This is a genomic window from Pseudomonas sp. MIS38 (assembly GCF_019891575.1).
In the GTDB taxonomy this organism is placed as follows: domain Bacteria; phylum Pseudomonadota; class Gammaproteobacteria; order Pseudomonadales; family Pseudomonadaceae; genus Aquipseudomonas; species Aquipseudomonas putida_A.
This window is the reverse complement of sequence record NZ_JAFLXF010000005.1, coordinates 115344-230686: the sequence shown is the minus strand read 5'-3', so window position 1 is coordinate 230686 and position 115343 is coordinate 115344. Positions and strand designations below refer to the sequence as shown.

At 60.8% G+C, this 115343-nt stretch carries 101 protein-coding genes and 1 pseudogene (1 of these 102 only partly in view); 37 read left to right on the top strand and 65 right to left on the bottom strand.

The window, feature by feature from the left end:
* Window positions 1-534: 534 nt before the first annotated feature.
* From J1G18_RS09005 to J1G18_RS08985, 5 genes are all read right to left on the bottom strand, one after another.
* Entirely contained in the window at window positions 535-1488 is a 954-nt protein-coding gene (locus tag J1G18_RS09005; protein WP_223007510.1) for a D-2-hydroxyacid dehydrogenase family protein, read from the bottom strand.
* A 13-nt stretch (window positions 1489-1501) separates the two neighbouring features.
* Window positions 1502-2554: an alpha/beta fold hydrolase gene (locus tag J1G18_RS09000; RefSeq protein ID WP_134786295.1), complete on the bottom strand. Its 1053-nt coding sequence runs from the start codon at window positions 2552-2554 to the stop codon at window positions 1502-1504.
* An 86-nt stretch (window positions 2555-2640) separates the two neighbouring features.
* On the bottom strand, window positions 2641-3075 hold the full coding sequence (locus J1G18_RS08995) for a YqaA family protein (protein ID WP_097089622.1): 435 nt from the start codon (window positions 3073-3075) through the stop codon (window positions 2641-2643).
* Complete coding sequence (locus J1G18_RS08990) at window positions 3075-3521, bottom strand: DUF411 domain-containing protein (protein WP_223007509.1); 447 nt, start codon at window positions 3519-3521, stop codon at window positions 3075-3077. Before J1G18_RS08990 ends, J1G18_RS08995 begins: the two co-directional genes overlap by 1 nt.
* Before the next feature lie 164 nt (window positions 3522-3685).
* Complete coding sequence (locus J1G18_RS08985) at window positions 3686-5677, bottom strand: methyl-accepting chemotaxis protein (protein ID WP_223007508.1); 1992 nt, start codon at window positions 5675-5677, stop codon at window positions 3686-3688.
* 381 nt (window positions 5678-6058) lie between these two features.
* Between J1G18_RS08985 and J1G18_RS08980 the strand changes: the two genes are divergently transcribed.
* On the top strand, window positions 6059-6586 hold the full coding sequence (locus tag J1G18_RS08980) for a hypothetical protein (protein ID WP_098963937.1): 528 nt from the start codon (window positions 6059-6061) through the stop codon (window positions 6584-6586).
* Window positions 6587-6634: 48 nt separating this feature from the next.
* On the opposite strand, the gene J1G18_RS08975 is transcribed toward J1G18_RS08980, so the two are convergent.
* From J1G18_RS08975 to J1G18_RS27965, 6 genes are all read right to left on the bottom strand, one after another.
* On the bottom strand, window positions 6635-7558 hold the full coding sequence (locus J1G18_RS08975; RefSeq protein WP_139055882.1) for a GNAT family N-acetyltransferase: 924 nt from the start codon (window positions 7556-7558) through the stop codon (window positions 6635-6637).
* Window positions 7558-8847: a phenylacetate--CoA ligase family protein gene (locus J1G18_RS08970; RefSeq protein WP_223007507.1), complete on the bottom strand. Its 1290-nt coding sequence runs from the start codon at window positions 8845-8847 to the stop codon at window positions 7558-7560. The genes J1G18_RS08975 and J1G18_RS08970 overlap by 1 nt, the downstream gene beginning before the upstream one ends.
* A 49-nt stretch (window positions 8848-8896) precedes the next feature.
* Window positions 8897-11299 (bottom strand): aldehyde dehydrogenase family protein, encoded by a 2403-nt coding sequence (locus J1G18_RS08965; protein ID WP_223007506.1) that lies wholly within the window; start codon window positions 11297-11299, stop codon window positions 8897-8899.
* A 1-nt stretch (window position 11300) separates the two neighbouring features.
* Entirely contained in the window at window positions 11301-12431 is a 1131-nt protein-coding gene (locus tag J1G18_RS08960; protein ID WP_223007505.1) for an acyl-protein synthase, read from the bottom strand.
* The gene (locus J1G18_RS08955) at window positions 12428-13684 is read right to left on the bottom strand and encodes an MFS transporter (protein WP_223007504.1); all 1257 of its coding nucleotides are present in this window, start codon (window positions 13682-13684) and stop codon (window positions 12428-12430) included. Before J1G18_RS08955 ends, J1G18_RS08960 begins: the two co-directional genes overlap by 4 nt.
* A 264-nt stretch (window positions 13685-13948) precedes the next feature.
* Window positions 13949-14083: a hypothetical protein gene (locus tag J1G18_RS27965; protein WP_007961861.1), complete on the bottom strand. Its 135-nt coding sequence runs from the start codon at window positions 14081-14083 to the stop codon at window positions 13949-13951.
* Between the two features lie 157 nt (window positions 14084-14240).
* On the opposite strand from J1G18_RS27965, the gene J1G18_RS08950 reads away from it, so the two are divergent.
* On the top strand, window positions 14241-14429 hold the full coding sequence (locus tag J1G18_RS08950) for a hypothetical protein (RefSeq protein WP_007961862.1): 189 nt from the start codon (window positions 14241-14243) through the stop codon (window positions 14427-14429).
* Window positions 14430-14447: 18 nt separating this feature from the next.
* Here the strand turns inward: J1G18_RS08950 and J1G18_RS08945 are convergent, their stop codons facing one another.
* The gene (locus J1G18_RS08945; protein WP_027612026.1) at window positions 14448-14825 is read right to left on the bottom strand and encodes a fe2+ zn2+ uptake regulation protein; all 378 of its coding nucleotides are present in this window, start codon (window positions 14823-14825) and stop codon (window positions 14448-14450) included.
* 277 nt (window positions 14826-15102) lie between these two features.
* Here J1G18_RS08945 and J1G18_RS08940 point away from each other — a divergent pair, with 277 nt between their 5' ends.
* Window positions 15103-17448, top strand: coding sequence for an acylase (locus tag J1G18_RS08940; RefSeq protein WP_223007503.1), 2346 nt, complete (start codon window positions 15103-15105; stop codon window positions 17446-17448).
* 88 nt (window positions 17449-17536) lie between these two features.
* On the opposite strand, the gene J1G18_RS08935 is transcribed toward J1G18_RS08940, so the two are convergent.
* Window positions 17537-18538 (bottom strand): FecR family protein, encoded by a 1002-nt coding sequence (locus tag J1G18_RS08935; RefSeq protein WP_223007502.1) that lies wholly within the window; start codon window positions 18536-18538, stop codon window positions 17537-17539.
* Between the two features lie 152 nt (window positions 18539-18690).
* Here J1G18_RS08935 and J1G18_RS08930 point away from each other — a divergent pair, with 152 nt between their 5' ends.
* Window positions 18691-18960: a PepSY domain-containing protein gene (locus tag J1G18_RS08930; RefSeq protein ID WP_007961867.1), complete on the top strand. Its 270-nt coding sequence runs from the start codon at window positions 18691-18693 to the stop codon at window positions 18958-18960.
* 54 nt (window positions 18961-19014) lie between these two features.
* On the opposite strand, the gene J1G18_RS08925 is transcribed toward J1G18_RS08930, so the two are convergent.
* Window positions 19015-23841 carry a hypothetical protein gene (locus J1G18_RS08925; protein WP_410477708.1) on the bottom strand — a complete coding sequence of 1609 codons (4827 nt, stop codon included), beginning with the start codon at window positions 23839-23841 and terminating at the stop codon, window positions 19015-19017.
* A gap of 233 nt (window positions 23842-24074) precedes the next feature.
* On the opposite strand from J1G18_RS08925, the gene J1G18_RS08920 reads away from it, so the two are divergent.
* Window positions 24075-25115 (top strand): Ldh family oxidoreductase, encoded by a 1041-nt coding sequence (locus J1G18_RS08920; protein WP_223007500.1) that lies wholly within the window; start codon window positions 24075-24077, stop codon window positions 25113-25115.
* Between the two features lie 141 nt (window positions 25116-25256).
* On the opposite strand, the gene J1G18_RS08915 is transcribed toward J1G18_RS08920, so the two are convergent.
* Window positions 25257-25574 (bottom strand): YqjD family protein, encoded by a 318-nt coding sequence (locus tag J1G18_RS08915; protein WP_007961870.1) that lies wholly within the window; start codon window positions 25572-25574, stop codon window positions 25257-25259.
* Window positions 25575-25727: 153 nt separating this feature from the next.
* Between J1G18_RS08915 and J1G18_RS08910 the strand changes: the two genes are divergently transcribed.
* Window positions 25728-25982, top strand: a complete 255-nt coding sequence (locus J1G18_RS08910; protein ID WP_003224595.1) for a hypothetical protein — start codon at window positions 25728-25730, stop codon at window positions 25980-25982.
* Window positions 25983-25990: 8 nt separating this feature from the next.
* On the opposite strand, the gene J1G18_RS08905 is transcribed toward J1G18_RS08910, so the two are convergent.
* Entirely contained in the window at window positions 25991-26905 is a 915-nt protein-coding gene (locus J1G18_RS08905; RefSeq protein WP_223007499.1) for a LysR family transcriptional regulator, read from the bottom strand.
* Between the two features lie 84 nt (window positions 26906-26989).
* Here J1G18_RS08905 and J1G18_RS08900 point away from each other — a divergent pair, with 84 nt between their 5' ends.
* Window positions 26990-27913: a carbon-nitrogen hydrolase family protein gene (locus J1G18_RS08900; RefSeq protein WP_097089638.1), complete on the top strand. Its 924-nt coding sequence runs from the start codon at window positions 26990-26992 to the stop codon at window positions 27911-27913.
* Between the two features lie 133 nt (window positions 27914-28046).
* On the opposite strand, the gene J1G18_RS08895 is transcribed toward J1G18_RS08900, so the two are convergent.
* The 3 genes from J1G18_RS08895 to J1G18_RS08885 form a co-directional block, all read right to left on the bottom strand.
* Window positions 28047-28520, bottom strand: a complete 474-nt coding sequence (locus tag J1G18_RS08895) for an LEA type 2 family protein (RefSeq protein ID WP_086791096.1) — start codon at window positions 28518-28520, stop codon at window positions 28047-28049.
* 65 nt (window positions 28521-28585) lie between these two features.
* A complete protein-coding gene (locus J1G18_RS08890) occupies window positions 28586-30052 on the bottom strand; it encodes a nucleobase:cation symporter-2 family protein (protein WP_223007498.1) in 1467 nt (488 codons plus the stop codon).
* Window positions 30053-30316: 264 nt separating this feature from the next.
* A complete protein-coding gene (locus J1G18_RS08885; RefSeq protein ID WP_223007497.1) occupies window positions 30317-31210 on the bottom strand; it encodes a LysR family transcriptional regulator in 894 nt (297 codons plus the stop codon).
* A 99-nt stretch (window positions 31211-31309) separates the two neighbouring features.
* Here J1G18_RS08885 and J1G18_RS08880 point away from each other — a divergent pair, with 99 nt between their 5' ends.
* The 5 genes from J1G18_RS08880 (at window position 31310) to J1G18_RS08860 (ending at window position 36196) form a co-directional block, all read left to right on the top strand.
* Entirely contained in the window at window positions 31310-32401 is a 1092-nt protein-coding gene (locus J1G18_RS08880) for a polyamine ABC transporter substrate-binding protein (protein WP_223007496.1), read from the top strand.
* Between the two features lie 16 nt (window positions 32402-32417).
* Window positions 32418-33377, top strand: coding sequence for an agmatinase (gene speB, locus J1G18_RS08875; RefSeq protein WP_223007495.1), 960 nt, complete (start codon window positions 32418-32420; stop codon window positions 33375-33377).
* A 495-nt stretch (window positions 33378-33872) separates the two neighbouring features.
* Window positions 33873-34991 carry a cell division protein ZapE gene (zapE, locus tag J1G18_RS08870; protein WP_223007494.1) on the top strand — a complete coding sequence of 373 codons (1119 nt, stop codon included), beginning with the start codon at window positions 33873-33875 and terminating at the stop codon, window positions 34989-34991.
* A 17-nt stretch (window positions 34992-35008) separates the two neighbouring features.
* Window positions 35009-35590: a DinB family protein gene (locus J1G18_RS08865; RefSeq protein WP_098963951.1), complete on the top strand. Its 582-nt coding sequence runs from the start codon at window positions 35009-35011 to the stop codon at window positions 35588-35590.
* A 108-nt stretch (window positions 35591-35698) separates the two neighbouring features.
* Complete coding sequence (locus J1G18_RS08860; RefSeq protein ID WP_098968408.1) at window positions 35699-36196, top strand: GNAT family N-acetyltransferase; 498 nt, start codon at window positions 35699-35701, stop codon at window positions 36194-36196.
* Window positions 36197-36280: 84 nt separating this feature from the next.
* On the opposite strand, the gene J1G18_RS08855 is transcribed toward J1G18_RS08860, so the two are convergent.
* Window positions 36281-36490 (bottom strand): hypothetical protein, encoded by a 210-nt coding sequence (locus J1G18_RS08855; RefSeq protein ID WP_097089648.1) that lies wholly within the window; start codon window positions 36488-36490, stop codon window positions 36281-36283.
* A gap of 205 nt (window positions 36491-36695) precedes the next feature.
* A complete protein-coding gene (locus J1G18_RS08850) occupies window positions 36696-38942 on the bottom strand; it encodes a TonB-dependent siderophore receptor (protein ID WP_223007493.1) in 2247 nt (748 codons plus the stop codon).
* On the opposite strand from J1G18_RS08850, the gene J1G18_RS08845 reads away from it, so the two are divergent.
* Window positions 38929-39099 carry a GPO family capsid scaffolding protein gene (locus tag J1G18_RS08845; RefSeq protein ID WP_143503118.1) on the top strand — a complete coding sequence of 57 codons (171 nt, stop codon included), beginning with the start codon at window positions 38929-38931 and terminating at the stop codon, window positions 39097-39099. The genes J1G18_RS08850 and J1G18_RS08845 overlap by 14 nt on opposite strands.
* A 40-nt stretch (window positions 39100-39139) precedes the next feature.
* Complete coding sequence (gene gorA, locus J1G18_RS08840; RefSeq protein ID WP_223007492.1) at window positions 39140-40498, top strand: glutathione-disulfide reductase; 1359 nt, start codon at window positions 39140-39142, stop codon at window positions 40496-40498.
* Here the strand turns inward: gorA and J1G18_RS08835 are convergent.
* Complete coding sequence (locus J1G18_RS08835; protein WP_027612008.1) at window positions 40495-41511, bottom strand: DNA-binding protein; 1017 nt, start codon at window positions 41509-41511, stop codon at window positions 40495-40497. The genes gorA and J1G18_RS08835 overlap by 4 nt on opposite strands.
* Window positions 41512-41688: 177 nt before the next feature.
* On the opposite strand from J1G18_RS08835, the gene J1G18_RS08830 reads away from it, so the two are divergent.
* The 3 genes from J1G18_RS08830 (at window position 41689) to ahpF (ending at window position 45022) form a co-directional block, all read left to right on the top strand.
* Window positions 41689-42627: a site-specific integrase gene (locus J1G18_RS08830; RefSeq protein WP_223007491.1), complete on the top strand. Its 939-nt coding sequence runs from the start codon at window positions 41689-41691 to the stop codon at window positions 42625-42627.
* A 136-nt stretch (window positions 42628-42763) separates the two neighbouring features.
* Complete coding sequence (ahpC, locus tag J1G18_RS08825) at window positions 42764-43327, top strand: alkyl hydroperoxide reductase subunit C (RefSeq protein WP_003224621.1); 564 nt, start codon at window positions 42764-42766, stop codon at window positions 43325-43327.
* A 132-nt stretch (window positions 43328-43459) separates the two neighbouring features.
* A complete protein-coding gene (ahpF, locus tag J1G18_RS08820) occupies window positions 43460-45022 on the top strand; it encodes an alkyl hydroperoxide reductase subunit F (RefSeq protein WP_027612006.1) in 1563 nt (520 codons plus the stop codon).
* 175 nt (window positions 45023-45197) lie between these two features.
* Here the strand turns inward: ahpF and gloA are convergent, their stop codons facing one another.
* The gene (gloA, locus tag J1G18_RS08815) at window positions 45198-45719 is read right to left on the bottom strand and encodes a lactoylglutathione lyase (RefSeq protein WP_007963339.1); all 522 of its coding nucleotides are present in this window, start codon (window positions 45717-45719) and stop codon (window positions 45198-45200) included.
* A 139-nt stretch (window positions 45720-45858) separates the two neighbouring features.
* Here gloA and J1G18_RS08810 point away from each other — a divergent pair, with 139 nt between their 5' ends.
* Complete coding sequence (locus J1G18_RS08810) at window positions 45859-46377, top strand: DUF4946 domain-containing protein (RefSeq protein ID WP_171061835.1); 519 nt, start codon at window positions 45859-45861, stop codon at window positions 46375-46377.
* Between the two features lie 218 nt (window positions 46378-46595).
* Here the strand turns inward: J1G18_RS08810 and J1G18_RS08805 are convergent, their stop codons facing one another.
* A complete protein-coding gene (locus J1G18_RS08805) occupies window positions 46596-46961 on the bottom strand; it encodes a histone-like nucleoid-structuring protein, MvaT/MvaU family (protein ID WP_003224630.1) in 366 nt (121 codons plus the stop codon).
* A gap of 234 nt (window positions 46962-47195) precedes the next feature.
* A complete protein-coding gene (locus tag J1G18_RS08800) occupies window positions 47196-48731 on the bottom strand; it encodes an EAL domain-containing protein (protein ID WP_223007490.1) in 1536 nt (511 codons plus the stop codon).
* Between the two features lie 459 nt (window positions 48732-49190).
* On the opposite strand from J1G18_RS08800, the gene hppD reads away from it, so the two are divergent.
* Entirely contained in the window at window positions 49191-50267 is a 1077-nt protein-coding gene (hppD, locus tag J1G18_RS08795; protein WP_103368986.1) for a 4-hydroxyphenylpyruvate dioxygenase, read from the top strand.
* Window positions 50268-50445: 178 nt separating this feature from the next.
* Here hppD and rarD read toward each other — a convergent pair whose 3' ends face one another.
* The 4 genes from rarD to J1G18_RS08775 all read right to left on the bottom strand — a co-directional run bounded on the left by rarD (window position 50446) and on the right by J1G18_RS08775 (window position 55087).
* Entirely contained in the window at window positions 50446-51327 is an 882-nt protein-coding gene (gene rarD / locus J1G18_RS08790; RefSeq protein ID WP_027611999.1) for an EamA family transporter RarD, read from the bottom strand.
* A 286-nt stretch (window positions 51328-51613) separates the two neighbouring features.
* Complete coding sequence (locus J1G18_RS08785) at window positions 51614-52627, bottom strand: aldo/keto reductase (RefSeq protein WP_135295744.1); 1014 nt, start codon at window positions 52625-52627, stop codon at window positions 51614-51616.
* Window positions 52628-52696: 69 nt separating this feature from the next.
* Window positions 52697-53596, bottom strand: a complete 900-nt coding sequence (locus J1G18_RS08780; RefSeq protein ID WP_223007489.1) for a LysR family transcriptional regulator — start codon at window positions 53594-53596, stop codon at window positions 52697-52699.
* Between the two features lie 180 nt (window positions 53597-53776).
* Window positions 53777-55087: an MFS transporter gene (locus J1G18_RS08775; RefSeq protein ID WP_027611996.1), complete on the bottom strand. Its 1311-nt coding sequence runs from the start codon at window positions 55085-55087 to the stop codon at window positions 53777-53779.
* A 172-nt stretch (window positions 55088-55259) separates the two neighbouring features.
* Between J1G18_RS08775 and J1G18_RS08770 the strand changes: the two genes are divergently transcribed.
* The 3 genes from J1G18_RS08770 to J1G18_RS08760 all read left to right on the top strand — a co-directional run bounded on the left by J1G18_RS08770 (window position 55260) and on the right by J1G18_RS08760 (window position 59608).
* Window positions 55260-56378 carry a sugar diacid recognition domain-containing protein gene (locus J1G18_RS08770; protein ID WP_098963959.1) on the top strand — a complete coding sequence of 373 codons (1119 nt, stop codon included), beginning with the start codon at window positions 55260-55262 and terminating at the stop codon, window positions 56376-56378.
* Window positions 56379-56593: 215 nt separating this feature from the next.
* Entirely contained in the window at window positions 56594-57736 is a 1143-nt protein-coding gene (locus tag J1G18_RS08765) for a glycerate kinase (RefSeq protein WP_223007488.1), read from the top strand.
* Between the two features lie 246 nt (window positions 57737-57982).
* Window positions 57983-59608, top strand: coding sequence for a methyl-accepting chemotaxis protein (locus J1G18_RS08760; RefSeq protein ID WP_134786321.1), 1626 nt, complete (start codon window positions 57983-57985; stop codon window positions 59606-59608).
* A 68-nt stretch (window positions 59609-59676) separates the two neighbouring features.
* On the opposite strand, the gene J1G18_RS08755 is transcribed toward J1G18_RS08760, so the two are convergent.
* Window positions 59677-60408, bottom strand: coding sequence for a hypothetical protein (locus tag J1G18_RS08755; RefSeq protein WP_098963962.1), 732 nt, complete (start codon window positions 60406-60408; stop codon window positions 59677-59679).
* A gap of 232 nt (window positions 60409-60640) precedes the next feature.
* Here J1G18_RS08755 and J1G18_RS08750 point away from each other — a divergent pair, with 232 nt between their 5' ends.
* The gene (locus tag J1G18_RS08750) at window positions 60641-61828 is read left to right on the top strand and encodes a pyridoxal phosphate-dependent aminotransferase (RefSeq protein ID WP_096797430.1); all 1188 of its coding nucleotides are present in this window, start codon (window positions 60641-60643) and stop codon (window positions 61826-61828) included.
* 143 nt (window positions 61829-61971) lie between these two features.
* On the opposite strand, the gene J1G18_RS08745 is transcribed toward J1G18_RS08750, so the two are convergent.
* The 8 genes and pseudogenes from J1G18_RS08745 to J1G18_RS08710 all read right to left on the bottom strand — a co-directional run bounded on the left by J1G18_RS08745 (window position 61972) and on the right by J1G18_RS08710 (window position 72576).
* Window positions 61972-62949: a 2-hydroxyacid dehydrogenase gene (locus tag J1G18_RS08745; RefSeq protein ID WP_098963964.1), complete on the bottom strand. Its 978-nt coding sequence runs from the start codon at window positions 62947-62949 to the stop codon at window positions 61972-61974.
* 21 nt (window positions 62950-62970) lie between these two features.
* Window positions 62971-64262, bottom strand: a pseudogene (locus tag J1G18_RS08740) (MFS transporter); the annotation flags it as partial.
* A gap of 96 nt (window positions 64263-64358) precedes the next feature.
* Complete coding sequence (locus J1G18_RS08735; RefSeq protein WP_139054037.1) at window positions 64359-65366, bottom strand: sugar kinase; 1008 nt, start codon at window positions 65364-65366, stop codon at window positions 64359-64361.
* A complete protein-coding gene (locus tag J1G18_RS08730; protein ID WP_098963967.1) occupies window positions 65359-66141 on the bottom strand; it encodes a sugar phosphate isomerase/epimerase family protein in 783 nt (260 codons plus the stop codon). The genes J1G18_RS08735 and J1G18_RS08730 overlap by 8 nt, the downstream gene beginning before the upstream one ends.
* A gap of 154 nt (window positions 66142-66295) precedes the next feature.
* Window positions 66296-67321: a LacI family DNA-binding transcriptional regulator gene (locus tag J1G18_RS08725; RefSeq protein WP_316851777.1), complete on the bottom strand. Its 1026-nt coding sequence runs from the start codon at window positions 67319-67321 to the stop codon at window positions 66296-66298.
* Between the two features lie 165 nt (window positions 67322-67486).
* Window positions 67487-68128 (bottom strand): DUF1345 domain-containing protein, encoded by a 642-nt coding sequence (locus J1G18_RS08720; protein WP_027611985.1) that lies wholly within the window; start codon window positions 68126-68128, stop codon window positions 67487-67489.
* 176 nt (window positions 68129-68304) lie between these two features.
* Entirely contained in the window at window positions 68305-71403 is a 3099-nt protein-coding gene (locus J1G18_RS08715) for an efflux RND transporter permease subunit (RefSeq protein WP_223007487.1), read from the bottom strand.
* 15 nt (window positions 71404-71418) lie between these two features.
* Window positions 71419-72576: an efflux RND transporter periplasmic adaptor subunit gene (locus tag J1G18_RS08710; RefSeq protein WP_223007486.1), complete on the bottom strand. Its 1158-nt coding sequence runs from the start codon at window positions 72574-72576 to the stop codon at window positions 71419-71421.
* Window positions 72577-72851: 275 nt separating this feature from the next.
* On the opposite strand from J1G18_RS08710, the gene J1G18_RS08705 reads away from it, so the two are divergent.
* Together J1G18_RS08705 and J1G18_RS08700 are read left to right on the top strand one after the other, a co-directional pair.
* Window positions 72852-73553, top strand: a complete 702-nt coding sequence (locus J1G18_RS08705) for a response regulator transcription factor (RefSeq protein WP_003224662.1) — start codon at window positions 72852-72854, stop codon at window positions 73551-73553.
* 4 nt (window positions 73554-73557) lie between these two features.
* Entirely contained in the window at window positions 73558-74859 is a 1302-nt protein-coding gene (locus J1G18_RS08700; protein WP_027611982.1) for an ATP-binding protein, read from the top strand.
* A 113-nt stretch (window positions 74860-74972) separates the two neighbouring features.
* On the opposite strand, the gene pncA is transcribed toward J1G18_RS08700, so the two are convergent.
* The 4 genes from pncA to J1G18_RS08680 all read right to left on the bottom strand — a co-directional run bounded on the left by pncA (window position 74973) and on the right by J1G18_RS08680 (window position 77486).
* Complete coding sequence (pncA, locus tag J1G18_RS08695; protein ID WP_223007485.1) at window positions 74973-75599, bottom strand: bifunctional nicotinamidase/pyrazinamidase; 627 nt, start codon at window positions 75597-75599, stop codon at window positions 74973-74975.
* Window positions 75600-75648: 49 nt separating this feature from the next.
* On the bottom strand, window positions 75649-76407 hold the full coding sequence (locus tag J1G18_RS08690; protein ID WP_223007484.1) for an anti-sigma factor family protein: 759 nt from the start codon (window positions 76405-76407) through the stop codon (window positions 75649-75651).
* Window positions 76404-76841: a sigma-70 family RNA polymerase sigma factor gene (locus tag J1G18_RS08685; protein ID WP_247267624.1), complete on the bottom strand. Its 438-nt coding sequence runs from the start codon at window positions 76839-76841 to the stop codon at window positions 76404-76406. The genes J1G18_RS08690 and J1G18_RS08685 overlap by 4 nt, the downstream gene beginning before the upstream one ends.
* A gap of 111 nt (window positions 76842-76952) precedes the next feature.
* Window positions 76953-77486 (bottom strand): tetratricopeptide repeat protein, encoded by a 534-nt coding sequence (locus J1G18_RS08680; RefSeq protein ID WP_027611978.1) that lies wholly within the window; start codon window positions 77484-77486, stop codon window positions 76953-76955.
* Between the two features lie 175 nt (window positions 77487-77661).
* Between J1G18_RS08680 and J1G18_RS08675 the strand changes: the two genes are divergently transcribed.
* The 3 genes from J1G18_RS08675 (at window position 77662) to nudC (ending at window position 80304) form a co-directional block, all read left to right on the top strand.
* On the top strand, window positions 77662-78435 hold the full coding sequence (locus J1G18_RS08675) for a class I SAM-dependent methyltransferase (protein ID WP_223007483.1): 774 nt from the start codon (window positions 77662-77664) through the stop codon (window positions 78433-78435).
* 219 nt (window positions 78436-78654) lie between these two features.
* Window positions 78655-79467 (top strand): crotonase/enoyl-CoA hydratase family protein, encoded by an 813-nt coding sequence (locus J1G18_RS08670; protein WP_223007482.1) that lies wholly within the window; start codon window positions 78655-78657, stop codon window positions 79465-79467.
* A gap of 6 nt (window positions 79468-79473) precedes the next feature.
* Window positions 79474-80304: an NAD(+) diphosphatase gene (gene nudC / locus J1G18_RS08665; RefSeq protein WP_027611975.1), complete on the top strand. Its 831-nt coding sequence runs from the start codon at window positions 79474-79476 to the stop codon at window positions 80302-80304.
* Here nudC and J1G18_RS08660 read toward each other — a convergent pair.
* Complete coding sequence (locus J1G18_RS08660; RefSeq protein WP_027611974.1) at window positions 80272-81051, bottom strand: TSUP family transporter; 780 nt, start codon at window positions 81049-81051, stop codon at window positions 80272-80274. The two genes, nudC and J1G18_RS08660, sit on opposite strands and share 33 nt — an antisense overlap.
* Window positions 81052-81382: 331 nt before the next feature.
* Here J1G18_RS08660 and sfnG point away from each other — a divergent pair, with 331 nt between their 5' ends.
* Window positions 81383-82465 carry a dimethylsulfone monooxygenase SfnG gene (sfnG, locus tag J1G18_RS08655; RefSeq protein WP_223007481.1) on the top strand — a complete coding sequence of 361 codons (1083 nt, stop codon included), beginning with the start codon at window positions 81383-81385 and terminating at the stop codon, window positions 82463-82465.
* Between the two features lie 123 nt (window positions 82466-82588).
* Here the strand turns inward: sfnG and J1G18_RS08650 are convergent, their stop codons facing one another.
* Window positions 82589-83068, bottom strand: coding sequence for a DUF1348 family protein (locus J1G18_RS08650; protein WP_007963424.1), 480 nt, complete (start codon window positions 83066-83068; stop codon window positions 82589-82591).
* Window positions 83069-83124: 56 nt separating this feature from the next.
* Window positions 83125-83688 (bottom strand): TetR/AcrR family transcriptional regulator, encoded by a 564-nt coding sequence (locus J1G18_RS08645; RefSeq protein WP_223007480.1) that lies wholly within the window; start codon window positions 83686-83688, stop codon window positions 83125-83127.
* A 215-nt stretch (window positions 83689-83903) separates the two neighbouring features.
* Between J1G18_RS08645 and pssA the strand changes: the two genes are divergently transcribed.
* Window positions 83904-85247, top strand: a complete 1344-nt coding sequence (gene pssA / locus J1G18_RS08640; protein ID WP_115989828.1) for a CDP-diacylglycerol--serine O-phosphatidyltransferase — start codon at window positions 83904-83906, stop codon at window positions 85245-85247.
* Between the two features lie 123 nt (window positions 85248-85370).
* Here pssA and efeO (J1G18_RS08635) read toward each other — a convergent pair whose 3' ends face one another.
* From efeO (J1G18_RS08635) to efeU, 4 genes are read right to left on the bottom strand one after another with little or no spacing between them, the layout of a single operon-like run.
* Window positions 85371-86195 (bottom strand): iron uptake system protein EfeO, encoded by an 825-nt coding sequence (gene efeO / locus J1G18_RS08635; protein WP_027611970.1) that lies wholly within the window; start codon window positions 86193-86195, stop codon window positions 85371-85373.
* A gap of 25 nt (window positions 86196-86220) precedes the next feature.
* On the bottom strand, window positions 86221-87519 hold the full coding sequence (gene efeB / locus J1G18_RS08630) for an iron uptake transporter deferrochelatase/peroxidase subunit (protein WP_223007479.1): 1299 nt from the start codon (window positions 87517-87519) through the stop codon (window positions 86221-86223).
* A gap of 17 nt (window positions 87520-87536) precedes the next feature.
* Window positions 87537-88736: an iron uptake system protein EfeO gene (gene efeO / locus J1G18_RS08625; RefSeq protein WP_223007478.1), complete on the bottom strand. Its 1200-nt coding sequence runs from the start codon at window positions 88734-88736 to the stop codon at window positions 87537-87539.
* Window positions 88737-88744: 8 nt separating this feature from the next.
* Window positions 88745-89599: an iron uptake transporter permease EfeU gene (gene efeU, locus J1G18_RS08620; protein WP_027611967.1), complete on the bottom strand. Its 855-nt coding sequence runs from the start codon at window positions 89597-89599 to the stop codon at window positions 88745-88747.
* A gap of 294 nt (window positions 89600-89893) precedes the next feature.
* Here efeU and J1G18_RS08615 point away from each other — a divergent pair, with 294 nt between their 5' ends.
* From J1G18_RS08615 to J1G18_RS08590, 6 genes are all read left to right on the top strand, one after another.
* Window positions 89894-90910 (top strand): AraC family transcriptional regulator, encoded by a 1017-nt coding sequence (locus J1G18_RS08615; RefSeq protein WP_223007477.1) that lies wholly within the window; start codon window positions 89894-89896, stop codon window positions 90908-90910.
* A gap of 353 nt (window positions 90911-91263) precedes the next feature.
* Window positions 91264-92928, top strand: a complete 1665-nt coding sequence (locus J1G18_RS08610; RefSeq protein ID WP_223007476.1) for an AMP-binding protein — start codon at window positions 91264-91266, stop codon at window positions 92926-92928.
* Window positions 92929-92943: 15 nt separating this feature from the next.
* Window positions 92944-93705, top strand: coding sequence for an SDR family NAD(P)-dependent oxidoreductase (locus J1G18_RS08605; RefSeq protein ID WP_223007475.1), 762 nt, complete (start codon window positions 92944-92946; stop codon window positions 93703-93705).
* A 12-nt stretch (window positions 93706-93717) separates the two neighbouring features.
* On the top strand, window positions 93718-94911 hold the full coding sequence (locus J1G18_RS08600; RefSeq protein WP_223007474.1) for an acetyl-CoA C-acyltransferase: 1194 nt from the start codon (window positions 93718-93720) through the stop codon (window positions 94909-94911).
* A gap of 145 nt (window positions 94912-95056) precedes the next feature.
* Window positions 95057-96184 (top strand): acyl-CoA dehydrogenase, encoded by a 1128-nt coding sequence (locus J1G18_RS08595; protein WP_223007473.1) that lies wholly within the window; start codon window positions 95057-95059, stop codon window positions 96182-96184.
* Between the two features lie 15 nt (window positions 96185-96199).
* Window positions 96200-96973 carry an enoyl-CoA hydratase gene (locus J1G18_RS08590; protein ID WP_098963986.1) on the top strand — a complete coding sequence of 258 codons (774 nt, stop codon included), beginning with the start codon at window positions 96200-96202 and terminating at the stop codon, window positions 96971-96973.
* Between the two features lie 106 nt (window positions 96974-97079).
* Here the strand turns inward: J1G18_RS08590 and J1G18_RS08585 are convergent, their stop codons facing one another.
* From J1G18_RS08585 to arnB, 14 genes are all read right to left on the bottom strand, one after another.
* Window positions 97080-98231, bottom strand: a complete 1152-nt coding sequence (locus J1G18_RS08585) for an acyl-CoA dehydrogenase family protein (RefSeq protein WP_134786342.1) — start codon at window positions 98229-98231, stop codon at window positions 97080-97082.
* A 3-nt stretch (window positions 98232-98234) separates the two neighbouring features.
* Window positions 98235-99341, bottom strand: coding sequence for an enoyl-CoA hydratase/isomerase family protein (locus J1G18_RS08580; RefSeq protein ID WP_223007472.1), 1107 nt, complete (start codon window positions 99339-99341; stop codon window positions 98235-98237).
* 254 nt (window positions 99342-99595) lie between these two features.
* Window positions 99596-100285, bottom strand: a complete 690-nt coding sequence (locus J1G18_RS08575; protein WP_223007471.1) for an HPP family protein — start codon at window positions 100283-100285, stop codon at window positions 99596-99598.
* A 154-nt stretch (window positions 100286-100439) separates the two neighbouring features.
* The gene (locus J1G18_RS08570; RefSeq protein WP_135295777.1) at window positions 100440-101618 is read right to left on the bottom strand and encodes an MFS transporter; all 1179 of its coding nucleotides are present in this window, start codon (window positions 101616-101618) and stop codon (window positions 100440-100442) included.
* A 204-nt stretch (window positions 101619-101822) separates the two neighbouring features.
* Window positions 101823-102341: a GNAT family N-acetyltransferase gene (locus J1G18_RS08565; protein WP_223007470.1), complete on the bottom strand. Its 519-nt coding sequence runs from the start codon at window positions 102339-102341 to the stop codon at window positions 101823-101825.
* Between the two features lie 79 nt (window positions 102342-102420).
* The gene (locus tag J1G18_RS08560; protein ID WP_223007469.1) at window positions 102421-104019 is read right to left on the bottom strand and encodes an ArnT family glycosyltransferase; all 1599 of its coding nucleotides are present in this window, start codon (window positions 104017-104019) and stop codon (window positions 102421-102423) included.
* Complete coding sequence (locus tag J1G18_RS08555; protein ID WP_134786348.1) at window positions 104016-105395, bottom strand: UDP-glucose dehydrogenase family protein; 1380 nt, start codon at window positions 105393-105395, stop codon at window positions 104016-104018. Before J1G18_RS08555 ends, J1G18_RS08560 begins: the two co-directional genes overlap by 4 nt.
* The gene (gene arnF, locus J1G18_RS08550) at window positions 105392-105805 is read right to left on the bottom strand and encodes a 4-amino-4-deoxy-L-arabinose-phosphoundecaprenol flippase subunit ArnF (RefSeq protein ID WP_223007468.1); all 414 of its coding nucleotides are present in this window, start codon (window positions 105803-105805) and stop codon (window positions 105392-105394) included. Before arnF ends, J1G18_RS08555 begins: the two co-directional genes overlap by 4 nt.
* The gene (gene arnE / locus J1G18_RS08545; protein ID WP_097089729.1) at window positions 105802-106146 is read right to left on the bottom strand and encodes a 4-amino-4-deoxy-L-arabinose-phosphoundecaprenol flippase subunit ArnE; all 345 of its coding nucleotides are present in this window, start codon (window positions 106144-106146) and stop codon (window positions 105802-105804) included. The genes arnF and arnE overlap by 4 nt, the downstream gene beginning before the upstream one ends.
* Window positions 106143-107792 carry a lipid IV(A) 4-amino-4-deoxy-L-arabinosyltransferase gene (arnT, locus tag J1G18_RS08540; protein WP_223007467.1) on the bottom strand — a complete coding sequence of 550 codons (1650 nt, stop codon included), beginning with the start codon at window positions 107790-107792 and terminating at the stop codon, window positions 106143-106145. Before arnT ends, arnE begins: the two co-directional genes overlap by 4 nt.
* Entirely contained in the window at window positions 107789-108673 is an 885-nt protein-coding gene (gene arnD, locus J1G18_RS08535; protein ID WP_098963996.1) for a 4-deoxy-4-formamido-L-arabinose-phosphoundecaprenol deformylase, read from the bottom strand. Before arnD ends, arnT begins: the two co-directional genes overlap by 4 nt.
* Window positions 108673-110664, bottom strand: coding sequence for a bifunctional UDP-4-amino-4-deoxy-L-arabinose formyltransferase/UDP-glucuronic acid oxidase ArnA (gene arnA / locus J1G18_RS08530; RefSeq protein ID WP_003224731.1), 1992 nt, complete (start codon window positions 110662-110664; stop codon window positions 108673-108675). The genes arnD and arnA overlap by 1 nt, the downstream gene beginning before the upstream one ends.
* Window positions 110661-111692, bottom strand: coding sequence for an undecaprenyl-phosphate 4-deoxy-4-formamido-L-arabinose transferase (arnC, locus tag J1G18_RS08525; RefSeq protein WP_134786352.1), 1032 nt, complete (start codon window positions 111690-111692; stop codon window positions 110661-110663). Before arnC ends, arnA begins: the two co-directional genes overlap by 4 nt.
* Entirely contained in the window at window positions 111689-112837 is a 1149-nt protein-coding gene (arnB, locus tag J1G18_RS08520; RefSeq protein ID WP_027611948.1) for a UDP-4-amino-4-deoxy-L-arabinose aminotransferase, read from the bottom strand. Before arnB ends, arnC begins: the two co-directional genes overlap by 4 nt.
* A 438-nt stretch (window positions 112838-113275) precedes the next feature.
* Between arnB and xerC the strand changes: the two genes are divergently transcribed.
* Complete coding sequence (xerC, locus tag J1G18_RS08515) at window positions 113276-114166, top strand: tyrosine recombinase XerC (protein ID WP_027611947.1); 891 nt, start codon at window positions 113276-113278, stop codon at window positions 114164-114166.
* Here xerC and J1G18_RS08510 read toward each other — a convergent pair whose 3' ends face one another.
* Both J1G18_RS08510 and J1G18_RS08505 read right to left on the bottom strand, forming a co-directional pair.
* On the bottom strand, window positions 114167-115225 hold the full coding sequence (locus J1G18_RS08510; protein WP_223007466.1) for an ABC transporter ATP-binding protein: 1059 nt from the start codon (window positions 115223-115225) through the stop codon (window positions 114167-114169). It lies immediately after the preceding gene.
* On the bottom strand, window positions 115222-115343 hold the 3' portion of the coding sequence (locus J1G18_RS08505; protein ID WP_223007465.1) for an ABC transporter permease. 1474 nt of this gene lie beyond the right edge of the window; the window shows 122 of its 1596 coding nt (coding positions 1475-1596); the start codon falls outside the window, past its right edge; the stop codon is at window positions 115222-115224. Before J1G18_RS08505 ends, J1G18_RS08510 begins: the two co-directional genes overlap by 4 nt.

The following is a 115343-nucleotide window of genomic DNA, read 5'->3' as shown; positions in this document are numbered from 1 at the left end:
GCCGGGCGCAAACGCGCCACGCATCGGTGAGCAAACGCTACCCAACACGTGCAAGCAGAATGGGTGAAGGGGCCGTTGCAAGGATTGCACCAGTCGCGTTGACCCTGCCTTTCAGATGACCCGCCGCCATCTGCAAAAGTTTCGACAATTTTTCGGGTTTGTGACTGGCCGGTTTTAATCCGCGAAAGTCAGTCTAGGCCAGATCCTAGAGCGGGCGAGAGCAAACGGGTAAATTGTTCGACAATCGGTTTGCAGGCAACGAAATCCGTGGTGTTCAAGCAGGAACGCACCGACGAAGGGCAGGTTTTTTTGAGGGAGAGGGCTAAAACGGTGACTGGTTGGTCACGATTTTGTGCTAGTGCAAAGGGAGGGCGCACTGTTGTGGTGCGGGCAGTTTGTTGATGTGTTGTCTATTAAGGCCCCTTCGCGAGCAAGCCCGCTCCCACATTGGAAATGCGTCGTGCACAAATAAACTGTGGGAGCGGGCTTGCTCGCGAAGGCGTCAGTCAATTCACCGCAGTCGAATAGTTGTGATCAATTCAACAGGCGCAGCGGGCTCCCGGCGGCCCAGCCTTGAATATCCTCGATCATCTGCGCAAAGAACTGCGCATAGTTCTGTCGGCTGACATACCCCACATGTGGCGTGGCCAACACATTCTCCAATGTGCGAAACGGGTGCAGTTCAGGCAGCGGCTCCTGATCGAACACATCCAGCGCCGCGCCGGCGATCTTCTGTTTCTGCAACGCCTTGATCAGCGCCGCTTCATCGACGATCGGCCCGCGCGCGGTGTTGATCAGCAGCGCGGTGTTTTTCATCCAGTCCAGCGCCTGCGCGTCGACCAGCCCGCGGCTGCGTTCGCTGAGCACCAGATGCACCGACAGCACGTCAGCCTGTTCGAACAGTTGCTGCTTGCTGACCCAGGTCACGCCGGCCTGCTGTGCGCGTTCGGCGGTGAGGTTTTCGCTCCAGGCAATCACGCGCATGCCAAACACCTGACCGAATTGCGCGACCTTCTGGCCGATGCTGCCCAGACCGAGAATGCCCAGGGTCTTGCCGTGCAAATCACCGCCCAGCCCTTGCTGCCAGCCACCAGCGCGCAGGGAGTTGGCTTCATTCAGCAGATTGCGCGTAGCGGCCATGATCAGCGCCCAGGTCAGTTCCGGCGCCGCGTGTTTGTAGCTGTCGGTGCCGCAGACCTTGATCCCGAGGCCAGCGGCTGCCTGCATGTCCAGCGCCGCGTTGCGCATGCCGCCGGTGACCAGCAGCTTGAGGTTCGGTAGACGCTGCAGCAGCTCCTGATCGAAACGCGTGCGCTCGCGCATCACGCAGATCACCTGGTACTGGCTCAATCGTTCTGCCAGCGTGACATTGTCCGCCGGGTAGTCATGCACAAACGTCACGTCGCCGATGCTGTCGAGCACCGACCAGTCGACCACGTCTCGTGCCACGTCCTGCCAGTCATCGATCACTGCAATCTGCACCGCCATCAGTCTTACCTCATCAACGAACGGGATTGGTGTTGTTCAGCCAGCCGAGCAAGGCCTGGTGAAATTTCGCCGGTTCTTCCATCTGCGGCGCGTGGCCCATGCCGGGAAACTCCACCAGCGTCGATTGTGGAATCAGCTTGGCGACCTGCTTGCCGAGCACCTCATAGTGGCCGATTTTCGCCTTGACCTCGGGGGACGCGAGGTCCTTGCCGATGGCCGTGGTGTCGGACGTGCCGATCAACAGCAGGGTCGGCATCTTCAGGTCCTTGAACTCGTAGTACACCGGTTGGGTGAAGATCATGTCGTAGATCAGCGCGGAGTTCCACGCCACCTGGGTTTTGCCCGGGCCGTTGCTCAGGCCGGCGAGCATGTCGACCCAGCGGTCGAATTCGGGTTTCCAGCGGCCGTCATAATAGGTGTTGCGCTCGTAGTCGCGAATGCCTTGGGCGGTGACTTTGAGTTCGCGCTGATACCACTGATCAACGGTGCGGTACGGCACGCCGAGGGCTTTCCAGTCTTCCAGGCCGATCGGGTTGACCAGCGCAAGTTGTTCGACCTGATCCGGGAACAGCAGCGCGTAGCGAGTGGCGAGCATGCCGCCGGTGGAATGGCCGAGCAGGGTGGCTTTCTGGATGCCCAAGGCCTTGAGCAACTGTTGGGTGTTGGTCGCCAGTTGCTGGAAGCTGTACTGGTAGTGATCGGGTTTGCTGGAGGTGCAGAAGCCGATCTGATCCGGCGCGACGACCCGGTAACCGGCCTCGCTCAAGGCCTTGATCGAACTGTCCCAGGTGGCGGCGCAAAAATTTTTGCCGTGCATCAGCACCACGGTGCGCCCGTTGGCCTTGCCGTGGGCGGCGACGTCCATGTAGCCCATCTGCAGGGATTTACCCTGGGACTGAAAGGCAAAGTGTTTGAGCGTGTAGGGGTATTGGAAACCTTGCAGCTCCGGGCCATAGGTCTGGCCATCGGCGGGTGCAGTTTCAGTGGGCGCTGCAGCGTGGGCAAACAGCGGCAGCGCAGCAGTCAGGACCAGGCCGGGCAGCCAGCGGGATAGCGTGACGGACATAAGGGCAAACTCCATGGAAATCGGCCGATGCTGGAACGCCCGGATTAGGGCGACGTTAACCACAGGCAACGCGATGGCCGGAATGTTCAACCGAGCCAGCCCAGGGTCAGCATCGCCACCACGGCGTAACGCGCAGCTTTGGCCAGCGTGACGATCAGCAGAAAGCGCCCGAGCGGCTCGCGCATGACGCCGGCGATCAGGGTCAGCGGATCACCGATCACCGGCAGCCAACTCAGTAGCAGCGACCAGTGTCCATAGCGCTCGTAGTGTTTGCGCGCCGTGGCCATGTGGTTGGGGCTGACGGGGAACCAGCGTCGATCCTGAAAGCGTTCGAGGCCGCGCCCCAGCCACCAGTTGACCAGCGAACCGAGGACGTTGCCCAGCGTCGCTACGCCCAGCAGGCCCCAGAGCCAGTAACGGTCGCTGGCGATCAGCCCGACCAGCAGCGCTTCGGATTGCAGCGGCAACAGCGTCGCAGCGCCGAACGCCGCCGCGAACAGCCCGACGTAACCGGCAGCCATCAATGCGCCGGGTAGTCTGCCACCACCACATCCGTGCCGTCTTTTTTCAGGCCGATCACTTGATAGGCATCGCTCATGCCGTCCATTTCCATGCCCGGTGACCCCATGGGCATGCCCGGCGCGGCGATACCCAGCAGATCGTCACGCTTGCTCAGGGCCAGCACTTGTTCCGCCGGCACATGGCCTTCAACGAACTTGCCGTTGATCAGTGCGGTATGGCACGAGCCCAGGCGCGGAGGCACGCCGTGTTGCTGCTTGAAGCTGCTCATGTCGCTTTCGACATGGTCTTCGACTTTGAAGCCGTTGGCTTCGAGGTGACTGATCCATTTTTTGCAGCAGCCGCAATTGGCGTCGCGGTGCACTTCGATCGGGATCAGCTCGCCGGCCTGGGCCAGGGAGGACAGTAGCAGGGCGCTGAGGGCGGCCAGTCGCAGGGAGGTTCGCATGGTGGGCTCTCGACAAGGATGACGGTCAAAAAGGAAAGTATTTTGACCGGATTATCCTGCCGGGCATCAACGGAGTGTTTCAAGTTGATACAAGGCAGGCTGGCAGGATGATCATGGATCAAGCCTGACAGCCTGCTGAGCGGGAGATTACAAATCTGTCAGGCTCAACGAACCTTGAACCGCCCCATGATCGCGCTCACCCGGTTGTTGGCTTCCAGCAACTGGCGGGTGTTGAGTTCGCTGGCCTGGCCGCTGTGCACCAGTTCTTCGACCATGTGGCGGATCTGCACCATGCTGCGGTTGATCTCTTCGGTGACCGCACTCTGCTGTTCGGCAGCGGTGGCGATCTGGGTGCTGAGGCTGTTGATGTGGCTGACCGAGCCGGCCATTTCATCCAGACCGGAGTTGACCCGCGCCGTGGCGTCGGCGGCGGACTGGCAGCTGGCCTGAGTGTTTTCCATGGCGCTGACCGACGAGCTCACGCCTTGGGTCAGGCGGGTCAACATCTCGTTGATTTCCGAGGTGCTGGCCTGGGTGCGAGCGGCGAGGGCGCGGACTTCGTCGGCGACCACGGCAAAGCCGCGACCCTGTTCACCGGCCCGGGCGGCTTCGATGGCGGCGTTGAGCGCCAGCAGATTGGTCTGCCCGGCGATTGCGCCGATCACCCCGAGAATCTCGGTGATGCGCTGCGCGTCCTGCTGCATGTTCTCGACTTTCTGGGTGGCGCTGGCCACTTCGTCGATCAAGGCCACCACGCTGTTGGTCGCTTCACCGACCACCACCCGTGAGCGATCGGCGTTTTCGTTGGCGCGCTGGGTGAACGCAGCGGTTTCAGCGGCGTTCTGCGCAACGCTTTCGGCCGTCGAACTCATTTCGGTGATGGCGGTAACGGTCTGATCGGTTTCCGAAGCATGGCGCAGCAGAATCTGGCTGGTGTTGGCCGACGTACGCTGCAGGTCGTCCAGGCTCGAAGCCATGGCGCCGGTGGCCTGGGTGACTTCACCGATCATGTTCTGCAGGTAGGCAATAAAGGTGTTGACCGAGTGGCCGATGGCGCCCAGTTCGTCTTCGGCACGGATGGTGATGCGCCGGGTCAGGTCGGCATCGCCGCTGGACAGCAAGTCGATGTTGGCCTTCAGCGCTTTCATCCGCGACACCAGTTGGCGGATCGCGTAGACCTGCAACAACACCAGCAGGATCACCAGCGGAATCTGCAGCAGGCTCAGGCTGCTGAGCACGTCGTCACGCTGGGCGGTGAGCATTTTCGTTGGCAGGGCGGTGGCCAGGAACCACGGCGTGCCTTCGATCGGGCGCATGAAGAAGGTGCTGGCTTCGCCGTTGTTGTCGAACTCGATGCGTTGCGCCTGATCGCGGTTTTGCAGGCCGGCCTTGACCTGACTGGCGAAGGTCGAACCGGCGGCCAGTTCGCTGATGTTCTTCAGTACGATCGGGCCGCTGATGCGCGAGCTGTTGCTGATGATCTTGCCGTCGGCCTCGACGATCAGCATTTCGGCGTTGAGGTCTTTTTCCTTGCGCGCCACCAGATCGTTGAAGAAGCCTAGCGTCACGTCGATGGTCGACACGCCCCAGGCCGCACCGTTTTTCTGGATCGCCATGGCGCAGTTGGTGCGCGGCTCGGCACTCGCGTCATCTTTATAGGCAGCGGCCCAGGCGCACTGGCCGCGCGGGGTCTGCATGCCGCCCTTGTACCAGCTCTGGTCGTAGTAGTTGGGCGCCGCATCGCTGTTCCAGAAGGTATTCACCGCCAGTTTGCCCGAGGCATCGCGGTGCCAGAACGTGCTGAACTTGTTGCGCCCGGCCTCACGCTGACCCGGCAGTGGCCAGATCCCGCCACCGAAGACTTTCAGTTCGCCGTACTGATCCACCAGGCCCGGCAACACTGTGTCGATGGCCGCGCTGTCGAGCAGGGGAATGGTCTGGGTGATGCTGCGCTGTTGCGCCTGGACTTTGTTCAGTTCGCCCTGAATCTGTTCGGCGACTTCGGCAATCCGGTTGAGCACCACCTGTTCTTCGGTATGCCGCAGCTTGGGCGCGACCAATTGGCTGATACCGACCACGGTCAGCACCGACAGCAGCATGATGAACAGAACCAGAAATAACGTGTAGCGAGCCTGAATGGTGCGGAATGCGGGCATGGATACCGGTCCTTGAGCTGCGATTCTTATTGTGGGGTCGAGGGAAAAACGGCGGGGTCACACCAGCGTATCGTCGGCGAGCGGGGAAGCTTTAAGTACTTTGGTGCAAGAAAGTTTCGGGCTGACGGAAGGGGCGTGTCGACTCCGATACAAATGGATCGACTCTCCCGTCAGCCAGCGCAAAAAAAGCTTCGCGAGCAATCGTCAAACTGCCATGAAACCGCGACACCGTGAGCTTCTGGCAATTTGTATCGAGAATGTACAAAAATTGTAAGCGGCTGCACTAAAAGGGTTGGTGCCACCAGTTCGCCGGTAGATACTTCCCGGCATTCAAGTAGTCCAGCAAGGGCATTTCATGGTTATTTCACAGGGAGTCTTCTCATGACGATCGGCATTGTCGGCGGCTGGGAGAGCAAGGCAGGGGTGCTGGTTCGCAATACAGGCGCGAAGAAAGAGGTCAAACAAAGCCTCAAGGTGCAGCAGATGCTCGCCAAGGTCGGCACCAATCCTAACGCGCTGAACACAGCCGAAATGGACAAGCAGGGCCTGCGCAAAAATATCAAGGGGTTCGATCCGGCGAATGTCTCGGTCAAGCAACTGAGCAATCTGAGTGTTTTTCTGCGTGAACGCGGGCTGATTTCCGACATCACCTCCTTTACATTGCTCAATGCTGGCGACAAGTTCGACCGTTTCGGCGTGACCAAAGACCCTGATGCAAAATTCAATGCGCTGGAGTATTTCGCCACCCAGCTCGACGCCATTCAGAACAATGGCCTCAATGGCAATGCCTACGGCAAGAACCTGATCCCTGAATACAAAAAGGCGATCTATGTGCTGCAGAACCTGAAAACCTACGGTGAAGGCAACGCGGCGAAACCGGTGGATCAAGGCGTCAAGTCCAAGGCCTGAGCCGGTCACCCACGGCCCACCCATTGATTGGGTGGGCCGTTTTCGTTTTTAGTCCTGATACCTTTCGCCGGCCTGCTGCGCCTGATCCTGCAGGTGCTGCATATGTGGACAGTGCAGACTCAGCGTGGAGGCCTGGTAGCCACGATGAAACAGTGCCAGCCAGCCGTCGCTGTGGTCATCGGGGACAATCCCGGTGAAAGCGAAACCGGCATCGGCCAGTTTGCGCAGCGCGCTGGAAAACCCTTGGGCGAGTCTGAGTCTGATCGAAATCAGCCAGTGCGCCGGCAGTTGTCCCAATTGCTCGAGCAGGTTGTCATCGAGGGCCTTGAGCAGCAGGTCGTAGCGCCCGGATACGTGATCGAAGCGGATCTTCGGGCCTTTCCATGGCACGGTATGGTCGGTGGTACCAAACACCGCCTCCAGACGCGACATCAGCTCGCGGCAATCCTGCGGCCAGGCGAGTGCCGGCAGCGGGCGCCGATAACCGTCGATGCTGCAGTGACCCACAACAATCGTCTCCCGCCCTGTTCCACCGAACGGCGAAGGCGCGTAATCGGGCAACAGACCACAGCTGTGAAACCCCAGGCCGGCGGCCATGCGCTGCGTATACGGGTGGTGCGTGACCTGCTTGATCGTCACGCCTCGGCAATCCAGCGCCTGGGCATGAATCAGCAACTGCTGGCCCAACTGGGTGGCGATGTTTTGCCCGCGAGTGTCCGGGTGCACCACGGTCAGTGCCAGCTCCGCCAGTGCGGTTCGGCCAGATTGGCGAAACAACGTGGCATGCCCGCAGATATGTTCGTTTACCACCGCCACCAGCGAGTGCCAGCGACCGACGCTGTGGTTCTGGCTGATCATCCAGGGCAGATACACGTGGGGTTGAGGATAATGAACACCGTAGATTTCTTCGAACAGGCGGCTGACTGCCGGCGCATCGGCGACGCGATAGCGGCGGATGGTTGTCGTGTCCATCACGCTTGCCCCTGCTGCGGATGGTCATAAACCCGTCGATCCACGACCCGCTGATGTTTGCCGGAGCGTGGATGACAGGTCAGTTCATCGTTCGCACAGGCGATCACGTTCAGCTCCAGCAATTGATCGAACTGCAGCTTCTCGATCAACGGGTATTGGTCGATCAGCGCACGGTGCAGGGTTGAGCTTGCCTGGCTGATGTCAGCCGTTCGCGTGCAGGGTACCCACTTGAGGCTCAGCAGATCTTTGCATGCTCGCTGTTCGATGAGCAGTTGCCAGTCATCGCTGGCGGCGATCTTGCGCACAAGCTCGCCGATGTCACCGGTATCCAGACTCAACACGCTCACCCGCACGCGCTGGCTGTTCATGCTGCGGCCCATCAGGGCGAACTTGCGCATCGGCGTCCCCGCCGGTTCACGCCAGCAGGCGAGGTCGCCGACCGGATAGCGGATCACCGGCATCAGGCGCCGGGTGAGATTGGTCAGGACCAGCCTGCCGTTACGGTTGCACTCTTCGATGACGGCACCGCTCACCTCATCGATGATCTCCAGCACGCTGTGCCGCTCCAGCATCCGGTGTTCGCCCAGGGCGCAATCGCGGGTGCTGACGCCGATCAGTCCGGCATCGACACTGGCGTAGCCGATAGAGGCAATGCGTGCGTTCGGGAACACCCGCTGGAGCGTTTGCAGTTGGGCGGCGAACAGGCTTTCGCCGCCGTAGAGCAGGGTTTCGACGCCCTCCAGGATCCGTGACTGGCGCTCAAGCCAGGCGGCGAATTTGAGCATTTGCGCCGGCAGACCGGCCAGCACATTGATCCGGTACGCAACGATCGACTCGGCCAGTACGGCGCTGTCGACGGCCCCGGTGAAGGGAAATTCGCTGACGGGAGTCTGGACATGTGCCAGCGCGTCGTGAAGAAAAATGAAGCTGGCATACAGGTCGCCGACGAAGAACAGATTGGCGACCCGGTCGCCGGGGTTCAGTTGCGCCGTGAGTTGGCTGCCGAAATCGCGCACCAGGGTTTGCCATTCTGCGCGGGCAAACAGCGAGAGTTTTCCTGAGCCGGTGGTGCCCCCGGTCTTGAAGACCATCGCGTCTTCCAGCGGGCCTGACAACACTGGCCATTGGTGCGGATGCTGACTGTCACGCCAGTATTGTTCAGGGTCGATCAGGGGCAGTTCAGTCAAAGCGCTGATGGGTGCCGCGACATGTTTGAAGTGTTCGCGGCAATAGGCCGAATGTTGGCGGGTGTAACCGAGCAAATTGTTCAATTCAACGATCGTGTTCATGATTTTTTCTTGTATGAAGTGGCGATGGGCCGCGTGCAGATAGCTGCTGTCAGCGGCGCGTATCAATCAGTAGGGGAGCTTTGCCGCTGTGCCGGTTTCGGGCGAACTGCTCGACGGCACATTGCTCGACGTCCAGCGTGAGCAAACCGGTCTGCACCAGCGTGGTCAGCGTCGAATAATTCTGCAGTCGGCGGTGGGCCTCGGCCGGTTCCTGAGGGCAGCACAGGCGCATGCGTTCCAGGCCGTCAGGGCCGTGATCGAGGACCAGTTGAAACGGCATCTGAAGGTGCTGCTCCAGGATCGCCAGCGAAATAAAATCGGTGCCGATGCGCAGCAGGTTGCCGTGGCGTTGCAGCAGTTCGAAGCGCGGCGAAGTCAGACCGCAGGCACACGGGCCGGGTAACCAGCGTCCGCTGTCGCCAATGTCATAGCGCTGCACGGACTGACCCTGACGCTCGCGGGAGGTCACCAGCAGACGACCGGATTCGCCGTCACCGACCGGCACGTCATGCTCGAAATCGACAATTTCCAGGTGCTGGATGTCGCTCATCAGATGGAAAACGCCATCTGCCGTGGCCCGGCAGGCATGGCCCAGGGGACCGGCATCAACGCTGCCGTAAATCGCCGAGCGGATCAGGCTGACGCCGCAACTTTGCAAGAGCTCGCGGGTTTGCTCACTCAGGTGTTCGCCACCGAGAAAGACCTTGGCGACGCCACCGTAGCGCCGCAGTATTTGTTGTTCGTTGATAAACAATCGGTGCAGGGTGCCGGGCATGCCGATCAGCACGGTGATCCGTTGAGCCTCGATCATCTGCGCGATCTCGCGGTAATCGTCGTCCGCCGGGGCGCCCATCGGCCAGTGCCGGGCCTGCAGTTGTTCCAGTACTTTGGCAAAACTGGAAAAGCCGCCGTACAGTCCGCCGCTGAAAAACAGGTTCATGACCCTGTCCTGCGCCGGGTCCAGTCCGGCCGCGAGCAAGCCATCAGCGGCCGCCTGCATCTGGCGCTGGAAGTCGTGGTAACTGAAGCCGGAAAGCACAGGTGCGCCACTGCTGCCGCCGGAGCGAAAGAACAGCTGCGCCGCTGAATCCGGCGGCTGGCGGACGAACTGTCCCTTGTCCATGATCGCCAGTCCGGTCAGTGGTGGTGGGGCAGGCAGCTGATCAAGCGTGGAATGGCCGGTCAGCACGTTCGTCGGCAGACTGACCGATACGCGTCGACTCAGGCGCTGCAGCGCATAAACACCGTCGTGGGGTTCGCCGTCGTAGCCATCGTGAATAGTCTCGATCGGGGTAATGCGCGTCACACCGGCGGCAATCAGCGTTTGCGCCAGTTCAGCGATCTGCGCCTCGGGGCACAGCAAGGCGCAGCTCTGCAGCACGTTGCGCCAGGGCAGCAACGTGGCGCTGAGCCGCTCGCGGGGCATTGGTTTGAGCAACAGGCTGCGAAACAGCGCAGAAGGTTCGAGCTGGCGATCATGGCTCCAGATCACCCGCCAGCCCGACGCACTCCAGACCCGGCCGGTCTGCCCGGCAAAACTCTGGGCCAGCCGGGCCATTGCCGTGCAGGTGGTGATTTGCGAAGCCTCTTCAAGCGTCGGTGCAAGGGCCGGCCATTGACCGGCACGGCGCTCGAACGCGGCGGCCAGTTGTGCCCCGATATCGTTCAGTACGCGCGCGTCGTCGCTGTCCACCAGCAACCACTGCGGGCTGGAGCAGGCTTGCTGATCGAGGCGGCAGACTTCATCGACAATCGCATCGAGGACAGCGGGCGATGCGGCGTCCGGGGTCAGGTAGGCGAAGCTGATGCGGTGCCCCCAGTCGATCCAGCGACAGCCTGGCGGGATCTGCTGGCGGATGGCTTGCAGCGCGGTTTCGCCACCCCACGCCGCGACACCGTTGGCGTGCCTGCACAACTGGCCGATTTGTTCGGTGCGGGTCGGCAGCACCGCCACGTAACCATTGAGTTGTCCGCTCGGGTCGCATGCAACCAACGCCTGAAGCAGGCGCGCGGTGAAGCCCGCGTCACTGCTGCTGGGACGCAGCCAGTTGACGTTGCCGCTCAGCAGACTTTCGATCACCGCACAGAACGCCAGCAGCGGCGCATTGGCCGGAGTGATATGCACCACCAGGCCCAGCGGACTCCAGCGCTCGAAGCGTGACTGTCGATAGTCGATACGGCGCAGCGATTCCGGGCGCAAGCCCAGTTCACGATCCAGCTTGGCTTGCAGGGCGGCAGGCTGGCAGAAATCGATCAGTGCCTCGCGCTGACCGGGAGCCAGTGGCAGTTCCGTTTCTTCTTGTTGCAGACGTTCGGCGAAGGCCTTGGCAGTGGCAAGCAATGTGCTGGTTTGCAGTGGAATCTGCAGCCTTCGTGGCAACTCCCGCTGAAGTTGGTGCAAGGCGCTGTCGAGGCTGCACTCGGTGTGCAACTGACCGTTGATCAGGTACATATCAGTGCCTCCCCAGCAGTTCGGACGCGGCCATGGCACAGCTCCTCGCGGCCGTGGTGCCGGCGCGGCCATGCAACTGGAACCAGTCGCTGGCCAGACCGCAGGCACAACGGGTGCCGGGATGCAGCGTGGCCAGATCGCTCATGACCACGGCATGGGCCGGGCTTGAGGAAATGTAGGGCGAGACCAGACTCAGCAGGCCGCGCTGCCCATAGGGCAAGACCGAAAAATCCACCGGGCAGCGTACGTACACTTTCGCGTAGACCGGTACGTGAAAGTGATGGTGGGCGCATTCGACGTAAGGCACCGCGTGTTCGACGGCGCCGTAACCGTCGCGACAGTCTTGGGTAGCGATGCCCAGTTGTTGCTGGATCCGTGCATATAAGGCTTGTCTGGGGACTTCTTCGGCGGCGCGGGTTTTCCAGCCGCCGCCGAAAAATGCCAATGATCCGGCCGGCAGTTGCAGGTCCGCCACGCCGGTGGCGCGCATGCGTTGCAGGGTTTCCCAGAGAAAGGCGGGAAAGCCGAAGATGCGCACCGGCAGACCTTCTTCGGCAAAGGCCTGCAAGGCGCTGATCACGCCGAACAGATCAAACTGGTGGCCGTCACCGTTGCGACGCAGGGTGTAAACCACCCGATTGGCGGGAGCAAAACTGCACAGGAACTGATCGGTGAAGGATGTGCCCAAGGTGTTTTTCTGCTCGGGCTCATAGCCGAGCAACAGGTAGTTGCACGGGACATGCGGGGTAATCCAGCCATATTGGGCGAAAATCCGTTCGACCATGTACTGCGCGGCGCCGAGGCTGCGCGCGTCGTAGCGCATGCGGCTTTTCTGTCCGCTGGTGCCGGAGGAAGTCAGTTCCAGGGCGTCTTCGCCCGTCGGACTGAGCAGCATCTGTTGCTTGAAGAAACTGGCGAAAATCGGTGGCAATTGCGACCAGTCGTCGAGCTCGTCCAGGTCATCGACAGCGATTGCATGGGCGTTCAACCAGTGGCCATAACCGGGCGTATGGCGAGCGTGAAACCGGGTGATTTCGCGCATGGCCAGATTGAACAGCCCTTTGGGGACGGCCTCCTGGCAATAGGGCTGCGGCAATGCGCAAAGCGCATCGCTGTGGGGGAACAGAGTCATCGAATATCCTTATTGATGTGTGGTGGGCGCGGCGGGTGCCGCAGAAGGCGGTAGAGCAGGGGCAGGCACAGCAGGCCGCCGAGGCCGGCGAGCAGGGAAAAGGATTGCAGGTTCGAGCCACCGCCGATGATGGCGATGAGCGAGCCGCCGCTGCCCATTACGGCAATCGACAGCATGCCGATCATGGCCGACACCAGCCCCTTGCCCGCATCGCTGGAGAACAGCGCGAGGCGGTACAGCGCGGCGTTGCTCATACCAAGCCCCAGTGCATACACGGCCAGTGCGCAAACGGCCAATGGCAGCGCAGCCGAACTCAGGGCAGCAGCGATCAGCCCCAGCAGTCCGAGGCAAAACGGCCACAGGGCCAGACCGATCACCTGGGCGAGCGTGTGCCCGACGAGCAATCGATCCAGTAGTAAATTACCGAGGATCACCGCCGCAAACACCGGGATTTGCCACAGGCCATATTCCAGCGCAGACAGCTCAAGGCGTTGCATGAGCAGCACCGGTGCCAATCCGATCCAGGCAATCAGCGGCAGGCTCATCAGGCCCAGTGTCAGACTGGCGCCGATGAATCGGCGGTTGCGCAGCAGCGCGAGGTAACCCAGGCCGATCTGCCTGAGCGAAAACGCCACTGGAGCCTGTCGCTGGCCGTCACGGCGCACGACGTCGATCGTTTCCGGCATCCAGACAAACAGAGCGAGCCAGACAACCACACTCGTTGCCGCCAGCCCCAGAAACATCTGTCGCCAGCTCAGCCATTCCAGCAGCAGGCTGCCGAGTAAAGGGCCGAGCAGCGGCGACAGTAGCGCCACGTTGCCCAGTAATGCCATGAGGCGCACGGCATCGGCCTCGCAGAACACTTCCTGCAGGGTCGGGTAGCTGACGGCGACCACAAAGCCCAGGCCCATGCCCTGGATCAGGCGCAACGCATTAAAGGCTTCAATGCGCTGCGTTATAACTGCGGCGCTGCACGCCAGGCCGAACAGCGCACAACCGAGCAACAGCAAGCGACGCCGGCCGTAACGGTCGGAAAGGGGGCCGATCAGCCATTGCAGGCACACGCCGCCAATCAGATACAGGTTGAAGGCGTTGGCTACATGCCGGGTATTGGCGTTGAACTCGCCGGTCACCGTCAACATGGCCGGCATGATCATGTCGCTGGCCATATAGGTGAGCAGTTCAAAAGCGGTAATGGCCAGGCAGAATCCGATAATCTGCACGGGCGCCATTACGATCAAGGTTCTCTGCATAAACATCCCTGTTTCAGTAAGCGAGAAAAGTTCGCAGAGACTAGAGGCAGAGTTGTCGCGGCAGCCAATCCTTTGCTGCGACATGAAATTTCAAATACTTACAGCGTATTTACTGACCCCTGCAGGCTGATCGAAAAGGCATTTGCGAGGCACAGGCGCGCCAACAAAAATGCCCGCTGGCGGGCGGGCATGGTTGGCATTGAAAAGGCTGGTGAGGTATCCCGACCGGTATTTCAGGCGCACCGGCGGGCGAACGATCCTGTTTTATCGATGGTAATAACCGGGGCCTTCCTGATAACGATGGTGGTCGTCATGCCAGCCGCCGTGGGGGAAAATGATGCAGCCGCTCAAGGTCAGAACGGCAAGGACAGGAATCAGCCAGGTGATTCGACGGAACATTTCAAAGATCCTCATGGTTACGCCGGCATGAAGCCAAAACTCTTCATCGGCTGTAACATGAGACCGCGTTCAGCCAGGCCCATCCCCGCAACATGGTATGTGCATGGCATGCAACCGGATACAAACCGGATACATTTGAAAGTTTCAGGAACCTGCAATGACCCAGAAGCAACGTTTGAAATACTCGATCCTGATCGCCCTGTCGGTGTTGGCGATCATGCTCGGCCTGTCCTGGCTGCAAAATGCCGGGATGATCAGTCAGAAGATGTTCCAGTACATCGCCATGGGTGTGGCGGTGGTCGTGGTGGTGATCAACGGGGTGATGCGCCGCAAGGTCAAACCCTGACGGCGATCGCGGGACGCTTCAATCGTGATTGAGCACTGCAGCAGCCTGTGGATGCAGGCTGTAACTCTTGTCCGGGTTGAAGGTGACCACCCCTTCGGCGCATAGACGCTTCAACACTTCGCGCACGCTGAGAAAGGACAACGGAATATCCAGGTCCAGCAGTTGGCTGTGCACGCCGCGCACGCCCAGGCGTCGATCACTTTGTGCGGCGACCAGCAGGGCGTCGATGACTTTCAGACGAATCAGACTGGTGCGCAGGCCGAAGCTTTTCAGCAACAGACGAATACGCTCATTGCCCTGACGCTCGGGGCTGGGGGCGAAGCTGCTCGCGCGGGAACTCATGGAAGCTCCTTGTGACGCCTGGCTACCATCCATTGGTAGTTGCGAGTTGTACATGGGGTTACTCCTTTTCAGAGCCCGATCAGGAAACGTTTTGACTGCTCTCAGTAAACAAGACGTTTCAGCACGACAAATCATGAAAGGAAATATGTAGAAATTTTGTCGGTTATTCGTTGTTTTCCCGTAATCAGTGAATTTCACCTTCCTCAATCTGGCTAAATTTTTTTTCTCGCATTCGTTTCCTGAACAGCCGTCTTGCGCCCAGGCGCATGAATCAATTTCAGAGCGGATCCGGCGCAAGCGCCGATCCTTGTCTTGTCGTTCAGGAGCGAGTGTGATTATTTCCCGACAGTTAACCGGACTGGCCCTCGCCGGTGCGTTTCTCGGACTCAGTCTGTCCGCCCATGCGTTCAGTCCCGCTGCACAAGCCAGTGCCGATATCCGCCGCACTTCCTTTGGTGTGCCGCACATCCGCGCGGAAAATGAACGCGGACTGGGTTTCGGCATTGGTTACGCCTACGCGCAGGACAACCTGTGCCTGCTGGCCAACGAGATCGTCACGGTCAATGGCCAGCGCTCGCGTTATTTCGGGCCGGAGCAGTTCACCGTCGAACAACGCGAGAATCGCGTCAGCGACCTGTTCTTCACCTGGCTCAACACTCCCGCAGCGGTGAAAGCCTTCTGGGACGCGCAACCGGCGCAGGTGCACGATCTGGTGGAAGGTTATGCCGCGGGCTATAACCGTTATCTCGCCGAACGCCGCCAGCAGGGTCTCCCGCAACAGTGCCAGGGTGAGTGGGTGCGTGATATCAGCGCCGAAGATCTGGTCAAACTCACTCGGCGCCTGTTGGTCGAGGGCGGTGTCGGGCAATTCGCCGAAGCCCTGGCTGGCGCGACGCCGCCGCAGGCCACGGCGCAGCTCGGCAGCGATGCCCGGGCCTATCAGTTGGCGGACGCGCGCCTGCAGCGCTTCGCTCTGGATCGCGGCAGCAATGCCGTGGCGGTCGGCAGCGAACGCTCGTTCAACGGACGCGGCATGCTGCTGGCCAACCCGCATTTTCCATGGGTTGGCGGCATGCGCTTTTACCAGATGCACCTGACCATTCCGGGCAAACTCGACGTCATGGGCGCAGCCTTGCCGGGGTTGCCGATGATCAACATCGGTTTCAATCAGCATCTGGCCTGGACCCACACCGTGGATTCATCCAAACATTTCACCCTGTATCGTCTGCAACTCGACCCGAAAGACCCGACCCGCTACCTGCTCGACGGCAAGTCGCTGCCGTTGAACAAGCAGACGGTCACTGTGCAGGTCAAACAGGCGGACGGTCAGGTGGTGCCGGTCTCGCGCGATGTCTACAGCTCGCAGTTCGGCCCGATCGTGCAATGGCCGGGCAAACTCGACTGGGATCATCAGTACGCCTACAGCCTGCGCGACGCCAACCTGGACAATGATCGCGTGCTGACGCAGTGGTACGCGATGAACCAGGCGTCGAGCCTCAAGGCTCTGCAGGATTCGGTGCACAAGCTTCAGGGCATCCCCTGGGTCAACACCCTGGCCGTGGATGACAAGGGGCAGACGCTGTACATGAACCTGTCGGTGGTGCCGAACGTCAGCGCCGACAAACTGGCCAAGTGCAGCGACCCGCGCATCGGCTTGCAGATGATCGTGCTCGACGGTTCCAACAGCGCTTGCGCCTGGGATATCGATCCGCAAGCTGCGCAGAAGGGCATCTATGCCGCCAGCCAGCTGCCGCAACTGTTGCGCAAGGACTTCGTCCAGCATTCCAACGATTCCGCGTGGCTGGCGAACCCGGCACAACCGCTGACCGGATTCTCGCCGCTGATCAGTCAGGACGGCCAGCCGCTGGGCCTGCGATCAAGATTTGCGCTGGAGCGTCTGAACACACTCGGCAAAAAAGGGCCGCTGGCGGTGAAGGATCTGCAACAGATGGTGATGGACGACAACGTCTATCTGGCGACTCAGGTGCTGCCTGATCTGCTGAAGTTCTGCGCTGCGGATCTGGGTGCGGACGCGGCCGCGTTGAAGCCGGTTTGTGCCAGTCTCAAGGGTTGGGATGGCCGGGCGAATCTGGATTCGGGCATTGGTCTGGTGCATTTCCAGAACATCATGCAGGCGCTGCAAGCGTCGCCGGATGTCTGGCGTGTGCCGTTCGATCCAAAAGACCCGCAACACACGCCACGCGGGTTGGCGATCGAGCAACCGGCCGTGAGCAAGGCACTGCGTGAAGCGCTGCTGGCGTCGGCTGCCACTGCGCAGAAAATGGGTCTCAAGCCTGAAACCCGCTGGGGCGATATTCAGGTGGCGAGCAGCGGCGCTCAACAAACCGCAATTCACGGCGGGCCGGGAACGCTGGGGATCTACAACGCGATCCAGAGCGTGCCGCGTGAAGACGGCAAACTCGAAGTGGTCAGCGGCACCAGCTACCTGCAAGTGGTGACCTTTGACGACAAAGGCCCGCACGCTCAAGGGCTGCTGGCGTTCTCGCTGTCGAGCGACCCTGAGTCGAAATATTCCCGGGATCAGACCGAGGCGTTTTCGAAAAAGCAGTGGAGCGTGTTGCCGTTCACTGAGCAGCAGATCGCTGCCGATCCGCAGTATCAGGTGCAAACGGTTCGCGAGGTGGCGGGCAAGGGCACCGAGGTGGTTGCGCAGTAAGTCAGGCTGAACGAAAAAGCCGCTGCTCCTTGACGGGAACAGCGGCTTTTTTGTGCCCTGAGTCAGCCATGGCCGACGGGAACCGCTTTCAGGTTTTTGGTGGCTGCCGCGGCATCGAGTTGATCACCGGATCACCCTCGGTATTGCGCGTAAGGTAGACCGGCAGCACCTTGGGCAGGGTGTTGACGAGGCCGCCGATCTCTTTGATGTTGTAGACGCCGCCGACGCGGATCGCGCCGGTGTTGGCGTCGGCCAGTTTCAGCGGTTTGCTCAGGTAGCGATTGATCAGCGGCAAGGCTTCGTTCAGCGCCAGGTTGTCGAGCACCAGTTTGCCGCTGCGCCAGGCCAGGGCGTTATCGTTGGCGTAGGTCTGGCTGATCTGTGGCGTGTAGTCGCCATGCCGGTACTGCGCCTGCATGGCCGGCCCCAGGCGCAGACCGTCGCCGGGCAGGGCGGCGTTGCTGGTTACCAGAACCGAGCCTTCGATCAGGTTGACCCGCACCTGATCTTCGTAGAGCCAGACATTGAAGCGGGTGCCGGTCACGCGGATCTTGCCTTCGCCGGCCCTGACCACGAACGGGTGGGAGAGGTCATGGCTGACTTCGAAAAACGCCTCGCCTTTTTTCAGGGTGACCCGCCGTTCATCCTTGTAATTGCTGAAGGTCAACTCAGTATTGAGGTTGAGCTCGACCTGACTGCCATCCTTCAAGGTGACCTGACGGACATTGTCGGTGGCTGCGAAATGCTGATAGCTGTTGGGCAACCAGCCCAGATTCCAGCCACCGTACGCCGCCAGTGGCAAGGCCAGGGCGCAGACGCTCGCGGCAATTGCGTAGCGCCGCCAGGCGGGCAGTGGTTTATTCAGCGGCACACTCGGCGGCGTCTGCGGACGTGGCAAGTGTTCGGCAACGTCCCAGATCTCCAGCATCGCTTCGTATTCGAATGCATGCAGCGGATGCGCATCGCGCCATTGCTCGAAAGCCAGACGCTCCTCGGCGGAGCAGTCTACGGCGTGCAGACGCATGCACCAGTGCGCGGCGGCATCGGTGATCGCATCGTATTCGGCTTCCGAGAGGGATTCTTGGGTCATTGACTCGTCCTGATTTGCTGCATTCTAACCTTGCGAGCCGGGTGCCGAGAACATCCGTCATGGCAATTGCCCATCAAAGTGGAACTTATTTTTCCGGCAGACGCCCAAAAACAGGACATCAGAGGAACATCATCCACAAATGGAGTGAAAAAATGATCAAAAAAACCTTAGCCGCTGCAATCGCCACTGCCGCCTTGTTCAGCGCCGGTGCCGCCATGGCTGATCGTCCCGGTGCGGGCTGGGTCACCATTGAAAAGGCTATCGAGATCGTGAAAACCAAGGCCGGTTACGTCGAAGTCTATGAAATCGAGGCCGACAATGACGGCTACTGGAAAGGCGAGGGCCGCAAGGCCGACGGTTCGGTGTATGAATTCCGTATCGATGGCGCCTCGGGCAATGTATTGCGTGACCAGAAAGACTGAGTTCACCCAGCGATAAACCATGCGCAGGCCAACCGCCTGCGCATTTTTTTTACCTCAGTTGAGCCCTCCGTGAGGTTGGGTTACCGGATCCAGCTGGCGGCCCATTTCGCAAATCAGGAAGGCGATCGAATCGGCATTGCGCAATATCGTGTCGATGCGTGGATGCGGGTTGGTCGGGCTGAGAAATGCCGTTCGCGCGTCCTCGAGATTCCTCGTCCCCGTGGTCTTGAGAACTTCCCTGCGCACATGTTCCATGCCCTCAAACTCGTCGATATCGAGCCACTCCTGAAGGTTGTCGCTCCAGCGCGAAAACAGCTCTTCACGGCGCGTGGACAGTGACAGTGCTTCGCGCTGAAATCGTGTCTGTACCTGTTTGCGGGCAGCTCCGTAACCGGTCACCGTAGCAATCAAGTCGGCAAACGGGCGCCGCGCTTCCAGAGAGGCGATGTCGACGGTCTTGCTGAACTGATGGGAAAACTCGTGGATCAGCGTCGCTGCCCGTGCATGCCCGTCAACATTGAACGGTTCGGTCAGGCCTGTGTTGTACCAATCCAGCCCTTGATTGAAGAACTTTTCGGTGAAATGGACTTTCTTGAGTAAATCGCCACCCAGCACAAAGGCGATTACACCCGAGCTGCTGTGTCTGTTCGAGCCGACCACAAAGCGACTGGTATTCAACAGGTCTTCTGTTGGATCGACCAAGGCATCACAGATCGGCACGATGGCCTGCTTCAGCTTGTCGAGAATGTCGGCATCAATCCGTTGCACGTCAAAGAAAGACTTGAGAAAAGTATCGAGGCGGGTGCCCGGCACATAGTTTCTCAGCTGCGCAAGATTGTGCAGGCTGTTGAACGCGTAATGCCGGGCCAGATCAATTGCCTCGATCAACATGCGGGCTTTCTCCGGATGGCGGGCGCGGATTTCTTCCATGCCTTGCGCTTCGATATTCAGCATGTACCGCGCCTGGCGATGGGTGGCGTAATGGTTGAGCATCGTCGACATGGCCTTGCCGAAATGCACGGTATGGCGATCCGGGTCCAGCACCAGTTGCCGGGAAGCGGTGTGTTGCAACACCGGGCCTGGCTGCTCGGCGCCCTTGAGTTGCCAGACGGCTCCCGGCCGCTCCACGGGATAGACTTTGCCGGCGATAGGGGCGTAAGTCGCTTTGGTTGTCAGATCCTGATACGTGCCCTCGGCAGCATCGTGAGTCAGATCCTTCAGGGCGATAGTAGGAGCTTCGAATGTCTGCAGCGAGGTGCGCAGCGGATCGGTCGGCTTTGTCTGCGCAAGGACGGGGGCGCTCAGCGTGGTTGGCTGCAGTGGTTGCGGCGCTGCCACGGCTTGAGATTCCAGACGTGACTCCAGCGCCAGTCGCCCGAGACTGATCATCTCCGCTGCGCCGGCGACAAAGGTTTCCAGCGCACGTTTCCAGTGGTGATCCTGCAATGCTTCGGCCGAGTCCAGAAAATCCTGGTAGCTTTGCCAGAGAAACTGCACATAGGCGAGCTTGCCCGGCAGCAGGCCCCGGATCCGCTGGAAGCCTGAACTGAACAGGTGCTTCGCGGCGTCCCAATCCGCCTGCGCCGATGGCAGCGAATGGCTGCTCAGCAAGTGTGGCAACAAGGTCAGATTGTCTTCGAACAACTGCAGCAGCAAGTTGCCGTTGATCGGGGTGGTGGCCAGGGGCATCTCGCTCGTCTGGCCGCTGCTCGCCTTGAACAACGCGCCGAAGATCGAACGTTGACTTTCCGGCAAGCGGCGCAGCAGCAGGTCCTGCAGTGAGCCCGGCGTATTCAGCGCGGCGATCACTGCTGCCTCGTCCTCGAACTCACTGAATGCGTGCTCTCCATGGTAGGGCGCATAAAGCACCTGAGGGCCGGGTTTTCCCGCAGGGCCGATCAAGTACAGCCCCAGCGCCTTGATCGCTGAGGCTCCGGCGGTCTTGATCAGCGCTAACGGCCGGACAATCGCATCGGCCCCTTGCACGGTCGCACGAGCGACGGCATCGGGCATGTCGAGCACCTGTGAAATCAAGTCGAAAGCCTTCGGCGACAAGCGTTGTTGCAGTTGTAACTGATGGGCATGTTGCAGCAGTTGCCAGGGTAGTTGCTGGATGAAACGCAGCTTGCGTTGTTCGGCGTCGACGTCATTCGCGGACAACACCGAGGTGATTTTATTGGCAAATGTTGTCGCAACGTTCAAGGACAACAGCAGGCTCCTGACCGCTTGTTGGTCGAGTCCGGTCGGCAGCGCCCGGTCGGTGCTCGAGCTGAGGGAGAATGCAGTGTCCTGGGCAATGTGCGCATGGTTCAAGGCGAAATCGGTCAGGCTCATTGCAGACCCGATCAGGCTCAGCGCGGGAGTGACGGTGATCTGTTCGGGGTCGAGATCCTGCCTGTGCAAGCGGGTGCTCAGCAGCGTCTTTAGGGTCTGCCGGATGTAATCACGCAAGGTTGGCAGCGCGTGGAGATAATCCTCATCGTCGATGACGCTGTGACGCCACTGTTCCAGCAGTTCCAGATGCAACTGCTGATCGTCAAGCCTGGCCATTCCCAGCCAGGCAGGCAGTGAATGCTGTTTAGCGAGGGCCTGCGCCAGAGCGGTGGCGCGTTGCAGATTGGTCTCAACGACTTGCTCACTCAACGTCTTGAGGATCTGATGTTCCCGTGGCTTTGGCCAATGGCGGCCCCGCACCTGTTCACAGCGCTGGAGAAAATGTTCGATCGTTGATTCGGTGCGATCCTGCAAGACATTGCCGCTGATCAGCTGTAACCGTCCCAGTGTGTAGTGTTGATGGAACCTCTGGTGCAGTGGTGAAAGGTTTTCCAGCAGCGCCAGGCGTTTTTGCGGATCCAGCAGCCGCTGGCTCAAAACCTGTCTGGCGTGCTCGATCGAGCGGAAGACTTCCAGGCCCAGGGCCGGTGTCCACAAAATCGCGCGTCCGGAGTGCTGCGTATCGAGGCCACCGCGTTCCGTGAGCAGAGCGCAGTTGGCCAGCGGCAGCATTTCGCTCTGCCCGGCGAGCTGTAACGTCAATGACCAGGCATCCGGCCGAATCCCGTTGAGTGCCTTGCGGTGGCTGCGATCCGGGTGATCCGGATTGAACACGGTGTCGACCAGGGCTTGCGCATGACGGCTTAGCGTTCCGTCCAGGACTCTCAACCGTGCTTCGCCATTGATGCCGACAGACAGGGCGTGCGCCAGCTTCGCTGCGATACCTTGCAGGTAGGTACGCTGCAGCGCTGTGACGGTCAACGGCTGGGCGGTGAAGTCTGCGGCGATGGTTGGCATGATGCTGGCGAACTTGCGCACTTCGGCTGCGGCGGTGTCCGCCAGCACCCTTGAAGGCAATGGGTTGCCGGTGAGCATCGGCCGGGTGCTCCAGCGCCCGCGAGCATCCAGGGTGACAAGGCGCTCGTGGAGCATCGAGCGGATGTCCAGGGCCTTATCGAACAGTGCGCGGATATCCACGACGCCGTCGCTGTGCCGGTACAACTGCAAGGCATAGTCGATGTTCTGTCGTTGCTTGGTGATGATCAATTCGAGCAGTACGCTGAACACGTCTCCGGCGATCGATTTGCCGGAAACCTGCGGCCGGTCGAAACCGAGGAAGCGCTGGCGCTCTTCGAGACTCAGCAGACCATAGAGTTCGTCTTCGTGCCCGGGGCTGGCGAACTTGCCGAGCAGCATGGATTTTAGATCTGCGTAGTCCTTGAGCACCTGCAAGCCGTGCGTCGGGGTATACAGGCAGCTTTCGGAATGGCCGATCATCAGCGCGCCGGCCAGCTCCACGAAGTTTGCCTGGTGCTCCCATAAACGCACGGTTTCCACGGCCGCGCGAGGTGCCAGACTTTCACTGAAACCCAGCGACGTCAGCAGGCTGTCGAATTGGCGCTGATCGATGATGCCAGACTCGCGTTTGAGCAAAAAGTCCGCCAGCGCCTGCTGCCGAATGATCTGCGCCAATACGTCGCGCCGCGAGGCCCCGTCAGCACTGAGCCCATTCCAGTAGCGCTCCATGTGCTGGTACAGCAACACCAGCAGTTTGCCTGAAGCCGTGGTGATGGCTGTTTCCCAGTGTTGCTGATCACTGGCCTGGAAAGTCCGGTCGGGGTGCGAAAACTCATGGGTCTGGCCAACCGGCCATCCGGAGTGGCGATAGTGCAACAGCAACGCATCGCCAAGCGACAGCGCTTCAACCCCGCGCCGTGAAGCAAGGTCTGCCGATGCCGGGCCGGTTGCGGTCGTGGTCGCGTACAGGTTCACGCGCGTGTGTGTCTGGTCGACGCCGCGCATCGTCGGCGTCAGAAGTTCGTCGGTAATGGTCTGAAGCAGGCTGCCAAGTTCGGGCAGTTGCATCAATTCATCAAGCATCGCTTGCGTGTTGAGCTGCTGGCAATGCTCGATGACGGCGTGTTGATCTTCGAAGATATCGCCTTCGACAAGCTGGTAGGTCACGCTGATGCCGTGCTGTTCTGCCAGTCGCTTGCGTTGGGAAAAGGCGAGGAATGCCAGCAGTCGGTCGTCCTCGCTGGCGCTGTTCAGATGCTGTTCCAGGTGCGCGGTCAGGGCGGTGAGGCTGGCATGTTTTTTCAGCCCGGCGAAAGGTGTGTACAACAGGATCCCGTGATCATCCGGGGTGGCACTGAGTATGAAACTGCCGGCCAGAGGCACCGCTGGCGCACTAGCGGTATTGAGCAGGATGCGCTGGGCAAGCATGGGCGGGGTCTGCTGACTGCGCAGTGCGTGGGTTGCCAGTTGCACGTGGCTCAACCATTGGAAGTCCGCGCTGGACAAGTGATGGAGATTGCCGAGTTCGCGCCACGATCCGGGGGAGTTGAGGATGGGCTGGAACAGCAGGGGAGGAATGGGAGCAGGCATCATCGGGTCTCGTTCAGGGCACCGTCCGGTGCACCGGTAAATTGAGACACGAGACTAAAGACCGGATCGATAACAGAGGTGGTACATAGTTACCGCACCAGCGGCAGCGCAATGTGCTAGCCGCGACAAGCCGGCACCACAACGGTTGACAGCACCCGTACCGGGCGTGGTTAATCGCTGGGCAAGCTGTTCGTACGCTGTTGTTCCCTCCAATAATTAGTCTGGAGCTTCAGATGTCTGCGCCACACGATTCCGTGTCTTCCCCCGTTGCGTCCACACTCTCGCTCGAAGCGCTGACGCAATTGCTTGAAAAAATTTTCCTGCGCCACGGTACGTCGGCGTCCGTCGCCCGCACTCTGGCTGCCAACTGCGCCGGTGCCGAACGCGACGGTGCGCACAGTCATGGCGTGTTCCGTATCCCCGGATATGTTTCGACCCTCAATAGTGGTTGGGTCAATGGTCAGGCTGTGCCGCAAGTCGAGGACGTAGCCTCGGGTTTCGTGCGAGTCGATGCCGGCAACGGTTTCGCCCAGCCCGCGCTGGCCGCTGCTCGTTCGTTGCTGGTGGAGAAGGCGCGCAATGCCGGGATCGCGGTGTTGGCGATTCGCAACTCGCATCACTTTGCGGCGCTGTGGCCGGACGTCGAGCCGTTTGCCGAAGAAGGGCTGGTGGCGCTCAGCGTGGTCAACAGCATGACCTGCGTGGTGCCGCATGGCGCCGATCGGCCGCTGTTCGGCACCAACCCGATTGCCTTTGCCGCGCCGCGGGCCGGTGGTGCGCCGATTGTCTTTGATCTGGCGACCAGCGCCATTGCTCATGGTGATGTGCAGATCGCGGCGCGCAAGGGCGAACGTCTGCCCGCCGGAATGGGCGTGGATGGTCTTGGGCAGGCGACGCAGGATCCGAAAGCCATTCTTGAAGGCGGCGCACTGCTGCCGTTTGGCGGGCATAAGGGGTCGGCGCTGTCGATGATGGTCGAGCTGCTGGCGGCGGCGTTGACCGGGGGCAATTTCTCCTTCGAGTTCGACTGGTCGAACCATCCCGGGGCCAAAACTCCGTGGACCGGACAACTGCTGATCGTCATCGACCCGAGCAAGTCCGCCGGGCAGAGCTTTGCCGAGCGCAGCGAAGAGCTGGTGCGGCAGATGCATGGGGTGGGGTTGAAGCGCTTGCCGGGTGATCGTCGGCATTTGCAGCGGGCCAGATCGCTGGCCGAGGGGATTGCGCTGGATGAGCAGACGCTGGCGCAGTTGCGCGAATTGGCCGGGGAATAATTGTCAGATAACCCATGTGGCGAGGGAGCTTGCTCCCGCCGGGTTGTGAAGCGGCCCCCTTTGTCTGCTTGAGAATAGGGGACTGCTGCGCAGTCCAGCGGGAGCAAGCTCCCTCGCCACATGTTTTTTGTCAGACGTCGATCAACGACGACCGAGCAACAAGCCCACCACCAGACCGAAACCGGCGGAAATCGCTACGGTCTGCCATGGATGGCCGCCAATGTAGCTCTCGGTGGCCTCGACCGCCGGTTTGGTGCGCTCACGCACGCTCGAAACAGAATCCAGCGCCTGTTGCAGTTTCAGGGCGATTTGTCCGCGCAGGGTCTCGGCTTCTTCGCCCACCAGTGAGGCGCTGCTCTTGAGCAGTTTGTCGGACTCTTCGATCAAAGCCTGAAGTTCGCTGAAGGCTTGATCCTTGATTTGGTCTTCGACGGCTTGCACGCGGGATTTGCGGGCCATTGGGTGACTCCTTGCAGATGGATGAACAGTGATCAATGGAGTGTGGCGCTGACTGAAAAGTTGCACTGATTTTAGGTGCGAAAGAAAAACCTGCGCGGGAGATTTCCCTCCAGCGTGTAAGATGTCGCCATTTTACGCAGCAGGTATTTCCCCATGAGTTTCAATCTGGCCGACAAATCCCTCGCCGAGCGCGCTGCGCTGGAAGACGAGAAATCCCGTCTGTTCGAACTCTGGCAGAACAATCTGGGCAAAGCCAAAGGCGAAGCCGCGCGGTTGTTCGGCGAACGCTCCAAGCGCAAGGGCAAATGGGCCGAGTGGGTGCGCGCCGAGCTGGATGGCATGTCCCCGCCGGAGTTCGCCAACATGGTGCGCAGTGAGGTCAATCGACTGATGGCAGCCAACAAGTAACACGCGCCTCAGTCCGCATTGAAACATCCGACAATCGCCTCACGCACCTTGATCACCACCGGATCGATCTGCGTGCTGGTGCGCCAGCCCAGTTCGATCGGGTAACGCGGCAACGCCAGCGGGCAGGGCAGCAGCGCCAGCCCGCTGAGCTCGGCAATGGCCCTGGCGGCATGGCTCGGAATGGTTGCCACCGCGCCGCTGCCCTTGAGCAGATGCGGCAGCGCGGCAAAGTGCGTGGTCGAGGCGCAGACCCGCCGGCTCAGACCCAGCGCCGCCAGGCCTTCATCGGTGATGCCGATAAAGCCGCCCGAGGACACCAGAATGTGCTCGCGGGCGACGAACTCTGGCAAATCGATGTTCTGCTGGCCGGGCGCCAGACTGCCCGGATCGACCAGACACGCATAATCCCCTTCACCCAACACCTGACGACTGAGCAGACGCTCGGCAAATCCACCGGCGGTGATCGCCAGGTCGATGCTGCGCTCCATCAGGGCACGGGCGACGATCTGGCTGTGGGTCTGGCGGAAGATCAGCCGCAGCTTGGGCGCGCTGCGAGCGATGGCTTCGATCAGGCGCCGGCCAAAAGCGATTTCGAAATCATCCGACAGGCCCACGGTGACTGAACGGCCGTCATAGTGGTGGGCCGCCGGATCGACCATCGCCAGGCTCTGCCGGCATTTGTTCAGTGCCTCGCTGACCACCGGCTTCAGTTGATTGGCCTTGAGTGTCGGCGCCAATCCGCGCCCGGTGCGTACGAACAATTGATCGCCATATACCTCACGCAATCGACGCAATGCTGCGCTGACCGCCGATTGCGTCACGCCCAGACGCAGCGCCGCACGGCTGGCGCTGGACTCCTCATGCAGGGCTTCGAAGACTTTCAGCAGGTTGAGGTCGACGGTTGCGATATTCATTTGGCTCATATCATTCAGCAGTGAATCGGTGTTTATTCATGATCCCGCGCCGCCGCAGAATCGGCAACACTTGAACCCGATGGAGTGACCGCAATGCCCAAATCAATCGTCGCCGCCCTGCAGATTGGCGCCTTGCCCGGTGGCAAGGGTGAAACTCTGGAACAGATCCTGAGCTGGGAAGACGCGATCAGCGAGTCCGGCGCGGCACTGGTGGTGATGCCTGAAGCGTTGCTCGGTGGCTATCCGAAAGGTGAGGGCTTCGGCACGCAGTTGGGCTATCGCTTGCCCGAGGGGCGTGAGGCCTACGCTCGCTACTTCGCCAACGCCATTGACGTGCCGGGGGCAGAAACCGAGGCACTGGCCGGTTTGTCGGCGCGCACCGGGGCCAATCTGGTGATTGGCGTGATCGAGCGTGCCGGCAGCACGTTGTATTGCACGGCGCTGTATTTCGATCCGCAAGCGGGGCTGGTGGCCAAGCATCGCAAACTGATGCCGACCGGCACCGAACGGCTGATCTGGGGCAAGGGTGATGGCTCGACGCTGCCGGTGCTCGACACACAGGTCGGCAAACTTGGTGCGGTGGTGTGCTGGGAAAACATGATGCCGCTGCTGCGCACGGCGATGTACGCCAAAGGCATTGAAGTCTGGTGCGCGCCGACCGTGGACGAGCGCGAGATGTGGCAGGTCAGCATGCGCCACATTGCCCACGAGGGTCGCTGCTTTGTGGTCAGCGCCTGTCAGGTGCAGGCCTCGCCGAACGAGCTGGGCGTGGAGATTGCCAACTGGCCGGCGGATCGGCCGCTGATTGCCGGCGGCAGTGTGATTGTCGGGCCGATGGGCGATGTGCTGGCCGGGCCGTTGCGCGGGGAGGCCGGGTTGCTGACGGCTGAGATCGATACTGATGAGCTGGTGCGGGCGCGGTACGACTATGACGTGGTCGGCCACTATGCGCGGCCGGATGTGTTTGAGCTGAGTGTCGATGAGCGGGCCAAACCCGGCGTACGCTTCACCGCATAACTTCCGCGCCGACACAAAACCTGTAGGAGTGAGCCTGCTCGCGATGGCGTCAGATCAGCCAACACCTTTATTGACTGACGTGACGCTATCGCGAGCAGGCTCACTCCTACAGGAGACTTGTGTGTTTAGTGGGTTACCACGTCGCAGCAGTGGCCTTCGGCAAACTCAGCTTGCCACTGTCGACAAATCGCATGGTGCCGAACACGCCGCCCGCGAGTTTGCCGCGCAGCACGTAGGGCAGGTTGTCGAGGGTTTGTGTCTGGCTCAGGCCGAGGGTCTGGCGCAGTACCGAGAACGCGGAAACGCTGACCGGCACGCTGACCACGGTTTCCGAGAAGCGCGGGATCGAGCCGGTCTGATCGCTGACGCCCGAGGCCAGTGGACGGCCATTGACCTCCAGATCCAGGGCGATGCCGTTGTAATCGATGGCCGTCTCATTGGGGTTCTGCACCCGCAACTTGATCGCGAAACGCACTTCCAGATCCTGGCTCGGCAACGGTTCGAGGCCGACCACGTTGATGTTCACCGGATCGCGGTTGGGAAACAGCGCGCAGGCGCTCAGGGACAACAGCAGCAGGGACAGGATGACGGCGTGGACGCGGCGCATAAACAGTCTCTCAACGAAAAAGGGCTGAACCGTTGTCGGCTCAGCCCTTTTTTCATGGCGCAGCGTCAGCGGTTCAACTGTGCGACCGCCGCTGCAGAAGCAGGTTCAGCTTTGGCCGGCAGATCGGGGTTTTCCATGACCTGCAGAATCGACGCTTCCGGATCGAAATCGTCTTCTTCCAGCTCAATGAATTCTTCCGGCAGGAAGATATTCAGCACGATAGCGCACAACGCACCGACGGTGATCGGCGATTCGAAGATGTTACGCAGCGCTTGCGGCAACTCGCGCAGCACTTCCGGCACGGCGGCGATGCCCAGGCCCATGCCCACGGAGATCGCCACGATCAGCATGTTGCGCCGATGCAGGCCGGCCTCGGCGAGGATTTTGATCCCGGCCACGGCCACGGTGCCGAACATCACCAGTTCAGCGCCGCCGAGCACCGGTTTAGGCATCAGTTGCAGCACCGCGCCGATCATCGGGAACAGCCCCAGCAGCACCAGCAGGCCGGCGATGAAGAACGCCACGTAGCGGCTGGCCACGCCAGTCAACTGGATCACGCCGTTATTCTGCGCGAACGTCACCATCGGCATGCTGTTGAACACCGCTGCCATCGCCGAGTTGAGGCCATCGGCGAGCAGACCGGATTTGATTCGGCGGATGTACAGCGGACCCTTGACCGGTTGCCGCGAGATCATCGAGTTGGCGGTCAGGTCACCGGCCGCTTCCAGCGGCGAAACCAGGAAGATCACCGCCACCGGCACGAACGCCACCCAGTCGAAATTGAAGCCGTACTTGAACGGCACCGGCACGCTGACCAGCGGCACTTCGGGCATCGAGGCGAAATCCACCGTGCCCATCAGCCAGGCGACCATGTAGCCGAGAGTCAGGCCGATGACAATCGCGCCTAGGCGCAGAAACGGCACGTCGACGCGGTTCAGCACAACGATAGTGCCGATCACCAGCGCGGCCAGAAACACATGGCTGGCGGCGCCCAGATCGGGTGCGCCGAAGCCGCCGGCAATGTCGGTCATCGCCACTTTGATCAGCGACAGGCCCATCAAGGTGATGATGGTGCCGGTGACCACCGGGGTGATCAGCATCCGCAGTTTGCCGATGAACTGGCTCAGCACCACTTCGATGAACGCGGCGAAAAAGCACACGCCAAAAATCGTCGAGAGAATTTCATCGGTGCCGCCGCCCCGGGCCTTGACCATGAACCCGGCGCTGAGAATCACGCTGATAAAGGAAAAACTGGTGCCTTGCAGGCACAGCAGACCGGAACCGACCGGGCCGAAACGCTTGGCTTGAACGAACGTGCCGAGGCCCGAAACGAACAGCGCCATGCTGATCAGGTACGGAATTTCACTTTGCAGACCGAGGGCGCCGCCCATGATCAGGGTCGGGGTGATGATGCCGACGAAGCTCGCCAGCACGTGTTGCAGCGCGGCGAAGACGGTTGCAGTCAGGTGCGGACGGTCGTTGAGGCCGTAGATCAGATCGTTGTTGCGCGGGACTTTTTCAGAGGCGGTCATGGTGTTTTGCGCGCCGTGAGGCGGGGCCGGGTCAGAAAATGGAGGCGCAGGATGCCGGAAGAGGACGGCGAGGGCAACGAGCAAAAATTGCCTGAAAGGTCAAGAAATACGGGGTTTGAACTGGTTGCTGTTTATGTGGTGAGGGGATTTATCCCCGATGGACTGCGTAGCAGGCCCAGCTCCTGAATACCAAAGAGCCGGGCCGCTTCGCGCCCATCGGGGATAAATCCCCTCGCTACAGGGTTATTTGCTGGCAGAAATTTTTCAGGTGAAGGCTGCGAGCAAATCCTCCTCAAACGCCTTCTGCGCATCACCTGGCACCTGCGCGCGATGCCGGGCCAGATGAAATGCCACTTCGAAACTCAACTCCCCAGGCCGCAACGCGCGCAGCAAGCCCTTGTCCTCCCAGACCCGCGCGTAGTGATCGGGCAGATAATCGACATGCTTGCCGGAAAGAATGAAGGCGAGGGTGCCTTCGACCTGTTCCGAACGCGCAGAAAAGCGCTTGTCCGGGAACGGCTCGTCCGTGCGCATGAATCGATACGGATGATCCACCCGGTCGCAGGCCCGCAACGCCGCATCATCCGGCGCATCGACGCTGAACAGCGGATGCCCCTGCGCGCAATACAAATGCTGGGTTTCCCGGAACAGCTCGCGGTAATCGAAAGCGCTCTGCACCTGGGAGAAATAACCAATGGCTAGGTCCAGCCGCTGTTGCAGCAGCAGGCGCTCCATCTCGCCGGGCATCGCGCTGATCAACTCGATGCGCACCGACTCATCGCGCTCGCGAAAGCGCCGGATCGCGTCCGCCACCCGCAGCAGCACCGACTGATCAACTGCCTCGGACAGGCCCAGCCGCACCTCACCGATCAGCCGTCCAGCGACGCCGTTGGACTGATGCCGGAAAGTCTCGATGGACTGGAACAGTGCACGAATCGCGATCAGCAGTTGCTCACCCTTGGGCGTGACGTTGAAACCGCTTTTGCCGCGGCTGCACAGGCGATAACCGAGGCGGGTCTCAAGTTTGGCCATTTGCTGACTGATGCTCGACTGGCTGAGGCCCAATTCACCTTGCGCCGCGCTGAAGCCGCCACATTCCACGACTCGCACAAACAGGCGCAGCAACTGCAAATCGAGGTCGTGAAGCTGACCGAGCATTACATTACTCCGGGATAAAGTCAGGTTAACAAACTTGATATTTCTGCAATGTATCCGACGGCGCATCCTGCCACCACTTCCTCCGGTCAGGTGTTCGTCATGGTTCCCGTGTCCAAGCTGTGTTTTCCCGCGCTGTTGCTGTCCGTGGTCATCCAGGCACAGGCCGAGGATAAAACCCTCAATCTCTACAGCTGGGCCGATTACGTGCCGGCGCAGACGCTGCAACGTTTCGAACAGGAGACCGGCATTCATGTGCGCTACGACACCTTCGATACGTCCGAGGTGCTGGAAACCAAACTGCTGACCGGTGGCAGCGGTTATGACGTGGTGGTGCCGTCGTCCAGCGTACTGGCCCGTGGCTTGGCAGCGGGCGCACTGAAGGAAATTCCCCACGAAGGCCTCAAGGGATACGCCAACCTTGATCCCGATCTGCTGGAGAAACTCGCCGCCGTCGATCCCGACAATCGCTACGCCGTGCCTTATACCTGGGGCACACTCGGTTTGGGGCTGAACGTCGAGGCGGTGAAAAAGCGTTTGCCGGACGTGCCGCTGAACAGCCTCGATCTGCTGTTCAAACCCGAGTACGCGAGCAAGCTCAAGGACTGCGGGATTGCCGTGCTCGATTCGCCGCAGGAAGTCATTGGTCTGGCGCTGCACTACCTGGGCAAGGATCCCTACAGCACCGACAAGCATGATCTGGCCGCCGCCGAAGTCTTGTTGCAGAAACTCCAGCCGTCGGTGCTGTATGTCGCCACCGGCCGGCAGATCAACGATCTGGCCAATGGCAGTGTCTGTCTGGCGCTGACCTACAACGGCGACGTGAGCATGGCCGCCGATCAGGCGCACAAGGCCAACAAAGCCTACGAAGTCGCCTACCGGATTCCGCGCGAAGGCACGTTGATCTGGCAGGACAATCTGGCCATTCCCAAGGACGCGCCAAACCCGCAAGCGGCGCGGGCGTTCATCGAATTCATGCTGCGTCCCGAGTCGGTGGCCGAGCTGACCAATACGCTGTTTTTCGCCACCGCCAACCAGGCCGCGACGCCGCTGGTGGATGAGGCGGTGCGCAACGATCCGGACATCTATCCGCCCGCCGAAATGCGCGAACGCCTGTACGCCGACCGCAGCATGAGCCTCAAGGACATGCGTCAGCGCACGCGTCTGTGGACCACTTTCCGTAGCCATCAATAATAAAAGGAGCACACCGATGGACGTGCCGATGCTCAACGACCAAGCCCTGACCCGTGACAGCCTGTACGGCACTGCCGCCGAAAGCACCTACGCCGGGATCACCAGTTTCATGCGTCGTCGCTACAGCCGTGATTTGCGCGGCGTCGACGTGGCGGTCAGCGGGGTTCCGTTCGACACCGCCACCAGCAACCGCCCGGGCGCACGCTTCGGCCCACGGGGGATTCGCGCCGCATCCACCGGGATCGCCTGGGAACGGCACTGGCCGTGGGCGTTCGACCCATTCGATCATCTGGCGGTGATCGACTACGGCGATTGCGACTTCGATTACGGCTCGCCGCACACCATTCCGGAAAGCATCGAGGCCCACGCCGAGCGCATTCTTGATGCCCGCAGCGCGATGCTGACGTTTGGCGGCGACCATTTCATCACTTATCCGTTGCTCAAGGCCCATGCACGTAAGCACGGCGCGCTGTCACTCATCCACTTCGATGCGCACAGCGACACCTGGCCGGACGAGGGCGGCAAACGTGTCGATCACGGCACCATGTTCTGGCACGCGGCCAGGGAAGGGCTGGTGGATCCGGCGCGCTCGGTGCAGATCGGTTTGCGCACCACCAATGACGACCATCAGGGCTTTGCCGTGCTCGACGCCCGCCAGGTGCATCGGCGTGGCTGCGAGGCGATTGTCGAGGCGATTCGCGCGCGGGTCGGCGATCACCCGGTGTACCTGACGTTTGATATCGATTGCCTGGATCCGGCCTTTGCCCCGGGCACCGGCACTCCCGTGTGTGGCGGGCTGAGCACGTTGCAGGCGCTGGAAATCCTCGGCGGGTTGCGCGGGATCAATCTGGTGGGCATGGACGTGGTGGAAGTGGCGCCGGCCTATGACCATGCGGACGTGACGTCGCTGGCAGCGGCCACCCTGGCAATGGAAATGCTCTGCCTTTACGCCGCGCGACACAAAGTCGACCTTTAAAACACCGCAAAGCCAATGTGGGAGTGGGCTTGCTCACGCAAGCGGTGTGTCATTCAACGATGATGTTGGCTGCCCCGACGCCTTCGCGAGCAAGCCCGCTCCCACAGGGGGTTGTATTCCAGGCAGTTGCTGCACGCTGTTTTGAGGTCGCGAGATATACAGTCGATCTTTGCCCCCCACAAAACCCATGTGGGAGTGGGCTTGCTCACGAATGCGGTGTGTCATTCAACGGTGATGTTGGCTGCCCCGACGCCTTCGCGAGCAAGCCCGCTCCCACAGGGGGTTGTATTCCAGGCAGTTCCTGCACGCTGTTTTGAGGTCGCGAGATATACAGTCGATCTTCGACTCCCCACAGAACCCATGTGGGAGTGGGCTTGCTCACGAATGCGGTGTGTCATTCAACGGTGATGTTGGCTGCCCCGGCCCCTTCGCGAGCAAGCCCGCTCCCACAAAAGGGCACCTGTTTTTCAGGGACATCGTGGCATACTGCCGCGCATGACTTTCGACTCTCCTTTAAGCGCCTGGCAACACGCGATCGAGCACAAGGGTTTCATCCAGGATGAAGCCCAGGAGCATGCGGTCTGGGCCTTGCAAAAATGCCATGAAGCCTTGCATGCCGGTGCCCGTTCGGTCACTGGCGTGTATTTGTGGGGCCCGGTCGGGCGCGGCAAGACCTGGTTGATGGATCAGTTTTATCAGAGCCTGCGGGTGCCGGCGCGACGGCAGCACTTTCATCATTTCATGGGCTGGGTGCATCAGCGCTCGTTCCAGCTCACTGGCATCGCCGATCCGTTGCGGGCGTTGGCCAAAGAGTTGGCGGCGGAAGTACGGGTGTTGTGCTTCGACGAACTGTTCGTCAACGACATCGGCGATGCGATCATTCTCGGGCGGCTGTTTCAGGTGATGTTCGACGAAGGCGTGGTGGTGGTCTGCACCTCCAACCTGCCGCCGGATGAGCTGTACGCCGACGGCTTCAACCGTGATCGTTTTGTCCCGGCGATTGCCGCGATCAAGGCGCATATGCAAGTGGTGGCGGTGAACGGTGCCGAGGATCATCGCCTGCATCCGGGCGCGGGTCAGCAGCGCTATTTTGTCGCTGCGCCGGGACAGGGCAGTGCTCTGGAGCAGGTCTTCCAGTCACTCAACGCCGGGCAGCCCGCCAGCGCCGAGCCGGTGCCCGTCGGCCATCGTGTGCTGAACGTGGTGCAAGCCAGTGCGACGGTGCTCTGGTGCCGCTATGCCGATCTCTGCGAGCAACCATTTGCCGCGATGGATTTCATCGCACTGTGCGACAACTATCGGTCTATTCTGTTGAGCGACGTGCCGAACCTCAGCGCGCAGAAACGCGAAGGGCGCATCGCTCGCGGCACCGAGGACGGCTCGGCGCAGGTGGTGGCCGGTGACCGTGAGTTGCCGCAACTGTCGGTGCACGACGACGGTGTACGCCGTTTCATTGCCTTGGTCGACGAGTGTTACGACCGTAAAGTGCCGCTGTACATCGAGGCCCTGGTACCGATGGAGGCGCTGTACACCGAGGGTTATCTGGAATTCCCGTTCCGGCGCACCCTCAGCCGGTTGCAGGAGATGCAGTTGCAGCGTTTTGCCGAATCCTGAGCGAAGAGGGCGCGAGTATGAGCCAACCGCTGTCGCATCATTTACTGACCATGGCCTACCAGAACGCGTGGGCCAATCATCGCCTCGGCAAAGCCTGGAATCAGCTCGACGCCACTGAGCTGGCGGCGCCGCGAACCAGCTTCTTTCCGAGTATCCGCCTCACCCTCAATCACATACTGACGTGCGACTGGTTCTACGTCGATGCACTGGAACGCGAGTTGCGCGGTGACGAACCGCATCCTGATTGCTATGTGTTTTTCAACCATGACGAGCCGTTTACCGAGGCTGCAGCGCTGCGTGAAGAGCAGGCGCACGTCGATCGTCGACTGATCGCTTATTGCGAACAGCTGCGCGATGCCGATCTGGGGCGGATCGTCACCATCGCCCGGGAAACGCCGCAGCATGACAGTCGCTTGCGTATGCTGTCGCACCTGTTCGAGCACCAGATTCATCATCGTGGGCAGGTGCACGCGATGCTCAGCGCGACCACGGTGAAACCGCCGCAACTGGATGAGTTCTTCTGCGCCGGCGAGAGCGGGTTGCGTGCTCAGGATTTTGCCGAGTTGGGCTGGACCGAAGAGTTGATCTGGGGGCGTTGATGCCTGGAAATCAAAAGATCCGGTTGTGGCCCGCAACATCCTCGCGGTAAGGTCGAACAGCCTTTCAGGTGCGCACTTTGCACGCCGGGGCCATGATCGGGGATGGAAATGGATTCCGCAGAAATTCTTGTGCTGCAAGCCAGTTACACCAATCCACTGCACGCCGAAGCCATCGGCATCGTGCTCAATCATTACGCAGAAGATCCCATGGGCGGCGGCCATTCGCTTGACCCGGAACTGTTGCGTCGCGTGCCGGAAGAACTTGCGCGCAGGCCTCATGCGTTCAGTGTGCTGGCGTTCGTCGGTGGCGAGCCGGCAGGGCTGGTGAACTGCTTTGAAGGTTTCTCGACGTTTGCCTGCAAGCCGCTGGTCAATGTCCATGACGTGGCGGTCGTGAGCAAATTTCGCGGCCTCGGCTTGAGTCAGAAAATGCTGCGCAAGGTCGAGGAAATCTGCCGTCAGCGCGGTTGCTGCAAGATCACCCTGGAAGTGCTCGAAGGCAACGAGGTGGCACAGAACTCCTACCGCAAATTCGGCTTCGCCCCCGGCATGTTCGACCCGGAACATGGCCGTATGCTGTTCTGGATCAAGGATCTGCAGGCATAAAAAAAGGCGCCCCGGACAGGGCGCCCAACTGTCGTCTCCGAGGCCAGAGCGGAGCCATCGGAGGTCCATCGGTTGCTCGGTGAATCAGTCGCGATAAGACTCGGTGACTTGCGCGGTCTGATCGTTCGGAACCTTCAGTTCCGCTGCTTTGCTATCGGTCGGCTGTTCGCTTGGCGCGTGGTGGACCGGGAAGTTGTCGTAGTAATGCCGCATGCGTTCGGCGCCGCCCTCGGCAAAGGCGCTGGCGGAACCGAGGGCGAGTAGCCCGGCAAGAATGGCGGTGGTGGTTTTCATGGTGCCTCCTACTGAAAAACGTGGGAGCCGTTCGTCCATGAAGCAGATCTCGGGGCACAGTGTCCCGGCGGGGAATTAACTCGGGGTTAACAGCGGTGGCGAGGGGATTTGGTGACGCATTGCGCGTCACCGAGAGAGTGGGGCCGCTTCGCGACCCATCGGGGATGAATCCCCTCACCACAGGGGTTTTGTTTGCGTGGATTGGTCAGAGCTTCCAGTCCAGGCTCAGGGTCACTGTGCGCGGGTCGCCCCAGTACACGCCGTTGTAGAAGCCGACGTTGTCGTAATACTTCTTGTCGAACAGGTTATCGACGTTCAGCGACGCCGACAGATGCCTGTCGAACTCATAGCGCGACATCAGCTTGACCACGGTGTAGGCCTCCTGGTTGATCCGCGCCGGTTCGGTGATGATCCGGCCGTTGGCGCCGCGCCCGACCGGGCGGTTGGCCGCGCCATAGACGTCGCTCTGCCAGTTCACCGCGCCACCCACGGTCAATGCGTGCCAGTTGCCCGGCAGACGATAGGCCGTGGACAGCCGCAGCATGTTCAGTGGTTGAGCGGTGTTGCTGCGCTGTTTTTCGCCGTCGACGGAATGGGTGTAGGTGTAGCCGGCGGTCATGTTCCAGCCGCTGAGAATTTCCCCGGACACTTCGGCCTCGAAGCCATTGACCTTGTTACCCTTGCCGCCGGACTTGAAAAACTCCTCGCCGCTCACCGGGTCCGGGGGCACCGAGTTGTCACGCTCGGCGACGTTGTCCTGTTTGCTCCAGAACACTGCCGTCGCCAGGTTCAGGCGTTCGTCGAGCAGGCTGCCTTTGAGCCCGACTTCATAGTTGCTGCCGATCACCGGGTCGAGGTAATTGCGGTTGCTGTCGCGCTTACTTTGCGGCTTGAAAATGTCGGTGTAGCTGGCGTAAACCGTGTACTCCGGCGTCAGGTCGTAAAGCAGGCCGGCGTAGGGTGTCCAGATATCATTCTGGCGTTGATGGGTGGCATCGGTGCTGGTCAGTTTTTGCTGCGCGTCATAGTAGTAATCGGTGCTGGATTCGTTCCAGCTGCCATAGCGGCTGCCGAGTACTGCATGCAGCTCATCGGTCAGGCTCAGACGGGTCGCGAGGTAACCGGCCTTTTGCCGAGTGATGCCTCGCGCGCCCCGCAGGCTGGTGACAGTGTCGGCGAATTTGCCGATGTCACCCATGTATTTCCAGTCGCGGATCTTGCCGTAGTCGGCGGCTTGGGGACTGTTGAAGGCGTAGGGCGAAGTCGAGCGGTTTTCCGCCTCGCCGTAGCCGAACATCATCTCGTGTTCGCGGCCGAACAGCTGGTACGGCCCTGACAGGTTGAAGTCGTACACGCTCATTTTCTGCGTGCCGAGCATGTGCCCCATGTAGGCCGTCATGCCGCTGCGGTCGGCCTCGGGGAAACCGGAGCCGCCGTAATAGACCTTGCCGTCGGTATCACTTTCGCGGTGGGTGTAGGCGGCCTTCAGCTTCCAGCCATGACCCAATTGCTGGTCCAGAGTAACGAACGCGGTCTTGTCCTTCAGCGGCCAGGAACTCCAGGATGTCGCCATGTTGGTCGACCGTCCGAGGCCGGCCTTGCTGCCGTCGGCGTTCCAGTACGGCACGGTGCCCCAGGAGGTGCCCTGAACCTGCTTGTCCTGATAGTCGTAACCGACGGCAAGCACCGTGGAGTCGGTCAGATCAGCTTCGAGAATGCCGTAGCCGACCTCGCGCTGCAGCGCGTATTTGTCGCGGAACGACTGGCTGTCGCGATAGGCCAGCACCGTACGCCCGCGCAGCCGACCATCGAAGGCCAGCGGCCCGCCGACATCGACATAGCTGTAGTAGTTGTCGTAGCTGCCGCCACTGACCCCGGCCAGTGCCTGCCACTGGGCAGTCGGGCGCTTGCGCACCATGTTGATCGTCGCTGAAGGATCGCCGGCACCTGTGGTCAGGCCGGTGGCGCCGCGTACCACTTCGATGCGGTCGTAGATGATGGTGTCCGAGTCTGACTTCATGCGCCCGAAGGTGTTGAGCATTCCGTCGATCTGGAAATTGTTGATCGGGTAACCCCGCGCCGAATAGCTGACCCGATCCGAGTCGTTGTGTTGCACGACGATGCCGGTGGTCTGGCGCATGGCTTCGGACAAGGTACCGAGCTTGAAATCATCCATCTGCTGGCGCGTGACCACGGACACCGATTGCGGGGTTTCCTTGATCGACAGGTTCAGCCGCGTCGCGGTGCTCATCGCGCCAGTGGTGTAGGAATCAGTGTTTTCAGTGTTAACGCCGAGGCCTTCGGCGCTGACGCTGGTGGCGTCCAGTTCCAGCGCCTGGGCGGCGGATGGTGGCGCTGTTTCAGGATCGGTTTCAGCCAGCAGATCGGGACTCAACGCCATGCTGAACAAGCCGACAGTCAGGGTCATGGAACGGGTAATGGGCGCGAACATCGCAGCCGACTCCTTGTCTTCGAGGGAAAAAATCCATTGGTTCAAAGACGAGACGCAGCACGACGATTTAGTAACAAACAAGAAATATTATTATTTGGAGATATTTCCCGACTTCGCCGAGACGGGCGAAAAGCTGCTCACGGCGCTTGCCCAATAGACGGCGGCGGGTATGCTGTTGGCCTGCCGAGGAGATAGCAATGGCCTACGATTTTGACCTTTATGTGATTGGTGCCGGTTCCGGCGGTGTACGTGCAGCGCGCTTCGCCGCCGGTTTCGGCGCGAAAGTGGCGGTGGCCGAGAGCCGTTACCTGGGCGGCACCTGCGTCAACGTCGGCTGCGTGCCGAAGAAACTGCTGGTGTACGGCGCGCATTTCGCCGAAGACTTCGAACAGTCGTCCGGTTTCGGCTGGAGCCTGGGCGAAGCGAATTTCGACTGGACGACCCTGATCGCCAACAAGGACCGCGAGATCAATCGCCTCAACGGCATTTATCGCAACCTGCTGGTCAACAGCGGCGTCACCCTGCACGAAGCCCACGCGAAGATCGTCGGCCCGCACGAGGTCGAGGTCAACGGTGAGCGCTTCACCGCGAAAAACATTCTGATTGCCACGGGTGGCTGGCCGCAGATTCCGGAAATCCCGGGGCACGAACACGCGATCAGTTCCAATCAGGCGTTTTTCCTCAAAGAGCTGCCGAAGCGGGTGCTGGTGGTGGGTGGTGGTTACATCGCGGTCGAGTTCGCCGGGATTTTCCACGGTCTGGGCGCGAACACTACGCTGCTGTATCGCGGTGATCTGTTCCTGCGTGGTTTCGATGGCTCGGTGCGCAAGCATCTGCAGGAAGAGCTGACCAAGCGCGGTATGGATCTGCAATTCAACGCCGACATCGCGCGCATCGACAAACAGCCTGACGGCAGCCTGAAAGCGACCCTCAAGGATGGCCGCGTGCTGGAAGCCGATTGCGTGTTCTACGCCACGGGCCGGCGTCCGATGCTGGACAACCTTGGGCTGGAAAACACCGATGTGCAGCTCACCGACAAAGGTTTCATCAAGGTTGACGAGCAATACCAGACCAGCGAGCCGTCGATTCTGGCGCTGGGTGATGTGATCGGTCGGGTGCAACTGACGCCAGTGGCACTGGCCGAAGGCATGGCGGTGGCGCGGCGCTTGTTCAAGCCTGAGCAATACCGTCCCGTGGATTACAAGATGATCCCGACCGCCGTGTTCAGTCTGCCGAACATCGGCACTGTCGGCCTGACTGAAGAAGAGGCGCGGGACGCGGGCCATGAGGTGGTGATTTACGAGAGCCGCTTCCGCCCGATGAAGCTGACGCTGACCGAGTGTCAGGAGAAAACCCTGATGAAACTGGTGGTCGACGGCAAGACCGACAAGGTGCTCGGTTGCCACATGGTCGGCCCGGACGCGGGGGAGATCGTCCAAGGCTTGGCGATCGCGCTGAAGGCTGGCGCGACCAAGCGTGACTTCGACGACACGATCGGGGTGCACCCGACGGCCGCCGAAGAGTTCGTCACCATGCGTACGCCGGTCGGCGCTTAAGCGTCCTTCGCTTTGGCTGTGTCTGGCGCTGCCGCAACGGTAGCCGCCAGACGCAAGCTGTCCTCGAGGCTGGCCTGAGTCTTGGTCAGTTCCTTTTCCAGTGACTGATTGAGCTGCCGCTGTTCGTCGGCATCCTGTTTCAGCGTCTGACTTTCCAGCAGGGCCACGCGCAGGCGTTCCTGGAGGAGGGTGCGTTCGTTGTCGACGCGAGTGGCTTGCTCCAGCAACTGATCCTGACGCTGGTTGCTGTGCTTGAGCTGATCCTGCATCAGGCTCAGTTCGCGCTGGGTGCCACGGTTTTCCGTGAGCAGGCGTTCGTTGTCGCGATGCAACTGAGTGATCTCGTCCTGACGCACCAGTGCACTTTGTTGCGCCTGGCGCAATTCCATCTGCAACTGCTGCAGCTGTCCTTCGTGACGGGCTTGTTCCTGCTCGCGCTGCTCTTTGGTGGCGTTGCGGTAATGCTCGAGAGCATCGCGGGCGTGCAGATGTTTCTCTTCCAGCGAGCGGATCTGCTCGTCCTTGTCCTGCAGGCGCAATTCGAAATCAGCCAGCGCCTGATTGAGTCCGGCGTTGCGGGTTTGCTCGGTCTGCAGCATCGAGCGGGTTTCTTTTAGCGCTTCGGATTCCTTGGCCAGCGCCGCGCCTTGAATGTCGTGCTGTTGTTCCAGTTGCTCAAGTGCCTGGCGCACCTGCTTGAGTTCCGCTTCCAGGGTTTCGCGCTGCTCTTCGAACTGCTCGCGCGCTAGTTCGATCGGCTCTTGCGCCTGTTCCTTCAGGCGCTGGGCGAGACGCGAGACCAGTGCGGTCAGCTCGTCATTGATCGGTTCCGCGGACGCTTCGACCGGTTGGCTGCCGTCATCCAGCTCTTTCAGATAGCGATGGATCGTGGTTTTCGAACCGGTGTTGCCCAGTTCGATGCGTACTGCATCGATGCTGGGGTGTTCGCCTCGGGCCAGAATCGCTGAGCGCGCGATCTGCACCACTGCTTTGTTAACGCCACCACGGGCCATTTTAACTCCTACCATTACGTACTGTGGTACATGCCACCAAAGTACGCAGTGTACCACGCTGAAAATAAAGTTAAATGCTTGATTATTCACAGACGGGATATACTGGTATTACCCAATGTCAGACCCCTGAATCGGTTTTTTCATCCAGCAATCAGTACGCCTGCGAGAACACTGCCCATGAGCGAGATCGATCGCTATCTGCAAGCCGCCACCCGTGACAACACCCGCCGCAGCTATCGCTCGGCGATCGAACATTTCGAAGTGAAATGGGGCGGCTTCCTGCCGGCAACCGCCGACAGTGTGGCGCGGTATCTGGTCGAGCATGCCGGGGTGCTGTCGATCAACACACTGAAACTGCGGCTGTCAGCGCTGGCGCAGTGGCACAACAGTCAGGGTTTTGCCGATCCGACCAAGGCGCCGGTGGTGCGCACAGTGTTCAAAGGCATTCGCGCACTGCATCCGGCGCAGGAAAAACAGGCCGAACCGTTGCAATTGCACGATCTGCAGCAAGTGGTCGACTGGCTGGAACAGGAAGCCAGTAGTGCCAGGCAGAATCAGGATCGTCCGCAGTTGCTCAAGGCCTATCGCGATCGGGCGCTGATTTTGCTGGGCTTCTGGCGGGGCTTCCGCAGTGACGAGTTGTGCCGTCTGCAGATCGAGCACGTGCAGGCGCACGCCGGCAGCGGCATCACCCTCTACCTGCCGCGCAGCAAGGGCGACCGCGACAACCTCGGGCAGACGTATCAGGCGCCGGCGCTGCTCAAGCTGTGCCCGGTGCAGGCTTATATCGACTGGATCACCGAGGCAGCGCTGGTACGCGGCCCGGTGTTTCGCGGCGTTGACCGCTGGGGCCATCTGAGCGAGGAGGGCTTGCACGCCAACAGCATCATTCCGCTGCTGCGTCAGGCGCTGGAGCGCGCCGGCATCCCGGCCGAGCGCTACACCAGCCATTCCCTGCGCCGCGGCTTTGCCACGTGGGCGCATCAAAGCGGCTGGGATCTGAAATCGTTGATGAGTTACGTTGGCTGGAAGGATATGAAGTCAGCCATGCGCTATGTTGAAGCCAGCCCCTTTCACGGGATGGCCCGGATTACGGATAAACCGGCTTCGTCGTAGATATGGTTTTCTTCTATTAATACAGTCCGCTAATAGCGAAAACAAATCAGCAGCATCAGGTTTGCCAATGAGCCATCCGTCGAGTGAGTGGGTAGGATTCACCCATCGAATTCACAACCCTGACGGAGAGTCATCAATGCCTATCATCAACAGCCAAGTAAAACCGTTCAAAGCTACCGCATTCAAAAACGGCGACTTCGTACAAGTCTCGGACGCTGACCTGAAAGGCAAATGGTCCGTAGTGTTCTTCTACCCAGCCGACTTCACCTTCGTGTGCCCAACCGAGCTGGAAGACCTGGCCGACAACTACGCTGCGTTCCAGAAACTGGGCGTGGAAATCTACAGCGTTTCGACCGACACCCACTTTGCTCACGCTGCCTGGCACAACACCTCGCCAGCGATCGGCAAAATCGAATACACCATGATCGGCGACCCGACCCACGTCATCTCCCGCAACTTCGACGTGCTGATCGAAGAAGCTGGCCTGGCTGACCGTGGCACCTTCGTGATCAACCCTGAAGGCCAGATCAAAATCGTTGAACTGAACGATGGCGGCGTTGGCCGTGACGCTTCCGAGCTGCTGCGCAAGATCAAGGCTGCTCAGTACGTTGCTGCTCACCCAGGCGAAGTTTGCCCGGCCAAGTGGAAAGAAGGCGAGGCCACTCTGGCTCCGTCCCTGGACCTGGTCGGCAAGATCTGAGTCTGTGACGCACGCAACACAGGGCGGGACTCCGCACCTACTTCAGTAAGCTGCACCGCCCATTGAAAAAGCCCGGGCGAGATTCGCTCGGGCTTTTTTTCGCCTCGAATAAAGACACAGGAGATCGCCCGTATGTTGGACGCCAATCTTAAAGCCCAGTTGAAATCGTACCTGGAACGGGTTACCCAGCCGATCGAGATCGTTGCTTCCCTCGACGACGGTGCGAAATCCCGGGAAATGCTTGACCTGCTGAAAGACGTTGCCAGTCTTTCGAGCCAAATTACTCTGATCGACAGCGGCACCGATGCCCGCAAGCCGTCGTTCTCGATCAATCGCCCGGGTGCCGACATCAGCCTGCGTTTCGCCGGCATCCCGATGGGCCATGAATTCACCTCGCTGGTGCTGGCCCTGTTGCAAGTCGGCGGCCACCCATCGAAAGCCAGTGCCGAAGTGATCGAACAGATCCGCTCGCTCAAGGGCGAGTTCAGCTTCGAAACCTACTTCTCGCTGTCGTGCCAGAACTGCCCGGACGTGGTCCAGGCGCTGAACCTGATGGCTGTGTTGAACCCGAACATCCGTCACGTCGCCATCGACGGCGCGTTGTTCCAGGACGAAGTCAACGATCGCAAGATCATGGCCGTGCCGAGCATCTACCTCAACGGTGAGAACTTTGGCCAGGGCCGCATGGGCCTGGAAGAAATCCTCGCCAAACTCGACACCGGCGCCATCGAGCGTCAGGCCGAGAAAATCAGCGCCAAACAAGCCTTTGATGTGCTCGTAGTTGGCGGTGGCCCGGCCGGTGCGTCGGCCGCTATCTATGCCGCCCGTAAAGGCATTCGCACCGGTGTTGCGGCTGAGCGCTTCGGCGGTCAGGTGCTCGACACCATGGCCATCGAGAACTTCATTTCCGTGCAGGAAACCGAAGGCCCGAAACTGGCGACGGCGCTGGAAGAACACGTCAAGCAGTACGACGTCGATATCATGAACCTGCAGCGCGCCGACAAGCTGATTCCCGGCAAGAACGGCGAGCTGCACGAAGTCCACTTCGCCAGCGGTGCGACCCTGAAAGCCAAGAGCGTGATCCTGGCGACCGGCGCACGCTGGCGTGAAATGAACGTGCCGGGCGAGCAGGAATACCGTAACAAGGGCGTGGCGTACTGCCCGCACTGCGACGGCCCGCTGTTTAAAGGCAAGCGCGTGGCGGTGATCGGCGGCGGTAACTCCGGCGTGGAAGCGGCCATCGACCTGGCCGGTATCGTTGCCCACGTGACACTGCTGGAGTTCGACGTGCAACTGCGTGCCGACGCGGTGTTGCAACGCAAACTGCACAGCCTGCCAAACGTCACCGTGATCACCAGTGCGCAAACCACTGAAGTCACCGGTAATGGCGAGAAGGTCAACGGCCTGCGTTACAAGGATCGCAATACTGACGAACTGCGCAGCGTCGAGCTGGAAGGGATTTTCGTACAGATCGGTCTGTTGCCGAACACCGACTGGCTCAAAGGCACCATCGAGCTGTCGCCGCGTGGTGAAATCATCGTCGACAACCGTGGCGAGACGTCGATCCCGGGGATCTTCGCGGCCGGCGACGTGACCACTGTGCCGTACAAGCAGATCGTGATTGCGGTGGGCGAGGGTGCCAAGGCTTCCCTCAGCGCGTTCGATCACTTGATCCGTACTTCTGCGCCGGCGTAAACGGCAGTCGCTGAAACGAAAAAACCCATGAGCGATCATGGGTTTTTTTATGCCTGACACAATCCAATTGTAGGAGTGAGCCTGCTCGCGATGGCGGCTGCACATTCAAAACATCATGGCCTGACACACCGCTATCGCGAGCAGGCTCACTCCTACAGGAGAAATTTGCAGTCAGTTACAGCGGCGCAGGCTGGATGATTTCAACCCAGTAGCCATCCGGGTCCTTGATGAACGCCAGGCTTTTCATACGGCCATCAGTCAGGCGCTTCTGGAAATCACAGCCCAGCTCTTCAAAACGTGCGCACGCGGCAACGATGTCTGGCACCGAGATGCAGATGTGGCCGAAACCGCGTGGGTCGGTGTTGCCATTGTGATAGGCGAAGTCGGCGTCGTTTTCGGTGCCGTGGTTGTGGGTCAGTTCCAGAATGCCGGGGATCGACTTCATCCATTCGGTGCGGGCGGCGGCGTCGGCCGGGATCTGCGCCTTGTCGACCAGCGCGAGGAAGTACAGGCTGAATTCGGCTTCCGGGAAATCACGCTTTTCAACCAGCGAGAAGCCCAGTACGCGGGTGTAGAAATCCAGCGACTTGGTGATGTCCTTTACACGCAGCATGGTGTGGTTGAAGACGAAGTTGCGGGTTGCGCTGTCTGGAGTGGCGGTGACGCCGGGGAAAGTGTTCAGTTCGTGCAGGCTCATAGGCCCTCCGTAACAATGGGGCGAGTGAATGGGCGCAATGATACGCATGCGGGGCGGCATCGCCAAACCGAATGCGCGGCTTGCTCTGTGGGCGGCCGGGCCTCAGACTTTGCTGCTCAATCTGCGAGTGCCTCTGGTAATGATCCGACCGTTCAAAGCGCTGTTCGTTTGCCTTTTCTCATCGCTGCTTGCCGTTCCGGCGCTGGCGGATCAGCCCAGTATCACCTGGCCTGCAGGCTGGGAAGTAGAGGCGCTGCCTGATCAAGCCCCTCAGGTTTCGCGCCAGCGCGCGGTGAAAACCGACACCGACGGCAATCAGGTGATGGTGATGGAGTTGACCATGAGCCAGGTTGAGGCAGGCCATCAGGTCAATGTGCAGGGTGTCCTGCTGGAAATGCGCAAATCTATTCAGAAAGACTTCTTCCAGGGCGGCTATCAAAGCGTTTGCAACAAGATACATCCGGCAAAACTCGCCGCTCTGGATGCACTGGAGACCACCTGCACGATCATCGAAAACGGCCGTCATGTGTTGTCGCAAACATTGGTTGCTGCGGTCGCGAAGGATAAGGCTTATGTACTTTCTTACGCGGGTCAGGCTGAGGTTTATACGGCGAGCGCCGAGGAAATAGTCGCAGTGAGAAACAGCTTGAAACTTTAAGCGTCTGTTTGCACCGCTACGGGTTTAGATACCCGAAGGAATTAAGCACAAAGTTTAGCGGTCGTTGCGGTTGCAACATCCCGGCGCAAAATGTTTAGCCTCACGGCTTGTGGGTGTTAAAGCAGATTGATAACTAGCGTGGCGGAAATCGTTGCTTTTGTTAGATATTGTCGAAAAAAAAGCCCTGCATAGAGCAGGGCTTGTTTGTTGACGCAAGATTAACCGCGCAACCAGGAATCGACGGTGGCAGCACCGTACTGTTCTTTCCAGGCTTTCAGGCCGCGGTGATTGCCGCCCTTGGTTTCGATCAGTTCACCAGTGTGCGGGTTCTGATAGACCTTGACCACGCGAGCGCGGCGGGTTTTCGGTGCGGCAGACACTTGCAGGCCGGACTTGGACGGGTTCGGATCGAGGATGGCGATGATGTCTTTCAGGCCTTTGCCGTAGGTTTTCATCAGCCCCTGGAGCTTTTCTTCGAATTCGATTTCTTTCTTGAGCCCGGCATCGTTCTTCAGCGATTCCAACTGCTTGAGCTGTTCCTGAAGGGCCTTTTCAGCTGCACGAAATTCAGCGAGTCTGGACAATATCTTTACTCCAATAGTGTGTTTGGCTGATACCAACCGCAAACAAAGCTATAAGCCAAGAGCCTTGAAGCGACTCGGTGATAATGGCTCACCTGCCAATCTTGCACAGGCTGAAAAAATTGTAGTAGTTAATGCGCCAAGAGTAAATCCTGATCTTGTCGTCATGTAACAACAGTGGTGTTTTGTATCAATTTGGTGCGCCCGGTCGCAGCGCCGGGCTTAATTTATTTTTAGTTAATGGTGACTTAATGCATCGATGAAGTCGGCGCCAGGCATGGGTTTTCCGAACAGATAGCCCTGCAGGAAGTTGACGTGGTGTGCGGTCAGATAGTCAGCCTGAGCCTGAGTTTCTACACCTTCGGCAACAATACCCAAATCGAGCTTGGCCGACAGTTCGATAATCGTGTCCAGAATATGCCGCGACAGCGCATCAATGCCGATCATCGCGACGAAACTCTGGTCGATCTTGAGAAAATCGACATTGAATGTTCGCAGGTAGCCCAGACTTGAATGACCGGTACCGAAATCGTCGATGGCGATCATCACCCCCAGCGCGTGCAACTGCTCGAACAATAGGTGCGTGACATCGGTTGGCTCAATCAGCTCGCGCTCGGTCAGCTCCAGCACGAGGTTGATACTGCCGGGGGCAAAAGCAGCGAGAAACCCGCGACAGTCTTCGACCAGTTGCAGATCCTGGCAATGGCTGGCGGTGATGTTGATGCCGATGTGGAACGGTTTGTCGAACTCCGCCGACAACGGGCCGAGCAGGGCGGCTGTCTGCTGCATCAGCGAACGAGTCATGGGCACGATCAGGCCTGAATGTTCGGCAAACGGAATGAACAGATCCGGACGCACCAGACCCTCCTTGGGGTGATTCCAGCGCATCAGCACTTCAGTGCCGGACCACTTCCGGCTGTCGCCATGCACCACCGGCTGGAAGTAGGGAATGAATTCGCCAGCCTCCAGCGCGCGCAGCATCTCATGGCTGGGCGAAGTGGCGCGCCGTTGCAGGACATGGGCGATAGCGCCCGCGATCACCCCGAAAAATATCAGCAGACTGAACAGCGGCGGGTATTCGCCGGCCATGTAGCGCCACGTTTGCCCCTGCGGGAAGCCTGCACTGACACTGAAGGCATAGCGCGAAGACGCGAGCATACTCTGCGCCACCGGTAACGGCGGCAGGGCGCCTTGATGCACCTTGCCATCGACGGACAGCCAGTTATCGCCGACCTGCAACAACAGCAGCGTCTGCCGGCCGATCAGGCGCAGGATGTTGCTCAGGTGATAACCATCGAGGGTGGTCAGCGCGCCACCGCGACCTTCGCTGAGGCGATACACCAGCAGCGCGGTGTTGGGCGTGACGGGGTTGCCATTCATCAACCACAGTTTGCCCTGCGTATAGTCGCCCGGATTCACGGCCTCCTTGAACTCCCCGAACAGCGAGCTGCAATAGAGGTTGTTGTCCCACACCAGATTGGTCGAGCGTACAAAAGGTCGACGGGTCACCTGCTCACGCAAGGCCAGTTTGACGCTGTCGCAGGGCTGGCCGGCCAGGGGCAGCAGTTCGCTGGCGGCCTGGGCGGTGTTGTCGAGCATCAGTTCAAACTGGCGCAACGCCTCCTCGGCGGTATTTTGCGTGCTCTGTTGCAAGGTGCGTTCGGCTTGCAGATACAGAATCCCTGTGCCCAAAAGCACCGGCAGCAGGCCGCAAAGCAGGGTCACAATCATCCGCACGCTACGTTTGCGGCGGGGTTTGACAGTCAAGGGCATGGACGCATCCTGTTGCGATGGAGTGAAACTCTCGAATGCAGGCTGGCAACGGCGCGCCTGTGAAAGACAGCGGAGTCAAAACGCATGATAGATGGCCGTTGCCGCTTGTGCCGCTTACAGGCGATTGATCTGCGGGGCGAGTGCGATACAGGCTCAGCTTGTTTACGTGTGCAACAAACCCCTTGCACCGATGCGAAAAAGGCGGATTTTATAGAGAGGGCAGACAACCCTATTTACGCTGTGTAGAATCGGGTTACGCATACAATAATAAACGTCTTCTGGCAGCAGAAGCCTCGCCCGCAAGAGCCTTGGGTCGACAATGAAGATATTCGGGTTTCAACTGATCTACGGTGACTTCCTCGCCCGCAGTGTGCGAGGCATCTCCTGCGCACCTCCCGCCGGTCTCAGCATTACTGACAAATAACTCTGGTTAATTGATAAGAATGATGAGGCGTCACCATGGCAGATTTATACGAAAACCCAATGGGCCTGATGGGCTTTGAGTTCATCGAGTTCGCATCGCCGACTCCTGGCACCCTGGAGCCGATCTTCGAGATCATGGGCTTCACCAAAGTCGCGACCCACCGCTCCAAGAACGTGCACCTGTACCGTCAGGGCGCGATCAACCTGATCCTCAACAACGAACCGCACAGTGTGGCCTCGTATTTCGCGGCCGAGCATGGACCGTCGGTGTGCGGCATGGCGTTCCGCGTGAAGGATTCGCAAAAGGCCTACAGCCGCGCATTGGAACTCGGTGCTCAGCCGATCCACATCGAAACCGGCCCGATGGAGCTGAACCTGCCAGCGATAAAGGGCATCGGCGGCGCGCCGCTGTACCTGATCGACCGTTTCGGCGAAGGCAGTTCGATCTATGACATCGACTTCGTGTTCATCGAGGGCGTTGATCGCAACCCGGTCGGTGCCGGTCTGAAGATCATCGACCACCTGACCCACAACGTGTACCGCGGCCGCATGGCCTACTGGGCCAACTTCTACGAGAAGCTGTTCAACTTCCGCGAGATCCGCTATTTCGACATCAAGGGCGAATACACCGGCCTGACCTCGAAAGCGATGACCGCACCGGACGGCATGATCCGCATCCCGCTGAACGAAGAGTCGTCCAAGGGCGCCGGGCAGATCGAAGAGTTCCTGATGCAGTTCAATGGCGAGGGCATTCAGCACGTGGCGTTCCTCACCGACGACCTGGTCAAGACCTGGGATCAGTTGAAGAAGATCGGCATGCGCTTCATGACCGCACCGCCGGACACCTACTACGAAATGCTCGAAGGCCGCCTGCCGAACCACGGCGAGCCGGTGGATCAACTGCAATCGCGCGGCATCCTGCTCGACGGCTCGTCGAACCCGGACGACAAGCGCCTGCTGCTGCAGATCTTCTCGGAAACCCTGATGGGCCCGGTGTTCTTCGAATTCATCCAGCGTAAGGGCGACGATGGTTTCGGCGAGGGTAACTTCAAGGCCCTGTTCGAATCGATCGAGCGTGATCAGGTGCGTCGTGGTGTGCTCGCAACCGAGTAATCCGCCACCAGAATGAAAAAATCCCGGCTTGCAGTCATGCACAGCCGGGATTTTTTTTGCATCAGCAAAACTGTGGGAGCGGGCTTGCTCGCGAATTCGGTCTTTCGTTCAAGGTCTTTGTTGACTGAGCTGACGCTTTCGCGAGCAATTCCGCTCCCACAGTAGTTTTGTGTTGCTTTTAAGACCTGCGTTGTCGCATCAGGTGTTTGAAGCCTTCGAAGATCAGCACCACAACGGCGAGCCAGATCGGAATGTAGGTCAGCCACTCGCCGGCCTTGATGCTTTCACCGAGCAACAGCGCCACGCCGAGCAGCAACACCGGCTCGACGTAACTGAGCAAACCAAACAGGCTGAACGGCAGCAAGCGGCTGGCAATGATGTACACCACCAGCGCCGAAGCACTGATCAGACCGAGCAGCGGAATCAGCCAGAGCAAGCCCGGATACTGATCGAACACGGCGAAACCTTGCTCACCACCGCGCACGAACCAGTACGCCACCGGCAGCATCAAGGTCATGTCGACCCACAGACCGCCCAGGTTGTCGGTCTTCAGGCGTTTGCGCAGGACGAAATACAGCGGGTAACCGACCACGACCACCAGGGTCGCCCAGGAAAATCCGCCGACCCGATACAGCTCGTTCGCCACGCCGAGAACGGCAAAGAACACTGCGATTTTCTGCAGGTACGACAGGCTGTCGCCGTACACAATGCGCCCGGTCAGTACCATCGCCAGCGGCAACAGGAAATAACCCAGCGACACATCGAGGCTGTAGCCGTTGAGCGGCGCCCACATGAACAGCCACAACTGCACGCCGAGCAAACCCGACGAAACAATCAGACCGCCAATCAGCTTTGGATAGCCCGCCACCTTGCGCAGCAACTCCAGCACCCGCCGCCATTCACCCGACACCAGCATGAACACGGTCATGCACGGCACAGTCAGCAGCATCCGCCAGCCGAAGATTTCCACGCCGCTCAACGGAGTGAGCAGCGAGGTGTAGTAATACATGACGGCAAACAGCACCGAAGCTGAAACCGATAGAGCGATACCTTTAGACAAACTGTCCTCGCGGATGGGTGATCAAACAGGGCGCGCAGGATACGTGGTTTTTGTGCTGAATATTGGCCGGGGCGGTCAATATTTTCTACATGAACCCAAAAGCCCCTCACCCTAACCCTCTCCCAGAGGGAGAGGGGACTGACCGTAGGGTCTCGCGACATTCAGCGATGTGAAAGTCCGAGTCGATTATGGATTCAACACAACAGCTTCAGGCAAAAGCGTAGCTTCAATATTCCCCGATCGGTTCCCTCTCCTCCGGGAGAGGGCTAGGGTAAGGGCGGGGGGCTCACGTCGAACGCGGTTTACGGCCCGACACAAAATGGCTCACATCGTTAAACCCCGGCGTCGAAGCATGCCCCGGCGTCACCAGCGAGTCGATAAACGCTTCATCCTCCGCCGTGATCTGCACCGCCTGCGCCTTGGTATAAGCATCCCACTGTTGTTCGGTGCGCGGCCCGACAATCGCCGAGGTCACCGCGCTGTTGTTCAGCACCCAGGCAATCGCGAATTCGACAATCCCGACGCCACGGCCCTGGGTGTACTGCTGAATCTGCTGGGCGATGCGCAGCGATTCCACGCGCCATTCGGTTTCCAGAATGCGTTTGTCCTGACGCCCGGCGCGGCTGTTGGCGTCGGGAGTGGCGTCGGGTGCGTACTTGCCGCTGAGCACGCCGCGGGCCAGCGGGCTGTAAGGCACCACGCCGAGGCCATAGGTTTGCGCGGCGCTGATCTGCTCGGTCTCGGCCTGACGGTTGACGATGTTGTACAGCGGCTGACTGATCACCGGGCGGTCGATACCGAGCTTGTCAGCGATGCGAATCACCTCGGCGATGCGCCAGCCGCGATAGTTCGACAGGCCCCAGTAACGGATCTTGCCCTGACGAATCAGGTCGCCGATCGCCGACACCGTGACTTCCAGCGGCGTGTTGTGGTCTTCGCGGTGCAGGTAATAGATGTCGAGATAGTCGGTGCCAAGACGGGTCAGGCTGGCCTCCAGACCATTGAAGATGTGCTTGCGGCTCAAGCCGCTGCGGTTCGGCACGCCGTCCGCCGGGCCGAAACCGACCTTGGTTGCCAACACCCATTCGTGCCGATGGCGGGCGATCGCCTCGCCGACAATTTCTTCCGAGCGGCCGTTGGTATAGACGTCGGCAGTGTCGATGAAATTGATGCCCTGATCCCAGGCCTTGTCGATGATGCGCAGCGAGTCCTCGGCGCTGGTTTGCTCGCCAAACATCATCGTGCCGAGGGTGAGGGTGGACACCTGCAACCCCGAGTGCCCCAGTGTGCGGTAGCTCATGCCGAAATCCTTTTATCGGGTGGGAAAACTCCAATCAAATACCAGAAGCATCCGACGGGGCAAAGTGAATTATCGGCCCAGTGCTGCGCAACGCGTCTGCAAAAACGCTTGCAACACTCGAACGCGTTCCGACACCTGCACCCGATGCGGACACAGCAGATTGAACGGCACGCTCTCGCCATGCCAGTCATCAAACAGCGTCAGCAGGCGTCCGCCGCGCACATCCTCGGCGACGTCCAGCCAGGCTTTGTAGGCAATGCCATGCCCGGCTAGGGCCCAGCGCCGCGCGACTTCGCCGTCATCGCTGAAGTAATCGCCGTGGACTTCCACTTCCAGCGTTTCGTCCTCGCGACTGAAATGCCAGGTGTTGTAGGGCCGACCATTGCGCAGGTAGAGCAGGGCGCTGTGTTCGCGCAGTTCGCCGGGATGTTGCGGTGTGCCATGGCGGGCGAGATAGTCCGGGCTGACGCAGGCAACGCGGCGATGCGCCGGCAGAATTGGCAACGCTACCAGCGTCGAATCACTGGGCACACCAAAGCGCAGCGCGACATCCACGGTTTCGCGGAACAGATCGGCGTGCCGATCGTTGAGCAGCAATTGCAGCTGGATATTCGGGTGCGCACGTTTGAAGTCGTCCAGCCACGGCAACAACACGTTGCGCCCGAAGTCCGAGGGCGCCGCCAGTTGCAGCACACCACTGAGGCCTTCGCCGTGTTGCTTCAGTGCCTGCTCACCTTCGGCCAGGGCGGACAGGGCGATGCGTACGCTGTCGAGATAACGCCGACCTTCTTCGGTCAGGCGCATGCTGCGCGTAGAGCGCGCGAGCAGGCGGATACCGAGGCGGGTTTCCAGGCGCTTCAAGGCGATGCTTGCGGCGGCCGGCGTCAGTTCAAGCGTGCGGGCAGCGGAAGAAATACTGCCGGAGTCGGCCACGCGGACGAAGATCTCCAGATCGAGAATCGAGCTCATTGGTAAAAATCCTTTAAAGATTCGTGCGTTTTTGCGGGATTTTTCCGTCATTGGCAAGTTCGGGCGTTGCAATCAGTGAGCAAAAAAAGATCGCAGCCTGCGGCAGCTCCTACAGGGAAACGCGTATTTCCATGTAGGAGCTGCCGCAGGCTGCGATCTTTTGATCTTGATGCGTGATGATTAAGCCCGCAGCGTCCGCGTCATGCGCAACGCCAGCAAGCTGCCGCCGACAATCACACCCGCCAGCAAATACAACGCCGCATCGGTCGAACCGGTGCTGTCCTTGACCCAACCCACTAGGTACGGGCTGAGGAAACCGGCCATTTGCCCCATCGAGTTGATCAACGCCAGACCACCGGCCGCGGCGCCCGCGCTCAACAGCGCAGTCGGCACTGGCCAGAACATCGGCAGGCCGGTCAGCGCGCCCATGGTTGCAATGGTCAGGCCGAGGATGGCGATGGCCGGGTTGGCGGCGAAGTTCACCGCGATCAGCAGCCCGAGCGCGCCCATCAGCATCGGCACCACCAAGTGCCAGCGCCGTTCTTTGCGCAAGTCCGCCGAACGCCCGACCAGCAACATGAACACCGCCGCCAGCAGGTAAGGAATCGCACTCAGCCAGCCAATCACCAGGTTGTCGCTGAAGCCTAGGTTCTTGATGATCGACGGCAGCCAGAAGTTGATCGCGTACACGCCGCTCTGGATGCAGAAATAGATCAGGCCAAACGCCCAGATCGCCGGGTTCTTAAATACCGCGAGCAGCGAGTCCGAGGTGGTTTTCGGTTTGTTCGCCAGGTCTTCGGCCTGATCCGCCTCAAGCACCGCGCGCTCGTGCGGGCTCAGCCACTTGGCATTGGCGAAGCTGTCGCTGAGCAGGAAATAGGCGAGGGCGCCGAGGATTACGGTCGGGATGCCTTGCAGCAGGAACATCCACTGCCAGCCGGCCAGTCCGCCTTGCCCGGCGGCGAAGTGATTGAGGATCCAGCCGGAGAACGGACTGCCGAGCAGCCCCGAGACCGGGATCGCCGACATGAACAGCGCCATGATCCGCCCACGGCGGAACGTCGGGAACCACTGCGAGAGGTACAGCACCACACCCGGGAAGAACCCGGCTTCGGCCGCACCGGTGAACAGGCGCAGGGTGTAGAACTGGGTCGGGGTGGTGACGAACAACAGGCAGGTCGACAGCGTGCCCCAAGTGATCATCATCAGCGCGATCCAGCGTCGCGGGCCGAATCGGGTCAGGGCCAGGTTGCTCGGCACGCCGCACAGCACGTAGCCGATGAAGAAGATCCCGGCACCGAGGCCGTAAACGGTTTCACTGAACTTCAATGCGTCGAGCATCTGCAGTTTGGCGAAGCCAACGTTGACCCGGTCGAGGTAGTTGAACAGGTAGCAGATGAAGATGAAGGGGATCAAACGCAGGGTGATGCGTTTGTAGACGGCGTTTTTACCGTCGTCGATGGTCTGGGTAGCTGCGGCGCTCTGCGACATAGCGGCTCTCTCTTTATTATGATTTTTTGCGATGCACAGGTTAACGTTGATCGCCCCGAGAGTCTCGGCCACCTGTGGCCGGATTGTCTTTGTGCCTGAGCACAGGGTTTGCCGCCAGACCCTGTGCGGGTGAACAACCGTCCGCCGCCGCTGCTTAAGGATTTTGCCGATCATGTTCGAACTCGATCACGACCTCGCTCAGGATATCGTCGACCGGGCCATGGCCATTTTGCCCTACAACGTCAACGTCATGGACAGCCAGGGCCTGATCCTTGGCAGCGGCGAGCTGGAGCGCATCAACACCCGTCACGAAGGTGCGCAACTGGTGCTGGCCAACGGGCGGGTGGTAGAGATCGATGCACAAACCGCTGTGCACTTGAAGGGTGTGCAGCCGGGGATCAACCTGCCGCTGATGCTCGATCAACGCCTGATCGGCGTGCTCGGTATTACCGGCGAACCGGAGCAACTGCGCACCTACGCCGAACTGGTGCGCATGACCGCCGAAATGCTCGTCGGCCAGCGCAACCAGCAGGCCGAGCAGCAATGGCGGCGCCAGCGTTGCGATGACCTGTTGGCGTTGCTGTTGAGCGAAGCCGGCGACTCGCCGCGGCTGGTCGATGAGGCGCAGCAACTGGGGCTCAAGCCGCAGTTGACCCGGGTGCCGTATCTGTTCGAACTGGGTCTGGAGCATGGGCCGGGGCAAACCGTCGAGGCGTTGAGCGCGTGGCTGACCTCGCGCTATCCGGACAGCTGGTGCGTGAGTTCGGCCAAGTCGTCGCTGCTGTGGTGCCGACCCGCAAGTCAAACGGTTGAGCATGATCGCCTGCTGGAAAAACTCGATGGCCTCGGCTGGAACATTCTGCGCATCGCTGTGGGCGGGCAGGCGGATGGGCTGGCCGGGTTACGCCGCTGTTATCGGCGGGTTGGCGATCTGCTGGCTTATGGCCGGGAAGTGCTGCCGAATTCGCGCTTGCTGACGCTCAATCGCTATCGCTTGCCGGTGATGCTCTGGCGCCATCGCAACGATGATGCGCTGGATGAATTGCTCAAACCGTTGCGCAAAGTTATCGCCAAGGACGGCAATGGCCAGTTGCTCGCGACCCTGCGCAGTTGGTGTGAACACGACGGGCAGAGTCAGGCCTGCGCCGATGCGCTGGGCATTCATCGCAACAGCTTGCGTTATCGAATGGAGCGGATTGCTGAGTTGAGCGGGGTTGATCCGCTGAAACTCGACGGGATGCTGGCGCTATATCTCGGGGTGCAATTGCTGCCGCACATTGATCCGGGCTGATCGGATGTTTTCACCGACGCCTTCGCGAGCAAGCCCGCTCCCACATTTGGAATGCATTCCCCTGTGGGAGCGAGCTTGCTCGCGAAAGCGTCGGTACATTCGACACAGGCTTTTGTAGAAATGAACAATAAACGCCCACCGCGCTTGTGCAGCGGACCGGCGTCAATGCGCAGGCCGACTGGCAGCATGAGGTGCATTGGAACTGGAGAATTCGCATGAAGATCGTCATCGCCCCCGATTCGTTCAAGGACAGCCTGAGTGCCCAAGGCGTTGCCGAGGCCATTGCACTGGGGCTGGCGCAAGTCTGGCCGCAAGCAACACTGGTCAAATGCCCGATGGCCGACGGCGGCGAGGGCACGGTGGAATCGATTCTCGCCGCATGCGAGGGTGAACTGCGCCGCACCCGAGTACGCGGGCCGCTGGGTGCGCCGGTCGACGCCGCGTGGGGCTGGTTGCCACACAATCACACCGCGATCATCGAAATGGCCGAGGCCAGTGGTTTGCAATTAGTGCCTACGGGGCAACGCGATGCATGCATCACCAGCACCTTCGGCACCGGCGAACTGATTCGCGCCGCGCTGGATGCCGGCGCGCAACGGGTGATTCTGGCGATTGGCGGCAGCGCCACCAACGACGGCGGCGCCGGCGCGATGCAGGCGCTTGGGGTGAAATTGCTCGATGCGCAGGGTCAGCCATTGGTGCCGGGCGGCTTGGCGCTGGCACAACTGGCGCGACTGGACTTGAGCGAGCTTGATCCGCGTCTGGCCCACGTGCGCTTCGACATCGCCGCCGACGTCAACAACCCGCTGTGCGGCCCGCACGGGGCCTCGGCGATTTTCGGCCCGCAAAAAGGCGCGTCACCGGCACAAGTGCAGCAACTGGATCAGGCGCTGGGGCATTTCGCCGAGCTCTGCGCGCAAGCGTTGGGCAAGGACGTTCGCGATGAGCCGGGCAGTGGTGCGGCGGGGGGATTGGGTTTTGCGGCCAAGGCGTTTCTCGGTGCGCAATTTCAGGCCGGCGTGGAAGTGGTTGCCGAACTGGTGGGGCTGGCCGAAGCGGCAAACGGCGCCGTCCTGGTGATCACGGGAGAAGGGCGCTTCGACGCGCAGACCTTGCGCGGCAAGACCCCGTTCGGCGTGGCGCGGATTGCCAAGCAGCACGGCGTGCCGGTGATCGTCATCGCCGGCACCTTGGGTGAGGGTTATCAGGAACTCTACGAGCACGGCATCGACGCCGCATTCGCCGTCACCAGCGGCCCGATGACCCTGGAGCAGGCCTGTGCCGAAGCTCCACGCTTGTTGCGCGAACGGGCGACTGACATCGCCCGCGTCTGGCAGATGGCCAAACTCAATAGCTGATTGCGTGAAGATGTTGTGGAGAGGGGATAAATCCCCTCTCCACAGGGGGTTAGTGTCAAGGTGTTTCAGCGCTGAAACACCTTGAAAAATATTTTCGCTTTACACGAAATCTTCCTAAAGCCCCGCCGATACAGAGATCAGGCGCACACAGATTCCCTCGAACAGTGACGCCTGACTGGTCCCGCCCCCAAGGGCCAGTGATGACGGCACGGACGCTCGCAGCTACCTCTATCCGAGAGTCCAACCATGTCCTTGCGTAACCTGAATATCGCGCCCCGTGCCTTCCTCGGTTTTGCCTTTATCGCCTTGCTGGTGATTGTCCTTGGTGTGTTCGCCGTCAACCGCATGTCGACCATCCGCCAGGCTTCCATCGACATGGAGACCAATCAACTGCCCAGCGTCACCTACCTTGGCGTGGTCACGGAAAACGTTCTGCGCCTGCGGATTCTGTCGTTCCGGATTCTGGTCAACCGCGACCCGGCAGGTCTGCAAGAAGCGCAAACACGCATCGGCGTGCTGGTGGACAAGGTGCGCAGTGCTCAGGCCAGTTACGCCGCGTTGCCGGCAGAGAGCGAAGAGCGTGCGTTGTATCAGACGTTCGCGACCACGCTCGACAACTACCTGCAAGCGCAAAACCAGATGATGGAGCTGTCGCGTCAGGACAAGGTCGACGAGATGCGCACCTTGATCAACACGCGGATCAAGGACGGCACCGACCAGATGGGCGAACAACTGAACAAGCTGATCGCAATCAACGCGGCGGGCGCGAAAGTCGCCTCCAATCAGGCCGGTGAACATTACGACAGCGCCATTACCGGCATCATCGTTGTTGCCGTGGTCGCCGCGCTCGCCACGGTACTGCTGGCCCTGTTGCTGACTCGCAGCATCGTCACCCCATTGAATCGTGCCGTACAGGCTGCGCAAACCATCGCCGGCGGCAACTTGACCCAGTCCATCGAAGTCGATGGCAAGGACGAAGCCACCCAACTGCTGCAAGCCCTGTCCACGATGCAGATCAACCTGCGCAAAACCATCGAACAGATCGCCGGCTCCGCGACTCAGTTGGGCGCGGCGGCCGAAGAGTTGAGCGCTGTCACCGAGGAGGCTTCCCGTGGCCTGCAACAGCAGAACAACGAGATCGAACAAGCCGCCACCGCCGTCAACGAAATGACCGCCGCTGTGGAAGAAGTCGCACGTAACGCGGTCTCGACCTCCGAAGCCTCGAACCAGTCGACCCAGGCCGCCCGCGAAGGTCGCGATCAAGTGGTGAAAACCGTCGACGCGATCCAGACCATGACCCATGACGTGCAGAGCACCGCGCAAATGATCGAAGGCCTCGCCGCGCAGGGTCGTGACATCGGCAAGGTGCTGGATGTGATCCGCGCCATCGCCGAACAGACCAACCTGCTGGCCCTCAACGCGGCGATCGAAGCAGCGCGTGCCGGTGAGGCCGGACGCGGTTTTGCGGTGGTAGCGGACGAAGTACGCGCCTTGGCCCATCGCACTGCGCAATCGACTCAGGAAATCGAAAAAATGGTCGCCGGCATCCAGAACGGTACCGGCGAAGCGGTGTCGTCGATGCAGCAAAGCAACCAGCGCACCCAGACCACTCTGGAAATGGCCCGCGCTGCGGGTGTGGCGCTGGAGCAAATCACCCAGTCGATCCACCAGATCAACGAACGCAACCTGGTGATCGCCAGTGCCTCGGAAGAACAGGCGCAGGTCTCGCGTGAGGTCGACCGCAACCTGGTCAACATCCGTGATCTGGCCACGCAGTCCGCCGCCGGCGCGAATCAGACCAGCGCCGCAACCCATGAACTGTCGCGTCTGGCGGTGGATTTGAATGCCATGGTGGCGCGGTTTGTGATTTGAGAAATACGCAGTTGCCTGATGTGGGCCGAACCAGATGAGTGTTCGGCCCACCTCGAAGAGTCAGCGCTTCAAGACAGGTCCACTTTGACTTGCTTAAACGAAGACTGTTGCCCAAGGTTTCCTGCACGATCGCGCAGCCTGTAAAACGCGAACATCGTGCCGGAACCTATCTCACGGATAATCGCGCCACTCAGTTTGATAACGGTACGTGAAGTTGCGTCATGCACCGTTTCAATGATGACTGGCTCCGCCGCAAGTGAGCCAAAGTGAAATTCGATGCTGTCGCAGGCTCGCTGCTGCATATAGATGGCAATGGTTACCAGAACTTCATCATTGTGGGCGGCGAGATACTGCGGTGTGATCCCCTCACTGTCGATTTCTGGTGGAAATTGCGGAGGTTCTCCCGGATTGCCGAAGTTGGGAGCCGTTAGATCGACCGTAATCGGCGTGCTCGCGGCCATGTCTTCATTCCCGCCAATATCGAGGATGTATGAAACCTCATATACGCCTTCTTGTACCAGGTGTGCCTCAGGAATATGGGCCTCGAATGGGAAAAGCGCCGGGTCGATGGGTGTCGTAAAAGGATAGTCCGCCACCCTATTCCCGTTTAACAACAGCCTTAACAGTACGGGCACGCCTGGATCAGAAGGTGAACTATACCATTCTGGAATTAACACTTTCAGAGGAGATACCAATGCACTCAATGGCAACAGGTTAACCTGACTGCCAGGGAAATTGGGTAGCGCATCGGGGATTTCCGGTGCGTCCAATAAGAGGATTTTTTCATTCAGATTCGTCATCGTTTCAACACTCCGTCGTTTCGATTAGAGGGGGCCGCAGTTGTTTCCTCATGTTGATTAAGCGAGCGTTTGTGAAGTGGGTCTACTGTCAACTCTGACAGGTAGTCAGTCGACTGCTAATCGACCACTGTACGAAGTTCTTCTTTAAATTCATCCAAAGGACAAAGCGGCTGGCGCGGTTTGTGATTTGACCTAGGGTGAAGGCTGGAGACCGCGCAATCAGGAGACGTGCATGCGCTATTCAGCCTTGACCCAACGCATCGCCGGGGAGGGAGCCGCTGCCTGGCAGATTCATGACCGAGCGCTGGAGCTGCGCGCCGAGGGCGTCGATATCCTGCTGCTGAGCGTGGGGGATCCGGATTTCGATACGCCGCTGCCGATCATTCATGGCGCCATCGACAGTCTGCTGGCCGGCGATACGCATTATTCCGAAGTGCGTGGTCGCTTGGCGCTGCGCAAATTGATCGCCGCCCGCCACCAGCGGCGCAGCGGTCAGGTGGTGGATGCCGAGCACGTGATCGTGCTGCCCGGCGCGCAATGCGCGGTGTATTCGGTCGCGCAATGCCTGCTGGATCCGGGTGACGAAGTGATCGTCGCCGAGCCGATGTACGTGACCTATGAGGGTGTGTTCGGCGCGTGCGGCGCGACAGTGGTGCCGGTGCCGGTCAGGCCGGAGAATGGCTTTCGCGTTGACCCCGCCGATGTCGCCGCGCGGATCACGCCGAAGACCCGCGCGATGTTGCTCAACAGTCCGAATAATCCTTCCGGCGCGAGCCTGTCGCTGCTGATCTGGCAAGAGCTGGCGGCGCTGTGCGTGCGCCACGATTTGTGGCTGATCAGCGACGAGGTCTACAGCGATCTGCTGTACGAGGGCGAGCACATCAGCCCGGCGAGCCTGCCGGGCATGGCCGAACGCACGGCAACCATCAACAGCCTGTCGAAATCCCATGCCATGACCGGCTGGCGCATTGGCTGGTCGATCGGGCCGAAGGTGCTGGCCGAGCATCTGGTGAACCTGTCGTTGAGCATGCTGTTCGGTCTGCCGGATTTCGTGCAGAAAGCAGCGGAGGTCGCGTTGGCAAGCGATCTGCCGGAGGTGACGCAGATGCGCGAGGAATATCGGTTGCGCCGCGATCTGGTGTGCGAGCGTTTGCGCGGTTGCCCGGGGTTGCAGCCGATCCGGCCCGATGGCGGGATGTTCGTGATGGTCGATGTGCGCCAGACCGGGTTTGGCGCGCAGGGGTTTGCCGAGCGCTTGCTGGAAGGTTATGGGGTCTCTGTGCTGGCTGGCGAAGCGTTCGGGCCGAGTGCGGCGGGGCATATTCGCATCGGGCTGGTGCTGGATCGGGTGCAGCTGGCGGATGCCTGTGCGCGGATTGCGTTGTGTGCGGTGCAGCTGTTGCAGGCGCGTAGTGCCTGACAGTGTTGTGTTGCCTGAACTGGCCTCTTCGCGAGCAAGCCCGCTCCCACAGTGGATGGGTGTGTACATAATGTTATCTGTACACACCGAACCCTGTGGGAGCGGGCTTGCTCGCGAATGCAATCTGCCATTCAGCGCATTTTTCAGCCCTGCCAAGCCACCGGATTCACCAGATTCACCGGCTTCTCCCCAGCCAAAGCCGCCAGCAGATTGTCCACCGCACACCGCGCCATCGCCTCCCGCGTCTCATGCGTCGCCGAACCCATGTGCGGGGTTGCCACCACATAGTTCAACTGCAACAACGGCGAATCATGATTCAGCGGTTCACGCTCGAATACATCCAGCCCCGCTGCGCGAATCCGCTGGTGGCGCAACGCGTCGATCAGCGCCGCTTCATCCACCACTTTGCCGCGCGAGATATTGATGAAGATGCTCTCGGGGCGCATCAGCGCAAATTGCTCGGCGCCGATTAGGCCTTCGGTCTGCGCAGTCAGCGGCAGGGTCAGGCAGATGAAATCGGCCTCTTGCAGCAGCGCCTCAAGGCTACGGTACTGCGCGTCAAAACGCGCCTCGACCGCCGGTTTACGCGACTGACTGTGATAGAGCACCGGCATGCCAAAACCGAAATGCCCGCGCTGCGCCAGCGCTTCGCCGATGCGGCCCATGCCGATGATGCCCAAGGTCTTGCCGTGTACATCGGTGCCGAAATGCGCCGGGCCGATGTTGCGATGCCACTGGCCGCTGCGCACCATGTTCGCCAGTTCCACTACGCGCCGGGCCGTGGCGAGGATCAGGGCGAAACCGGTGTCGGCGGTGGTTTCGGTGAGCACGTCCGGGGTGTTGCTAAGGAGGATCTTGCGCCGGGTCAGGTAGTCGATGTCGTAGTTGTCGACACCCACTGAGACACTGGCGATGGCCTCAAGCTGCGGCGCCAGATCGAGCAGCGCGGCGTCGAGTTTCAGGCTGGCGCCGAGCAAGCCATGGGCGCCGGGCAGGGCGTCACGCAGCTTCATCAGGCCGTCGGCGTCGAGGCTTTCGATCAACGTCACTTCACACTGTTGCTGCAGACGCGTCATCAGCGCTGGCGAGAGTTTCTTGTACAGCACGACTTGCTTTTTCATGGGCAAAAATCTCTTCAGGAATGCGCCGGCACGGGACGCGTGACTACGGCTTTGGCCACGACACGATCACTGGCGCCAGGCTTGAGAAAAATCGTCAGCACCACCGACAGCAGCAACGCGCCGCTCATCAGCAGGTACGAAGCACCGGGCGAACCGGTGGAGCTGTTCAGGTAGCCGACCAGGTACGAGCCGCCGAACGAACCGAGCGCGCCCATGCTGTTGATCAGCGCCATGGCACCGCCGGCGACGTTGGCCGGCAGGATCTCCGGAACGATGGCGAAGAACGGCCCGTAAGGTGCGTACATGCAGGCACCGGCGATCACCAGCAGTGTGTACGACCACCAGAAATGTTCCGCGCCCAAGGCGTAGGAACCGTAGAACGCAATGGAGGCGATCAGCAGTGGCGGCCAGACGAAGCGTTTACGCTTCTGCAGTTTGTCCGAGCCCCACGACACCGCGAGCATGCCGATCACCGCCGCCAGATACGGCAGCGCCGACAGCCAGCCGGCCTCGATCATGTCCATTTGCGCGCCGGCCTTGAGGATCGACGGCAGCCACAGCACGAAGCCGTAGACGCCGATGCTCCAGCAGAAAAACTGCAGCGCCAGAATGATCACCTTCGGCGAGCGGAACGCTTCGGCGTAGTTCTTCACCGCTTTGATCCCGACCTGTTCGGCGGCGAGAGCGCTTTCCAGGTCGTGCTTTTCCTGTTCGCTCAGCCACTTGGCCTGAGCAGGACGATCATCGGCCAGCTTCCACCAGATAAACGCCCAGATCACCGCCGGCAAACCTTCGATGATGAACATCCAGCGCCAGCTGAAGTGCTGCACCAGATAGCCCGAAACCACCGACATCCACAGCATCGTTACCGGGTTGCCGAGGATCAGAAAGGTGTTGGCCCGCGAGCGTTCGGCGCGAGTGAACCAGTGGCACAGGTAAACCAGCATCGCCGGCATCACCGCGGCTTCTACCACACCGAGCATGAAGCGAATCACGATCAGCCAGTAGGCGTTCGACACCACGCCGGTCAGGGTGGCGAGGCCGCCCCAGAAAATCAGGCTGAAGAAAATCAGCTTTTTCACGCTGTGCTTCTGCGCGTAGATCGCTCCCGGTACCTGGAAGAAAAAGTAACCGAGGAAGAACAGCGCGCCGAGCAATGACGACAGGCCCGGGGTGATCATCAGGTCGGCAGCCATGCCGGAGGCGGCGGCGAAGCCGTAGTTGGCGCGGTCGAGATACGCCAGGCTGTAGGTGATGAAAACGATCGGCATGATGTACCACCAGCGGCGGGCGGCGAGGGTTACGGTTTTCATGGTGTTGCTCCTGAGCTTGTTGTTTTTGTCGCAGCAGGTTCAATTAATGGGTTGTCTGAGCGGGCCTCATCGCGAGCAGGCTCACTCCTACAAGGGTTATGTGTTTGCCGCTGCAGCTGTGACTGGCGGAGATCCACTGTAGGAGTGAGCCTGCTCGCGATCAGCGGCCTCGAATTCAACGATGAGTTCAGACCGGGTCGGCAACCCCTCCATGTCCCCGCGACTCTGCACCGCCCGACTGCCAATCCAGTTCGCGCGTTGCACCGCCTCGGCAAAACTCTGATGCTCCAGCAGGGCACTGATCATGCCAACCGCAAAGCCATCACCCGCACCCACGGTGTCGACCACGTTGGCCACCGGCACCCCGGCGACAAAACCCTGATCCAGCTGCGTGCGGTAATAGGCACCTTGCGGCCCAAGCTTGATCGCCACGGCTTCGGCGCCCTGATCGAGATAAAACGCCGCGATGTCCGCCGGATCTTCGAACCCGGTCAGCAAGCGACCTTCGCTCAAACCCGGCAGTACCCAGTGAGCGAGGGCGGCGAGGCGGTTGATCTCGCGGATCATCTCTTGCTCAGAGGCCCACAGACTTGGGCGCAGGTTGGGATCGAACGACACGCTGCGCCCGGCATGGCGCATGCGCGTCATCAGCTCGAGCGACATTTCCCGCGCACTGGCCGATAGCGCTGGTGGAATTCCGGTGGCGTGCAGATGGCGGGCGCTGAGCAAAGTGTCGCTGATCGACTGTACGGACAGATGACTGGCCGCCGAGCCACGGCGGAAATACTCGACCTGCGGATCGCTGCCGTCGTCGTTACGCGACTTGAACTGGAAACCGGTCGGGTGCTGGTGATCGACCGCGACGTGACTGCAATCCAGACCTTCCTTGATCAAGGTCTCGACTACAAAACGTCCGAGGGAATCGGCGCCGACCCGGCTCAGCCACGCCACATTGAAACCCAGCCGCGACAGGCCGATCGCCACATTGCTGTCGGCGCCGGCAATGCGTTTGTGAAAATGCTCGACCGCAGCCAGATCTCCGGTCTGCTCGGCGACCAGCATCGCCATGGTTTCGCCGAACGACAGAATATCGATATCAGACATGGGCAGGCTCCAGGCGCGATTGGCCAAGGCGGGCGAGGGCGGCGACGTGTTCCGTGGTCAACGCCACCAGATCATCGCCCTGCAACGGGTATTCGGCGGCACGCATAACGCCTTGGGCCATGTGCCGCAGCAGTTGTTCCCACAAATGCAGGTCGCTGACGGCGGGCGGCACGGCGACCAGTTTGCCGTCGGCGCGGCGGGCCACGGCTTTGCAGTGCACGTAGCCGACGTGGCGTCCGAGCAGACGTGCGGCGTTGGCGGCGGACTGGTCTTGCCACTGCCAGTTGCCGATGTCGAAGGTCATCTTGATCGGCAAATCATGCTGCTCCACCGCCGCGAAAAAACGCTGGAACGGCTCGATGCGGCCGCCCTGCAAGGTCTGGTCGTTTTCCACCAGCAGCTGCACCGGGCTGGCGCCGAGCAGCTGTTTCAGCGCCTGCAAATCACAGTTGTCGGTGAAGTAACCGAGCGAGACTTTCAGCCATTTCGAGCCGAATGCCTCTGCGTGTTGCAGGGCGTTGATCAGCTCGGGATTGGGTCGCGCCTGACCGGCGAGCCACAGTTCGCTCGGCGACGAATAGATACTTTGCAGTCCCTGCGCCCGAGTGGCGGCTTGCAGTTGCTCGGGCACTTCGCGAGTCAGCAACTCTTCGCGCCATTCGATGCGATCAGCGCCGGCGGCAGCCAGCACATCGATGAAGAAGTCCTGCCCGCGTTGGCGCACAAGTTCGGCGCCGTAGCTGGACAGGCTGATGGAAACGGCAGGTTTATTCATTGTTATCTACCTCTGAAACCGGTTTCATTTTTGTTCAAAAAAATCTGATTGATCTTCGTCGGGCGTTCGGGCGCCATCGCGAGCAGGCTCACTCCTACATTTGGAATGCGCTCCCCCTGTAGGAGTGAGCCTGCTCGCGATGGCGCCATAACATTCACCGCAAAGATCCTCGGGTAGACCCGCGCTCAACCAGCACCGGCGCAAAATCCACTCTGCGCGCTACCTCGACATCCCCCCGCAAACGCTTGAGCAAACACTCAAACGCCCGCGCGCCAATCTCGGCTGTGGGCTGGGCGAGGGCGGTAATTCCGCTGCCGACCAACGGGTACCAATCCAGATCATCCAGGGCAATCAGCCCGACATCCTCGAACAATCGGCAACCGATTTCGCGCAAGGCCAGGGTACAGGCCAGCGCTGCCACACCGTTGGCGCAGAACAGTGCTTTCGGCCCGGTCGCCGGTGTGTCCAAAAAGATTTGAAGATGAGTAGCGAGTGCGTCGCCGGTTTCCAGCACCGCCCCGGTCAACCCGGAGCGCTGGGCGATCTGCGTCCGAAAACTACTGACCCGCTCGATCCGCGAACTGGTGCCGTCATAAGGCTCAGTCACCAACAACACATCGCGATAGCCGCGCTGTTCCAGGTGCTTCAGCGCCATCTCAACAGCTTGCGGATTGTTCAGCCCGACCATGTCGCTGTCGAGGCCATCGACCTTGCGGTCCACCAGCACCAAGGGCATTTCCCGGTGCAACTCGTGGAGTTCGTCACGGTGATGGCCTAGGGTGTTCACGATCAGCCCCTCGATGTTGTACGAGCGCAACAGCGCCAGATGCTGGCGCTCCTGCTCGTCGTCGCGGTCGGTGTTGCACACCACCAGGCTGTAGCCGTGCGCACGGCAGGCGGTTTCCACCCCGTGCATCACGGCAATTGAATAAGGGTTGCGGATATCGGCCACCAGCATGCCGATCAGGCGCGTGCGCCCGCGTTTCAGGCCACGGGCCATCTGGTTCGGGCGGTAACCCAGCTCGCTGATCGCCTGCTCGATACGCAGGGCGATGGCATCGGAGAGCAGGGCGCGGTCGTCGCCGATGAAGCGCGAGACGCTGGCCTTGGATACGCCGGCGCGTTCGGCAACATCAAGCATGGTCACGCGGCTGCGCTGGGCGGCGGAGAAGTCGTTCACGGTCTGAAACCTATTATTGGATTTATTCGTTGCATGCGCCGCGATGGCGATGAAACCGGTTTCAGGAAACACCAGAAGCTGACACTCCGTCAAGTGAATGCGCGTGGTACTTCAACTTGGCGCCGACGGGCGGTGCTCAGCGTTATTGAAGTATCTGCGCAATGCTCAGCCAAACAGGCCGGCAGCAATATTGATCGAAAAGCCCAGAATCGCGGTGTTGAACACAAAACCGATCAATGATTGCGCCAGGACGATCTTGCGAATGTCGCGGGTAGCCACGCCGACATCGGCAGTCTGCACTGCTACGCCGATGGTGAAGGAGAAATACAGGAAGTCCCAATAATTGGGCGTGGTCAGACCTTCAGCGAAACGCAGGGCCGGTTCCTTGCCATCCCAGGTGTAAAACAGGCGCGCGTAGTGCACACAGAAGATCACCCCGATCACCAGCCAGGAACCTACGACGGTGACGGCGGTGAACGCGTAATGCAGAAGTTTGTGATGGGTATCCAGATCCTTGGTGCCGGCCAGTTCCAGGGTGATGGCGGCCAGGCTGGCCAATGCTGCGATACACACCACGAACAGCACCAGTCCGGCATTCTCGTCTTCGACGACGGCGATGCGTTTGACGTCCGGTGCCTTGGCCCGGGTGGCGAGCCAGAACATCAGGATCAGGTAAGTCCAGACGCCGGCGTTCCAGCCGATGAGGATTTTGCTGACGACGGAGTCGGCAGGGACCAGCAGGCCGGTGGCAAGGCCGACCAAAGCGGCGGCGGACAGGCGAGGGTGGGTGCGGGCGAGAAAGCGCATGGGGACTCGATGGGCCAGGATGTTTTTACACCTTAGCCCAGCGACGTCTCGGATGACCACTGACTTGACTGTTCGAATGACCTTGTGGGAGCGGGCTTGCTCGCGAAAGCGGTGTGTCAGCTACATGAATACTGACTGACACGAAGCCTTCGCGAGCAAGCCCGCTCCCACAGGGATCATTGGTGTTTGGTAAAGCGTTGTACGAGCTTCATGACCACCACGAAGAACAACGGCACGAAAATCACGGCCAATGTCGCCGTGATCATCCCGCCGATCACTCCGGTGCCGATAGCTTGCTGGCTTGCCGAACTGGCGCCAGTGGCGATGGCCAACGGCACCACGCCGAGGATGAACGCCAGCGAAGTCATGACGATCGGGCGCAGACGCAGGCGCGCGGCTTGCAACGTCGCGTCGATCAGGTCGTGACCTTCGTCGTACAGGCTCTTGGCGAACTCGATGATCAGGATCGCGTTCTTCGCCGAAAGACCGATGATGGTAATCAGCCCGACCTTGAAGAACACATCGTTGGGCATGCCGCGCAAGGTCACCGCCAGCACTGCGCCGAGCACACCCAGCGGCACCACCAGCAGCACCGAAGTCGGAATCGACCAGCTCTCGTACAGCGCCGCCAGGCACAGGAACACGATCAGCAACGACAGACCGAGCAGGATCGGCGCTTGACTGCCGGACAAACGTTCCTGCAACGACAGCCCGGTCCATTCCTGACCCAGACCTTTCGGCCCTTGGGCGACCAGCCGTTCGATCTCCGCCATGGCCTCGCCGGTGCTGTGCCCGGGCGATGGCTCGCCGGAAATCGCAATCGCCGGGTAGCCGTTATAGCGGGTCAATTGCGCCGGGCCTTGGGTCCATTTCGCCTGGACGAACGCCGACAGCGGCACCATGTGCCCGGCGTTGTTGCGCACGTGCATTTTCAGCAGATCATCAACCTGACTGCGCTGATCGCCTTCGGCCTGGACCACCACCCGCTGCATGCGCCCCTGATTGGGGAAGTCGTTGATGTAGGAAGAACCCACGGCAGTGGACAACACGCTGCCGATGTCAGCAAACGACACGCCCAGCGCATTGGCCTGCTTGCGGTCTACCTCCAGTTGCACCTGCGGCGCTTCGGCCAGCGCGCTTTCGCGCACGTTCATCAGTACCGGGCTTTTCTCGGCGGCGGCGAGCAATTCGGTGCGCGCCTGCATCAATGTCGCGTGACCGAGACCGCCGCGATCCTGCAGACGGAATTCGAAGCCGCTGGAAGTACCGAGACCGTCAACCGGTGGCGGCAACACAGCGAACGCGATGGCATCCTTGATCTGGCTCAGGGCGATGTTGGCGCGATCGGCAATCGAGGTGGCGGAATCATCATGGCCGCGTTCAGACCAGTCCTTGAGAGTGGTAAACGCCAGCGCCGCATTCTGCCCGCTGCCGGAGAAGCTGAAGCCGAGAATCACCGTGCTGTCGCCAACCCCCAGTTCACTGGCGTTGTGCGCTTCGATCTGCTCGACCACCTGCACCGTACGGTTTTTGCTCGCACCCGGCGGCAACTGAATGTCGGTGATGGTGTAACCCTGATCCTCAACCGGCAGGAACGAGGAGGGCAGACGCGCAAAGCACAACCCCATGCCGATCAGCAGCACGCCGTAGATCAGCAGATAACGCCCGCTGCGCTTCAGCGCGTAGCCGACCCAGCCTTGATAGCGATCGGTCAGTTGCTCGAAGCGGCGGTTGAACCAGCCGAAGAATCCGCTTTTCTCGTGGTGCTCGCCCTTGGCAATTGGCTTGAGCAGCGTGGCGCACAGTGCAGGCGTCAGCGTCAGGGCCAGAAACGCCGAGAACAGAATCGAGGTCGCCATCGACAGCGAGAACTGTCGGTAAATCACCCCCACCGAACCCTGCATGAATGCCATCGGGATGAACACCGCCACCAGCACCAGGGTAATGCCGATGATCGCCCCGGTAATCTGCTTCATCGCCTTGCGCGTCGCTTCTTTCGGCGACAGGCCTTCAGTGGCCATGATGCGCTCGACGTTTTCCACCACGACAATAGCATCGTCCACCAGAATGCCGATCGCCAGGACCATGCCGAACATGGTCAGTACGTTGATCGAGAAACCCAGCGCGAGCATGGTGGCGAAGGTGCCCATCAACGCCACCGGCACCACCAGCGTCGGGATCAGTGTGTAGCGGATGTTCTGCAGGAACAGGAACATCACCGCAAACACCAGCAGCATCGCTTCACCGAGGGTGTAGACAACCTTGGTGATCGAGACTTTGACGAACGGTGAGGTGTCGTACGGAATTTTGTATTCGACGCCGGCCGGGAAGTAGCGCGACAGCTCGTCCATCTTCGCCCGGATCAATGTGGCGGTCGCCAGCGCATTGGCCCCAGGCGCCAACTGCACGCCGACGGCGGTGGACGGCTTGCCGTTCAGGCGCGTGCCGAACTGGTATTCCTGACTGCCGACTTCGACCCGTGCCACATCGCCGATGCGCACGGTGGAGCCGTCCGGATTGGCCTTGAGCACGATGTCGGCGAACTCTTCCGGCGTCGACAACTGCCCCTTGACCAGAATGGTCGCGGTGATTTCCTGCGAGGATGGGTTGGGCAAGTCGCCAATACTGCCCGCCGAAACCTGGGCGTTTTGCGCGACGATGGCGGCGTTGACGTCAGCCGGGGTCAGGTTGAAACCGATCAGCTTCTGCGGATCGATCCAGATCCGCATCGCCCGTTCGGCGCCATACAGCTGCGCCTTGCCGACGCCGTCGATGCGCTTGATTTCGTTCATCACGTTACGCGCCAGATAATCACTGAGCGCTACGTCATCAAGCTTGCCGTCGCTGGAGGTCAGGGTGATCAGCAACAGGAAACCGGCAGAGACTTTCTCCACCTGCAGGCCTTGCTGATTGACTGCCTGCGGCAGGCGCGACTCGACCACTTTGAGGCGGTTCTGCACATCGACCTGCGCCAGTTCCGGGTTAGTGCCCGGCTGGAACGTCGCTTTGATCGTCGCGCTGCCGAGGCTGCTCTGCGATTCGAAGTACAGCAGGTGATCGGCGCCGTTGAGTTCTTCTTCGATCAGGCTGACCACGCTTTCATCGACGGTCTGCGCCGAGGCGCCAGGGTACACCGCGTAGATTTCGATCTGTGGCGGCGCGACATCGGGGTACTGCGCCACCGGCAATTGCGGAATGGCCAGCGCACCGGCCAACAGGATGAACAGGGCGACAACCCAGGCGAACACCGGGCGATCGATAAAGAACTGCGGCATATGAAAGCGTCCTGCTTACTGACCAGAGGTCTGGGCAAGTGGAAGAGGGGTGTCGTCGATCTGCACTTTTTCGCCTGGACGGGCGTGTTGCAGGCCTTCGATGACAATGCGGTCGCCGGGCTTGAGGCCGCCGGTGACGATCCAGCGGTCGTTCTGCACCGCGCCCAGTTGCACCGGCTGCTGGGCGACGCGCATCTGCTCGTCGACGGTCAGCACCTGGGCGATACCCGCGCTGTCACGCTGCACCGCACGTTGCGGCACGGTGATGCCGTTCTGTACGGTGGCTTGTTGCAGACGTACACGGATGAAGCTGCCCGGCAGCAGGTCGAGATCGGGATTGGGGAACTCGCTGCGCAGAATGATCTGGCCGGTGCCCGGATCGACGCTGATGTCGCTGAACAGCAATTTGCCCGGCAACGGATAGAGGCTGCCGTCATCCTGAATCAGCGTGGCCTTGACCTGATCCTGACCGACTGCCTGCAACTGCCCGGAACGGAACGCGCGACGCAGTTCGTTGAGTTCACGGGTCGACTGAGTAAGGTCGGCGTAGATCGGGTTGAGCTGCTGAATCAGCGCCAGCGGCGTGGTTTCGTTCTGCCCGACCAGCGCACCTTCAGTGACCAATGCACGGCCGACCCGCCCGGAAATCGGCGCGGTGACGGTGGCGTAGCCGAGGTTCAGCTTCGCCCGTTCCACTGCAGCTTTATTGGCCGCCACATCGGCGGCGGTTTGCCGGGCATTGGCGCGGGCGTTGTCGTAATCCTGAGCGCTGATGGCCTTGTCGTCGATCAACTGCGCGTAGCGTTGCTCCTGCAACTTCGCTTGGAAGGCATTGGCCTCGGCCTTGCGCAGCGCGGCTTCGGCGCTATCGAGATCAGCCTTGAACGGTGCCGGGTCGATGCGAAACAGCACGTCACCCTTTTTCACGTCGCTGCCTTCACGGAAGGTCCGTTGCAACACCACCCCGGCCACTCGGGCACGCACTTCAGCGATGCGCGGGGCGGCGATACGCCCGCTCAGTTCGCTGCTGATCGACAGGGGGCGGGCCTCGATGGTCTCGATGCGCACGGTAGCTGGCGGCGCTTCTTCTTCGGCCTTCGAGGACGAATCACAGGCGCTCAGCAACAGCGCAGCGGCGATCAGGCCGAGCCCGGCCAGAAGATTTTTTGACATGTACCACCCCCAATATTGAAGCCCGCATCCTAAGGCCAGACGCCGAGGGTAGCGGTGAAGCTTTGTAGGCGCTGTGTGAAATTGTGTAAGGGTTTTACTCAGGGACGGGCGAGGGCGTATATCCTTTACGCCTTGAAATTTATTGCGACAGATAAACCGCCATCGCGAGCAGGCTCACTCCTACATTGGAACTGTGTCAGACACGAACCTTGTAGGAGTGAGCCTGCTCGCGATGAGGCCCAAACAGTCGCCACAGCACTTTCCTGGAACACCCCATGCCCAACATCCTCCTGGTCGAAGACGACACCGCCCTCGCCGAACTGATTTCCAGCTACCTGGAGCGCAACGGCTATTCCGTCAGCGTGATCGGCCGTGGTGATCACGTGCGTGAGCGGGCACGGATCAATCCGCCGGATCTGGTGATCCTCGACCTGATGCTGCCGGGCCTTGACGGCTTGCAAGTCTGCCGCCTGCTGCGCGCCGATTCGGCGACGCTGCCGATCCTGATGCTGACCGCCCGCGACGACAGTCACGATCAGGTGCTGGGCCTGGAAATGGGCGCCGACGATTACGTCACCAAACCCTGCGAGCCACGGGTTCTGCTGGCCCGGGTGCGTACTTTGCTGCGGCGCAGCAGCCTCGGTGAACCGATGACGGTCAATGACCGCATCGTCATGGGCAATCTGTGCATCGACTTGTCCGAGCGCACCGTGACCTGGCGCGAGCAACCGGTGGAACTGTCCAGCGGCGAATACAATTTGCTGGTGGTGCTGGCCCGGCATGCCGGGGAAGTGCTGAGCCGCGACCAGATCCTGCAACGCCTGCGCGGCATCGAGTTCAACGGCACCGACCGTTCGGTAGACGTGGCGATTTCCAAGCTGCGGCGCAAGTTCGACGACCACGCCGGCGAGGCGCGCAAGATCAAGACGGTATGGGGCAAGGGCTACCTGTTCAGCCGCTCCGAGTGGGAATGCTGAGCTGATGTTCAGAATCCTGTTTCGCCTGTATCTGGTGACGATCGTCTCCTACAGCGCGGCGATCTATCTGGTGCCGGATCTGGTGATCATGGCGTTCCGCGAGCGCTTCATCACCTACAACCTCGACTACTCGCGCGGCTTGCAATCGCTGATCACCCGGCAGTTCCACGCGGTGCCGCAGGATCAGTGGCCGGCACTGGCGCAATCGATGGACAAGGACTTCCAGCCGCTGCACATCGCACTGGCGCGCATCGACGACGCCGGGTTCACCGCCCCCGAGCAAGTGCGCTTGCGCGCCGGGGAAAACGTGGTGCGTATCGGCGATTGGGGATGGCGCACCTTGGCGGTCACGCCGCTGAACGATGACGTCGCCGTGCAAATGGTGGTACCGCCGGATCCGCTGGACGTCAATCTGTTGTACTGGAGCATCAACGTGCTGATCGGTGCGAGCATGCTCGCCTGCCTGCTGCTGTGGATTCGCCCGCACTGGCGCGATCTGGAGCGCCTCAAGGGCGCCGCCGAACGCTTCGGCAAGGGCCACCTGAACGAGCGCACGCAGATCCCCGCCAGTTCCAACATCGGCAGCCTGGCCAACGTGTTCGACACCATGGCCGGCGACATCGAAAATCTGCTCAACCAGCAGCGCGACCTGCTGAATGCGGTGTCCCACGAATTGCGCACGCCGCTGACCCGTCTGGACTTCGGTCTGGCCCTGGCGCTGTCCGATGATTTGCCGGCGACCAGTCGCGAACGCCTGCAAGGACTGGTCGCACACATTCGCGAACTGGATGAGTTGGTGCTGGAATTGCTGTCTTACAGCCGCCTGCAGAACCCGGCGCAGTTGCCGGAACAGGTCGAAGTTTCGCTGGATGAGTTCATCGACAGCATTCTGGGCAGTGTCGATGAAGAACTGGACTCGCCGGACATCGTCATCGATGTGCTGCTGCACGGTCAGCTCGAACGTTTCACGCTGGATCCGCGCCTGACCGCCCGAGCGATCCAGAACCTGCTGCGCAATGCCATGCGCTATTGCGAAAAACGCATTCAGATTGGCGTGCAGGTCAGCCCCGATGGTTGCGAGATCTGGGTCGACGACGATGGCATTGGCATCCCGGATGATGAGCGTGAGCGGATTTTCGAACCGTTTTATCGACTTGATCGCAGTCGTGATCGGGCTACCGGCGGCTTTGGTCTGGGCCTGGCCATCAGCCGTCGGGCGCTGGAGGCGCAGGGCGGGACCTTGACGGTTGAAAGTTCGCCGCTGGGTGGGGCGCGGTTCAGGTTGTGGTTGCCTGACATGACTTGACCCGAAACCTGTGGGAGCGGGCTTGCTCACGAAGGCGGAGTGTCAGTCGACATAAATTAATCTGACACACCGCTTTCGCGAGCAAGCCCGCTCCCACAGGGGTTTTGTGTTGCTCAGAGGAGTTGGTTTGATTGAATCAAGCCAACCCCGGCCGTCTGCATCCGCTCCATCGCCGCTGCCAGTGACCCATCCCTGTCAATGGCACGACAGGCATCCAGCACCACGAACGCGTTGAACCCCGCCGCCCGCGCATCCAACGCAGAAAACATCACGCAGAAATCCAGCGCCAGACCGACCATGTACACCGTGTCGATACCGCGTTCTTTCAGGTATCCGGCCAGACCGGTGGTGGTGCACCGGTCCGCCTCGAGAAACGCCGAATAGCTGTCGATGTCCGGATTACAGCCCTTGCGGATGATCAGTTGCGCGTGCGGCAGGTTCAGCTCGGGGTGAAACTCGGCACCGGATGTGCCTTGCACACAATGCTCCGGCCAGAGTACCTGCTCGCCGTAGGGCAACTGAATTACCTCGTAAGGCTGGTGTCCGGGGTGGCTTGAGGCAAAGGACGCGTGGCCGCTCGGGTGCCAGTCCTGGGCAATCACCACCTGTTTGAACAGGCCACCGAGGCGATTGATCAGCGGCACGATCTGATCGCCTTCGGGCACGGCCAACTGGCCGCCGGGGATGAAGTCGTTCTGCACGTCAATGACCAGCAGGGCGGTGCGGGGTGAAATCTGCATCGGGGCTTCCTCCTTGGATAATCACCCGCTCAGCATAGTGGAGCGGCACTCACGCGCCCAGCTTGTCGACCAGGTGTTTTGCCAGGTCTTCCAGCGCCGGCGCCGGGTTGTGCCCGATCAACATCCACGCATGCTCACCTTCGGTCCAGTACACCACGTTCATTTCGTGGCGCCGTTCGTGCGCCAAAGGCTGGCTGCCACTGTTGGAGCGAGTCACGCACAAGGCCAGCGGCCCGTGTTTCGCATCGAGATAGGTCAGTTGCGCAATCGGCACACCGTCGTACTCGAGCATTTGTGCACGTTTGAGTTCGGCGCCCGGCAACCTCACCAGTGCCGGCGACAGACTCAGCCCCAATCGTGCATCCACCGCACGCAGTTGCGATCGCTGGCTGGCTTCGTCACTGGGCAGGTGATCGAGGGTTTGCGGCACATACAGTGCCATGTAGTCACCCACCAGGGCGCGCCAGTTATGCGTTTGCTGCGTTTGCCAGGCGAGAAACAGGCGATCGGCCAACACGCCGCCCGCCAGCAGACTCGCGGCGGCCGCACCGATGAACCAGCGTCGACTCAGGCCAGGCCGCTGGGGGGCGGGGATGGCATCAAGGCGCGCCTGCAAACGTTCCAGCGGTGCCTGTTGCGCCAGTTCGTCATAGGCTTCCTTGTACGGCAGGCTGCTGCGTTCGAACCATTGCACGCGAAGGCTGAGCAACGGGTCGTCGGCAATCGCGCCGTCGAGCTGGGCGCGATACGCGGGGTCCAGCTCGTCGTCGAGGTAGGCTACCAGTTGTTCGTCGGAGGGCTTGTTCATGGGTGGTCACCTCCGGTGGTTTTCGGCACGGCTTGCAGCGGCGGGTATTCAGCCAGTTTCAGGCGCGCGGTGGCCAGACGGCTCATCACCGTGCCGATCGGCACCTGCAGGATCTCGGCGACTTCGCGGTAGGACAGACCTTCGACATAAGCCAGATACACGGTTTCGCGCTGGGTTTCCGGCAACGCATCGACCCGGCGAATCACTTGCGCCGCCATCACATGAGTCTGCGCGGCGTATTCGCCATCGAAGGCCAATTGCGCGTCGGCATCGACCTGACCGGCGCCCTGACGCACCCGGCGGGCGCGCACTTCGTTGAGCCAGATCGAATGCAGGATGCTCAGCAACCAGCGATCCATGCGCGTGCCGGCCACATATTGGCCGGCACGTTCCAGCGCCCGCACACACGTGGCCTGCACCAGATCCTCGGCCACGTGATGATTGCGCGACAGCAGCAGGCCGTAGCGCCACAGCCGCGCCAGATGCTGTCCGAGTTCCGCTCTGAATGCCTGATCGCTGACGATGATGGCGTTCCTTTATCTATGTCAGGTTTTCGATGAATCGTTGATGGCTTCAGCCAGGTCCTGGTATTCCTCGCAGGCGGTGCCGCAAATCGATTTGATCTGCTGCAATTGCTCCTGCGCCAGGTCGACGCGGCCTTTGATCACATAGGCTTCGCCGAGGTATTCACGCACTTGCGCGTACTGCGGATCGAGTTTCACCGATTGCAGGTAATAGCCGATGCCTTCATCGGTACGCCCCAGTTTTCGCGTGGCGTAACCGCGATAGTTGAGGGCTTTGGCGGTGTTCGGTTGTTGCAGGGTGTCGAGCAGGGCCAGGGCCTCTTCGTAGCGACCGTCCTTGGCCAATCGGTAGGCATAGTCGGTGCGATCGGCATCCCGTACGGCGCTGCTGGTCTGCAGCACACATTTCTGTGATTTGCTGTCCCAGACCTGGCCTTTGGGGCAGTTGGGCTTCTGCACGGGCGCGCTTTCATCACCGTTGGCAAACGCCATCGATGCGGACAACACGGTGACCAGCAGCAACGGGGCGGCGAACATAACGGAACGGATAGTCATGGGCAAGGCTCCACAGAGGGTTATGTTTCACTTTGAACACCACAGCCCGGCATTTTATTCATTGCTTTGTCAGGCTCTGTTCAAGGTACGCGCAAATCGCGGCGTTATGCTCGGCTACGCCTGCCGTCCATCCAGCGCTTTGCCATGCCCCGGCGCTGACACACGAGGAACTGCCATGAAAGATCAGGTCCATCACTCCGCTGCTGCCGGCTACAAGACTGCCGCTGACACCTACATCAAGGGCCGCCCGGACTACCCGCCGCAGGTCAGTCAGTGGCTGACCCAGACGTTGGGTCTGGACAGTCACAAGACTGTCATCGATCTGGGTGCCGGTACCGGCAAGTTCACCGGCCGGCTGGTGGCGACCGATGCACAGGTGATCGCTGTGGAACCGGTGGCGCAGATGCTGGAAAAACTTGCCGCGGCCTGGCCGCAGGTGTTGGCGGTGAGCGGTACCGCGACCGATCTGCCACTGCCTGACGCGTCGGTGGATGCAGTGGTCTGCGCGCAGGCGTTCCATTGGTTCGCCACGCCGGAAGCCCTGACGGAAATCGCCCGCGTGCTTAAACCCGGCGGCAGACTCGGGCTGATCTGGAACCTGCGCGATACGCAGGTCAGCTGGGTGCCGAAACTCGACGCTATCGTCAACGCGCTGGAGCGGGACACGCCGCGTTACTACACCGGCCAATGGCGTCAGGCGTTTCCGCATCCGGCGTTCGGGCCGCTGCAGTTGCAGCAGTTTCATCACGGGCACACCGGGTCGCCCGAGGACGTGATTTTCAATCGGGTGCGCTCCACCAGTTTCATTGCGGCCTTGCCGCAGGCGCAGCGCGACAAGGTTGATGAGCAGATTCGCGCGTTGATTGCCTCGGAGCCGGCGTTGCGTGGGCGGCATGTGCTGACGGTGCCTTATGAGACGGCGGCTTATGTGGCGGTGAAGGTCTGTTAGATCGGCGGTGAGCCTATCGCGGGCAAGCCACGCTCCCACAGGTCTTGGGTGGATCACAAAGTCTGTGATCAAACCTGACCCTGTGGGAGCGGGCTTGCTCGCGAAGAGGCCAGCCCTGTCACCCCATTTCTCGAAGCAGTCCCGCATTTGGCCGAACCGCCATCGTGATGCCTTGTTATAGTTCGGGCCTCATTTTCAGCCCGGTAAAGGATCACTGCCATGACTCAATACACCGCCTTCAGCGTCGAACTGGCCGACAACATCGCGCATGTGCAGATCAATCGCCCGGAAAAGATCAACTCGATGAACGCCGCGTTCTGGAGCGAGATCGTCGAGATTTTCCAGTGGATCGATGACACCGATGAAGTGCGGGTGGTGGTGCTGAGTGGCAACGGCAAACACTTTTCCTCGGGTATCGACCTGATGATGCTCGCCGGCGTCGCCAATGAACTGGGCAAGGACGTCGGCCGTAACGCGCGCCTGCTGCGGCGCAAGATTCTCACCCTGCAAGCCTCGTTCAATGCTGTCGACAACTGCCGCAAACCGGTACTGGCGGCGATTCAGGGCTACTGCCTCGGCGGTGCGATCGACCTGATCGCCGCCTGCGACATGCGCTACGCCGCCGAAGACGCGCAGTTCTCGATCAAGGAAATCGATATCGGCATGGCCGCCGATGTTGGCACTTTGCAACGGTTGCCACGGATCATCGGGGACGGCATGCTGCGTGAACTGGCTTACACCGGGCGCACTTTCGGCGCAGATGAAGCGCGCAGCATCGGTCTGGTCAATCGTGTTTACGCTGACAAGGATCTGCTGCTCGAAGGCGTGATGGACATTGCTCGCGAGATCGCCAGCAAATCGCCAATCGCGGTCACCGGCACCAAGGAAATGATCAGCTACATGCGCGACCATCGCATCGACGACGGCCTCGAATACGTTGCCACCTGGAACGCCGCCATGTTGCAATCCACCGACTTGCGCGTGGCCATGGCCGCCCATATGAGTAAACAGAAACCCGAATTTCTGGATTGAGAAACCATGACAGCTCGCTGGACCACTGCAGTACTGGACACCGATCAACCCGGCGGCTGGGCCGTGGCGCGCAGCCCCGAAGGCTTTCTGTTCGATGACAACGGCGCGCTGTTCCCGCGGGAATGGCTCAAGCGTCAGGAGTTGTCGATTCTCACCGAACACGGCATCGGCCATCTCGATGGCGAGCCGGTGTATCTGCTGGAATTGCACAGCTCCAGCGACGTGCCGGGCTGCAACTGGAAAGGCCTGCGGGCGTTCATGCTCGAAGGCGATCACACCGTCTATAAGGTGCTGGGCTATGCCGCGCAGATCGGCACCTGGGCGCGTGAACATCGCTTCTGCGGCAACTGTGGGCAGGCGATGACGCAGGTGCCGCGCGAGCGAGCGATGTATTGCCAGCCGTGCGACCTGCGCAGTTATCCGCGAATTTCGCCGAGCATGATCGTGCTGATCACCCGCGGAGACGAGATTTTGTTGGCACGCTCACCGCGTTTCGTCACCGGGGTCTACAGCACGCTGGCCGGGTTCGCCGAGCCGGGCGAGTCGGCGGAGGATTGCCTGATTCGCGAAGTACGCGAGGAAGTCAGCATCGAAGTGAAGAACATCCAGTACATGGGCAGCCAGTGCTGGCCGTTCCCGCATTCGATGATGCTCGGCTTCCATGCCGAATACGCCGGGGGCGAGATCGTCTGCCAGGAAGACGAGATCGAAGACGCCCAATGGTTCAACGTGCACGATCTGCCGCCGTTGCCGGCGTCAAAATCGATTGCCCGTTATCTGATCGACGTCTACGTGGCCCGCCGCTTAGGCCACGCTGAACCAGTGTTGCCAGGCTAGGCGCACGGTCAAACCCAATACCACGGTGATGAACACCGGACGAATGAACTTGGCGCCGCCGCTGATCGCGGTGCGCGCCCCGAAGAACGCGCCGACCATCACCGACAGGCCCATGCTCAGGCCGATGATCCAGTCCACTTGCCCGGAAAACACGAACACCGACAGCGCCGCGATGTTGCTGACGAAGTTCATGCTGCGCGCCACACCGCTGGCCTTGACCAGGTCGATCGGGTAGAGCAGCAGGCTGCTGACCGTCCAGAACGCACCCGTGCCAGGGCCGGCCACGCCGTCGTAGAAACCGAGGCTGAAGCCTTGGGTCGATTGCCATTTCTTCTTGATCGGCGCGTCGCTGTCCAGCGGCGCTTTTGGCGTGCCGCCGAACAACAGATACAGGCCACAGGCGAAGACGATCACCGGCAGCATCTTGTTCAGCCATTCCGCCGGCAGGTAGTGCGCGACGATGGCACCGGTGAGCGCGCCGACCAGGGTGCCGACGATCGCGTGCATCCACTGCCGAGGGTGGAACAGTTTGCGTCGGTAGAAGGTGAAACTGGCGGTGGCCGAGCCGAACGTCGAACTGAGTTTGTTGGTGCCCAGCACCAGGTGCGGCGGCAGGCCGGCAGTGAGCAGCGCCGGGGTGGTCAACAGACCGCCGCCGCCAGCAATGGCGTCGATGAAACCGGCAATGAAAGCGACAAGGGCCAGAACGGCCAGGGTGGTGAGGTCAACGCTGAGTTCGAAAGGCATGGAATCGGCTTATTCGGCAGGGCGCAGAGGGGCTGCGGGAGGTCGGTCATGTTACCTGTATCCGGCTTTTGCGGCGACCCGTCGGACGCCTTCGCGAGCAAGCCCGCTCCCACATTCTGGAATGCATTCAACCTGTGGGAGCGGGCTTGCTCGCGAAGAGGTCGGCTCAGGCACCGCCTATTCAACTGTTGCCCACCCAACACCTCGACAACAAATCACCCTCCAACAATGCAACTCCATCAGCCTCAAGCCCAATAAAACCGGCCCTCTGGACGCTGGCACGCTTGCTGCTCTGTCCCATTGACCTTCCCAATGTCCCGAGGACACGCCAATGAGCAAGCAAGCCGTGAAATTCGCCTACTGGGTGCCGAACGTCAGTGGCGGCCTGGTGGTCAGCAAGATCGAGCAGCGCACCGACTGGGGCATCGACTACAACCGCAAACTCGCGCAACTCGCCGAAGCGGCGGGGTTCGAGTACGCCCTGACGCAGATCCGCTTTACCGCCGGTTACGGTGCCGAGTTCCAGCATGAGTCGGTGGCGTTCAGTCATGCGCTACTGGCGGCTACCACCAAGCTGAAGGTGATCGCGGCGATTCTGCCGGGGCCTTGGCAACCGGCGCTGGCAGCCAAGCAGTTGGCGACCATCGATCAACTCACCAACGGCCGGATTGCGGTCAATATCGTCAGCGGTTGGTTCAAGGGCGAATTCCAGGCCATCGGCGAACATTGGCTGGAACACGACGAGCGCTACCGGCGTTCCGAGGAATTCATCCGCTCGCTGCGCGGGATCTGGAGCCAGGATAACTTCAGCTTTCGCGGCGACTTCTACCGCTTCGACAATTACAGCCTCAAACCGAAACCGCTGGGCCGCCCGGAGATCTTTCAGGGCGGTAGTTCCCGTGCGGCTAGGGACATGGCGGCGCGGGTCTCGGACTGGTATTTCACCAACGGCAACAGCGTCGAAGGGATCAAGGCGCAGGTCGATGACATCCGGGCCAAAGCGGCAGCCAACAATCACTCGGTGAAGATCGGCGTCAACGCCTTCGTGATTGCTCGCGACACTGAAGAAGAAGCGCGTGCGGTACTGGCGCAGATCATCGACCAGGCTGACCCGGACGCGGTCAACGCTTTCGGTGACGCCGCGAAGCAGGCGGGCAGGGCGTCGCCGGAGGGTGAGGGTAACTGGGCGAAATCGACGTTCGAGGATCTGGTGCAATACAACGATGGCTTCAAGACCAACCTGATCGGCACGCCACAGCAGATTGCCGAGCGGATTGTGGCGTTGAAAGCGGTGGGGGTGGATCTGGTGTTGGCGGGGTTTCTGCACTTTCAGGAGGAGGTGGAGTATTTCGGCAAACGTGTGTTGCCGTTGGTGCGAGAGCTGGAGGTTGAAAAGACTGCCGCAGTAGCCTGAACACCAACAAATCTCCTGTAGGAGTGAGCCTGCTCGCGATTGCGTATGAACATTCAATATTCAGGTTGACTGACACACCGCTATCGCGAGCAGGCTCACTCCTACAATTGGAACTATGTGAGCTTACAGACCGAGATCGGAGAGCCCCGGATGATCATCCGGGCGCCGCCCCAGCGGCCAATGGAACTTGCGCTCGCTTTCCTTGATCGGCATGTCGTTGATGCAGGCATAGCGCTGGAACATCAGGCCGTGCTCATCGAACTCCCAGTTTTCATTGCCGTAGGAACGAAACCAGTTGCCCGAATCGTCGCGCCATTCATAGGCGTAACGCACGGCAATCCGCGTGTCGGAGTAGGCCCAGAGTTCCTTGATCAAACGGTAATCGAGTTCCTTGGCCCATTTACGGGTCAGGAACGCCTTGGCTTCTTCGCGGTTGTTGGCGAACTCGGCGCGGTTGCGCCATTTTGTGTCGAGGGTGTAGGCCAACGACACCTTCTCGGGATCGCGGGAGTTCCAGCCATCTTCGGCCAGACGTACTTTTTCGATAGCCGATTCACGGTTGAACGGCGGTAAAGGCGGACGCACTTGGGCAGCAGTCGACATTTTCAGTCTCCCGATCTAATTAACGATTAAACAACGGTTGAGGCTTATTTAAGGCGTTACAGGTCCAATAACTTACGCGCCATGCATTGCGCATTATCAGCGGCACTGTGATCACCCATCACAAGCGCTACGGTAATGGCGCCGTCAATCAGGATCAGCAATTGTCTGGCCAGACGTTGCGGATCTTCGACGCCATGTTCGGCACACAGCTCGCACAGGTAGTCGAGCAGCTTCTGTTTGTGGTCTTTGGCGACCTGGCGCACCGGGTCTTCGGGGTCACCGGTCTCGCCACTGGTATTGATGAAGGCACAGCCACGGAAACCTTCCGAAGCGAACCAGCTTTTGAGCACGGTAAACAGGTTGAGCAGGCGGTCGGCCGGGGTTTCGGCCTGATCGACAGCACTTCTGTACCAATGCATCCAGCGCACGTCGCGGCGTTGCAGGGCAGCGACGGTCAGCTCCTCCTTGTTGGCGAAGTAGCGGTAGATGCTTTTTCTGGAGACGCCGGCGGTTTTCACCAGAAGATCCATGCCGGTGGCCGCGATGCCACTTTTGTAGATCAACTTTTCGGTGACATCCAGAATGATGTCGCGGGTCGAGGTGTCAGTGATTTCGTTCATGTGGCGAACAGTAGAACGATCGTTCTCCTTGGTCAAGCAGTTATTTTTGTGTCTGCGATACCGCTTTCGCGAGCAAGCCCGCTCCCACATTTGAAATGCGATCCACTGTGGGAGCGAGCCTGCTCGCGAAGGGGGCATTACAGACAGTAACAAGACCCGAACCGGTTGATGGTGTAAGCTCTCGGGTTCTTCGGATTCGACCCATTGCGAGCCCTATGCCGTTGCTTTTCAAACGCTCTTTGCTGCCCAAACTGCGCAGCTTTCCGCTGACTGCCGAGGCCGTGACCATTCTGTCCGGCGCCGCCGAGTTCCGTCGTTGCCTGCTGGAGAAAATCGCCGAGGCGACCCGGCGCATCTACATCGTTGCGCTGTATCTGCAGCACGACGAGGCCGGTCAGGAAATCCTCGATGCCTTGCACGCCGCCAAGCTCAAGCGCCCGGAGCTGGAGATCGTCGTGGTGGTTGACTGGCTGCGCGCCCAGCGCGGGTTGATCGGTGCCGGCAAACAGCCGGGCAACTCGGCGTGGTACCAGGAAATGACCCGCACCCATCAGAGTGAAGTGCCGGTCTACGGCGTGCCGGTGCAGACCCGCGAACTGTTCGGCGTCCTGCATCTGAAAGGCTTCGTGATCGACGATTGCGTGGTTTACAGCGGTGCAAGCCTGAACAACGTCTACCTGCACAAGTTCGACAAGTACCGTTTCGACCGCTACCACGTGCTGCACAGCCGCGAACTGGCGGATTCAATGCATCACCTGGTCAAGCACGGCCTGATCGAATCCAAGGCTGTGCATCGCCTCGACCTGCCCAACCTGCCGACCACCCGCAGCCTGCGCAACGACATCGGCGACCTGCGCAGCCGTCTCAAATATGCGGCGTACGACACCAGCGCCGGCAGCACCGCGCATACCGGCCTGTCGGTAAGTCCGTTGCTGGGCGTGGGCAAGAACAACCCGTTGAACCGGGTGATTGTCGAGCTGATCGCCAGCGCGCAACAGCAGCTGACCATCTGCACGCCGTACTTCAACCTGCCGCTGCCGATCATCCGCGAGGTCAACCGTGCGCTGGCCCGTGGGGTGAAGATCGACATCGTGGTCGGCGACAAAACCGCCAACGATTTCTACATTCCGCCGAGCGAGCCGTTCAAGGTGATTGCGGCGCTGCCGTATCTGTACGAAATCAGCCTGCGGCGTTTTGCCAAGCGGCATCAGCGCAACATCGACAGCGGCCAGTTGAACCTGCATCTGTGGCGTGACGGCGACAACAGCTATCACCTCAAGGGCATGTGGGTCGACCAGCGCTATACGCTGCTGACCGGCAACAACCTCAATCCACGGGCGTTTCGTCTGGACCTGGAAAACGCGCTGTTGATCGATGATCCGCAAGGCGAGTGGCTTGAGCCACGGGCGAAGGAGCAGCAAGAGATCTTCCGCAACACCACGCGGATTGCCAGTTTCCAGAACCTGGAAACCTTGCCGGAGTACCCGGCGGGGGTGGCGAAGTTTTTGAAGCGTGTGAGTCGGGTGCGGATCGAGCGGTTGCTCTACCGGATTTTGTAAACCTTCAGATTATTCGGTTCGGTTAAAACCGCTATCGCGAGCAGGCTCACTCCTACAGGGGAATGCATTCCAACTGTAGGAGTGAGCCTGCTCGCGATGGGGCACTTAAGGCCTCTACATCAATCAGTTCAGACCGAGCTTGCCACGCAACGTGGACAGGTCTTCCGCCAAGGTATTGACCGGCCCGACCAGTGCTTTGCGGTCGTTATCCTTCACTTTGTCATAAGTCTCGAAACCACCGTCCTTGGTCTTGTACTTGGCAAGGATCTTGTCCACGGTTGCGAAGTTCTTGTCGACTTTGGCAACAAACGCCTTGTCCTGTTTTTCGATCTGCGGACGGAACAGGTCGACGATTTTCTTCGCGCCGTCGATGTTGCCCTGGAAGTCATACAGGTCGGTGTGGCTGTAACGGTCTTCTTCACCGGAGATCTTGGTCGCGGCAACCTCTTCCAGCAGAGCAGCCGCACCACCGACGACTTTCTCCGGCGGGAAGGTCAGGCCAGCGACGCGGGTTTGCAGGTCTTTCACATCGCTGTCGAGCTTGTCCGCCAGAGCGGTCAGGCCTTCAGTGGTTTTCTCCGAGAACAGCGAATATTCAATGCGGTGAAAACCGGTGAAGTCTTCAGCCTTCACGCCTTTTTCGTGGTCGTCGACGCGCGAGTCGATGGATGCATCAAGGTCACTGAACAGCTCGGCAATCGGCTCGATCGACTCGTAGTAGACGCGGGTCGGCGCGTAGAGCTTTTGCGCGGTGGCCAGATCGCCTTTCTTCACCGCATCGGTGAATTGTTTAGTGTGGCTGCCCAGTTCATCCAGTTGCTCGGTGACGTAGATCTTGTAGTCCGACACCGGGCCGACCAGATCCAGTGGCGCCGTCGCGGCGAACGCCGACAGCGGGGTGTTGAGCAAACCGAGGGTCAGCAGTAACGCGAGTGGCGACTTTTTCATGGAGCGGCTCCGAGGTTTTTTATGGTTAGGCAGCTGTTTTGGGTTGGGTGGCATTGAGCAGCGAACGACCGATGAAATCCTTGTCGCCGGTGACACCCGGAAGGGTGAAGAAATAACCGCCGCCGACCGGTTTGAGGTATTCCTCAAGCGGCTCGCCGTTGAGCCGGGTCTGCACGGTGATGAAGCCTTTTTCAAGGTCGGCCTGATAGCAGATGAACAGCAGGCCCATGTCGAGCTGGCCGTTCTTGTTCACGCCGTTGGAGTAGTTGAACGGCCGGCGCAGGATCAGGTTGGCCTGGCTCGCGGCGGTGCGCGGGTTGGCCAGGCGAATGTGTGCGTCGAGCTTGGTCAGTTTGCCTTCCGGGTCTTTGCTGTAATCCGGGACTTCGCTCTCGTGCTGCGAGCCCATCGGCGCGCCAGTGGTCTTGACCCTGCCGATGATGCTTTCCTGTTCCTGCAACGGCGTACGATCCCAGCGCTCGACAAAGTTGCGGATGATCCGCACCGCTTGATAGCTGCCGTGGGCCGCCCACGCCGGCTCATCGCTGCCCGGTTGCACCCAGACAATCTTGTCCATGGCCTTGGCATCGTTGGAATCGGGGTTGGCCGAGCCGTCGCGGAAACCGAGGAAGTTACGCGCCGATTGCGCCGGCACACCCGGTTTCGCCGGAGCTTGCGGCGGCACGCTGCCTTCCTGTTTCCAGCGCACCAGCAGCAGGTCCGGCAGGTTCTTGACGATGTCGCGCAGGGCGTGAATGTTGGTGTCGGCGGTGTTCGAGCAGAATTGCAGGCTCAGATCGCCGTGGCAGCAATCGGCCTCCAGCGCATCGTTGGGGAAGCCGACCATGCGTTGCAGGCGCTTCGGTTTGGCGGCGGCCAGGCCGAAACGCTCGTCGAACAGCGATTCGCCTACCGAGACGGTGATGGTCAGGTTGTCCGGAGTCACCACCGGGCCGAGGATGCCGGAATCCGGCGGCGGCAGTTTCGGGTCGATCTGCGCCACCGGGCCGCCCTTCATCAGGAACGCGATGCGCTCGTTGAGGGTACGGAACAGCCGCTCAAGGTCTTCGCGATCGCTAGCCAGTACGTCGAACGACACGAACATGCCGGCCGCCGGCCGCGGGGTGACGATCCCGGTCTGGTGCACCCCATGGAAATCGTGGCGGTCTTCGGTCTTGTCGCTGCTCGGCGCTTCGGTGACTTGCGCCGGCGCTGCAGCCATGGCCGGGCAGCTCAGGGCCGAACCGGCCAGGGCGACGCCGGCGACACCCATGCCCATCAGCAGGCGGCGACGTTGCAGATCGAGGTTTTGCAATTCTTTCATCGGTATTCGTCTTCTGCTTACAGGCCGGAAAGGCCGAGGGCGGGATCGATGCCATCCAGAGCGTCAGCCAGAGCCTGAGCCTTGTCGGCGATCTGTTTGCGTTGTTCGCCACTGACCGTGTCGTAAGTGGCGTAGCCGTCCTTGACCTTGAAGTTGTTCAGTACGCTGTCGAAATCACTCAGCGCCGCGTCGATTTTCGGCAGCAGATCCGGCGCCGACCTGGTCAGCATCGGCCGCAGCAGCTCGACCACTTTGTGTGCGGTTTCCAGGTTGCTGGCGAAGCCATTGAGGTCGCCGTGGCTGTAGCGTTCCTCTTCACCGCTGGCAGCACGCACGTCGGCCAGGGTGTTGAGATTGCGCACCACGATGCTTACCAGTTGCTCCGGCGGCAGCGATTGCGCCAGCAGTTGCTGTTTGAGGGTGGTGACGTCGGCCAGCAGGCGCTCGGCGACCGTGTTCAAGCCGTCGAGGCTGCGTTGCTGAAACAGCGCGTATTCGATCCGGTGGAAACCGACGAACGCCGGATCCTGTTCGCGTTTTTCGAAGTAATCGGCGCGGGCATTGATGCTGTTGTCCAGTTCGGCCAGACGTTGCGCGGCCGGGGCCAGACGCTGGTAAGCGCCACGGGCCGGCAGGTACAGCGCCTGTGCCTGGGCCAGGTCGCCGCTGGTAATCGCCTGATTCAGTGCGGTCACGGCTTTGATCAGCGCGCTGCCCTGAGTGGCCAGATACACGCGGAATTCCGACAGTGGCCCGACGAACGCGACCATCGACGGTTTGGCCTTGGCGGCCTCATCGGAGGCGGCAGTCGGCGTTACGTGCAGCACGCCACGCGGATTGCTCAGCAGACCGCACGTAATCGCGTAGTCGCCGGGTTGCAGATTGGCGTTGATCACCTGGCTCAGGCCGGGGGCGATGTTCTCGCGCTCTTCGATCACCAGCACGCCGTCGAGGATTTCCCATTCCACCGCCCGGTCGGAGCGGTTGACGATGCGGAAACTGGCGCGACCGGCGGGAACCGTCAGCTCGTTCGGATCGCAGCTGTGCGCGTTGATGTTCACCACCACTTCATCATGGTTATGCTGCCGCTTGGCCGCGGCCATTTTCGAGGCGTAGTAGAACAGGCCACCGGCGGCGATCATCACGACCACCGAACCGGCCACCGCCCAGCGCAAGGCGCGGGGAGGCGAGGCCTGAGGAGTATTAGGCTTTGACATGGAGGCCCTTATTGGCTGGAAACGGAAGACGATTTGCCGGCGGCGTCAGCGCTGGAGGCCGGCGCGGCGGGGTAGAAAAACATCACCAGCGCCAGCACCAGATAGATCAGGTACGCACCGAGAGTGCTGACGGTCGGCGCATCCTGATACCCGAACATGCCGGCCAGCACCGAACCCAGCGGGCCGTCCATCGGCAGTGTCGCGCTGAAGTCGAACAGCACGGTTTGCAGGTGATTCCACACGCCCGCTTCATGCAGGGCTTGCACCGAGTTGGCGAGGATCCCGGCGGCGACCACCAGAATGAACAACCCGGTCCACTTGAAGAACGCCGACAGGTTCAGGCGCATGCTGCCGCTGTAGATCAGGAAGCCGACAACAATCGCCAGCACCAGGCCGAGCAGGGCACCGATCGGCGCGCCCGGGCCTTCGCTCTGCTGGAACACGGCGAGCAGGAAGAACACGGTTTCCAGCCCTTCGCGAGCCACGGCGAAGAACACCATGGCGATCAGCGCGATTACCTGATGCTTTGACGAAGTCAGGGCGTGATCCAGCGAGGCTTGCAGCGAATGCTTGATCGAACGCGCGACCTTGCGCATCCAGAACACCATCGAGCTGAGAATGCCCACCGCGACCAGTCCGACAATGCCTTCAAACAACTCCTGCTGTTTCTGTGGGAATTCGGCGCTCACCAGTTCCAGACCACCACCGACCAGCAGCGCCAGAGCGGCGGCGAGGAAGACGCCGATCCACACTGCCGGCATCCACTGGCCACGACCGGTCTGTTGCAGGTAGCTGGCGATGATGCCAACGATCAGCGCGGCTTCAATGCCTTCGCGCAGCATGATCAGAAAGGGAACGAGCATTGCGGCAACCACGAGTGATTTAGATAGGTGGCTAAGTTGTAACATAATGACACTCATTCCCAAATGGGGATGGTTGACATTTACCTGAACATTCGCTGAACGGCACCTATCTTGGCCTTGCTCAGATCCAATTGTGGGAGCGGGCTTGCTCGCGAAGGCGGCGCGTCAGTCGATAAGGATGTTGCTGACACATCGCCTTCGCGAGCAAGCGCGCTCCCACAGGGGATTCGTGCTGAATTCGCATCCTGCGTTAAGATGCCCCTCACTCGAAAACAACAAGGCCTGCCTCGCTCCATGTCGGAAAAAGACACCATCGCCGTGCAACTGGTGCGTGAAGCGCTGCTGCAAAGTTGTGCCCCGGACGTGGCCACGGATGAAGTCTTGAACAAGGTCGGAATTGCTCCGGCCCTGCTGCACAGCGAGCAAGGTCGGGTGCCTGCCTCGCAATACGCTAGACTCTGGCGCTTGCTGGCCCGGCGCGGCGATGACGAGTTCTTCGGCATGGATCCGCGTCGGCTAAAGTCCGGCAGCCTTGAGTTCCTTTGCCGCAGCGCCATGACGCAACCGACGCTGGCCGCCGGCCTGGGCATGGGCCTGAATTTCCTCTCCTTGATGCTGGAAAAAATGCCCGCGCAATTGGCGCATCAGCAGAGCCTGGCGGAAATCGTCCTGCTCGAAGACGATCCCGAGCCGCGCCGGGCGTTTACCTATTTCACCTACTGGATGATCGTCCACGGCGTGGCCTGTTGGCTGGCGGGGCGGCGGATTCCGATTCTGGCGATCGAACTGCGCTGCGCCGAGCCGGATTTCTGCGACGACTACCGGGTTATGTTCTCGGAAAACCTGCGCTTCGAGCGTCCGCGCACGCGGATGATCTTTGCTGCTGATTGTCTCGATCTGCCGATCAAGCGTACGGCCGAAGAACTGAAACGCTTTCTGGCCCATGCGCCGGCGAATATTCTGGTGAAATACCGCGACCCGGAAAGCCTGGCCAGCCAGATCAAACAGGACCTGCGGCAGCTACCCGCAGAACAGTGGCCGGAGACCGAGGCGCTGGCGCAGCAACTGTGCATGTCCGCCTCGACCCTGCGCCGGCGATTGTCCGAGGAGGGGCAGACCTATCAGGGGCTGAAGGACAGCGTGCGCAAGGAACTGGCAATCAGCTGGCTGGCGGAGCCGTCGATCAGCTTCGTCGAAATCGCGACGCGGCTGGGGTTTGCCGATGCGAGTTCGTTCTACAAGGCGTTTCGCAAATGGTCGGGGTCCAATCCTGGGCATTACCGCACGCTGATCCTCAACGAAGCCGTCTGATCCGGATTGTCAGTCGCCTGATCGGGCCTCTTCGGGAGCAAGCCCCCTCCCATATTTGAAATGCATTCTTCCTGTGATTGCAGCCTTTCTGGTTTTCACAGGTGGAGCATTCTTTGAAATGCAATCTTCTGTGATTGCAGCTTTCACAGTGATCCCCCCTTTGCAATGCAATTCCCTTGTGGGAGGGGGCTTGCTCCCGAAGGCGCCAGTCCAGGCGGCACATCTCTGGAATCTTGGCCAAACCAATCAGCCAGATTGACAGCTTTGACCATTGCCGCTTCAGCGCCGCAGCGCGACTATCCCTGTGTTGTTTACGGTTCCCAGCCTAATAAAAACACCGAGGGATTCTGGCAATGCGCGATTACTTGTCTGCCACCGAACAGTTCAACTATCAGCACACCGTGGACGCTGCGCTCAGCGGCACGCTGGAGGCGCTCAACGCCTGCGTCGAATGTTGCGACCGCCACGCCTTGCCGGGGCGCATTGCGTTGTTCTGGGAGGGCCGCGACGGCGCGAGTGCCACGTACACCTTCAGCGAGCTGCAAGACCAAGCCGCGCGTTTCGCCAATTTCCTTCGCGAACAAGGCGTGCAAAAGGGCGACAAGGTCGCCGGTCTGCTGCCACGCAACATCGAGTTGCTCATCACCGTGTTCGCCACCTGGCGCATCGGCGCGGTGTATCAGCCGTTGTTCACCGCATTCGGCCCCAAGGCCATCGAACATCGCCTGAACAGTTCCGGCGCCAAAGTGGTAGTCACCGACGCGGTCAACCGGCCGAAGCTCGCTGAAGTCAGCGATTGCCCGACCATCGTCACCGTCGGCGGCGCCAAGGGCCAGGGCATCGTCCGTGGCGATTTCAGTTTCTGGGCCGAGCTGGCCAACTATTCCAGCGTTTGCGAGCCGGTACTGCTGACGGGCGAGGACCCGTTCCTGCTGATGTTCACCTCGGGCACCACCGGCCCGTCGAAAGCACTGTCGGTGCCGCTCAAGGCGATCGTCGCGTTCCAGAGCTACACCCGCGACGCGGTGGATCTGCGTCCTGAAGATTCGTTCTGGAACGTCGCCGATCCGGGCTGGGCCTACGGCATCTATTTCGGCGTCACCGGCCCTATGTCGATGGGGCACCCGATCACCTTTTACGATGGCCCGTTCACCCTCGAAAGCACCTGCCGGGTGATCAACAAATACGCCATCACCAACCTCACAGGTTCGCCGACCGCGTACCGCTTGTTGATTGCCGGCGGCAACGAGTTCGCCAAGTCGATCAAGGGCAAGCTGCGCATCGTCAGCAGCGCTGGCGAGCCGCTGAACCCGGAAGTGATCCGCTGGTTCGCCGACAACCTCGGCGTAGTCATTCACGACCATTACGGCCAGACCGAACTGGGCATGGTCCTGTGCAACCACCACGGCCTGGAACACCCGATCCACCTCGGTGCCGCCGGTTTCGCCTCGCCGGGCCATCGCATCGTGGTGCTCGACGAGCACTACAACGAGCTCGGTGTCGGTCAGCCGGGCATTCTCGCCATCGACCGCACCCAGTCGCCGATGTGCTGGTTCGGCGGCTACGAGGGCGTGCCGACCAAAGCCTTCGTCGGCGATTACTACCTCAGCGGCGACACGGTGGAATGGAACCCGGACGGCAGCATCAGCTTCGTCGGGCGCAGTGATGACGTGATCACCACTTCCGGCTACCGCGTCGGCCCGTTCGACGTCGAAAGCGCGCTGATCGAACACCCGGCGGTGGTCGAAGCCGCCGTGGTCGGCAAGCCGGATCCGGAGCGCACCGAACTGGTCAAGGCCTTCGTCGTACTCAACCCGCAATACCGCGCCGAACCGGCGCTGGCCGAAGAGCTGCGGCAACACGTGCGCAAACGTCTGGCCGCGCATTCGTACCCGCGTGAAATCGAATTTGTCAGCGAATTGCCGAAAACCCCAAGCGGCAAATTGCAGCGCTTTATCTTGCGCAACCAGGAAATCGCCAAGGCTCAAGAGGCTGCGGCGCACAACGTTTCAGCTTGAATCAGGAAGTCAGTCATGCAGATCGAGAACAAGGTTTTTATCGTCACCGGCGGCGCCTCCGGCCTGGGTGCGGCCAGCGCTGAGTTGCTGGTCAACGCCGGCGCCAAAGTGATGCTGGTGGACATGAACGCCGAAGCCGTTGCCGCTCAGGCCCAGCGCCTCGGCGCGCAAAGCGTCGTCGCCGACATCAGCAATGAAGCCGCTGCCGAAGCCGCCGTGCAGGGCACGCTCAAAGCCTTTGGCAGCCTCAACGGTCTGGTCAACTGCGCCGGTATCGTCCGTGGCGAAAAGATCCTCGGCAAGAACGGCCCGCATGCTCTGGCCAGTTTTGCCCAAGTGATCAACGTCAACCTGATCGGCAGCTTCAACATGTTGCGACTGGCGGCTGCGGCCATCGCCGAGAGCGAAGCCAATGCCGATGGCGAGCGCGGGGTAATCATCAACACCGCCTCGGTCGCTGCGTTCGACGGCCAGATCGGTCAGGCCGCGTATTCCGCCTCCAAAGGCGCGATCGCCAGCCTGACCCTGCCGGCCGCCCGCGAACTGGCACGCTTCGGCATCCGCGTGATGACCATCGCCCCGGGCATTTTCGAAACCCCGATGATGGCCGGCATGACCCCGGAAGTGCGCGAGTCGCTGGCCGCCGGCGTACCGTTCCCGCCGCGTCTTGGCAAACCTGCCGAGTACGCCGCGCTGGTTCGGCATATCATCGAAAACAGCATGCTCAATGGTGAGGTGATCCGTCTCGACGGCGCCTTGCGCATGGCCGCCAAGTAAGGAGGATTTGTCATGACTAGTTCCAACGATCCGATTGTTATCGTCAGCGCTGTCCGCACCCCGATGGGCGGTTTTCAGGGCGAACTGAAAAGCCTCACCGCGCCGCAACTCGGTGCTGCCGCGATCAAGGCAGCGGTTGAACGCGCAGGCGTTGCCAGCGACGCGGTTGATGAAGTGTTGTTCGGTTGCGTATTGCCGGCCGGCCTCGGTCAGGCGCCGGCGCGGCAGGCGGCACTGGGTGCCGGGCTGGATAAATCGACACGCTGCACCACCGTCAACAAAATGTGCGGCTCGGGCATGGAAACCACCATTCTCGCCCACGACATGCTGCTGGCCGGCAGCGCCGATGTGGTGATCGCCGGCGGTATGGAAAGCATGTCCAACTCGCCATACTTGCTCGACCGTGCTCGCGCCGGTTACCGCATGGGCCATGGCCGGGTGCTCGACTCGATGTTCCTCGACGGCCTCGAAGACGCCTACGACAAGGGCCGTCTGATGGGCACCTTCGCCGAAGACTGCGCCGAAACCAACGACTTCAGCCGCGAAGCCCAGGATGCGTTTGCCATCGCTTCGACCACTCGGGCCCAACAGGCGATCAAAGACGGCAGCTTCAAGGCCGAGATCGTGCCGCTGACCGTGACCGTCGGCAAAGAACAGGTGCTGATCAGCAACGACGAGCAGCCGCCGAAAGCCAAACTGGACAAGGTTGCCTCGCTGAAACCGGCATTCCGCGACGGCGGCACGGTAACCGCGGCCAACTCCAGCTCGATCTCCGATGGCGCGGCGGCGCTGGTGCTGATGCGCCAGTCGCAAGCGCAGAAACTCGGACTGAAACCGCTGGCGGTGATTCACGGTCATGCGGCGTTTGCCGACACGCCGGGCCTGTTCCCGGTGGCACCGATTGGCGCGATCAAGAAGCTGGTGAAGAAGACCGGTTGGGCGTTGAACGAGGTCGATCTGTTCGAAATCAACGAAGCGTTCGCGGTGGTGGCGATGGCGGCGATGACCCACCTGGAAATCCCCCACGACAAGCTCAACGTGCACGGCGGCGCCTGCGCGCTGGGCCATCCGATCGGTGCCTCGGGTGCGCGGATTCTGGTGACCTTGCTCTCGGCCCTGCGCCAGAAAAACCTGAAACGCGGGATCGCGGCGATCTGCATCGGCGGCGGCGAAGCCACGGCGATGGCCGTGGAATGCATCTACTGAGGCCAACGCCCTTTCTCCCTGTGGGAGGGGGCTTGCTCCCGAAGGCGGTGTGTCATTCAGAAATTGTCTGACTGACACGGCCAATTCGGGAGCAAGCCCCCTCCCACAATGAATAGGCGGTGCGACTTGAATTTAAGGATTCACTATGATTCCCAACGAAGACCAAACCCAGATCCGCGACATGGCCCGGCAGTTCGCCGAGGAACGGCTGAAACCGTTCGCCGCTGAGTGGGATCGCGAGCATCGTTTCCCCAAGGAAGCCATCGGCGAGATGGCCGAACTGGGCTTCTTCGGCATGCTGGTGCCGGAGCAGTGGGGCGGCTGTGACACCGGCTACCTGGCGTACGCCATGGCCCTGGAAGAAATCGCCGCCGGCGACGGCGCCTGCTCGACCATCATGAGCGTGCACAACTCGGTGGGCTGCGTGCCGATTCTCAAGTTCGGCAACGACGACCAGCGCGAACGCTTCCTCAAACCGTTGGCCAGCGGCGCCATGCTCGGCGCCTTCGCCTTGACCGAACCGCAGGCCGGTTCCGACGCCAGTAGCCTGAAAACCCGCGCACGGTTGGAAGGTGATCATTACGTGCTGAACGGCTGCAAACAGTTCATCACTTCCGGGCAGAACGCCGGGATCGTGATCGTGTTTGCGGTGACCGATCCGAGTGCCGGCAAACGCGGGATCACGGCGTTCATCGTGCCCACCGATTCGCCGGGCTATAAAGTCGCGCGGGTCGAAGACAAGCTCGGCCAGCACGCGTCGGACACCTGCCAGATTCTGTTTGAAGACGTGAAGGTGCCGGTCGCCAACCGCTTGGGTGAGGAGGGCGAAGGCTACAAGATTGCCTTGGCCAACCTCGAAGGTGGACGCGTCGGCATCGCTTCGCAAGCGGTGGGCATGGCCCGTGCCGCGTTCGAAGCGGCCCGCGATTACGCCCGTGAGCGCGACACTTTCGGCAAACCAATCATCGAGCACCAGGCCGTGGCCTTCCGTCTCGCCGACATGGCCACGCAGATCGTCGTTGCCCGGCAAATGGTGCATTACGCCGCTGCCCTGCGTGACAGCGGTCAGCCGGCGCTGGTCGAGGCTTCGATGGCCAAACTGTTCGCCTCGGAAATGGCCGAGAAGGTCTGCTCGATGGCGTTGCAGACGCTGGGCGGTTACGGTTACCTCAACGACTTCCCGCTGGAGCGCATCTACCGCGACGTGCGCGTGTGCCAGATCTACGAAGGCACCAGCGACATTCAGCGCATGGTTATTTCGCGCAATCTCTGACAAGGAATCTTGCCCATGACTTACGAAACGATTCTGCTGGAAAACCACGGCCGCGTCGGCCTGATCACCCTCAACCGCCCACAGGCGCTGAACGCCCTGAACGCGCAACTGGTCAGCGAAGTGAACCATGCCCTCGATGGTCTGGAAGCGGATGCGAACATCGGTTGCATCGTCATCACCGGTTCGAAGAAAGCCTTCGCCGCCGGCGCCGACATCAAGGAAATGGCCGAACTGACCTATCCGCAGATCTACATGGATGATCTGTTCAGCGACAGCGACCGTGTGGCCAACCGCCGTAAGCCGATCATTGCTGCGGTCAACGGTTTCGCCCTCGGTGGCGGCTGCGAACTGGCGCTGATGTGCGACTTCATCCTGGCCGGTGACAACGCCAAATTCGGTCAGCCGGAAATCAACCTCGGCGTGCTCCCGGGCATGGGCGGCACCCAGCGCCTGACCCGCGCGGTGGGTAAGGCCAAGGCCATGGAAATGTGCCTCAGCGGGCGGATGATCGATGCGGTGGAAGCCGAACGCTGCGGCATCGTTGCGCGGATCGTGCCGAGTGATGAACTGCTCGACGAGGCGCTGAAAGTCGCCGCAGTGATCGCCAGCAAGTCGTTGCCGATTGCGATGATGATCAAGGAAAGCGTCAACCGCGCCTTTGAGGTCAACCTGACTGAAGGCGTGCGCTTCGAACGCCGGGTGTTCCATGCGGCGTTTGCCACCCAGGATCAGAAGGAAGGCATGGCGGCGTTTGTGGCCAAGCGGACGCCGGAGTTTCAGGGCAAGTAATGCGCTGACCTAATTGACGCCTTCGCGAGCAAGCCCGCTCCCACATGGGATTTGTGTACGACGCAGATCCAATGTGGGAGCGGGCTTGCTCGCGAAGCTTTTGGCGTTACAACTGATAGTTCTTCAGCTCCCGCGCAATTACCATCCGCTGAATCTCGCTCGACCCCTCGTAGATCTGGGTAATCCGCGCATCGCGGTAGTACTTCTCGACCGGATAGTCCTCCAGATACCCATACCCGCCATGAATCTGAATCGCCGAGGAGCAGACCTTTTCGGCCATTTCCGAGGCGAACAGTTTGGCCTGTGAGGCCTCCGACAGGCACGGTTTGCCCGCCGTGCGCAGGCGCGCCGCATGCAGGATCATCAGTCGCGCCGCGTTGATTTGCATGTGCATGTCGGCCAGCAGGTTGGCGATGCTCTGGTGTTCGTTGATCGGCTTGCCGAACTGGATGCGATCGCGGGAATACACCAGCGCCGCTTCAAACGCGGCCCGGGCGATGCCCAAGGCTTGCGCGGCGATGCCGATGCGGCCGCCTTCGAGGTTGGACAGGGCAATCGCCAGACCCTTGCCGCGCTCGCCGAGCAGATTGGCCTCGGGAATGCTGCAGTTGTTCAGGGTCACCGCGCAGGTGTCGGAGGCGCGGATGCCCATCTTGTGTTCGGTGCGATCGACGATGAAACCCGCAGTATCGGTGGGCACCAGGAACGCGGAAATGCCTTTCTTGCCCAGATCCGGATCGGTCACCGCAAACACGATCGCCAGTTTCGCCCGTTTGCCATTGCTGACGAATTGCTTGGCGCCGTTGATCACCCACTGGCCGTCGCGCAGTTCGGCGCGGGTGCGCAGGTTGTGCGCTTCGGAGCCGGCCTGCGGTTCGGTGAGGCAGAAGCAGCCAATCGTCTGGCCACTGGCGAGATCCGCCAGCCAGGTCTTTTTCTGTTCTTCGCTGCCGTAATTCAATACCGGCCCGCAGCCCACCGAGTTGTGGATGCTCATGAACGCACCGGTGGCGCCGTCGCCGGCAGAAATCTCTTCCACCGCCAGCGCATAGGCCACGTAATCGACGTAAGTGCCGCCCCATTCCTCGGGCACCACCATGCCGAGCAAACCGAGTTCGCCCATCTTCGCCACCAGTGTGTCGTCGATCCAGCCGGCCTTTTCCCAGGCTTGCGCATGCGGCGCGATTTCGCCACGGGCGAAGTCTCGGGCCATGTCGCGGATCATCACTTGTTCTTCAGTCAGTTCGAGATCGTGCATGGCTCAGCTCCCGCTCTCAGTAAAACCGTGAAAGAAACTCGCGACATGCCCGGCGTCCAGCGCAGCAAGGGTCGGCGGGTTCCAGCGTGGTGTCTTGTCTTTGTCGATCAGCAGGGCGCGCACGCCCTCGATCAGGTCGCCGCGTTCGAACCACTGGCGATCCAGATGCAGTTCGAGGGCGAAACAGTGTTCCAGGCTCAGGTGCCGACCGCGCCGGAGCATCTCCAGGGTCACGGCCATCGCCAGTGGCGAGCGGGTCTCCAGCAGGTCAGCGGTGCTCGTCGCCCACTCGTGGCTGTCGGCGACGGTGACCGCGCGCAGTTGCTCGACGATGCTCGGTACGTCCGGCAGGGCGAAGAAATGGTCGATGGCCGGGCGCAGTTTCTCCAGCGGCGCATCGGCGAGGGTTTGCACGCCGTTTTTGGCGAGCAGGCCCTGCAGATCCTTGAGCGGCGTGTCGCGCCATTCCAGGTGATCGAGTTGTTCGTCGAGGCTCGACAATTTGCTGCTGTCGACAAACCAGTCGGCCAGCCCGCAGTACAACGCATCGGCCGCGCGAATCTGCACGCCGCTGACGCCCAGATAGATCCCCAGTTCACCGGGAATCCGTGAGAGGAAATAGCTGCCGCCGACATCGGGGAAATAACCGATTGCCACTTCCGGCATCGCCAGACGACTCTTTTCGGTGACCACCCGCAGATCGGCACCTTGGACCAGGCCCATGCCGCCGCCGAGGACGAAACCGTCCATCAAGGCCAGCACCGGTTTGCGGTAATGATGAAGCGTCAGGTCGAGGGCGTATTCCTCGACGAAGAAATCTTCGTGCAGCGTGTCGCCGCTTTTGAAGCTGTCGTACAGCGAACGGATATCGCCACCGGCACAGAACGCCTTCTCACCGGCACCGCGCAGCACCACGGCGTGCACGCTGGCGTCAGTCGCCCAGGCATCGAGTTGCTGCTGCAACTGACGAACCATGTCGAGGGTGATGGCGTTGAGACCGGCGGGGCGGTTGAGGGTCAGGTGACCGATGTGATTGCGAACCTCGGCCAGCACTTCGTCTGGCGTGGCATCCATGGACGGCGTCCGCGGGGATGAAGCCTGAGCAGTCATCACTAACTCCCTGCTTTTATTGTCTTTATTCGAGAAGCTCGCGCGCGAGCGTTGACGGATCGTAACAGTGCAAATTTGCCGTGTACAACCGGGATATGTGCAGGGGGAGTTTGCGTTTTTGCAGCAGGTTGAGGATTGCCATTGTGGCGAGGGAGCTTGCTCTCGCCGGGTTGCGAAGCGGCCCGACACCGCGGGTTTACGACTGCTGCGCAGCCGAGCGGGAGCAAGCTCCCTCGCCACAATGATGCAGGTGGTTATCGGGTGAAGACTTCGCCGATGCTGCGCCGTTTGGCATGCAGTTCGCTGGCATGAATCAACTGTTCGAGGTCTTCAGGGGTGACGTCGATAAACGCTTCCATGTCGGCCAATGCCAGTTTCAAATCCTCAGCGGTAATTGCCTGGCTATCGACGGGAGCCAGCAGCGGCGCTGGCTCGGCCGGGCGTTTCGGATAGCGGATGCGCGTCAGGGCGTTGTAGGCCAGCGCGCTGAGCAGCATGCACGCGGCGGCGAGCATCACCGGTTCCATGGCTTTCCAGTCCATGGCGATGGTGGCCGGATCGGCCAGTACCAGCGTCAGCGCCAGTGCGCCGGCCGGCGGATGCAGGCAACGCAGCCAGCACATCAGGATCAGCGCCATGCCCGCCGCCAGGCAGGCGCTTCCCAAGGTGCGACCGAGGACGTGGGCCACCAGCAGCGCGACCACGCTGGCGCACAGGTAGCCGCCGATGATCGACCAGGGTTGCGCGAGTGCGCCGGAAGACACGGCAAACAGCAACACGGCCGAGGCGCCCAACGGCCCGATCAGGTGGTACGCGACCTCGATGCCGAACACCTGACTGCACGCCCAGACGCTGAACAAGGTGCCCAGCGCCATGCCGATCGCGGCGCGGCTCCATTCGGTGGGGCGGGTGTTGATGGCGGCGGGCAACCAGCGAGCGAGCATGTGAATCGGGTCCTTGCAGTAAATTCGGGGCAAAAAAAAGGACTTGTCCGTTTCGGAAAGTCCTCGAAGCGTTCCAACTATTGGGGGAGGAACGCGCACAGTGTGCCGTGCAAAGTCGATGCTGACAAATTCATATAAATGCTGCTTCAGTGCATTATTTTTGAATTATCGCCACGCGGCGTCCGCTGACAAAACACAAATACCCACCCAGCCCCGCCAGAGCGCTCAGGGCGTAGAACATGCTCGGCGCCGGCGTGTGCATCAGCAGGAACCCGCACATCACCGGACTCAGCGCACCGCCCAGTGCCGCGAGGTTCTGCGCACCGTAGTAACTGCCGCGCAGCTCTTCGGGAGCGAGGGTGTCGACGAAGAGGAAATCCGCCGGATAGATGATCATCTCGCCGAGGGTGAAGATGAACATCGCCACGCACCAGCCGACCAGACTGTCGGCCATGCTGAAACCGATCAGGCCGACGATGAACAACGCGGTGCCGCCGGCAATCCAGAACCGCAGGTGCTCGCGCTTGAGAAAGCGCCCGATCTGGTATTGCAGCAGGATCACCGTGATCGCGTTGCAGGCGAGCAGGGCGGCCATGGTGTCGAGGGTCTGCTCCTGCGTGTGGGTCACCAGCAGATACTGCGACAGGTACAGGGTGAAGCGCCCGTGAACCAGGGTGCTGAGCAAGCAACCGAGGGTAAACAGGATCATCGTGCGGTCGTTTTTCAGGATGATCAGCGTCTTCAGGAAGCTCTGCGGCTGGCTCGCCTGCGACAGCGGGCTGACCTCGCGAGAGACGCCCAGCAGCAGGAAAACGCTGCCAGCGGCAATTAGCCCCGCGACGATAAACGGCGCTGAAGGCTGAACCCCAGCAATTACCACGCCGATCATCGGGCCGACGGCGTAGCCAATATTGGTCAGCGTGTAGTTCAGCGAAAACGCCTTGACCCGCTGGCCCACCGGCAGGTTTTCACTGAGCATCGCTTTGGAGCAGATCAGGAACAGCGCAGAGGCGGTTTCACTGATGATCAACACCAGCGTGACCAGGTACAGATTCTGCGCGAAGGTCAGCAGCATCAGGCCGACACCGCTGGAGAGCATGGTCAGGATCAACAGCTGACGCTTGTCGAGGCGATCGATGATGTAGCCGCCGTACAGTGACAACAGCGTGGCACTGAACACGGCGATGCCCAACAGCAGACCGACATCCTGTGGGTTGAGGCCCAGTTTGTTGCTGAGAAACAAGGTCAGCAGCGGACTGATCAGGGCACGGCTGATGACGATGCTCAGCGAGGTGATCATCAGTCGGCGGATGAGGCGGGAGTAGGTGGCCACGAGGAGATCAATGTCCTTATTTCAGAATGCGCGGGTGAGCCTTGCCATCCTCACCGGGTCGCGCTCGGCGGTCAACCTGACACACCGCAAATCCGTGTGGGAGCGGGCTTGCTCGCGAAGGGGCCGGCACATCCAGCATCGTTATCAGCGGGCACACCGCCTTCGCGAGCAAGCCCGCTCCCACAGAGGGGATTGGCGGTGTTATCAATCGAGGGGCAGGAGCATGGCGCAGCGTCGCTCGGCGGCAAAGCCATGCTCGATTTCTTTCTGCAGAGCATCGAGCAAATGCGCTTCGTGCTCACCGGGTGCGACTTCCACAAACCCCTTCCGCTGATAAAACGGCGCATTCCACGGCACGTCGCGAAACGTGGTCAGGGTCACGGCGTGCATCTGCTCACGGCGGGCATGTTCAATCGCGGCCAGCAGCAGTTGACGGCCCACGCTCTGACCCTGAAACACCAGGCCGACGGACAGTTCCTCAATGTGCAGTTGGTTGCCAACATCCAGCGCGCGGATAAACCCTGCCAGTTGCGCCGAGGTGGTTTCGGCGACCCAGACGTAGGCATTGTCGATGGCTTGGCGGTGTTGCGCGGCGCTGGCCACGTCGGTGTCGGCAAGCCAGGCGAGGGTCGGATCTGTGCGAAACAGCTCGGCGGCCGAGCGTTCGATGGCGGGGAGGGCGGCGGCATCATTCTGCCGCGCCCGGCGTACAACAAAACTCATGGTAAAAATCCCTGTAGGAGCTGCCGCAGGCTGCGATCTTTTTCCTGAAAGCGCAAAAGATCGCAGCCTCAATCAGTTCCTACAAGGGCTTCAGATACAACAGCACGTAATCGTTCTTGTCGAAACGCCCCGTCAGCACCGGTTGCAGGCTGGCCAGCGAGGTGCCTTGCAGCGATTGCAGGTCCTTGCTGTCCATCATCAGCCAGGCCGGGGCTTTGAGGGCTTCGAGTTGCTGGACTGTTTCGGTGAACTGCGGTTGCAGATCCTGCTCGACGTTGACCATGAACTTGATCGCCTTGGCGTCTTTGCCCATGCCGTGCAGCACCAGCGGGGCCGGGTTCTGCTGCACCTGCGCGAAGGCAGCACGACTGAAGGCCTGCGTGTCGTACAGACGTCGCTCTACCGGTTCGAACACCGCGGCATACACCGTCCACAACGCCAATACCGAGCACAGCGCCAACACTTCGGCCCGCCAGCGCGGGACCATCAGGCGCGACAACGCGAGCAATTGCAGAACGCCGAGCACGACCAGCACCAGGGTGATGCCGTCCAGCTGCTCGGGAAAACGGCGCTTGGCAACCAGCAGGGCCACCATCAACAGCCCCGGTGTCACCAGCCAAATGCCTTGAATTACCCCACGCAATACGCGGAACACTCGTCCGTGCAGCACCTGAAACGGGTACGCCGCGATGATCGCCGCCATCGGCAACATCGGCAGCAGGTAACGCGCCTTCTTCGCCTGTGGAATCGACAGACCGACCATGACGATCAGCCCGGCGGCCGCACAGTATTGCACCAGACGCAAGGCCGGCCCGCGCTGATGCGGCTTGCTCAGCCAGGTCGCGGCCAACGCCAGAATCGCCAGCGGATACGCCAGTGCGTAGTTGCCGATGGAGCTGGTGAAGTAATACAGCGAACCACTGACGCCCTCACTGCCGTCCATGCGCCCCATGAACTGCATGCGGATCACGTCCTGCAGGAAGGCTTCGCCACCGCTGAGTTTCGCCAGCCACAACAGCAGGCTGACACACGCTGCGAGTAACACAGAAGCGATCACGCCGAACACGAAGAGGCGTTTCCACTCACGGTTGAGCAGGTAGTAACTGCAGAGCATGCCGGTCGGTACCACCAGGCCGATAGGCCCGCGAATCCCGAAGCCCAGCAACAGCAGGACAAAGATCAGCGGCCAGCGCCGGCGCGAGCCGAAGTGGTCGTGTGCGTAGCCGAGGTAAAACACCGACAGCGCCACGGCGGCGAGCATCAGGTCTTGCGACACCGCGCGCACTTCGGTGACGAAGGTACTGGTGAGCATCAACAGCGCGATGCTGATCAGGGCCCAGCGTTGCGAATGCACCGCCAGCAACCGATACATCAACGTCACGATCACGCCGCCGGCAATCGCGCTCGGCAGCCATGCCGTCAGGGTGTTGATCGCGCCGAAGGGCAACGACAACAGCCAGATGAACAGCGTCGAGAGCGCTGAATAGTCGGCGTAAGGTTGACCGTATGTGGTCGGGAATACGGTCGGCCCGTGTCTCAGCATTTCCTGGGCAAACAGTACGAACCGTGAATCGAAGCCAATGGGAGCCTGTCCGTAAACCCCGGCTATGAACAGCAACAGCGCCAGCAGCCCTGCGATCAGGGACTGCCGGCGGATGACAGGCGACAACGTGATCAAGCGACGTCCGCTTTGTTAGGCCACTGTTGCAGCGGGATCGGCAGTTTGCGCGAATCGCCACGGCCGATCGGGAAGTACTTGAAGCCGTTGCGTGCCAGACGCTCGGCGTCGTACAGGTTGCGGCCGTCGAAGATCACCGGGGCTTTCAGGCGTTGCTCGATCAGGTCGAAGTCCGGCGCCTTGAACTGCTGCCATTCGGTGCAGATGATCAGCGCATCGGAACCCGCCAGCACCGATTCCGGAGTGCCCATCAGCATCAGTTTTTCTTCGTTCGGATACAGATGCTGGGTTTCCTGCATCGCTTCCGGGTCGAACGCGCGAACGCTGGCGCCAGCAGCGAACAACGAATCGAGCAGTACACGGCTCGGCGCGTCGCGCATGTCGTCGGTGTTTGGCTTGAACGCCAGGCCCCACAGGGCGAAGGTCTTACCGCGCAGATCACCCTTGTAGAAGGCGTTGATGCGGTCGAACAGCTTGTGCTTCTGCCGCTCGTTGATCGCCTCGACCGCTTGCAGCAGGTCGCTGGAGCAATGCGCCTGTTCGGCACTGTGGATCAGCGCGCGCATGTCTTTGGGGAAGCACGAACCGCCATAACCGCAGCCGGGGTAGATGAAGTGGTAACCGATGCGCGTGTCGGCACCGATGCCCTGACGCACCGACTCGATGTCGGCGCCCAGGTGTTCGGCCAGTTCGGCGATCTGGTTGATGAAGCTGATCTTGGTCGCCAGCATGCAGTTGGCGGCGTATTTGGTCAGCTCGGCGCTGCGCAGGTCCATGAACATGATGCGGTCATGGTTGCGGTTGAATGGCGAGTACAGGTCGCGCATCACATCGCGCACTTCGTCACCTTCGCAGCCGATGACGATGCGGTCCGGACGACGGCAGTCGGACACCGCCGAACCTTCCTTGAGGAATTCCGGGTTGGAGACGATATCGAACTGCAGCTCACGACCGGCCTTGTCCAGTGCGGCTTGAATGTGTGCACGCAGGGTGTCGCCGGTGCCGACCGGTACGGTGGATTTCTCCACCAGGATCAGCGGCTGCTCACGGTGGCGCGCCACGGCGTCACCCACCGACAGCACGTATTTCAGATCGGCCGAGCCGTCTTCGCTGGACGGTGTACCGACGGCGATGAACGCAACACGACCGTGCTGTACGGCAAGTTTTTCATCGGAGGTGAAATGCAGGCGGCTGGAGTCCAGGCCTTCGCGCACCAGGCTCGACAGGCCCGGTTCGAAGATGCTGACGTGACCCTGACGCAGCAGTTCGACTTTCTTCTGATCGATGTCCATACACACGACGTCGTGACCGACTTCGGCCAACACGGCGGCCTGCACCAGACCGACATAACCGCTACCAAATACTGTGATTTTCATGGAGCACTCCTGAATTCGGGCGCACGAGACGGACGAGTGTTAATAGTGATGACCCCGAGCATGACCAGTGCCACGCCCAGCGATTTAGTGAAACTGAACGATTCGTTGAACAGCGGCAGACTGGCCGCCAGCAGGTACACCAGCGCGTAGCTGATGCTCAATAGTGAATAAGCCCGGCCCAGCGGCAGATCGCGCAATGCCGCGAGCCAGCAGAGCATCGACAGGGCGTAGGCGAAAATCGCCGCCACCACCACGGCCAGTGCCGACAGATCGACACTGCCGGCGCTCAGCGCCGTCAGCCATTGTTCCGGTTGCGGCAGGCGCGTCATGCTCCAGCGCATGCCCAGTTGGGCGCCACTGACCAGCATTACGCTGCCCAGAGCAAAACCGATTCCACGAGCCTGGTTCATGACTGTTGCCCCAGCAAAACCACGCCGCCGATCACCAGCGCCACGCCCAGCCAATGCTGGCGGTCGATGGGCTCGCGAAAGACGAAGCGGGCAATCAGGGTGATCAGCACGAAGTTGAGGCTGAGCATCGGGTAAGCGATGCCCACTTCAAGACGTTGCAACACCAGCAGCCAGACCAGTAGCCCGCTACCCAGCGAAAACAGCGCCAGCCACAACCACGGCGAACGCAGTTTGTCGGCCCAGGACGAATCAACGCCGCGCCAGCTCTCCACGGCGAATTTCTGCGCGACTTGCCCCAGGCACGTCAGCAGACACGCCGTCAGTAACAGCAACCAACTCATGACGGATCCTTGGGCAGCACCATGATCACCAGATTGCCCGATTCGTAACGGGTACCGTCCTTGGGCAGCAGATCCAGCTCTTCGAGCTCGTCCTGGCCCTTGACGCGCATCAGCACACCGACCGATCCGCTGCGGCGCGCTTCGCGTACCCATTGTTGAACGTTGTCCTTGGTGAGTCGGCGTTCAGCGCCTTCCGGGTAGGACAGACCGTATTTGAGTTCGCCGACCGTGTTGTACAGCGCGACCTCTGGTTGTTTCATGCGCCAGGCCAGCGCTGCCGCCGCACCCAGATCATTGCTCAGCAGGTGCGTGGTGCCGGACAGTTCGGTGACATGGTGCCGGATGAACTGATCCGGGGTTTTGTTGGCCACCACCGACTTGGGCAACGCCGCCGGCAGGATCCCGGCCAGTAACAGACTGCCCAGCGCCGGCGCCGCCCAGCACTGCAACGGCAGGAACGCTTGCGCCAGGTTGGCGATGATCCAGCCGATCAGGGCGATGAACACCAGCACCAGGCTGTGCAGTTCGTGGTCGTACACCGGTTTGTTCAGTTGCAGGTAAACCAGTGCGATCAGGGTGACCACACCCAGCAGCAGGTTCAGCAGACCGTTGATCCCCAGCGCCCGACCTTGTTCCAGACGCAAGCGATCAGCCAGCGCATTACCCAGCAGCAGTGCCAATGGCAACAGGCACGGCAGAATGTAGGTCGGCAGCTTGCCGTTGCTCAGGCTGAAAAAGCCCAGCGGCAGCCACAACCACAACAACAGAAAGACCATGTTCGGCTGGGCCCGGGTTTGCCAGGCTTGCTTGAACGCGGTCGGCAACAGGCCAACCCACGGCAGGCTGAACGCCACCAGCAGCGGCAGGTAAAACCACCACGGTGCATCGTGCTGCGCATCGTCACCGGCAAAGCGGCGAATGTGTTCGTGCCAGAAGAAAAACCGCCAGTAATCCGGCTCCTGCGCGTGCACCGCCAGTGCCCACGGCAAGCTGACGATGATCGCGATGGCAATCGCCACCGGACCGAACACCAGTAGTTCACGCCAGCGTTTCTGCCAGAGCATCCACGGCAACGCGATCAGTACCGGCAGCAACCAGGCGAGAAAGCCCTTGGTCATGAAACCCATGCCGCAGGCCAGCCCCAGCAGCGCCCAGGCGCCCAGACGGTGCCCGGTGCTTTTGCTGTCAAGCGCAAACCACAGCGCCACCAGGCTCAGGTTGACCCAGAAGGTGAATTGCGGATCGAGGTTGGCGTACCCGGCCTGACCGGCGACGACTGTAAAGCTCATGTAGAGCAGGGCGCAGACGAAGCTCTTGCGCGGATCGTTCCATAACCTGCGCGCGACCAGGTAGGCCAGCAGCACACTCAACGCCGTGCTGAGTGCCGAGGCGAAGCGCACGCCGAACAGGTTCTGTCCGAACAATTCCTGGCCGATGGCGATCATCCAGTAGCCGGCAATCGGTTTCTCGAAATACCGCAGCCCCATGAAATGCGGCGACACCCAGTTGCCACTGAGCAGCATGTCCTGGCTGATCTGTGCGTAGCGGGTTTCGTCGGGGATCCACAGGCCATGGGTGCTCAACGGCAACAGATAGGCCAGCAGACAAAGGCCGACCAACAGCGGCAGTGCCCAGCGTCTGGTCATGCGCCTTGCACTCCCAGCCAGCCTTCACGGCCTTCGAGCACACCGCGTTGCACGCGGCCCACGGGCAGGGTGTTGAAAAACTCGGGCAACAAGTCGCCCAAGGGTTTGAAGTCAATATTGCGCTGGCGTGCATCGGCCAGCAATTGACGAAAGTCCTGAGCCATCAGAATCCCTTCTACTTCGGCATGAATGGTGTAGACGTTGAGTGCTTGCGCCTGGAACCGGTCGAGGATGAAGGCGTTGAAGTCCTTCGCCGCCACGTGCGGGCCGACGACTTCGTCGAAGGTCGGCAGGTCCACCGGAATCTGCGGAGTGCCCAGCGAACCGTCCGCCAGCAGCGGACGGAACAGGCTCTGCCCGCGGCAATCGCTGTTATAGCGAAAGCCGAAGGTCTGCTTGGCCTCGATCACGCGCTCGTCCGCACGCCAACCGGCGGCGGCCGAACACTGGATCTTTTCGCCGAGGATGTCGCTCAAGGTGTCGACGCCGCGCCGGATCTGTTCGATCAGTTGCGCGTCGCTCCAGCGCCCGGCGTTGGCCTGCCAGCCATGGTGATCCCAGGCGTGCAGGCCGACTTCGTGACCGGCGTCCCGGGCCTGACGCATCAGGTGCCCGAGATCACGGCCAATCGGTTTGCCGGGCCAGGCAGTGCCGGCCAGCAAAATGTCCCAGCCGTAGAGGCCGGCAGCGTTGGAGCGCAGCATTTTCCAGAGGAACTGCGGGCGGATCAGGCGCCACAGATGTCGACCCATGTTGTCCGGGCCGACACTGAAGAAAAACGTTGCCTTGACCTGCGCCTCGTCGAGCATCTCCAACAGTCGCGGCACACCTTCACGGGTGCCACGGTAGGTGTCGACATCGATACGAAGACCTGCCTGCATTACTTCTTGTCCGCGATTTCGAGCATGGCTTCACGCAGGAAGAAGTCCAGGGTGTTGCCGATGGTCTCGCGCATTTCCACGGTCGGCTCCCAGTTCAGCAGGCGCTTGGCGTTGGCGATGCTTGGCTTGCGGTGTTCCACGTCCTGGTAACCGGCACCGTAGAACGCCTTGCTTTCCACGTCGCGGAAACCGGCGAACGGAGGGAAGTTGTGACGCAGCGGGTGCGCTTCGAACTGACGCAGCAGCTCTTCGCCCAGTTGACGGATGCTGGCCTCGTTGTCCGGGTTGCCGATGTTGATGATCTGGCCGTTGCAGACATCGTTGTCGTTGTCGATGATCCGCGCCAGGGCTTCAACGCCGTCAGCGATGTCAGTGAAGCAACGCTTCTGCTCGCCACCGTCGAACAGACGGATCGGCGTACCTTCCACCAGGTTGAGGATCAACTGGGTGATGGCGCGGGAGCTGCCGATACGCGCCGAATCCAGACGGTCCAGACGCGGGCCCATCCAGTTGAACGGACGGAACAGGGTGAAGTTCAGGCCCTTGGCGCCGTAAGCCCAGATCACGCGGTCCAGCAGTTGCTTGGAAACCGAGTAGATCCAGCGCTGCTTGTTGATCGGGCCAACGATCAGGTTCGAGCTGTCTTCGTCGAAGTTCTTGTCCTGGCACATGCCATAGACTTCCGAAGTCGACGGGAAAATCACGCGCTTGTTGTACTTGACGCAGTAGCGAACCAGTTTCAGGTTTTCTTCGAAGTCCAGCTCGAATACGCGCAGTGGGTTGCGGGTGTATTCGATCGGGGTGGCGATGGCCACCAGCGGCAGGACCACGTCGCACTTCTTGATGTGGTACTCGATCCACTCGGAGTGAATGCTGATGTCGCCTTCGACGAAGTGGAAGTTCGGGTGGCTGCGCAGACGCTCGATGGCGTCGGAGCCGATGTCCAGACCGTAGACTTCGTAGCGGTCGTCACGCAGCAGACGCTCGGACAGGTGGTTACCGATGAAACCGTTGACGCCCAGGATCAGTACGCGAGTACGACGTGGCGCACGACCGGATTCGGCACCGCGCAGCAGCGAGCCATCGACCAGACCCAGTTCGTTGGCCAGTTGCGGGCCGCTGAGGTACAGGCCGTTGTCGTTGCGCTGACCGGCGTTGATCACCAGCGAGTCCTGACCGCAGGCAATGCGCAGCGGATCGACGCTGATCACGCGGCCTGGCGCCTGACCTTCGTTGCCCTTGACGACTTCAGCGCTCCAGACGATCAGCTTGTGTTCGCCCACGGCGCAGAACGCGCCCGGGTAAGGACGGGTGACGGCGCGCACCAGGTTGAACAGTTCTTCTGCCGGTTTGGCCCAGACCAGTTTGCCGTCCGCCGGCGTGCGACGACCGAACACGGTGGCTTTCGATTCGTCTTGCGGAGTTTCAGTGATCTTGCCTTGCAGCATGTTCGGCAGGGTGTCGCGCAGCAGGTCGCTGGCGGCGGTGCGCAGTTTGGCGTGCAGGGTCAGGCCGGTATCACTGCGCTCGATGGCAACGCGCTGCTGGGCAACGATGGCGCCGGCATCAGCGCGCTTGACCATGCGGTGCAGGGTAACGCCGGTTTCGGTTTCGCCGTTGACCAGCACCCAGTTCGCCGGAGCGCGGCCGCGATAGCGTGGCAGCAGCGAACCGTGCAGGTTGAACGCGCCTTTTTTGGCCAGGGCCAGCAGTGGTTCGCTCAGCAGGTTGCGGTAGTAGAAGGAGAAAATGTACTCCGGGTCCAGCTTGGCGATGCGCTCGATCCACAGTGGGTGGTTGGCGTCTTCCGGGGCGTGGACCGGGATGCCTTTGTTGGCGCACAGCTGGGCAACCGACGCATAGAACGCGTTTTCTTTCGGATCGTCGGCGTGAGTGAACACTGCTGCAATGTCAAAGCCGCTGTTGAGCAGGGCTTCAATGCCGGCGCAGCCAATATCGTGGTAGGCGAAGACAACAGTTTTTGCACTCATGAGAGAACCTGATCGGAAGTGGAAGAAGTAGCGGTAGAAGAAAGACCATCAACGGTGACGGCAGGGGCCGGATCGGCCGGCTGGCTGCGCAACACCTTTTCGATGAAGAAACGTGGACGGGCGCGCACATCGCTGTACATGCGGCCGAGGTATTCACCCAGCAGCCCCATGCCGATGAACTGACCACCGGTGAACACGAACAGTACGGCGAACAGCACGAAGGTACCGTCACCGGCCCAACCGGCACCGAAGGCCAGACGCAAGACAATCAACGCAATCGCGAACAGCACGCCCAATCCGGCCATGGCGAAGCCGACGATGCTCAACAGACGCAGCGGGGTGGTGGTCATGCAGGTGACCAGATCGAACATCAGGTTGATCAGGCGCATCGGGCTGTATTTCGAGTCACCGTGTTCACGCTCGGCGTGGGCCACGACGATTTCGGTGGTGTGACGGGCGAAGCTGTTGGCCAGGATCGGGATGAACGTGCTGCGTTCGCGGCAGGCGAGCATCGCGTCGATGATGGTGCGGCGGTAGGCGCGCAGCATGCAGCCGTAGTCGCTCATGGCGACGCCGGTGGAGCGTTGCACGGCGAGGTTGATCAGCTTCGAAGGATAACGGCGCAGCGCCGAGTCCTGACGATTGCCGCGCACGGTGCCGACCACGTCGTAACCTTTTTCGGCTTCGGCCACCAGCCGGGGGATTTCCTCCGGCGGGTTCTGCAGGTCGGCATCGAGGGTGATCACCACGTCGCCCTTGCACTGTTCGAAACCGGCCATGATCGCGGCGTGCTGACCATAGTTGCGGTTGAGAATGACCGCCACGAACGGGCTGTTTTCACGCCCGGCGGCTTCTTCGAGCATGTTCGCCGATTCGTCGCGGCTGCCGTCGTCGACCAGCACGATTTCGAAATCGTGATTCAGTTGGCGGCAGGCCGCCTCGGTACGACGCAGCAGCTCGGGCAGGCTTTCCTGTTCGTTGTAGACCGGGATGACGATCGACACGCTACGGATTGGATAAGGTTTCACAGGCGTTTTTCCATGATGTGTGCGATGGCACCGACCACCCGGTCAAGGTCTTGACCGGTCATGTCGGGGAACAGCGGAATCGAGCACAGCCGCGCCGAGTTCCATTCGGTGTTGGGCAGGTACAGGTCGGGGTCACGCTGGCGATACCAGGTGTGCAGGTGGGTGGCGATGAAATGGATACCGGTGCCGATGCCCTGATCCTGCAACGCCTTCATGAAGGCTTCGCGATCCATGCCGCAACGCTCGCTGTCGATGCGCAGGATGAACAGGTGCCAGGCGTGTTGCTGGGCATAGGCGGGCAGGGCCAGCGGTTGCACCGGCAGGCCTTCGAATTTTTGCAGGTAGCTGGTGGCCAGTTCGGTGCGCCGGGCGTTGATTTCGTCCAGACGTTGCAGCTGCACCAGGGCAATCGCGGCGTTGATGTCGGCCAGGTTGTACTTGAAGCCCGGTTCCATCACTTGCGCCTGCGGCTTGCGGCCACCGGTCAGACGGTCATAGGCGTCAACGCCCAGGCCGTGGAATTTGAGCATGCGCACGCGGCTGGCGAGCGCTTCGTCGTCGGTGACGAACATCGCGCCTTCGGCACAGGTCATGTTCTTGATCGCATGGAACGAGAAGATCGCCGTGCCTTGCGAACCGACGTGGCGCCCCTTGTAGCGGGTGCCGGCGGCGTGGGCGGCGTCTTCGATGACCGGGATGCCGTGCTTGTCGGCCAGGGCATACAGCGGATCGAGATCGAATGCAGCACCGGCGTAGTGCACTGGAATGATTGCCTTGGTTCGCGGGGTGATGGCCGCTTCGATGCGCGCAGCGTCGGTCATCAGCGTGTCGCGGTCGACATCGACAAACACCGGTTTGGCGCCCAGCAGGGAGATCATGTTGGCGGTCGAGACCCAGGTCTGCGACGGGGTGATGACTTCGTCGCCCGGGCCGATGCCCAGGGCCAGCAGCGTGATGTGCATGCCGCCGGTGGCCGAAGACAAGGCCACCGCGTGCTTGCAACCCACGTACTGCGCAAACTGCTCTTCGAGTGCCTGGTTTTTCGGCCCCGTGGTGATCCAGCCCGAGCGCAACACCTGCTCGACAGCGGCAATTTCCTCATCGCCAATACTTGGGCGGGAGAAGGGGAGAAACGCCTGACTCATGGGCACCTCATTGCAAAAAATAAAAGGATGGACTCACGTAACTGTTGGATCCAACCACAGCGTAGACACAGAAAAGCGCTCCTGCATCAATAACTTGGCAAAAAAAGCATGACGTCGGGGATTGATTGACTTTTCACGATTTGCCCGGCAGGTTGGGGCATAGCCACTACCGAACCTATGGGAATTAAGGTTATGCCGGTTTTTGTGAAAGGAACATGAAAAACCGGTTGGCGAATCGTTTATCTGTCACTTATACAGCCGCTGTTCAGGCTTCTGCCGTCCATCGCAGTTTTTTGTCGGACAGTGCCGCTCAAGTACCTTCTTTACTTCAAGTACATTGCATTTGTTAGTTGTTGTAGTGCTGTACGTTTTTTACTCAAGGTTTAACGTTTGATTGATTTAGTTGCTGCAACCCCCGACGCTCCAAAAACCAACCCGATGAGCCTGTACCTCGCGCGTTTGGCGCCCTCCAGCCAACTGACCATGCGTTACGTGCTGCAAGATGCGGCCGATCGCCTGGGCTTTGAAGACATGAATGTCGAAGAGATTCCCTGGCATGCCTTGCAGCCGGAAGATGTTGTTGCACTGGTCGCTGCATTGCGCGCAGACAACTACGCACCGAACACTTCTTCGTTGTATGTGAATGCGGTGCGCGGGGTGATGAATGAGGCCTGGCGCATGAGTCTGATCAGCCAGGAACATCTGTTGAAGATGCGCTCGGTCAAGGGCATTGCCGGCACGCGGCTGTCTCAGGGGCGCAATCTCAAGCGCACGCTGATTCACGAATTGATGGAAGTCTGCGCCGCCGACCCACGCCCGCAGGGCTTGCGTGATGCAGCAATCATCGCGCTGCTGTACGGTACCGGTATGCGCAAGTCGGAATCGGTGGATCTGGACCTGAATCAGGTCGACTTCAGCGAGCGCAGCCTGTGCGTCACCGCCAAGGGCAACAAGCAGTTGATCAAGTACGCGCCGGCATGGGCTTTCAGCAAGCTCGATGCATGGCTCGAACTGCGCCGCTCGCAGCTCAAGGAAGGCGAGAGCGACGATGCCTTCCTGTTCAACCGTATTCGCCGTGGCAGCCACATCACCCGCGAGCGGATCACCAAGCATGCGATCTACTACATCGCCCGCCAGCGCGGCACGCAGGTCGGGGTGAAGATCATGCCCCACGATTTCCGTCGCTCGTTCATCACTCGGGTGATCGAGGAGCACGACCTGTCGATCGCGCAGAAACTGGCGCATCACAGCAACATCCAGACCACCGCCAACTACGATGTGCGCGATGACAACGAGCGGCGGCGGGCGGTGGATCGCTTCGATCTCTGATCAGCTCAGGCCAAACACATGCGCCGCACCGAGTACCGACAGCTGCACCGCGCTGCCGGCGGGCGGCGCGTGCATGCCGGAGCTGCGCACCAGAATCGAACGGGCCGGATCCTGAGTCGCGGATGAGCTCAGTTCAACGGTCAGGGTGCAGGTGTTGCCGGCAAAATCGCGGTCGGTGACCAGCGCAGGGCAGCTTTGACCGTCAGACGCCACCTCGGCGATTTGCAATTGCTCGGGGCGCAGCATGATCTGCGCGGCGCCGCTGAAGCCGTTGCTGTTCACCGCCACCTGACCCAGATCGCAATGCGCCCAACCCGCCTCGATTCGCGCGGGCAGGACCACCGCTTCGCCGAGAAAGTGCGCGGTCTGTTCATCCTGCGGATAGCGGTAGAGATCCATCGGATGCCCGGACTGCACCAGCCGGCCGCTGCGCATAACCGCCAATTGATCGGCAAACGACAACGCTTCGCTCTGGTCGTGGGTCACCAGAATGGTGGTGACGCCGGCGTCTTCGAGCAGGCGCGCGACCATTTTGCGCATGGCACTGCGCAAACCGGTGTCGAGGGCGGAGAACGGCTCGTCGAGCAGCATCAGCCGTGGTTGCTGCGCCAGTGCACGGGCCAGCGAGACCCGCTGTTGCTGGCCTCCGGACAATTCGTGGGGCCAACGGTTGGCCATGTTGGCGTCGAGGGCGACGCTGTCCATCAATTCAAGGATGCGCTGGGTGCGGGCCGCACCGGTCAGGGCCAGGCCGAAACCGATGTTCGCCGCCACCGTCATGTGCGGGAACAACGCGCCGTCTTGCGGTACGTAGCCGATCTGCCGTTGATAGGCCGGCACTGCGTGACTGCGGTCGACCAGCGTCTGGCCGTTGAGGGTGAGGCTGCCGCTGTCGGGAAACTCGAAGCCGGCGATCATTCGCAACAGCGTGGTCTTGCCGGAACCGGAGGGGCCGACGATCACTGTGCGGCTGCCGGTCGGCACGTTGAGGCTGACGTCGTCGAGCGCCTTTTGCGCGCCGAAGGTTTTACTGAGGTTGAGCAGTTCGAGAGCGTTCATCGGCCAGCGGTACGCCTGGATTGGTGATAGAGAATGGCCGTCAGCGGCAGTGAAAGCAGGATCATCAAGAACGCGTAGGGCGCGGCGGCGGCGTAATCGATTTCGCTGGTCATCGCCC

Excerpts from the sequence above, each read along its gene's own strand:
- J1G18_RS09005 (WP_223007510.1), bottom strand. The coding sequence starts at position 1,488 with ATGGCGGTGCAGATTGCAGTGATCGATGACTGGCAGGACGTGGCACGA.
- J1G18_RS09000 (WP_134786295.1), bottom strand. The coding sequence starts at position 2,554 with ATGTCCGTCACGCTATCCCGCTGGCTGCCCGGCCTGGTCCTGACTGCT.
- J1G18_RS08995 (WP_097089622.1), bottom strand. The coding sequence starts at position 3,075 with ATGGCTGCCGGTTACGTCGGGCTGTTCGCGGCGGCGTTCGGCGCTGCG.
- J1G18_RS08990 (WP_223007509.1), bottom strand. The coding sequence starts at position 3,521 with ATGCGAACCTCCCTGCGACTGGCCGCCCTCAGCGCCCTGCTACTGTCC.
- J1G18_RS08985 (WP_223007508.1), bottom strand. The coding sequence starts at position 5,677 with ATGCCCGCATTCCGCACCATTCAGGCTCGCTACACGTTATTTCTGGTT.
- J1G18_RS08980 (WP_098963937.1), top strand. The coding sequence starts at position 6,059 with ATGACGATCGGCATTGTCGGCGGCTGGGAGAGCAAGGCAGGGGTGCTG.
- J1G18_RS08975 (WP_139055882.1), bottom strand. The coding sequence starts at position 7,558 with ATGGACACGACAACCATCCGCCGCTATCGCGTCGCCGATGCGCCGGCA.
- J1G18_RS08970 (WP_223007507.1), bottom strand. The coding sequence starts at position 8,847 with ATGAACACGATCGTTGAATTGAACAATTTGCTCGGTTACACCCGCCAA.
- J1G18_RS08965 (WP_223007506.1), bottom strand. The coding sequence starts at position 11,299 with ATGTACCTGATCAACGGTCAGTTGCACACCGAGTGCAGCCTCGACAGC.
- J1G18_RS08960 (WP_223007505.1), bottom strand. The coding sequence starts at position 12,431 with ATGACTCTGTTCCCCCACAGCGATGCGCTTTGCGCATTGCCGCAGCCC.
- J1G18_RS08955 (WP_223007504.1), bottom strand. The coding sequence starts at position 13,684 with ATGCAGAGAACCTTGATCGTAATGGCGCCCGTGCAGATTATCGGATTC.
- J1G18_RS27965 (WP_007961861.1), bottom strand. The coding sequence starts at position 14,083 with ATGTTCCGTCGAATCACCTGGCTGATTCCTGTCCTTGCCGTTCTGACC.
- J1G18_RS08950 (WP_007961862.1), top strand. The coding sequence starts at position 14,241 with ATGACCCAGAAGCAACGTTTGAAATACTCGATCCTGATCGCCCTGTCG.
- J1G18_RS08945 (WP_027612026.1), bottom strand. The coding sequence starts at position 14,825 with ATGTACAACTCGCAACTACCAATGGATGGTAGCCAGGCGTCACAAGGA.
- J1G18_RS08935 (WP_223007502.1), bottom strand. The coding sequence starts at position 18,538 with ATGACCCAAGAATCCCTCTCGGAAGCCGAATACGATGCGATCACCGAT.
- J1G18_RS08930 (WP_007961867.1), top strand. The coding sequence starts at position 18,691 with ATGATCAAAAAAACCTTAGCCGCTGCAATCGCCACTGCCGCCTTGTTC.
- J1G18_RS08925 (WP_410477708.1), bottom strand. The coding sequence starts at position 23,841 with ATGCCTGCTCCCATTCCTCCCCTGCTGTTCCAGCCCATCCTCAACTCC.
- J1G18_RS08920 (WP_223007500.1), top strand. The coding sequence starts at position 24,075 with ATGTCTGCGCCACACGATTCCGTGTCTTCCCCCGTTGCGTCCACACTC.
- J1G18_RS08915 (WP_007961870.1), bottom strand. The coding sequence starts at position 25,574 with ATGGCCCGCAAATCCCGCGTGCAAGCCGTCGAAGACCAAATCAAGGAT.
- J1G18_RS08910 (WP_003224595.1), top strand. The coding sequence starts at position 25,728 with ATGAGTTTCAATCTGGCCGACAAATCCCTCGCCGAGCGCGCTGCGCTG.
- J1G18_RS08905 (WP_223007499.1), bottom strand. The coding sequence starts at position 26,905 with ATGAGCCAAATGAATATCGCAACCGTCGACCTCAACCTGCTGAAAGTC.
- J1G18_RS08900 (WP_097089638.1), top strand. The coding sequence starts at position 26,990 with ATGCCCAAATCAATCGTCGCCGCCCTGCAGATTGGCGCCTTGCCCGGT.
- J1G18_RS08895 (WP_086791096.1), bottom strand. The coding sequence starts at position 28,520 with ATGCGCCGCGTCCACGCCGTCATCCTGTCCCTGCTGCTGTTGTCCCTG.
- J1G18_RS08890 (WP_223007498.1), bottom strand. The coding sequence starts at position 30,052 with ATGACCGCCTCTGAAAAAGTCCCGCGCAACAACGATCTGATCTACGGC.
- J1G18_RS08885 (WP_223007497.1), bottom strand. The coding sequence starts at position 31,210 with ATGCTCGGTCAGCTTCACGACCTCGATTTGCAGTTGCTGCGCCTGTTT.
- J1G18_RS08880 (WP_223007496.1), top strand. The coding sequence starts at position 31,310 with ATGGTTCCCGTGTCCAAGCTGTGTTTTCCCGCGCTGTTGCTGTCCGTG.
- speB (WP_223007495.1), top strand. The coding sequence starts at position 32,418 with ATGGACGTGCCGATGCTCAACGACCAAGCCCTGACCCGTGACAGCCTG.
- zapE (WP_223007494.1), top strand. The coding sequence starts at position 33,873 with ATGACTTTCGACTCTCCTTTAAGCGCCTGGCAACACGCGATCGAGCAC.
- J1G18_RS08865 (WP_098963951.1), top strand. The coding sequence starts at position 35,009 with ATGAGCCAACCGCTGTCGCATCATTTACTGACCATGGCCTACCAGAAC.
- J1G18_RS08860 (WP_098968408.1), top strand. The coding sequence starts at position 35,699 with ATGGATTCCGCAGAAATTCTTGTGCTGCAAGCCAGTTACACCAATCCA.
- J1G18_RS08855 (WP_097089648.1), bottom strand. The coding sequence starts at position 36,490 with ATGAAAACCACCACCGCCATTCTTGCCGGGCTACTCGCCCTCGGTTCC.
- J1G18_RS08845 (WP_143503118.1), top strand. The coding sequence starts at position 38,929 with ATGGGCGCGAACATCGCAGCCGACTCCTTGTCTTCGAGGGAAAAAATC.
- J1G18_RS08850 (WP_223007493.1), bottom strand. The coding sequence starts at position 38,942 with ATGTTCGCGCCCATTACCCGTTCCATGACCCTGACTGTCGGCTTGTTC.
- gorA (WP_223007492.1), top strand. The coding sequence starts at position 39,140 with ATGGCCTACGATTTTGACCTTTATGTGATTGGTGCCGGTTCCGGCGGT.
- J1G18_RS08835 (WP_027612008.1), bottom strand. The coding sequence starts at position 41,511 with ATGGCCCGTGGTGGCGTTAACAAAGCAGTGGTGCAGATCGCGCGCTCA.
- J1G18_RS08830 (WP_223007491.1), top strand. The coding sequence starts at position 41,689 with ATGAGCGAGATCGATCGCTATCTGCAAGCCGCCACCCGTGACAACACC.
- ahpC (WP_003224621.1), top strand. The coding sequence starts at position 42,764 with ATGCCTATCATCAACAGCCAAGTAAAACCGTTCAAAGCTACCGCATTC.
- ahpF (WP_027612006.1), top strand. The coding sequence starts at position 43,460 with ATGTTGGACGCCAATCTTAAAGCCCAGTTGAAATCGTACCTGGAACGG.
- gloA (WP_007963339.1), bottom strand. The coding sequence starts at position 45,719 with ATGAGCCTGCACGAACTGAACACTTTCCCCGGCGTCACCGCCACTCCA.
- J1G18_RS08810 (WP_171061835.1), top strand. The coding sequence starts at position 45,859 with ATGATCCGACCGTTCAAAGCGCTGTTCGTTTGCCTTTTCTCATCGCTG.
- J1G18_RS08800 (WP_223007490.1), bottom strand. The coding sequence starts at position 48,731 with ATGCCCTTGACTGTCAAACCCCGCCGCAAACGTAGCGTGCGGATGATT.
- hppD (WP_103368986.1), top strand. The coding sequence starts at position 49,191 with ATGGCAGATTTATACGAAAACCCAATGGGCCTGATGGGCTTTGAGTTC.
- J1G18_RS08785 (WP_135295744.1), bottom strand. The coding sequence starts at position 52,627 with ATGAGCTACCGCACACTGGGGCACTCGGGGTTGCAGGTGTCCACCCTC.
- J1G18_RS08780 (WP_223007489.1), bottom strand. The coding sequence starts at position 53,596 with ATGAGCTCGATTCTCGATCTGGAGATCTTCGTCCGCGTGGCCGACTCC.
- J1G18_RS08775 (WP_027611996.1), bottom strand. The coding sequence starts at position 55,087 with ATGTCGCAGAGCGCCGCAGCTACCCAGACCATCGACGACGGTAAAAAC.
- J1G18_RS08770 (WP_098963959.1), top strand. The coding sequence starts at position 55,260 with ATGTTCGAACTCGATCACGACCTCGCTCAGGATATCGTCGACCGGGCC.
- J1G18_RS08765 (WP_223007488.1), top strand. The coding sequence starts at position 56,594 with ATGAAGATCGTCATCGCCCCCGATTCGTTCAAGGACAGCCTGAGTGCC.
- J1G18_RS08760 (WP_134786321.1), top strand. The coding sequence starts at position 57,983 with ATGTCCTTGCGTAACCTGAATATCGCGCCCCGTGCCTTCCTCGGTTTT.
- J1G18_RS08755 (WP_098963962.1), bottom strand. The coding sequence starts at position 60,408 with ATGACGAATCTGAATGAAAAAATCCTCTTATTGGACGCACCGGAAATC.
- J1G18_RS08750 (WP_096797430.1), top strand. The coding sequence starts at position 60,641 with ATGCGCTATTCAGCCTTGACCCAACGCATCGCCGGGGAGGGAGCCGCT.
- J1G18_RS08745 (WP_098963964.1), bottom strand. The coding sequence starts at position 62,949 with ATGAAAAAGCAAGTCGTGCTGTACAAGAAACTCTCGCCAGCGCTGATG.
- J1G18_RS08735 (WP_139054037.1), bottom strand. The coding sequence starts at position 65,366 with ATGTCTGATATCGATATTCTGTCGTTCGGCGAAACCATGGCGATGCTG.
- J1G18_RS08730 (WP_098963967.1), bottom strand. The coding sequence starts at position 66,141 with ATGAATAAACCTGCCGTTTCCATCAGCCTGTCCAGCTACGGCGCCGAA.
- J1G18_RS08720 (WP_027611985.1), bottom strand. The coding sequence starts at position 68,128 with ATGCGCTTTCTCGCCCGCACCCACCCTCGCCTGTCCGCCGCCGCTTTG.
- J1G18_RS08715 (WP_223007487.1), bottom strand. The coding sequence starts at position 71,403 with ATGCCGCAGTTCTTTATCGATCGCCCGGTGTTCGCCTGGGTTGTCGCC.
- J1G18_RS08710 (WP_223007486.1), bottom strand. The coding sequence starts at position 72,576 with ATGTCAAAAAATCTTCTGGCCGGGCTCGGCCTGATCGCCGCTGCGCTG.
- J1G18_RS08705 (WP_003224662.1), top strand. The coding sequence starts at position 72,852 with ATGCCCAACATCCTCCTGGTCGAAGACGACACCGCCCTCGCCGAACTG.
- J1G18_RS08700 (WP_027611982.1), top strand. The coding sequence starts at position 73,558 with ATGTTCAGAATCCTGTTTCGCCTGTATCTGGTGACGATCGTCTCCTAC.
- pncA (WP_223007485.1), bottom strand. The coding sequence starts at position 75,599 with ATGCAGATTTCACCCCGCACCGCCCTGCTGGTCATTGACGTGCAGAAC.
- J1G18_RS08690 (WP_223007484.1), bottom strand. The coding sequence starts at position 76,407 with ATGAACAAGCCCTCCGACGAACAACTGGTAGCCTACCTCGACGACGAG.
- J1G18_RS08680 (WP_027611978.1), bottom strand. The coding sequence starts at position 77,486 with ATGACTATCCGTTCCGTTATGTTCGCCGCCCCGTTGCTGCTGGTCACC.
- J1G18_RS08675 (WP_223007483.1), top strand. The coding sequence starts at position 77,662 with ATGAAAGATCAGGTCCATCACTCCGCTGCTGCCGGCTACAAGACTGCC.
- J1G18_RS08670 (WP_223007482.1), top strand. The coding sequence starts at position 78,655 with ATGACTCAATACACCGCCTTCAGCGTCGAACTGGCCGACAACATCGCG.
- nudC (WP_027611975.1), top strand. The coding sequence starts at position 79,474 with ATGACAGCTCGCTGGACCACTGCAGTACTGGACACCGATCAACCCGGC.
- J1G18_RS08660 (WP_027611974.1), bottom strand. The coding sequence starts at position 81,051 with ATGCCTTTCGAACTCAGCGTTGACCTCACCACCCTGGCCGTTCTGGCC.
- sfnG (WP_223007481.1), top strand. The coding sequence starts at position 81,383 with ATGAGCAAGCAAGCCGTGAAATTCGCCTACTGGGTGCCGAACGTCAGT.
- J1G18_RS08650 (WP_007963424.1), bottom strand. The coding sequence starts at position 83,068 with ATGTCGACTGCTGCCCAAGTGCGTCCGCCTTTACCGCCGTTCAACCGT.
- J1G18_RS08645 (WP_223007480.1), bottom strand. The coding sequence starts at position 83,688 with ATGAACGAAATCACTGACACCTCGACCCGCGACATCATTCTGGATGTC.
- pssA (WP_115989828.1), top strand. The coding sequence starts at position 83,904 with ATGCCGTTGCTTTTCAAACGCTCTTTGCTGCCCAAACTGCGCAGCTTT.
- efeO (WP_027611970.1), bottom strand. The coding sequence starts at position 86,195 with ATGAAAAAGTCGCCACTCGCGTTACTGCTGACCCTCGGTTTGCTCAAC.
- efeB (WP_223007479.1), bottom strand. The coding sequence starts at position 87,519 with ATGAAAGAATTGCAAAACCTCGATCTGCAACGTCGCCGCCTGCTGATG.
- efeO (WP_223007478.1), bottom strand. The coding sequence starts at position 88,736 with ATGTCAAAGCCTAATACTCCTCAGGCCTCGCCTCCCCGCGCCTTGCGC.
- efeU (WP_027611967.1), bottom strand. The coding sequence starts at position 89,599 with ATGCTCGTTCCCTTTCTGATCATGCTGCGCGAAGGCATTGAAGCCGCG.
- J1G18_RS08615 (WP_223007477.1), top strand. The coding sequence starts at position 89,894 with ATGTCGGAAAAAGACACCATCGCCGTGCAACTGGTGCGTGAAGCGCTG.
- J1G18_RS08610 (WP_223007476.1), top strand. The coding sequence starts at position 91,264 with ATGCGCGATTACTTGTCTGCCACCGAACAGTTCAACTATCAGCACACC.
- J1G18_RS08605 (WP_223007475.1), top strand. The coding sequence starts at position 92,944 with ATGCAGATCGAGAACAAGGTTTTTATCGTCACCGGCGGCGCCTCCGGC.
- J1G18_RS08600 (WP_223007474.1), top strand. The coding sequence starts at position 93,718 with ATGACTAGTTCCAACGATCCGATTGTTATCGTCAGCGCTGTCCGCACC.
- J1G18_RS08595 (WP_223007473.1), top strand. The coding sequence starts at position 95,057 with ATGATTCCCAACGAAGACCAAACCCAGATCCGCGACATGGCCCGGCAG.
- J1G18_RS08590 (WP_098963986.1), top strand. The coding sequence starts at position 96,200 with ATGACTTACGAAACGATTCTGCTGGAAAACCACGGCCGCGTCGGCCTG.
- J1G18_RS08585 (WP_134786342.1), bottom strand. The coding sequence starts at position 98,231 with ATGCACGATCTCGAACTGACTGAAGAACAAGTGATGATCCGCGACATG.
- J1G18_RS08580 (WP_223007472.1), bottom strand. The coding sequence starts at position 99,341 with ATGACTGCTCAGGCTTCATCCCCGCGGACGCCGTCCATGGATGCCACG.
- J1G18_RS08575 (WP_223007471.1), bottom strand. The coding sequence starts at position 100,285 with ATGCTCGCTCGCTGGTTGCCCGCCGCCATCAACACCCGCCCCACCGAA.
- J1G18_RS08565 (WP_223007470.1), bottom strand. The coding sequence starts at position 102,341 with ATGAGTTTTGTTGTACGCCGGGCGCGGCAGAATGATGCCGCCGCCCTC.
- J1G18_RS08555 (WP_134786348.1), bottom strand. The coding sequence starts at position 105,395 with ATGAAAATCACAGTATTTGGTAGCGGTTATGTCGGTCTGGTGCAGGCC.
- arnF (WP_223007468.1), bottom strand. The coding sequence starts at position 105,805 with ATGAACCAGGCTCGTGGAATCGGTTTTGCTCTGGGCAGCGTAATGCTG.
- arnE (WP_097089729.1), bottom strand. The coding sequence starts at position 106,146 with ATGAGTTGGTTGCTGTTACTGACGGCGTGTCTGCTGACGTGCCTGGGG.
- arnT (WP_223007467.1), bottom strand. The coding sequence starts at position 107,792 with ATGACCAGACGCTGGGCACTGCCGCTGTTGGTCGGCCTTTGTCTGCTG.
- arnD (WP_098963996.1), bottom strand. The coding sequence starts at position 108,673 with ATGCAGGCAGGTCTTCGTATCGATGTCGACACCTACCGTGGCACCCGT.
- arnA (WP_003224731.1), bottom strand. The coding sequence starts at position 110,664 with ATGAGTGCAAAAACTGTTGTCTTCGCCTACCACGATATTGGCTGCGCC.
- arnB (WP_027611948.1), bottom strand. The coding sequence starts at position 112,837 with ATGAGTCAGGCGTTTCTCCCCTTCTCCCGCCCAAGTATTGGCGATGAG.
- xerC (WP_027611947.1), top strand. The coding sequence starts at position 113,276 with ATGAGCCTGTACCTCGCGCGTTTGGCGCCCTCCAGCCAACTGACCATG.
- J1G18_RS08510 (WP_223007466.1), bottom strand. The coding sequence starts at position 115,225 with ATGAACGCTCTCGAACTGCTCAACCTCAGTAAAACCTTCGGCGCGCAA.